Origin of the sequence: Shewanella pealeana ATCC 700345, from assembly GCF_000018285.1 — a bacterium.
GTDB classification, from domain to species: domain Bacteria; phylum Pseudomonadota; class Gammaproteobacteria; order Enterobacterales; family Shewanellaceae; genus Shewanella; species Shewanella pealeana.
In genome coordinates, this window is the sequence record NC_009901.1 from 3,760,637 (window position 1) to 3,875,979 (window position 115,343).

Below are 115,343 nucleotides of genomic sequence, written 5' to 3' on the forward strand. Positions count from 1 at the left end.
AAGTTCAACCTCGTCATCGAGCTTACTGCCGTCATTAGCAAAGAACTTAATGCCATTATCATAGTAAGGATTATGGGAAGCACTGATCACAATACCCGCTTCAGCGCGGAATGTGCGCGTCAAATAAGCCACCGCTGGTGTAGGCATAGGCCCGATAAGCATCACATCAAGACCCGCAGCAGAAAGACCAGCTTCTAATGCGGACTCAAATAGATAACCAGAGATACGAGTATCTTTACCGATAATAACCTTTTGTGTACCAGAGCGAGACAATACACGTCCCGCAGCCCAACCAAGTTTAAGCGCTAGTTCAGGCGTCATCTTTCCCGCGCCCACCTTGCCTCGAATACCGTCTGTTCCGAAAAATTGTCTTTGCTTCACTTGAACTCCAAACTCAATAATCAGGTAGATCTAAATCCATCGATTCTACCGTAAAAAATACTAACCCTAACTGAACAACTGGCGTGTAAAGCCAAAATATTAAGCCAAAGTTTTAAAATTCTTTGCAGCTTCTATCACTGCTATCATGTCACTGGTCTCTTGTACATCATGCACACGCACTATCTTTGCGCCCGCTTGTATTGCCAGCATATTACCAGCAAGTGTGGCACTTAATCTTTGTGATACCTCACGTCCGAGTAACTGTCCAAACATACTCTTACGCGATAAACCTGCAAGCACGGGTAAATCGAAGCTCGAAAACTCAGCCATCCGATTGAGTAACTCGTAATTGTGGGCTAGCGATTTACCAAAACCAAAACCAGGATCGAGCACTATCTGCTCACGTTTAATTCCCGCGTCAATACAGACTTCGATCCGCTCACAGAAGAACTGACTAATATCACTAATGATATCGTCATACTGTGGCGCATCTTGCATGGTCCTCGGCTGACCTTGCATATGCATTAAACAAACCGGCACATCTAACTTAGCCGCGGTAGATAATGCACCGGGTTCCTGTAACGCTCTAACATCATTAATCAGCTGTGCACCGGCTTCAACTGCCGCCTGCATAACAACCGCTTTACTGGTATCAATTGAGACCCACACATCATGATTACGACTAACATACTCAATTAAAGGGAGCACACGCTTTAGCTCATCTTCAATAGATACGTCCTTAGCACCAGGTCGGGTTGACTCACCACCAATATCGATAATTTTGGCGCCTTGAGCCACCATTAAATCGGCTTGTCTGCAAGCCGCTTGAATCGATGAATATTCGCCACCATCAGAAAATGAATCTGGCGTGACATTGAGGATCCCCATCACAACGGGAGAGCTCAAATCGAGAGATGTGTGACGACTAGTTAAAATAGACAAAATAAAGTTCCGTAAACAAGAAAACCCCTAGAAGGGGTTTTCTTTATCAAACTAAAGATTACTTAGCCGGTGATTCGTCAGCATCGCTAACATCGGGCTTCTCTTCTTCAACTTCCTTGATATCTTCTTTCTTTTCAGAAGAAGTGTCGTTGTTGTCGTTGTCCTTAGACTGCAGATCTTTTTGCCATTCAGCAGGCATACGCACTTCACGACGCGCCATCAAGTCAGCAATTTGCTCTGAATCAATAGTTTCATACTTCATCAAAGCATCTTTCATCGCATGAAGAATATCCATATTTTCAGTTAAGAAAGTATGGGCACGTCCGTAGTTTGCGTCGATAAGCAGCTTAACTTCGGCATCGATAACGCGAGCAGTGTCATCAGACATATGCTGAGATTTACCCATGCTACGACCTAAGAACACTTCATTTTCATCTTCAGCATAAAGCACAGGACCAAGCTTCTCAGAGAAGCCCCATTGAGTCACCATGTTACGTGCGATAGATGTTGCGTACTTAATGTCTTGCGAAGCACCTGTAGAAACTTTCTCGCTACCGTAGATAATATCTTCTGCAATACGTCCACCGTAAGCAACCGAGATCTGACTCTCAAGTTTGCGACGGCTCTGACTAATTGCATCTGCTTCCGGTAGGAAGAAGGTTACACCCAGTGCACGGCCACGTGGAATAATAGTCACCTTATGCACAGGATCATGCTCAGGCACTAAACAACCAACGATAGCATGACCCGCTTCGTGATAGGCGGTCATCTCTTTCTCATCTTCCGACATCACCATGGTGCGACGCTCTGCGCCCATCATGATTTTATCTTTTGCGCTTTCGAACTCTTCCATACCGACTACGCGGCGGCTGTTACGAGCAGCAAACAGTGCAGCTTCGTTAACAAGGTTAGCAAGGTCGGCACCAGAGAAGCCAGGTGTACCACGAGCAATTACGCTTGCTTTAACGCCGTCAGCCAAAGGTACTTTACGCATATGAACTTTAAGGATTTGCTCACGACCACGCACATCTGGTAAGCCTACAACCACTTGACGGTCGAAACGACCTGGACGAAGTAGTGCAGCATCAAGTACGTCAGGACGGTTAGTCGCAGCGATAACAATAATACCTTCGTTACCTTCGAAACCATCCATCTCAACTAGCATCTGGTTAAGTGTTTGCTCACGCTCATCGTGACCACCACCTACACCCGCGCCACGCTGACGACCTACGGCATCGATCTCATCGATAAAGATGATACACGGTGCAGACTTCTTCGCTTGCTCGAACATGTCACGTACACGTGAGGCACCAACACCAACGAACATCTCAACGAAATCAGAACCTGAAATAGTAAAGAAAGGCACCTTAGCTTCACCTGCAATCGCCTTAGCAAGCAAGGTTTTACCTGTACCAGGAGGACCAACTAGCAGCACACCAGTAGGAATACGGCCACCCAATTTCTGGAATCTTGTAGGCTCTTTCAGGTAATCGACTAGCTCTTTTACGTCTTCCTTAGCTTCGTCACAGCCTGCAACGTCACCAAAAGTCGTCTTGATCTGGTCTTCGCTCATCAATTTGGCTTTACTCTTACCAAATGACATTGCGCCTTTACCGCCACCGCCTTGCATCTGGCGCATAAAGAAGATCCACACACCAATAAGCAGTAGCATAGGGAACCAAGAGATAAAGATCTGGGTTAAGAAACCTGACTCCTCCGCCTCTTGTCCTTTCATCATGATGCCCTTGCGGTCAAGATCATTGATTAAATCAAGATCTGGCATAGGCATGATGGTGACAAACTTTTCGCCTGTAGTGGTTGTTCCTTCAATGGTACGTTGATCGCTTTTCACTTCGACAGTATTAATCTGCCCTGAGCGAACATCGTCTAAAAAGGTTGAATAATCCATCTTCTGCTTGGTAGAAGAAGAGGGGGAATAGCCCTGAAAAACTGACATCAGCACAACTGCGATGACAACCCAGAGAATTAAATTTTTTGCCATGTCACTCAAATTACTCGACCTCTTTTAAAGTCTTCCGAAAACTAATGTTAGAGTACTTACGATAGATTACTATAACTTGTAGCCCGTCGCCACAAGATAGACTTCACGCGATCGCGGCCGTGAAGAATCGGGCTTACGTGTTTTAACGGTTTTGAACGCCTCTTTAACCGCTTTCATGTATTCATCAAAGCCCTCCCCCTGAAAGACTTTAACCGCAAAACTGCCATTAGGTGCCAAAACTTGATGACACATATCTAAGGCTAGTTCTACTAAATACATGGCTCGAGGCTGATCAACACCACCTGTTCCACTCATATTAGGTGCCATATCTGACAGCACCACATCGACCTTGGCATCACCCACTCGGGTTAACAATGCGTCCAGTACTTTCTCTTCGCGGAAATCGCCCTGTAGGAAATCAACACCAACAATCGGGTCCATAGGTAAAATATCACAAGCGATAACTTTACCCTTGTCTCCTGCCAACTTAACGGCAATTTGAGACCAGCCACCCGGCGCGGCACCTAAATCGACAACAGTCATTCCCGGACGAATGAGTTTATCTTTTTCTTGGATCTCTTCAATCTTAAAGGCCGCACGCGACCTTAAACCGCGCTTTTGCGACAGTTTGACATAGTGATCGTCGAAATGTTCCTGCATCCAGCGAGAAGAACTGGCCGTTCGTTTTTTTCCTGACATTTAAAATCCGCAACAAAATTGAGAGTTACACAAAGCCTATATAAGGGTAGAATAGCGGGTTTTCAACAGTAACTCAGCATAAAGTTGGTATAAATGAACTTAACAACCAAACAAAAACAGCACTTAAAAGGCTTAGCGCACAGTCTCAAGCCTGTAGTGATGCTTGGTGGCAACGGCTTGACTGAGGGAGTGCTGGCTGAAATTGATAATGCACTTTCACATCATGAATTGATTAAAGTGAAAGTAGCCTCTGGTGACAGAGAGCTTAAAAACGCTATCGTAGATGCCATTGTACGTGAAACTAAAGCTGAAAAAGTACAGCTTATCGGTCACGTTTTAGTACTGTTCCGTCAGTCTGAAGAAATGAAAATTGCTGTGCCTAAGGCAAAGTAATTAACAAAGATCTCTTCATTCACATGAAAGATGCCTTTGTAAGATAAATAAAAAGAGCCGCTGTTTATACAGCGGCTCTTTTTTTGTCTGCTTTATGGAGCGTCGCTAATCGGTTCAACCTTGTAATGCTCCGCACTCACTTTTAAGTACTCGGGTAAACAGGTTCCTACCGACACTGACGAGATAGTACCGATTAATATTCCTAAGAACATGGCAATCGAAAATCCTTGCAGCGGTGCCCCCCCCATAATCCACAGTGCAGCTACTGTGAACAAGGTTGTACCACTGGTAACCATAGTTCGCGAAAAGGTGGCTTGTACTGCACTACTGCAAATTTCATCTATCGCCGCCTTAGGCTTAGCAATAAGCACTTCCCTAACCCTGTCGGCAATTACGATAGAATCATTTAAGGAGTAACCTAAGATGGCCAATACAGCGGCGAGAATCGTTAAGTTAAATTCCATTTGAGTCAGCGAGAAAAATGCCAGTACAAAGATGACATCATGAAACAAGGCCAGCAGTGCACCGCTAGCGAGTCGCCACTCAAAACGAAAACTTAGGTAGCCTAGGATACATAGCATAGCGGCTAATAGCGCCAAACCTCCTTGCTCAGCTAACTCTTGGCCTATCTGTGGCCCGACAATACTCGAGTTAAGAACTTCGACTTGATTTGTTAATGGTGCAAGTACTGTACGTATATCTGCTCCTGATACATCATCGACCTTTGCGTAACGCAGCACCCATCGGCCCGGCTCACCCGCAGAGATTACACTCACCTCTTGCTGTGAATCTTTACCTAATAACTCACTTATTTGAGCGGCTTTAATATTCGGATCGAGTTTAACTTCAGTTACCACACCGCCGGTAAAGTCCAGTCCTAAATTAAAACCATTAGTCAAGATGATGCCAATTGAAGCAAGCATGATCAGTAGCGAGAACACACTCGATAGGTAACGTGCTTTGGTTAACTTGCTTAAGTTACTCATATTAATAAATTCCATATTACACCTTCACGTTACGACTAAAATCACGACCATATGCCCAGTTAACAAGCGCACGAGACGCAAATATTCCGGTAAACATACTGGTTAAAAGACCTAAACCTAGGGTTAGGGCAAAGCCCTGAATAGGGCCATTACCTATGGCGTAAAGCACCACGGCAGTGATCATTGTGGTGAAGTTAGCGTCAACAATGGTTGAAAATGCACTATCAAAGCCTCTGTCTATCGCGTGGGCAAAGCTACGCCCTTCTTTTAACTTATCTTTAATTCGCTCAAAAATAAGTACATTGGTATCAACAGCCATGCCGACGGTTAACACTAGGCCAGCAATACCCGGCAATGTTAAAACCGCGCCAGGGATCAGTGCCATAAGACCAAAAATAAGGATCATGTTGGCGACTAGCGCTACGTTCGCTATCCAGCCTAAACGGCGATACCAAAGCCCCATAAACAGCAAGGTGACTCCCATGCCTAAAGCAAGTGCGGAGAAACCATTGGTAATGTTTTCTTCACCAAGACTTGGGCCGATGGTTCGCTCCTCAACAATGGTCACAGGGGCTGTCATTGAGCCTGCTCTGAGTAAAAGCGCTAGCTGCTGAGCCTCGGCGTAATCCCCAGCGCCAGTAATACTAAAGCGATCGCCCAATTGCGCTTGAATGGTCGCGACACTTATGACTTCAGTTGTTTGCCTAATTTGACCATTGTCATCACGGCTATATTCACTGTAAGAAGTCGCCATCGGCTTACCGATATTGTCCCGAGAAAAGTCAGACATCATACTTCCACCTTCCCTGTCTAAATGGATCACCACTTCAGGTAAGCCCATCTCGCCAAGGGATGCCCTAGCATCGACGATATGCTCGCCGCCTAAAACCGCTCGTCTTGCCACATAAACTGGCTTACCTTGCTCATCTTTAAGTGTCTTTGCGTTGACAGAACCCGGCTGCTTCACCTGATAAAAAGCAAGGCTTGCAGTGGCGCCAATCACAGACTTGGCCGCGGCGGGATCTTGTACTCCAGGCAGTTCGATACGGATGCGGTGTTCACCTTGACGCTGCACGACTGCTTCAGTGATCCCTAACTGCTCAATACGGCTGCGCATGATCTGCAAGTTTTGTTTAACGGTGAGATCGCGGATAGTAATCTTCTCGGCTTCAGTCATACCAACACTCAAAGACTGCTCACCTGAGTTTGAAACTTGCCAATTAGGGTATTGTTTATTGATAAACTGCCTGACAGCCCCTCTTTGCTCGAGTTCTTGAGCCGAAATTTGCACATTGCCATCGACTTGCTGCTGAACGGTCACACCATATAAAGCCTCTTGACGTACAAACTGCCTAACCGATTCAATAAAGGTGTTGTATTGCAGCTTATAGACAGGCTCAATCTCCACATCAAGCAAGAACTGCACTCCCCCGCGCAGATCGAGCCCTAGCTTAATTGGCGAGAAGCCCAGGGATAATAACCAGTTTGGCGCTGCCGGCGCTAAGGTCAAAGTTATCTCTGTCGGGTCTTTGACCTGGTTGCTAAGGAATGATTTAAGCTGACTCTGTTGCGAGTTATCATCTATTACAATCAGCGTCTGCCCAGAAGTTTGATCGATACGCTTAACTTTGACCCCTTGGGCAATCAGTAATTGGTGAAGCTCTAACGCATTGACCTTTAAACCGGCTTCTTTACTGATCTGAACCGCTGCATCCTCACCAAAAAAGGTCGGAAGCGCGCTGAACAACATGATGATGATAGTGACCACTAACAATACATATTTCCATGCTGAGTAGTGGTTCAAAATAGTGGTATTTTTCTGTTCTCTCATAATTTTTTTGCTCTTTAAATTGCCTAAAACGCGATGAAGACTTGCTGTTTCCCGCTTCAACCAGTAATGGTGGGCAGGAGCAGAGCAACCTCGCGGTAATCGCTATCGAGAACAGTAACAATTATAGAGCCATGTAGATTAGAGGCTTAAACTGTATAGCGGTCCATTACTTGCCCCACAATACATAAAGCTGAGTATTGAGGATATTTAAGAAGGTAAACACACGACCAAGCGTGCAGCTTAAGCTTCTATACAGGTAAAGGAGATTCTCGATAGGTAAGCCAAAACAGGCTTATGTAACTTAGGCTAATGAGCGAGCTTGAGAGAAACGATAGAGCAGATTGGACTCTTTCCATGCGGAGAGTCGATGGGAGGCGCTTTTGATATGCAGCAACCAATCAAGGGCTGGCGCAAAATCTATGCGATAGCCAACGGTTAGAGATGGAACCGCTGGTGAGACAAATTCAAATGCGAGTAGATAATCAGGACGTGTTTGTTGTAGGTCGTGCTGAGAGAAACTCACAAAACGTTGAGATACAAGAGGAGCATACTCAGAGTCATTACTTTGCTTCTTCTGGGCATGATTATCTTTTAGCGTGACCGGATTTCCACCAGAAGTACTTAGACTTGGCAATATGTCCGCCACAGCTAAACCAAGGCTTTGTTGCTGGTCATTAACGTGCTCAGCTTCCCATGCATCGACATGAGTTTGGTTTTGCTCAGACGCATTTGCACACATAGGCGTGAGAAATAACCCCCCTATGAATAACAAAATGAATCCAAATCGTACCAATAACTGCACTTAACTTCCTAATATATGTCTCGTTTATGAATTACATACTAAACACTGTATGACGCAGATACAAACCTTTTAATATTTTAACTCTAAAGCAAACGAATTCCACAAATAACAAAGCCGCAAAAAAGCGGCTTTATTCATTTATCTGACCTTAAGGTTAGATATATTCAACTTTGATAATTTCAAAATCATTGGTGCCGCCTGGCGTCACAATCGAGATCTCATCATCTAGACTCTTACCAATAAGCCCACGTGCAATTGGTGAGCTAACTGATAGAAGATTTTCTCTAATGTTAGCTTCATCTTCACCCACGATGCGGTAAGTCACTTCTTCATCTGTATCAACATTTACAATCGTTACAGTAGAACCGAAGATTACGCGGCCATTGTTAGCCATAGTCGTGACATCGATGATCTGTGCGTGAGAAAGCTTACCTTCAATATCTCTTACGCGCGCTTCGCATAAACCTTGCTCTTCACGGGCAGCGTGATATTCAGCATTTTCTTTCAAGTCGCCTAATTCGCGTGCTTCGCCAATTGCTTCTGCAATTTTTGGACGACGCTCAAATTTAAGGTGATCTAATTCTTTGCGCAGCTGTGCAGCACCGACAATGGTCATTGGAACCGTACTCATAAGCTTCTTTCGTCTCCTTTAAAACAAAAGCAGGCCTTACCAACATTGGTCGTTAGTAAGGAAAAATCTGGTGGAATTGCGTTATTGTAAACGCTGAGGGCAACCGATGCACCCAAATCTGTACTTGTACGCGATCTCAATAACAGTTGACCTAAATTTACAGCAGATAAATCTAATCAAACCATGCTGAGGGTTAAAAAACACTCGCTTCAATGTAAGACAGTAGAGCTTACTCAACCTTCAGCCTAGTTGCTAGAGATGCTGCAACTATTTTTATTGAATGCCAGCTCTATCGAGGCAATTAACGCCATACAATAAAAAAGGCCGCTTAAAGCGGCCTTTTATTTTAAGCTTCGCTTACTTAGTAATACGCTTATGCAGCTCTTGTACTGACGTCACGTTCGAGCGGTCATCCGCCGAGTGAGCCATACAAGTTGCAAAGGCAGCATTCAAAGTCGTTGTGTAGTTCACCTTGTAACGCAGTGCACCACGACGTAGCTGACGTGAATCTTCAATCGCCTTACGACCTTCTGTCGTGTTAACGATATAGGTGTACTCACCGTTCTTGATACGGTCAAGAATATGAGGACGACCTTCGTGTACCTTGTTCACTAGACGTGGGTTAATACCCGCTTCGCCTAAGATAACCGCAGTACCGTGTGTTGCGTCAATCTGATAACCCAATGCAATTAATTGCGCGGCTAAATCGGCAACACGAGCCTTATCGCTGTTACGAACAGACAAGAGTGCACGGCCAGACTTAGGCACTTCAGATGTCGCACCTAACTGCGCTTTAGCATAGGCTTCAGCAAACGTATCACCCACACCCATAACCTCACCCGTTGATCGCATCTCAGGGCCAAGCAATGGGTCAACACCTGGGAACTTGTTAAACGGCAATACCACTTCTTTTACAGAGTAGAATGGCGGAATAACTTCTTCGGTGAAGTTCTGTGATTTAAGGCTTTGACCCGCCATCACACGCGCGGCAATCTTAGCTAATGGAACGCCAGTCGCCTTCGATACAAATGGTACGGTACGCGCTGCACGTGGGTTAACTTCGATCATGTAGATCTCGTTATCCTTCACTGCAAACTGTACGTTCATCAGACCAATTACGCCTAGCTCCATTGCAAGCTTACCCACCTGCTCACGCATGCGGTCTTGAATGTCTTGGCTTAGGCTATATGGAGGCAATGAACAACCAGAGTCACCAGAGTGAACACCCGCTTGCTCGATATGTTCCATGATTGAGCCAATCACAACCGTTTCGCCATCACATACTGCGTCGATGTCGATTTCGATTGCGTTGTCTAGGAAACGGTCAAGTAGCACTGGAGACGCGTTAGAAACACTTACCGCTTCATTAAAGTAGCGACGTAAATCTTGCTCGTCATAAACGATTTCCATTGCACGGCCACCTAAAACATAAGATGGACGAACCACTAACGGATAACCAATACGCTCAGCTGAGATCACTGCGCCTTCTACGGTTGTTACCGTATCATTTTCTGGCTGCATCATGCCTAAACGCTGAATTGCTTGCTGGAAACGCTCACGGTCTTCAGCACGGTCAATTGCATCAGGGCTAGTACCAATAATTGGTACGCCAGCGGCTTCAAGGTCGCGTGCTAGTTTAAGCGGTGTTTGACCACCGTACTGCACGATAACGCCTTTTGGCTTTTCGATACGTACGATTTCAAGCACATCTTCAAAAGTTACTGACTCGAAGTACAGACGATCTGATGTGTCGTAGTCGGTAGAAACGGTTTCAGGGTTACAGTTAACCATGATGGTCTCGTACCCGTCTTCACGTAGCGCCAATGCTGCATGTACACAACAGTAATCAAACTCAATACCTTGGCCAATACGGTTTGGACCACCACCTAAAATCATGATCTTGTCACGATTTGATGGATTCGCTTCACACTCATCTTCATAAGTTGAGTACATGTAAGCCGTATCTGTTGAGAATTCAGCCGCGCAGGTATCAACACGCTTATACACTGGGTGAATTTCAAAACGAGTACGCAGCTTACGCACTTCAGTCTCGCTCACACCAGCTAGTGCAGCTAAACGAGAATCGGCAAAACCTTTGCGCTTAAGCTTGCGTAGAACGTCTTCACTTAATCCAGCAAGACCGATTTCAGCGACTTGCGCTTCAGACTTAAGCAAGTCTTCAAGCTGCACAAGGAACCAAGGGTCAATATTAGTTAAGCCAAAGATATCATCAACCGACAGACCCGCACGGAATGCATCAGCAATATACCAAATACGTTCTGCGCCCGGCTCTTTAAGCTCGTGACGAATACGTGATAATGCTTCTGGTTCTGCCAAGTCGATTTCTGGGCATAAACCATTTTTACCCACTTCAAGTCCACGAAGGGCTTTTTGTAGTGACTCTTGGAATGTACGGCCAATCGCCATCACTTCACCCACAGACTTCATCTGTGTAGTTAGACGGTCATTAGCACCAGCAAACTTTTCAAAGTTAAAACGCGGGATTTTAGTTACAACGTAATCGATTGCAGGCTCAAATGATGCTGGAGTTGCACCGCCGGTAATGTCGTTGCTAAGCTCATCGAGAGTGAAGCCAACCGCTAGCTTGGCTGCAATCTTTGCAATCGGGAAACCGGTTGCTTTCGATGCTAGTGCAGAAGAACGTGATACACGAGGGTTCATCTCGATGATAACCATACGGCCATCAACAGGATTAATACCAAACTGTACGTTTGAACCGCCAGTTTCAACACCAATCTCACGCAATACTGCAAGTGATGCATTACGCATCAATTGGTATTCTTTGTCAGTTAGGGTTTGTGCTGGTGCAACCGTAATTGAGTCACCAGTGTGAACGCCCATTGGGTCAAAGTTTTCGATTGCACAGACGATAATACAGTTATCGTTGCGGTCACGTACCACTTCCATCTCGTACTCTTTCCAACCAATCAAAGATTCGTCGATAAGCAGTTCGCTAGTGGGTGATAGCTCAAGACCTTGAGAACAGATATCCTCAAACTCTTCTTTGTTATAAGCGATACCACCGCCGCTGCCACCCATAGTGAATGACGGACGGATAATACACGGGTAGCCAACTTCTGCTTGAACAGCGCGGGCTTCATCCATGTTGTGCGCGATACCAGCACGAGGACACTCAAGGCCAATCGACTTCATTGCCTTATCGAAACGGCTACGGTCCTCAGCTTTGTCGATTGCATCGGCTGTTGCGCCAATCATTTCAACATTGAATTCTTTTAGTACACCACGGCTTTCAAGCTCAAGCGCACAGTTAAGTGCTGTTTGGCCGCCCATGGTTGGCAAAATCGCATCAGGACGCTCTTTGGCAATAATGTTACGTACTACTTCCCAGTGAATAGGTTCGATGTAAGTCGCATCGGCCATCTCTGGGTCAGTCATAATGGTTGCAGGGTTTGAGTTAACAAGAATAACTCGGTAGCCTTCTTCGCGTAGGGCTTTACAGGCTTGGGCGCCTGAGTAGTCAAACTCACAGGCTTGACCAATTACAATCGGTCCAGCACCTAGGATAAGAATACTCTTTATATCTGTACGTTTTGGCATTGCTTAAATCTTCTCCAGGATGAGGTTACTACTTGGCGTTTTTGCGGTACAAGTCAATCAAATCAATGAAATGATCAAACAGTGGCGCCGCATCATTTGGTCCTGGACTTGCTTCAGGGTGTCCTTGGAAACTAAATGCTGGCTTATCTGTAAGATGAATACCTTGCAAAGAGCCATCAAACAGAGACTTGTGAGTCACTTTAATGTTGGCTGGCAGCGTTGATTCATCAGCAGCAAAACCATGGTTTTGGCTGGTGATCATCACATTACCTTGCTCAATATTGCTTACAGGGTGGTTAGCACCGTGATGACCAAACTTCATTTTCAGTGTTTTAGCACCTGAAGCTAACGCTAATAACTGGTGACCCAAGCAGATACCGAAAACAGGAATGTCTGTTTTTAAGATTTCTTGGATTGCAGCAATAGCGTAATCACATGGCTCTGGGTCGCCAGGACCGTTCGACAGGAATACCCCATCAGGATTCATTGCAAGCACTTCGGCTGCAGGAGTTTGTGCAGGCACAACCGTCACATCACAACCGCGGTCAACCAACATACGTAAGATGTTGCGCTTAACACCATAGTCGTAGGCAACCACTTTATACTTAAGCTCAGCTTCTGGCGTGTCAGACGGCAAACCGCCAACTAAACGCCAGCTACCGCTGCGCCATGAGTACGTTTCGTTTGTAGTGACTTCTTTGGCTAAATCCATGCCTTTAAGACCAGGGAAGGCTTTAGCTGCAGCTAAAGCTTTAGCTTCATCTAAATCACCAACCATGATACAACCGGCTTGGGCGCCTTTCTCGCGTAGGATACGAGTTAATTTACGAGTATCGATATCAGCAATACCAACAACGTTGTTAGCGACCAAATAATCGCTTAAAGATTGCTGATTACGAAAATTACTTGCGATTAACGGCAAGTCTCGAATGATAAGGCCACATGCATGAACAGAATCAGATTCTGTGTCTTCATCATTGGTACCAGTATTACCAATATGTGGATAAGTGAGGGTTACAATTTGACGTGAATATGATGGATCAGTCAAAATTTCTTGGTAACCGGTCATTGAAGTGTTAAAAACGACTTCACCAACAGACATCCCTTCAGCACCAATTGCAGTGCCAGAAAAAATGGTTCCATCTTCAAGTACGAGTAAGGCAGACTTTGTCAACGCGACCTCCGAAAAAGAGCCAAATCATTGAAATTAATTGTTTTTTATATGTTTTTAAAATACCAACTTTCGCTAAAATGCAAAATTTTGACAAATTCCGCCGAGTTTATATGTAAAACATCAACTCGTCTATAGTTCATTCTAGTATTTTGTCAAAAAAATTTTCAAGCAAAAAAAACCGCTAATAGCGGTTTTAAATAGTTATACCTTTCAAGCCTAAGACTTGTTGCATATCGTAAAGCCCTGCATCTTGTTCAACCAACCAAGTTGCCGCACGCATTGCGCCATTGGCAAAGGTCATTCGGCTCGATGCCTTATGGGTGATCTCTAAACGCTCACCAATATCAGCAAATAGCGCTGTGTGTTCACCTACGATATCGCCAGCACGCACAGTCGCGAAACCTATGGTTCCTCTGTCACGTTCACCGGTAATTCCTTCACGGCCATAAACCGCACATTTCTCAAGATCACGTCCCAAGGTTTCGGCAATGACTTCGCCCATCTTTAGTGCCGTGCCTGACGGTGCATCTTTTTTATAGCGGTGATGACCTTCTATGATCTCGATATCGCAGTAATCACCCATCACCTCTGCAGCCACTTCGAGTAGTTTCCACATAAGATTGACGCCAACAGCCATATTAGGGGCCATTACAATAGGTATTTGATCGCCATAGGCTGAAATTTGCTCTTTCTGAGCATGATTGAACCCGGTAGTACCGATAACGATTGCTTTGCCATTTCTTGCACACCAATCGGTATGAACTACAGAAGCTTCTGGCGAGGTAAAGTCGATAAGCACATCAAAATCATCTACCGCTTTGTCGAGTGAGTCAGTGATAGCAACATTCATTGCACCAACACCTGCAAGTTCGCCCGCATCGACGCCCATAAGGGTCGATCCAGCACGCTCAATCGCTGCGCCTAACAAAATAAGCTCATTTTGCTTAGCCGCTTCAATAAGAGTACGTCCCATACGGCCACTGCCGCCGGTGATTGCCACTCTTACTTGTTCAGTCATCTCAGTCTCTCCCTGCAAATGTCAAAAAAAAGCCTAAGTATTAACTTAGGCTTATTGTCTAACTTAGATAATATCTAATAATTCAACTTCGAATACCAAAGTTGAATATGGTGGGATCGCAGCGCCTGCGCCGCGCTCACCGTATGCTAGGTGCTGTGGTACAAACAGTCTCCACTTAGAACCTGTAGGCATAAGCTGTAGTGCTTCAGTCCAGCCAGCGATAACGCCAGAAACTGGGAATTCAGCTGGCTCGCCACGAGCTACTGAGCTATCAAATACATCACCAGAGATGAAAGTACCGTGATAGTGAGTACGTACTGTAGAGTCGTAACCTGGCTTGTCACCATTACCTTCGGTAATGATTTCGTATTGTAGACCTGAGTCCAAAGTTACAACGCCTTCGCGAGCACCGTTATCAGCAAGGAATTTTTCACCTACTTCTGATGCAGCCGCTGCAGCAGCTTCTTGAACTTTCTGGATACGCTGGCTGATTTCAGTGAATGCAATTTGCATATCTTGCATAGATACAACACTTTCTTTACCTTCGAAAGCGTCAGATAGACCCAATTGAACAGCAGAAATATCGATACCTTCAAACGAGTTAGCGGCTAGTTGCTCACCTAGTTGACGACCAACACCGTAGCTTGCTTGACCTTCAATTGTACTGAACTTATCAGACATAATGATTGTACTCTCAATGATTCAATGAATTTTCGCGCCGAACTTTATCATAATTTCTGTGATATTGCCCTAAAAACTGCAGCTATTTTGGTCTTTGGCAAGTATTTTTCACGCTGGATTTATTGGCTTGATATAAAGGCTGCGCTTTTGCCTGCATTTGCTGCAATTGTGCAATGCGTTGGTCATGTGATGGGTGAGTCGATAGCAACTCTGGCCCCTGTTCACCACCGACCTTTGACATATTTTTCCAAAGCTCAACGCTCGCGGCTGGATCAAAGCCAGCTTTTGCCATCAGCTCAACGCCTATCACATCGGCCTCTGACTCTTGGCTGCGGCCATAAGGTAAGATGTAGCCCACCTGCACACCTAAACCGAGTGCAGCCATATAAAGTTCTTTATCGGCAATGCCACCTGCGCCTAAGGCTAGGTCAGCAAGCTGCATGCCTGCGCCAGTCATCTGTGCACGCGACACCTGCTCATTGCTGTGGTTGGCGAGTACATGCGCCACTTCATGACCGATAACGGTGGCTAGTTGGTCGGAATTAACGGCCACATTCAGCAATCCAGTGTATACACCTATGTGCCCTCCAGGCAGTGCAAAGGCGTTTACTTGCTCAGAGTCAAACACCACCACTTCCCAAGGTAAGCTTTGATCCGGCAAGGCTTGAGTAATCCTATTGGCAACACAGCTAACATATGCGTTAAGCGCCCTATCTTGGCTAGCTTTCTCTTGCTGCTTTATTTGTGCAAAAGAGGTATCACCGAGCTGTGTCATCTCTTGCTGCGAAAACAGCAAGGTTTGCCCGCGGCCAGTAGGCGATTGCGTGGTTGCGCAGCCCGTTAAAAACAACGCGGCGCTCAGCAGTAATAGTATTCCTTTCATATATTGCTAACCTCTATTTCCTTTTTACTAGTCTTTTTACTCTCTACTTGCTTGTCTAGTTTCAGATAATAAAAAGCCCCGCGATTGCGAGGCTTAAAAGTATATAACGATTTGAGCCGTTATTAGCTATTCAGATCTTGAAAAAACTTCTTCACGCCATCGAAGAAACCTTCAGCCTTAGGGCTGTGCTTCTTTGACTGACCGGTTAAGGTGTCTTCAAATTCACGAAGTAACTCTTTTTGACGTTCGTTAAGGTTGACAGGCGTTTCCATCACAACCTTACATAACAAGTCACCTACAGCATGGCTGCGAACAGACTTAACGCCTTTACCTCGCATACGGAACATACGGCCGGTTTGCGTTTCTGCAGGGATCTTAAGATTAACTTTGCCATCGAGTGTTGGCACTTCAATCTCGCCGCCTAGGGCAGCCTTGCTGAATGAGATAGGCACTTCACAGTAAAGGTTATTACCATCACGCTGGAAGATTGCATGCTCGCGTACGCTAACTTGTACGTATAAGTCACCTGGAGGTGCGCCGTACTCGCCCGCTTCACCTTCGCCAGAAAGACGAATGCGATCGCCAGTATCAACACCCGCAGGGATCTTAACTGAAAGCGTCTTACTCTTCTCTACGCGGCCTTCACCATGACACTTGTTACAAGGATCTTTAATGATCTTGCCACGGCCATGACAGGTAGGACACGCCTGCTGTACAGCAAAGAAACCTTGACGCATCTGTACTTGACCTTGGCCATGACAGGTACCACAAGTGGTTGGAGATGAACCTTTCTTCGCACCGCTACCGTCACAAGAGTCACAGGCTGCTAGCGTTGGAATACGTAGCTCTTTAGTTAAACCACGAACCGCTTCTTCAAGAGACAATTCAAGGTTGTAACGTAAGTCACTACCACGGGCTGCTTGGCGTTGACCACCGCGGCGTCCGCCACCAAAGATATCACCAAAAACATCACCGAAAACGTCGCCGAAATCAGCGCTGCCACCGTAGCCGCCACCGCCGCGATTAGGATCGACGCCAGCGTGACCAAACTGATCATAAGCCGCTTTCTTATCGCTATCGGTTAGGATTTCGTAAGCTTCTTTAACTTCTTTAAAGTTAGCTTCAGCTTCCTTGTCACCCGGATTACGGTCTGGGTGAAATTTCATTGCTAAACGCTTATAAGCTTTCTTAATTTCGCGTTCGCTAGTGTCTCGTCCGACACCTAATACTTCGTAATAATCGCGCTTTGACATAGTGTTTAATTTCTTTAGCTAAAGTTGCACAAACGGGCGTTAGAGTTTCCTCGTAACGCCCGCTACAATAATTTAGGAGTTACCCGTCATTATTTTTTGTCGTCTTTAACTTCTTCAAACTCAGCGTCAACTACGTCATCATCTTGCTTAGCAGCTTTTGCTTCGCCTTCAGGTTGACCTTGCTGTGCTTGCGCTTTAGCTTGAGCGATTTCCATTAACTTAGCAGACGCTTCCATCAACTCTTGAGTAGACTTTTCAATCGCTTCTTTGTCATTGCCTTTAACAGCAGTTTCAACGTTAGCCATTGCAGCTTCAATCTTCTCTTTCTCGTCTGCTGGTAGTGCTTCACCCGCTTCTTCGATCTGCTTCTTAGTTCCGTGAACCATGCCATCAGCTTGGTTACGAGCTTGAACTAGCTCTTCGAACTTAGCATCTTCGTCAGCGTGTGCTTCAGCGTCACGAACCATAGCTTCAACTTCTTCATCACTTAGACCTGAAGAGGCTTTAATAGTGATGTTTTGTGCTTTACCCGTCTTCTTGTCTGTAGCAGATACATGCAAGATACCGTCAGCATCGATGTCGAAAGCAACTTCAATTTGTGGCATGCCACGAGGAGCAGCTTCAATACCTTCTAGGTTAAATTGACCTAGAGACTTGTTACCGCTTGATTGCTTACGCTCACCTTGAAGTACGTGAATTGTCACAGCACTTTGGTTGTCGTCAGCTGTCGAGAAAGTTTGTGAAGCTTTAGTCGGGATAGTGGTGTTCTTCTCGATAAGCTTAGTCATTACGCTACCCATAGTCTCAATACCTAGAGATAGTGGAGTAACGTCTAGTAGCAATACGTCTTTAACGTCGCCAGATAGAACACCCGCTTGAACTGCAGCACCGATTGCAACCGCTTCATCAGGGTTAACGTCTTGGCGTAGTTCTTTGCCGAAGAAAGCTGAAACTTCTTCACGTACTTTAGGCATACGAGTCTGACCACCAACCAGGATAACCTCGTTGATATCTGAAACAGATAGGTCAGCATCGGCTAGAGCAACTTTTAGAGGCTCTAAAGAACGCTTGATTAAGTCTTCAACTAGTGACTCAAGTTTTGCACGAGTGATTTTAACCACTAAGTGCTTAGGACCTGTTGCATCAGCAGTGATGTATGGCAGGTTAACTTCAGTTTGTGTTGTGCTTGATAGTTCGATCTTAGCTTTTTCTGCTGCTTCTTTTAGACGCTGCATAGCTAATGGATCGTTACGTAGGTCAAGACCTTGCTCTTTCTTGAATTCGTCAGCAAGATACTTAATCATACGGTTATCAAAGTCTTCACCACCTAAGTGAGTGTCACCGTTAGTAGCAAGTACTTCGAACGTTTGCTCGCCATCAACGCTGTCGATTTCGATGATAGAGATATCGAATGTACCACCACCTAAGTCGTATACTGCAACGATGTTGTCGCCTTGCTTCTTATCGATACCGTAAGCTAGTGCAGCTGCTGTTGGCTCGTTGATAATACGCTTAACTTCAAGACCTGCGATGCGACCCGCATCTTTAGTCGCTTGACGCTGTGAATCGTTAAAGTAAGCAGGAACGGTAATAACCGCTTCAGTCACTTCTTCACCTAAGAAATCTTCAGCAGTCTTCTTCATCTTCTTCAAGATTTCAGCTGAGATTTGTGGTGGAGCCATTTTTCTGCCTTGAGCTTCAACCCAAGCATCGCCATTGTCAGCGCTGATGATTTTGAATGGCATGATATCAACGTCACGTTGAACTTCGTCATCTTTAAAACGACGACCAATAAGACGCTTAATAGCAAATACTGTGTTAGTTGGGTTTGTTACAGCCTGACGCTTTGCAGACTGACCAACTAAAGTTTCATCTGCAGTGTATGCGATGATTGAGGGTGTAGTACGATCGCCTTCAGCATTCTCCAATACGCGCGCTTTGTCGCCATCTAATACTGCAACACAAGAGTTAGTTGTGCCTAAATCGATACCAATAATTCTACCCATGGAGTCCTCCGAAAAACTTTAAATACTAAATTTGTTATCTGGTTATTGAAATGGGGACAGACCGAATAGTTTTCAAGTCTTTTTTTTCATCCCAAATCGTCTCTTAACCCCTATATTGGGACGTTTAGAATGAATACAAGGGAGAATTTAAAAATTATCTTAAGAATGCATTAATTTGATCTGTGACTCGTTAGTAAAAAGGGTGAAAACGTATAATGAATACAATCCAAGAGGTAGCGTATTAACTTGATCCATCTCGGGTCAATGTGCGCTTAGTTGTCATCTCATGTTGTAGAGTAGTAAACATTGAAATCATCCCATCAAGCATATCTGTTTGGTATCGGTGCCATTTTCCTATGGTCCACCGTTGCAACTGCATTTAAGTTAGCGTTGGCGCACTATACGCCGCTGCAATTAGTGTTTGTCGCTGTCATAACATCTATCTTTGCTCTAGGTGCGATATTAATCGCCCAAAGAAAGTTGCCGCTGATTAAACAGCAGTTTCTCGAAAGACCTTGGTTCTACCTGCAGACAGGATTGTTAAATCCGTTTCTATACTATTTAGTTTTATTTAAAGCGTACGATCTACTGCCGGCTCAACAAGCTCTGTCTCTTAATTACACTTGGGCGATTTTATTGCCGCTGCTGTCGGTGCCTCTGCTTGGTCAAGCACTGCGTAAGAGCGATATCACCGCTGCATTAGTTGCGTATTGCGGCGTATTCTTTATTGCTACCAAAGGTAATATTACCGGCGTGCAATTTGAAAGCATGACTGGTGTTGCGCTGGCCTTAACCAGCACTGTGCTCTGGTCTCTCTACTGGATCGTTAATACCAAAGATAAGGGCGATCCCGTTGTTAGCCTACTGCTTAGCTTTTTAGTGGGGTTGCCTTTTATTGTCGTCGCACTACTTATGACTCAGTCTCTACCGGCTTGGGATCTGAAGGCATTGTTCGCTGGTGTTTACGTCGGATTATTTGAAATGGGCGTGACCTTTGTGCTTTGGCTTGTTGCCTTAAAGAAGGCTGAGCGCACAGCCAGTATCAGCACGCTGGTATTTATTACCCCTGTGATGTCGATAGGCTTTATTGCTTGGATTTTACAAGAGAGCATCGAAAAATCGACCTATATAGGACTCGGGTTAATTATATTTGCACTAGTACTGCAGCAAATATTGCCTAAAGTTGGTCAATGGCGCACAAGAAAACGCATATCAGCTTAAATACCAAAAACTGCGAAGTGTCTAGTCCTAAAATAGGTTGACGGTTTTTATTAAGCCAGTTGGAACTCCCGACTGGCTTTTTTATGTACTTCATTAGGGGTTTTCATCCCTAAACTAAGATGCGGCCTTAAATGGTTATAAGTCTCTATCGACTCTTTGATTAACATATCGAGCTCCTTCATCGTACGGCAGCGATAAAGCAAAAACTCGTGCTTCAAAATCCCATTAACCCGCTCTGCAAGTGCATTTTGGTAGCAGTCATATCCATCTGTCATGGACGGAGTAATACCATTTGCCGCTAACGTCTCCTGGTACTCAGCTGAGCAGTACTGCATCCCTCTATCTGAGTGGTGAATGGCATCGCCTGTTGTCTGACGATTCTTTATCGTCATATTCAATGCTTTGACCACGTCACAAGCTTTCATTTCATGGCTTAACTCATATCCCATTATCTTTCTTGAGTACGCATCTGTTACCAGAGACAAATAGTGCGTCCCCTCATCTGATTTCACGTAGGTGATATCGCTAACGAGCACCTCTTCAACACGCTTGACCGCTCTGTCTTTTAGTAAGTTGGGATACTTTCTTAGCCAGTGATGGCTATTGGTCGTTTTAGTGTAATTTTTTCTGGGTTTTACCAGCATATTTTGTTGCTTCAAATACTGAAATAACCCATCTCTACCGAGCTTTATCCCTTGTTCTATCAGTTGTGGCTTGATGAGCTGGTAGAGCTTGCGCGTCCCCACTCTAGGCATAAACTGGCGCCAATACATGACCATCTTCATCACAGGTTTAAGCGTTTCAGCTTTTGCCGTTCTGCGTTGTTTCCATTGATAAATTGCTTGTCTAGATAAGTTGAACTGCCGACTCGCTGTGGCTAACTTTATGGTGCCTTTTACTTTGGCGAACCAGAGCGTTCGGCTAAGTACTTTTTTTCTAAATCGATGCCGTATTCGTTTTTAAGCAACTCGACCATATCGCCATAAATCATGTTTTTCATTTCTAGATTAGAGACTTGCTTCTCCAATCGCTTAATTTTCTGGGCTGGCGTTTCTTTAGATTTAGACATAGGAGAGTGCTCAATAGGCTGGGACCAGTCTAATCTACCATGCTTTCGTAACCATGTAAGGACGGTACTTCTTCCTTGGATACCATAGTGGTCTTGAGCTTGCTTATAGGTCAGCTCGCCTTTTTCTACTTGGCTGACGACGGCTAATTTAAAGCCTAATGTGTAATCACGCTGAGTACGTTTATTGCTGATAGAACCTGAAGGTTTCATAGATAAGTCTCCAATGTGTCAACTTATCTCAGGACGGGACAAAGTTAAGACTAAAAAAGCCGAACCCTGTGTTCGGCTTTTTTAGTCTTATGAAAAAATATTCGGCTAAACTTTAATTGTAAATCCAATGAAGCACAGGTATAAACTAACAATTGCGTAACAAAACGGATATTAGTTATGTATTACAAATATATGGATGCACTTAAATTTTTTAGACAACCCAAAGTAACAGGGTTTATCAGGCTAAGCTCAATGCTAATAGCCGTCGCTATGCTATTAAATGAATTGCAGCAGGGGCGATCTTATTCTTGGTACTTTGCTTTTCTTTACTGCTTCTTTTTAATCCCCTCACTCTACTTTACTCGAGAGAATCGATACCGGCACTTCTTTCATATGCGAGACGTGCTCAAACCCTTTAGGATCTATACCGTTCTGATGACCATCACCTACTTGGTGTTATACATTCACCAGATCATCACATACTGATTGGCTTAACTAGCCTAATGTTCACACTGAAAAAGCCTCCCTATTCGGCCAAAGTGAACAATCCCCCTTCTGAAGAAAGGGAGCTGAAAATAAAAAAACCGCACAAGGCGGTTTTTTTAAATCGGCCTTCAAACGCCACTAGCGCACTGTGTAATCACCCCAGGCTAACCACTTGTATGTGGTCAATGCTTCTAGACCCATAGGTCCTCGCGCATGCAATTTTTGCGTACTCACAGCCACTTCGGCGCCTAGGCCAAACTCACCACCATCGGTAAAGCGGGTACTTGCGTTGACGTACACGGCGGCCGAATCAACCGCATTCATAAACTCGCTGGCAGTATGAATATTGTCAGTTAGGATCGACTCTGAATGACCGCTTGAGAAGGTGCGAATATGCTCTACTGCGCTTTCAAGATCAGCAACGACCTTGAGCCCTAAGGTCAGGGATAACCATTCAGTCGAGTAACTTTCATCATCTGCCGCTGAAACCTCAATCTTCTCAGCGCCAAGAATGGCTTGTGTCTGCTCACAGCCGTAGAACTTCACACCTAAACCGCTAAGATGTTTAGCTAAAACAGGAATGAAAGCCTTGGCATGGCTTGCGTGAACCAACACAGTATCAAGGGCGTTACACACAGTTGGGCGTTGCACTTTGGCGTTTTCAATTACTGCAACCGCTTTCTCAAGATTAGCTGCAGCATCCACGTAAATATGACAAATACCAATACCACCTAGGATCACCGGTATGGTGGCTTGCTCGGCGCATAAGCGCTGCAAGTTCTGGCCACCGCGTGGCACGATCATATCGACATATTTATCGAGTTTTAGCAGACCTGAAACTAAGGCTCTATCTGGGTTATCAATCAACTGCACGCAATCTTCTGACAAGCCTTGCTCGACCATGGCACTGCGGATCACCTTACAAAGTGCCTTATTCGATGACAGCGTCTCTTTACCGCCGCGTAGAATAACCGCATTACCTGTTTTAAGGGCCAATACGGCAATATCCACGGTCACATTTGGACGCGCCTCATAAATAACACCTATAACCCCAAGTGGTACTCTTCTGCGTGATAAACGTAAACCGTTGTCTAACAAGCGGCTATCGATTTCACAGCCAACCGGATCGGTTAAGCCAATCACGTTATCGATGTCGCTAATCACGCCCATCAGTCTAGTTTCATCGAGTAACAGACGATCGATCATCGCATCCGATAGGCCATTAGCCTTAGCGTCGGCAACATCTTGCTGATTGGCCGCGACGATGTCATCTTTTGCAGCCGTCAGTTTATTAGCGATACAGCGAAGTAGCGCAGATTTTTGCTGACCCGATAACGTGGCCAAAGCATAACTCGCCTGCTTAGCATTCTGTCCTAAAGCCGTTAAATATTCGTCGTTATTCATAACACCACCATGTCGTTGCGGTGAACTACTGCATCACCATAATCATACCCGAGCACCTCTTCGATGCTATCTGAGTGCTTACCAGCAAGTTTAGTCACATCAGCAGAGCTATAACGGCTCATGCCTTTAGCGTATACCTTACCCTTGGTATCAATCAGTTCAAGGGTATCACCACGCTGAAATAGGCCTTTAACTTCAGTGATCCCTTTAGAAAGCAAGCTTCTGCCCTTCTCTGTCACCGCGCCAATTGCCCCCGCATCGATAACCAGCTGACCACGAGCCTTTGGCCCTGCTAAGATCCACTGCTTGCGGCTCTCAAGCGGATGTTCAAGCGCTGTAAAGTGAGTGCCGACAGGCTTTTTACACACTACATTTTGAATCACATCTTTATAGTGCCCAGAGGCAATAACCACCTCAACACCCGCGCGACGCGCAATATCAGCCGCCTCTAACTTAGTCGCCATGCCGCCCGTTCCTAAACCAGAAACGGCACCGCCCGCCAACATACGCAGGCTATCATCGATATTCTGTACTTCGGTGATTAACTTGGCATCAGGGTTCTTACGCGGATCGGCATCGAATAAGCCTTTCTGATCTGTCAATAAAATCAATAAATCTGCATCGCATAACAGCGCTGCGCGAGCAGACAAATTATCATTGTCGCCTACTTTAATTTCAGCCGTTGCTACCGCGTCATTCTCGTTAATGATTGGGATAATGCCATTATTAAGCAAGGCATTGAGTGAGTCCCGAGCATTTAAGTAACGCTCTCTATCATGTAAGTCGGCACGGGTTAGCAGCAGCTGACCCACATGCAAACCATAGATACTAAATAACTGAGACCAGGCAAGGATTAGCTGGCTTTGACCGACAGCTGCAAGTAATTGCTTACTCGCTATGGTATCGGGTAATTTGGGGTAGCCTAAATGCTCTTTACCTGCGGCTATCGCACCAGAAGTACACAATACGACTTCGACCCCCGCTTTCATCAAGCAGGCCATCTGTCTTGCTAATTCAACCATGTGCGCCTTATCCAGCTTTAAACTGCCAGATGTCAGAACACTTGTTCCCAATTTAACCACTACGCGGCGGTAGCCAATCTCACTTAAGTTCATTATTTGCTAACAAAATTACATTGAATAAATCCTTATACCCAATCTAGGTTTGAATTGGTAGTAAGCACCAACAAAGAATCTAAAAAAAAAGGCGGATTTAGTGAGTTCGTATAATATTTCAATGAAATTTAGCAGAACGTTGAAATTAAACGCGAGATTTTTTAACAGCCACGCTCAAACTATCATCGAACAAAATGCTTAAGCTGAAAATAAAAAAGCCACACTCGGTGTGGCTTTAAGTAAGCAGAGCAACTGCTAATGAGTACAGTTAACCATAGATAAATTTAGCAATAAACAATGCGGCTAAGATCAGCACACCTAGGCTTAAATCTTTGTAGCGGCCACTCATTAACTTGATCAGCGCATAAGAGATAAAGCCCATGGCGATCCCCGTTGCAATCGAGAAGGTCAGCGGCATCAATATGCATACAACCACAACAGGAGCGGCTTCGGTAATATCTTCCCATTCAACATGCACTAGGCCAGACATCATAAGAATAGCCACGTAAAAAAGTGTACCCGCCGTTGCGTACGCAGGTACCATGCCGGCTAATGGCGAGATAAATAACGCACCTAAAAACAGTACTCCCACAACTACGGCAGTTAAACCTGTGCGGCCACCGGCACTGACGCCAGCGGTACTTTCAACATAACTGGTCGTAGTTGACGTACCCAGCATAGCACCGGCGATAGTCGCGGTGCTGTCAGCCGTTAACGCACGATTTAAGCGGGGTAAACGGCCTTTATCATCTAAGAAGCCACCACGCTGAGCGACTGCAACTAAGGTACCCGAGGTATCAAACAAATCGACAAACAAAAATGCAAACACCACAGATAGCATGCTGACTTCAAGCACGCCAGACAGGTCCATTTTCATAAATGTCGGCATGATTGAAGGCGGCGCAGAAACAATACCTTGATACTGCACATCGCCAAACAGTAAGCCCAGTAAGGTAATGGCCAGAATGCTAATCACCACCGCAGACTTCATCCCGTGATGCACCATGGCGATAATCAGGAAGAAACCTAATGCCGCCATAACGGCTGGAAAGGAAGTGATATCACCCATGGTCACCAATGTCGCAGGGCTAGAAACCACAATACCGGCACTTTTAAGGCCTAATAAGGCCAAGAACAAACCGATACCAGCGGCAATGCCGATACGAAGCGACATGGGAATGCTATTAACAATCCACTCGCGAATTCGCACTAAAGACAGTACTAAGAAGCAGATCCCAGACAGGAATACGGCGCCTAAAGCCGTCTCCCACGAGTAACCCATCTCACCTACTACCGTGTAAGTAAAGAAGGCGTTGAGCCCCATACCGGGTGCCAGCGCAATCGGGTAGTTAGCCACTAAGCCCATGACTAAACAACCGATGGCGGCAGCTAAGCAAGTTGCGACAAAAACGGCGCCATGATCCATGCCCGCATCGGCCAGCATCATAGGGTTCACGAAAATAATGTAAGCCATGGTCAAGAAGGTCGTTAGTCCTGCGATAACTTCTTGCTTTAGCGTTGTTTGATTTTGTTTTAATTTGAATAATTTTTCTAACATGGAACAAGGTTCCTTGGTTTTTATTATATTGATTTGTAGGGGGTACTCATTGCTAACCTAAGTAAGACTTTTCTATTTCTGAAACAATCATTGTTTGATTCACAGTGAGCCAAGGTTAACAAAGTACGAATATAGATATGTACAATAACTGTCCAGCATGTACATTTCGAAGCGATTATACGGGGGGTTTAGGTCAGAGGCCAGTAATTTAAAACGCTTGTTTATTTGTGAGTTTGGTTACTCGGTAGGCGACTGAGGTCAGCTTTAGTCAGCTTCAGCGATCTGATTGTTTTGCTGTTAATAACAATTAGTATGTCAGCTATTAAAGTTAGACTTCGTCTAGAAATTGAATGAATCAAACTTCGTTTGATTGTTGAAGCACAAAGACTCGATATATTTTTATACTGGCGATAACTTCAGGCAACTGTGGTTCCAATGGCCTGCGGCCAGCGCATGTGCAGACACTTCTGAGGCACGCTACAAGTACGTCCCTGTAAGCTCTACGATGGCATCCATGCCATCAAAGGCCTCAGCCGCATCTACACCGAGTTGGAACAGCACAATCTTTGGCATATTAGAGTAATGATTAAAGGTCTAGCTCGTTTTTGGACAGAAATGCGTTTCGGAAAACTGAATATTAGCAAAGCATGAATAACTTGAGGTATGGCAAAGTGAAAAAAGCCCACAGTCAGACTGGACACGAGACGTTCCTTGTGGGATTAACCAGTCCTCCTTTTGGGTCATATCAAGGAGAAATAAGCCGAACCTATTGCGAGTATGTTCGGCTTACAGTTTTATAACTTAGTCACAGAAAGCAAACTCAATAATCTCTTTTAAAGTGGCTTTACTCTCAACAGATAAATCATTGTCACCATCTAAGAACTGTCTTATCCTTTTCCATGAATGGAATGGTTTGCTACTAGCTTTGATGTTGTCAGTCTCAACATTCCATAACACGTGTTCAAATGTATCTTGTACTAAGAAAACATTTTCGCGTAGAGCAATTTCCTCAATCTTCGCATTAGCTTTAAAAGGATGTAGGTTACCTGCCTCGGCAAGTTCAGCATCAGTGAGGCCTTTTCTGTCCGTGTCATGGATTACTTTGTAGTCTATCCCAAGCCCTTTTAGAACTTTAACTATAGCGGTAATTGTCCATTTACCTCCTGCTGAAACAACCGTTGTATCTTTGTGTTTCGAGCCTAATACGTTCAGTTCTTCGACTAACTCTCCAATCATAGAGAACACAGCAACTTCGGTGTCGCCTTCAACCACAACAACTCGTTTGGCGAATAGACTTTCACAGACTGATGGATGAAAATCTAGGACAGCCCTTAACATGACTTTTTCGTCATATTCTGCACTTTGCTCGAACAGCTCGCTTGGTAACTGTGAAACGATACGTCTATTGTTGTCAGCTCGTTTAATTAATTTAATCGACTCCGGCCTATTTGCTAAATCAATTAGAAATGGTGAGTGGGTCGAACAAATTACTTGCCATAGTGGACTACCAGATCTTGTTTGAAGTGTATCTCGTAATCGACGCATTAGGTGAGGATGGATATAAAGTTCCGGTTCTTCATACAAAACAATCGTTGTTCTTTGAGCACCATCGACTTGTGCTTCGGTCGCGGCATTGCTTTCTAACATTGCAAATGCGAGTGCTCGTTGTACACCACTGCCTTGATATTGAAGGCTAGTTTCTAACTCTTCATCAATCAAGAATGTCGCAGCTTTCATGAATAATGGTTCAATATCGATATCTCCAACAGCAAGTTTAACCTTGGTATCAAAGTCCAAAATATCATTCAAGGTAGTAGAAACAGCTTCCAAAGCAGTTGATAGACCATCAATTTCAGTACCATCTTCAGCCTGACCTTTAAGCTTTTCTTGTAGCTTCTGAGCCTTCTCAATATAAAGAGTGTAGGATTCATCAGATTTCACTTTAGGAAAAAGTTTGTTTTTAAATAAGTATGCAAACGGGGAAGTACCTGTCGTTTTTAGCTCGTCTTCAATCTTGAAGCTAGCAGGTACATACATGACGTGAGGTATTGCTTGTTGAAGAGAGTTTGCGAATGTCTTCTCATGCCAATCTAATTCACGAATAATAGTTTCTGGATGATTATCGACCATATATTGGTCTATTTCACTTTTTCGCTCTTTATATATAGCAGCCGATGTTACCTCAAGTTCAACTAGGATTGCATTCAGTTGCTCATCAGCACGCGCTTGGGAAATGTTCTTACCTGTAAAGGGAGTGGTCGTAGGTGCGTGATGCACTAAGTACTTGCAGCTTGGCGCATCTGTATCTTCTGCCCAAGTGGCTTCCATTTTTAAAACTAATTGGTCGCCATTTAAAAGTTGAGATATAGCAGGCTTATTACGCTCCCACTCTTCAAGTTCAGAGAATGTACAAGTAATAGACATAACGTCATCAGTTTGCTTCTGACTTGGCCAGTCATCGGCTTTTGGCTTTTTGTTGTCTAAGACTAGGTTTAGTGCCGCCAAGATTGTTGATTTACCAATATTGTTTGGGCCAACTAGAGTGGTAAAGTTGTTTAAGTCGATTACGGCTTCAGTAATACCACGGAAGTTCTCTATTTCTACCTTATTGATTTTCATATATTTTCCAACAGTGAGTTTGTGTCGATAATATATGATTACCCGTTATGTTTAATGACTCATATCAACAGGTTGAGTAGTGGGAGAGCTTTGTTTGAATAATTGCCGTAACGCCTGCACATTTTAAATCTAAAAGCTGACACATTGGACAAAGAGATGTAGGTCAAAACAAAAGAATGGAGCGACTCATACGCTTTAGATTGGTCGAATTTATCCCCGTGATACATCACGGGGATTTACGACGAACAGCATTAGAAGAATGGATAATTTCTAGTAGGGCAAAATCCCATGAACAGGGTGTGAATGAGTAAAAGGTCTATCCAATAAAGGTCGGATAAGCGGCACTTGTTACCAAGTGCCGCTCTCCTAAGAACCGTACGTGCAACTTTCACTGCATACGGCTCAAGCCTCCACTAAGGCGTACTATGTTACCCGGTAACCACAGGGGTTACCTTTGCAATACTCACTTGAAGCTTTGATACTTTCTGCTCTATGACTTTCCAATAAATGGATTATCGTGGAGCAAAGCAAGGAGAGGCACTAACTTCAGTTGAAGTCATCATTTGCGTTTCTCCATTAACAAAGTTCTTCTAATTTTCTTGCAACGGGAGACCAGCTGGAAGTGGGCTCACTTTCGTGCCAGACACAAGTCTGTATCTGCCTCATTACAATGCAGCTTTGGCTTTATCCAGCCTCCTTTACCTGCACCACTATCGGCTATCTTCACAGATAACTTTCCCAATGGGAGCGATACAGGCTTACCGTGTTCCGTATAAAGCGTAATGTCAGTTTAGATGCCCACTCTAGTGCGGAGAGTAATGTTGATCACGAAAGAAAAATGCCCAAGTTCTTTCCTACTCTCATTGCCATTTTGGCCACAGCGTATAAACCACTTCCGCTGCTTCTTGTATAACGCACCTTAGGTGGATTCACATATGTTCATCATACTGACTCCCTAGCACTTACCCGATTTGTGGTTATCAGGAGGATCGTCCTCTCACGATTTAGATCCCGATTGGTCTATAACCAATCTTCGTTACATTGTCAGAGTCGCTACTTTATTCAGGCTCCTAGGGTCATCTGGTGATACAGATGGTTCACTCTTATCGTGGTGAACAACGCTTCATACGACTTCACGTCGCACGGGCATTTCCAAGTTAGAACCAAAATAACGAAGCTAAAAAAGGGCACCAATTATCCTGTGCAGATACGGCTGCGGGCTTCGGTTTCATGGATGAAACCGCAGAGCGTATAGGGACATATTCACAGCGTCTCGCAGCAGTGTCTGCACATACGCCCGCTGCAGGCGATTGATAACCATGAAGCATCAAGGCAGAACACACTTACCCATAGCCACAGCTCAGAGAAAATGTAATAAGCTTTCATTCGAAGGCTAACCAATTTTGGGGCAAAAGTAAGCTACGACACTTACGGGAAACACCCATTCCCCATCGGAGTTGCCGACGTGCGTTGGAATAAATTGCGTGATGCCGACATGGATGTCGGCGTAGCTTTCGCGGGGCAGGATGCCCCATCGGAAGCGTTAGCAATTTATCCATAAGCAAGAGGAAGACAACTTCGTCGGGGCGGCTGGGGTGATGCAAGATGGGGAAGCTGTTGTCCCCCTTTTGCCCGAGTGTGAGCTGGAAGCTCACGACCTTTATCAAGCGTAGCTTGAGTGCTTCAAACGCAAGTTTGTTAGACGAAGTCTAACTTCAAAGCCCAGGTGCAACCTGATTTAAAACCTTAAATTCAAGGCAAAAAAAAACCAGCTCAAAGAGCTGGCAAGACATGTTTCAAGTGTTCCAAAATAAGGAAATCGGTTAGCGCGCTAGCGTTAATCAATGGCATATCGACAAGGTCAACATACCACTTGAGTCTAAACACACCCAAAGGGTGCTATAAGGTTGATGGATGATGAAATTACTCTAAAGGAGGGTTAGCCCTTAAAAGTCATGGCGTATAAACCGCCACGCAAAACATTTGAATCCAGCCAAGTGTTTTGCCAATAAATCGAAGTTTGTCCTGTGTAAGACATAGTCGGTACTCCCAAGCAAAGTTGTATCAATAATCTCAAATTAAATTAGTTAATGGGGTTGAGCCAAACTAACTTAACGAGGCAACTTGTCGCTCGGTTCCTTGGAGAATTATCCTTCCTGGATAGACTTAAGTATTGGAAGGCCTTTGCCTAACCAACGAAAGTAATTATAGCCACCTGTAATTTTATTACAAGAGTCAGTGTTAAAAAATACTCAAATAGTGCGCATAACGTAATTTAACAACAAACCAAAGTGATCTGAATCGCAAAATCAGCCAGATTAACTAGATAAATCACAAGTAGACACTACGCCTGTTCAAAAAAACTACAGATAAAGACCGATAACTAACGAAAATGACCTACCAAGTGAACAAGTGTCTCGCCATCAACTGGGCACCAGCATCCAAAAATTGGCTTGCCAAAGTGCCCTGACAAGATCGGCTGCTATGCTGATGAATATAATCTCTCTCATCGATAAAATTTAGATAAAAAAAAGCCCACTCAATGAGTGGGCAAGACATTTCAAGTGTTCCTAACGGAAATTGGTTAACGCGCCAGCGGTAATCAATGGCAAACAGCGGAAGTATACTAACTCGGGCTATCTACGACTTGGTCTACAAGTATCTAAAAAGATACAATAAAGGTTGATGGAAACTGGTTAACTAAAAAGGAGGGTTAGCCCTTGAAAGTCATGGCGTATAAACCGCCGCGCAAAATTTCTGTGTTTAACCAAAAGCTCTGCGAATAAATAGTGTGACTAAAATACATATTGATTACTCCAAACAAAGTTGAATTCCATATACTCTACTTTCATAAAAGCCGATCGCTGGCTTGTAGAGTCAACTTGTCGCTCGATTCCTTGGAGAATTATCCATCCTGGATAGACTAAGTGTCGCGAAGCACCATTGCTTACCCGACGAAAGCAATTATAGAGAATTGTAGTTTTATTACAAGCTTTTTTATTAAAAAAGCCAAAATAGACACTTTTTCGTTATTTTATTACAAGATTTATTAGCAAAAGCCTTTATACTCCACGGAGTTTCTAGTTGATTAGATTCGATGATACAAACAAAAACCAGCGCTAAGGCGCTGGTTTTATTGGGTATGCAGACAGCTCCGTCTAAATCACATTATTACATTACTCACTTAGGCGCTGTAATGTAATGAAACAAGCCGACTAAAGGTGTTGCCGTTGGCGTACCGTATTGAGGGTGTCCTTCGGTTGCACTACCGGCGATATCGATATGGGTATAAGCAATCGGCTTGTCGGCATTTAAGCCATGGGCGCTAAGACCCGATGCTTCAATCAAAAATGCTGCTGGGTACTGATGCCCCCGAGCGGTAACAGATGATGGCGCATTATTAGATGACAACATATCGGCTGCCGCAGATGGATCGACGATTTTGCTAAAATCATCTCGGCGTAATTGACTCACCTCTATCGGCTCGCCCCAAAGCGATGCTTGCTCTTGCATCACTGAGGCAACATTTTCCTGCTTAGCCACGCTGTTTTCAACTACTGCGGTATATCCTCCAAAGCAACGCACCACGTGCCCTGTTAGTGTCGCTACCGAGAACATCTGTGGCTTAACCGCGTTGATAGCCTTTATACGTAAATGAGAAAGCAGATCTGCCAATACTAAACGACCTTCTGCATCAGTATTACCAATACGCACCCGCTTACCCGCATGACTTGTGATGATCTCGTCGGTAACAAAGGCTTCGCTACCGATACTGTTCCTGACTAAACCTAGCTCGGCGACAATGCGAATGCCCTTAGGCTTTAACATACTGATGGTCTTCATTAGTCCTGCAACCGCCGCTGCGCCGCCTTTATCTCGGCTCATCCCCGCCATACCGCCTGCAATTTTAAGGTCAGCGCCACCTGTGTCATAGACCACACCTTTACCTGCAAACATATAGGTGCGCTCGATTTCACCCTCGCCTACATATTCAAGCTTGACCACCCTAGGTTGATGCCTCAATACTGCGAATGATGAGCGGCCGACCGCACTTAATAGTGGGTAATCTCGCTCGAGAATGTCTCGGTCTTCGACCACGCTGATTGTAAGATCTGAGTCTTGCAGCGCATCCAAGCAGTAGTCGGCAAAGGCTGGAGCAGACATACGCTCTGGCTCGGTGCCACAAAGATCACGGGCCAGTACTCTACCAGCTTCGATGGCAGTAAGTGCCAATGCGCTCTTTTTGTCGCTTAGCAGGCCAATGGCTTCTAACGGCTCATCACCACCGCCCGCCTCTCTAAGCTCCAATGCCTGCCAAAGCTCTTGGCCACACGCCAGTGCTGCTACTTGAGCTGCATTTTGATAACGTTGCTCAGCTAAGTTATTGACTATGAGTAAAGGACGCTTGGCGCCAGCCTCTTTAGCCAGCTTGATACCTTGTCTTGCTGCGTCAGCAAAGACGCGAACATCTTGATAGTCATCATCCGTCTTTTTTACCGGTGCTATAATCAGGCGTCCACCAGCCATTCCGGGAGCAAATAATAGCGTAGGAGATTGACCAACCCGCTTATCTATCTTTTGACCATGACTTGCTAACATTACAATCTCATCGAATTGCAGTGATTCAAGATCGGCTGTGACCACCACCAGCGCATCCCAGCCGTTTCCTTCAAAAATGGCACCTTGATCTATTTCATCAACAAACTTAACTGACCCCATAACCTTTCCTTCTTAATTTATAATTTTATCTGCGCATTATTCCCCCATTGTGGTGAGATTACCAATGACTTTACCGAGTATGAAAAGTATTGTGGAAACTTTGGCTGACAAGCTTAGATTAACACGTCGTCTAACGACTCCGCGGCGCAGTAAGACTATGCTAGACTGTCTGCAATTTCTGCCTCAGTGGCAGCCGCGCGCTATAGATATTACTCGAATAGGGGATTTTTAAGTGACCACTCTTAGTCAGTTACAACCACAAGCACTTTGGCAATGGTTCGAACAGATCTGTGCCATTCCGCATCCATCTAAACACGAGCAAGCTTTGAGTGCTCATATTCAGGCTTGGGCTAAAGATAAACAACTCTGTGTCGTTGAAGACAAGGTCGGGAACCTGATCATCAAAAAACCGGCAACTGCGGGTATGGAAGACCGTAAGATTGTCGTACTTCAAGCCCATATCGATATGGTGCCGCAGAAGAACGCTGATAAAGTCCATGATTTTGAAAAAGACCCAATTGAAGCTTATGTCGACGGTGACTGGGTTAAAGCCAAAGGCACCACATTAGGTGCTGATAACGGTATTGGTATGGCGTCTGCGCTTGCCATTTTAGGTGCCGATGATATTCCTCATGGGCCACTAGAAGTGCTACTTACCATTGATGAAGAAGCCGGTATGACTGGTGCATTTGGCCTAGAGGCCGGTATGCTTGATGCTGAAATCCTGATCAACACCGACTCAGAGCAGGAAGGTGAGATCTACATGGGTTGTGCTGGCGGCGTTGATGCGCAGTTAAGCGTACCTATGGTTTGGCAATCTCCTGAGCCAACAAACGCCAGTTATAAACTGTCGCTCTCTGGGCTTAAAGGTGGTCACTCAGGCGTTAACATTCACTTGGGTCGTGGTAACGCTAATAAACTATTAGCTCGCTTCCTGGTTGAGCATGGCGACGAACTAGCGATTGAGTTAACTCAATTTGTTGGTGGTTCACTGCGTAACGCCATCCCGCGTGAAGCCGAAATCAACTTTATGCTACCGCCAGAGAACTTAACACTGTTACAGACGCGTATTGCTGAGTTTCAGGCTCTAGTGCGTGAAGAGCTAGCGATTGCCGATCCAGATACGGTGTTAACATTGGCTGAAATTCCAGCTGAAAAGCAAGTGATGAGCGAAGATTCACAGCAGATCTTAATTGACCTGCTAAATGCTTGCCCTAACGGCGTCATTCGCATGAGTGATGAAGTCGAAGGCGTGACTGAGACTTCGCTTAACGTGGGTGTAATTAGCACCGATGATAACGGCGTGCAAATACTTTGCCTTATCCGTTCACTGATCGACTCTGGTCGCAGTGAAGTTGAAGGCGTATTGACCTCGCTTGCTAATCTTGCTGGTGCAAATGTTGAATTCAGCGGTGCTTATCCTGGCTGGAAGCCGGACAATAGCTCACCAGTAATGGCAAGTGTGCGTGAAACCTACGAGGCGATTTACGATAAAGAGCCTACTATCATGGTGATCCACGCTGGTCTTGAATGTGGTCTATTTAAGAAGCCATACCCAGAGATGGATATGGTGTCTATTGGTCCGACTATTCGTTACCCACACAGCCCTGATGAAAAAGTTAACATCACCACAGTCGGCCAATACTGGAAGCTGTTATTAGCGGTACTAGAGCGTACACCAGTTAAAGGCTAATACTCTCTTAACTTCAAAGTAAAACCTAAAAGGCCACTTAGCTATTAATTAGCAGTAAGTGGCCTTTGTTTTTTCTAACGAGCCATTTCTGGCTATACACCTAAAAGCCTAAATCCAACTGCGAACTATCCACATCGCTATCATCTGTTGTCGAACTATTAGAAGCAAGGCCAACAGATACCCCCAAGAGACGAATGCCGCGCTCATGCTGTCTCTCCATCGCTTGTTCGAGTAACTGATAAAACAAGTTTACCGAGATATCATCACTGCGATGTTCAATCGTTGTCTGTTTAAAATCCTCAAACTTAATTTTAACCACCTGCTTGTGGATAGTCCTGTCCTTGGCACTGCGACTCACTCGTGCACCTAGCTCTTGAATAAGCTGGGGCATTACCGCTCGGCATTGTTCCAGCGTGTGAATATCTTTGGCTAAGGTGGTTTCAACCCCAACTGACTTTCTCTCTCTATTAGGGGAAATACCCCGCTTATCGACTCCTTTGGAACGCTCTATCAGCACAGTTCCAAATTTGCCAAAACGTTCAATCAACTGCGCAGGGGGGTACGCCTGTACATCACTGCAAGTATGCAAGCCTAAATCGGCTAATTTTTTAGCGGTAACCTTACCAACACCTGGAATTTTTATCAGCGGTAGTGTTTTAACAAACTCATTAATCATGTCTGGGCGGATCACATATTGTCCATTGGGTTTATTTAAATCTGAGGCTATCTTGGCTAGAAATTTAACCGGTGCGATTCCTGCAGATGCGGTTAGACCCGTTTCGGCCAAGATGTCGGCGCGAATAGCCTCGGCAATTAAGGTTGCTGAGCCCTTACAATGGGGACTATCTGTTACATCGAGGTACGCCTCATCTAGCGATAACGGCTCTATTAAGTAGGTATAGCGCTCAAATACAGCTCGGATCTGGCTCGACACCTCTTTATAGACCTGCATCCTCCCTGGAACCAGAATCAAATCGGGACATAACTTAAGAGCGTATCCTGATGCCATGGCTGAGCGTACGCCAAACTGACGCGCCTCGTAGTTACAGGTGCTTATCACTCCACGGCGATCGCTGCGCCCACCCACAGCTATAGGTTTTCCTCTTAATTCGGGAAAGTCACGCATTTCTACTGCGGCGTAGAAGCAATCCATGTCGACATGAATAATTTTTTGCAAGCCAATATCCTCCGAAAAGAATATTACTGTATATAAAAACAGTATTCAATATAAACCATACTTACTCAATGCCATACCAGAAAACCGAGAGTAAAAAATAAGCTATAACCTGACTGTTAGGCTAAGCGGCTGGTATTAGTATCTCGCCGACTAATCAAGGAAGCATAGGATATGCTTTAGCGTATTCTCTCTATTTAAATAATACCAACCACTTAAAAGTGAAAAGCCTAAATAGGCCCTGAACTGGTCACATGTTTAGTACGACTGGTATAACTGAGCCAACATACTCAGCTCTTCTGTAGATAAAACCGCATTTGATCTGATACTAGGAGGAGGTACTAGGCTTGTATTAGCCGATGTTTGCTCGTCGGCAGTCGGTGTTTCAAGGCGCTCAATAACCCATAGCAAGTAATCAAGCTGAAGCTGATTATCAGCATCTAGTTGAGTCTTATTGGTATGAGATGAAATCAACATCGCCCGCCCCCATGCAGTCAAGATAATATGGCTATGCGACTGATGCTACACTCTGTCTGTGCTCTGGCTTTATCCGTAGGCTTTACTCGCGAAAGCGCAAGATCAAAACCAATAACCGCATAGTCTAACGCTAGAATAACTCCGTGGAGCTGAATCCAGGCTGTATCAGGCAGTTAAACAATAATCCTTGCTATCAGTTAAGGGGCAGAGAAAAAATCGTAAAAAAAAGAGCCGCTACAGAACGGCTCTTTTAAATCATGTTTTTATCGCTTACATCTTACTCTGAAGGTAGTTTGGTAGGCCTACCTTATCAATCAACCCGAGTTGCTTCTCGAGCCAATACATATGATCGGACTCTGTTTCTTCGAGCAACACTTCTAAGATCTCACGGCTTTCGTAGTCACTTTTGACCTCACACAATGCAATTGCACTACGTAAGTTATCGGCAACTTGATACTCGTAGGCTAAATCATTCTTAAGCATCTGCTCGGTATCTTTACCAATGTTTAGCGGCTCTCGACTCGCGACGTCAGGCGTGCCCTCTAAAAAAAGGATTCTTTGCACCAACTTTTTTGCATGTTCACGTTCATCATCACTCTCGTGGGAAATACGCTCATGAAGTTCATTCAATCCCCAGTCTTCATACATTAAGCCATGAACAAAATACTGATCCATTGCCGATAGCTCACCAGTGAGCAACTTATTGAGCGTGTCGATGACTTCTTGGTTACCTTTCATGATCTTCTCCAACTAGCTCATTTTTGACTGCAAATAGTTTTGAATACCCATTAATGAGATAAGCTCTAACTGCGCCTCAAGCCAATCTAAATGTTCTTCTTCATCTTCTAGCAAATCTTCTAAAATATCTCGACTAACATAATCAGCCTCTAACTCACACAGGGCGATAACCTCTCGCAGTAATACCAGCTCCTCTTCAAGCATGACTTTGTCGCACTCAAGTATCTCTTGGCTATGTTCACCGATTCGAATTTTGTCTAACTGTTGTAGATTTGGCAGCCCTTCAAGGAACAACACCCGCTCAATTAACTTATCGGCATGCTTCATATCTTGAATCGATTTCTTATAGGCCTTTTCATCGAGCTCACCTAAGCCCCAATTCTTATACATGCGCGCATGAAGAAAGTATTGATTGATAGCGGTAAGCTCGCTGGTCAGCACCTTGTTAAGCTGACTAATGACCTTAGGTTGTCCTTTCATCTGTTCATCCTTAGTTAAATTGATCTATATCAATATTTATAACTTAGAACAAAAAGCAACCACTTACAAATATACTTTATATTTCAAAATGTTAGTAAAGATAACCATTCTCATTAGCGCTTCAATTCTTACTTAAGCGTAATGCGGAAGCAGGCGTGCTTTTATCTAGTTAAACTAGGCTATTAGCATATAGACGAATTTGAACCGTTATTGTTCTTTAAAAAAATATAGGCGGTATATATGAGTGCAGGCTGTAACAACTAGCCGCTTTAGTGAAAAATGATATAAAAAAGGCTCCTAAAAAGGAGCCTTAATTGCCGTAAGCTATGCAGAATTAAATAATGCGATTCTGCTCTAATTTCTCACGACGTTCTTGTTCAGCCATTCTGGCTTTACGCTTATCGCAAGGGTCATCACAGTCACAGGCTTTCTCGATCCCGAGTGCACCGAGACCACCACAGCTTCCAGCAACGGCTTGTCGTTTGACTAAATAGCCTATCGACATTAAGAAAAAGAAACCTAATAACACGACAAAAGCCGCAATAAATGTGCTCATATTCGACTCCAACTACTGAGTAACGAAAGGTTTGAAAGCTTCACTATAGAAAACTTTAAAGCCATCATCTTGCTTTTCAATAAGCATTATCGCTAGATGCTCACGTTTAGCAAGTTCTAGTGACGCTTGGGTACCTAGCACCATCATAGCAGTCGCGTAGCCATCTGCAATCATAGATTCTTGATGCAGTACTGTTACCGACGCTAACCTATGGTGTATCGGGTAGCCTGTGCGTGGGTCGATCAGGTGTGAAAAACGTTTTCCGTCTTCCTCGTAATAGTTACGATAATCACCGGATGTTGCCATCGCCATATTCTTGGGTGAGATGACTTGTTGGATTGCCCCACCAGCATCGCCAGGTTGCTCAATCGCAATACGCCATAGAGTGCCATCGGCTTTAGTGCCACGTAGGCTGATCTCGCCACCTATCTCAACTAAATAGCCCGTCGGCTGATACTTATCTAATAAGGCGGCTATTTTATCAACACCGAAGCCTTTTGCAATAGAAGACAAGTCGACATAAATATCAGGGTTTTGTTTACTGATCCTATTACCATCGACCTCTATCGCTTCAATACCTGTGCGATCCATAGCGGCATCGATAGCTTGTTGAGATGGAATTTGAGTCGGTCGTTTATCCGGGCCAAAGCCCCATAAATTGACTAACGGCCCCAGAGTAATATCTAAGGCACCATCAGTGGTTTTATATAATGCTAATCCTTCAGCAATTACCTTGGCAGTGTCCGCCGACACTTCAACCTTATCGTGGCGAGTCATCTGGTTAAACTTAGATAACTCAGAGTTAGGACGATAAGTCGACATCTGATCGTTAACATTCTCTAAGGCTAAATCGATCTCTGCTTGCAGTAACTGAACATCTGGCATTCTGTCATTAGGAACGACCTTAATATGGTAAGTCGTGCCCATAGTGTTGCCAGACAGTGAAATCACTTCAGCTTGTTTAGTACAAGCTGAAATAAAAAAGGCTAACCCGATAAGGGCCAGCCAGTTTACTAAGGTCTTAAACATATTGACCTAGATCTCCAATAAGAGAAGGGTTAGCCACCGAAGTCATCCAACAGGATGTTTTCATCTTCGACACCAAGATCTTTAAGCATGCTAATAACAGCCGCGTTCATCATTGGTGGGCCACACATGTAGTACTCACAATCTTCTGGTGCTTCATGGTCACGTAAGTAGTTCTCATACAATACGTTATGAATAAAGCCAGTGTATCCATCCCAGTTGTCTTCAGGCTGTGGATCAGACAGTGCAACATGCCATTTGAAGTTGTCATTATCTGCCGCTAAGCCATCAAAATCTTCAACATAGAACATTTCACGGCTAGAACGCGCACCGTACCAGAAGCTCATCTTACGCTTCGAGTGAAGACGCTTAAGCTGGTCGAAGATATGCGATCGCATTGGCGCCATACCTGCACCACCACCGATGAATACCATTTCTGCATCGGTTTCTTTAGCGAAGAACTCACCAAATGGACCAGAAATGGTCACCTTATCACCCGCTTTTAGGCTAAAGATGTACGATGACATTTTACCACAAGGCAGAGATAGGTTACGTGGCGGCGGCGATGCAATACGTACGTTCAACATGATGATACCTTCCTCGAGAGGATAGTTCGCCATAGAGTATGCACGGATTGTTTCGTCTTCAACGGTTGATTCTAAGTTGAAGAAACCGAAGTGTTCCCAGTCGCCACGGTATTCTGCAGGAATATCATAATCTGCATACTTAACGTGGTGCGCAGGCGCTTCAATCTGAATGTAACCACCCGCACGGAAAGGTACAGAGTCACCATCAGGAATTTGCAGCTTAAGCTCTTTGATGAAGGTTGCTTTGCTATCGTTAGAGATAACAGTACATTCCCACTTCTTAACACCAAAGATCTCTTCTTCAAGCTCAATCTCCATGTCAGTTTTAACGTTTACCTGACAAGATAAACGACAACCGCCACGAGCTTCACCTTTGCTGATATGGTCCATTTCAGTTGGTAGAATATCGCCACCACCTGATTTAACGTGCACTTTACACTGACCACAAGTACCACCACCACCACATGCAGACGATACGAAAATACCGCTCTCTGCTAATGCACCTAGTAGCTTACCACCAGCTGCAGTTTTAATTGCTTTACTCGCGTCATCGTTGATGCCAATAGTGACATCGCCGCTTGCAACTAGCTTAGATTTAGCGAATAAAATCACCAAAACCAAAACCAATACAATCGCGGTAAACATACTCACACCGAGATATACATCGATTGGAGTAGATTCAAGAATACCCATTAACTTATCCTTAAAGGTTCAAATTAAGACGTCGTTATGGTGCCTCTTTACAGAGACACACCTGAGAACGACATGAAACCTAGAGCCATCAAACCAGCGGTAACGAAGGTAATACCTAAGCCGCGAAGCCCATCAGGAACATCAGCATATTTTAACTTTTCACGGATACCAGCAAGCAATACAAGTGCTAATGCCCAGCCGATACCAGAACCTATACCAAACACCAAGCTTTCACCTAGGTTGTAATCACGCTCAACCATGAAAGATACCGCACCAAAAATTGCGCAGTTTACGGTGATTAGCGGTAGGAAGATCCCCAACGCGTTATAAAGCGGTGGAAAATACTTATCCAATGCCATCTCAAGGATTTGAACCAAAGCTGCAATCACACCGATGAAGGTGATGAACTTCAAGAAGCTCAAGTCAGCATCTGGAACGCCTGCCCAAGCTAATGCGCCAGGAGCGAGGATACCTTGATAGATAATTTGGTTAACTGGTACTGAAATAGCCAGTACTACGATAACTGCAACACCTAACCCCATGGCTGTTTTTACTTTCTTAGATACCGCAAGAAAAGTACACATACCAAGGAAAAAGGATAGCGCCATGTTTTCAATGAAAACAGAACGAATTAATAGACTAATATAATGTTCCATTATGCTTATCCTTTCGCTTCAACTTGCTCTGGCTTCATCACACGAATAATCCAGATCAATGCACCAATCAGGAAGAACGCGCTCGGAGGCAGAAGCAATAGGCCGTTAGGCTGATACCAGCCACCGTCTGAAATCTTGCTTAAGATTTCAATGCCGAATAATGAACCATTACCAAACAATTCACGTACGAAGCCAACTGACAACAAGATTGCACCGTAGCCTAGACCATTACCAATACCGTCCATGAAACTCATCATTGGAGGTGTCTTCATCGCATAAGCCTCCGCACGGCCCATTACGATACAGTTAGTAATAATCAAACCAACAAATACCGATAATTGCTTAGCAACATCGTAAGCGTAAGCTTGCAGTACTTGGTCAACCACGATTACCAATGACGCAATAATCGTCATCTGTACGATAATACGTACGCTGCTTGGAATGTGATTACGAATCAATGAAATAAATAGATTCGATAGCGCACATACCGCAGTAAGTGCAATCGTCATTACCAATGCCGTTTCCATCTTACTGGTTACAGCCAAAGCACTACATACACCCAGAATTTGCAAAGCAATTGGGTTGTTGCTGACAATAGGTCCGATTAGAACCTGTTTAAGTTCTTTAGCATCAGCCATTAGCTAAGCCCTCCATTGCGAGCCTTTTCGATAAAGCGAGCAAAACCTTCTTCACCTAACCAGAAATCAAGTGAGTTTTGCACACCATTACCGGTAAGCGTTGCACCTGATAATGCATCAACACCGTATGGAGAAGCAGCTACAGCAGGGTTTTTAGTTACGCTAATCGCCAACTCACCCTTGTCGTTATATAGCTTCTTACCATTCCATTTAGCTATCCACTGTGGGTTTTGAACTTCACCACCTAGACCAGGTGTTTCACCAGAACCAGTAAAGCTGTAATAAACCAAACTACGGATCGTATTCAAGTCTGGTTCAACCGCTAAGAAAGCAAACATAGTTGACCACAAGCCGTAGCCTTTAACTGGAATAATCACTGTTTGTAGCTGCTTGTTATCATCACGAACAAGGTAAACAACAGCATCATTTGCGACACGCTTAACTGACGCGATATCATTTTGTGGAACAAACGAAGTCGCTGGAGTACGCGCAGCCTTTTCAGCATCAAAAGTATCTGCATCACCTTCAACAAAGTCACCCGTTTTCAGGTCAACTAGCTTAGCTTCAACATACTTATCATACAGTGCTAAAACTTCGGCTTTTTCTACTTTGCCTTCACGAGGGTTAATAAGGCCTGCAGCTTCAAGAATGTACTTTTGCTTATCGAGAAGCTTGTTTTCCTGCTGAATCGGTTTCAACAATACTGCTGCCGTCGAAACGAACATAGAGCAGATGAAACACAAGCCAACAACAACAAATAATGTTCTTCCGAACGAATCTTTATTACTAGCCACGAGCAATCCTCCGCTTGATATTCGACTGAACCACGAAATGGTCAAATAATGGAGCAAATAGGTTAGCGAACAAGATGGCCAACATCATGCCTTCTGGGAAAGCAGGGTTGATAACACGAATAAATATCGCCATTGCACCAATTAAGATACCGTAAGCCCATTTCGCATTATTGGTGAAAGACGCCGATACCGGGTCTGTCGCCATAAACATCATACCGAACGCAAAGCCACCTAGTACTAAGTGCCAATACCAAGGCATCGCAAACATTGGATTAGTGTCACTACCAATAAAGTTAAGTAGGTAAGAAACGGCAATCATACCGATCATCACACCACCAACGATTCGCCATGAAGCGATACGCGTGTAGATGATAACGGCGCCACCAATCAAGATAGCAAGTGTCGATACTTCACCAACAGAACCTGGAATGAAGCCGAAGAAGGCATCCCACCAGTCTGCCGTTAGACCGTACTCTAATGTGCCTTGCGCCGCTTGGCTCAGTGCTGTTGCACCTGAGAAGCCGTCAGCGACAACCCAAGAAGTGTCACCAGACATGTTCAGCGGGTAAGCGAAGAATAGGAATGCACGGCCAGCAAGCGCAGGGTTTAAGAAGTTACGCCCTGTACCACCGAAGATCTCTTTCGCTACAACCACACCGAAGGTAATACCTAAAGCAACCATCCAAAGTGGAATCGTTGCAGGTAGGGTTAATGCGAAAAGGATTGAGGTAACAAAGAAGCCTTCGTTAACTTCATGACCGCGTACCGATGCAAATAGCACTTCCCATATGCCGCCGACTGCGAACGTCACCGCATATATAGGTAAGAACCAACAAGCGCCGTACCACATCAATCCGGCTACGCCTGAATTTGCTGTGAGTTCAGTACCGAACATACCGAACAGGGCTACCTGCCACGTATCTGGTGCTGCGAAACCTGCAACTAACGCTTCTTGCGCCTGAAGACCTACGTTGTACATACCCACAAACATTGCAGGGAATGCACACGCCCAAACCATAATCATCATACGCTTGAGGTCTAGATTGTCACGGACGTGGGTACGCCCTTTGTTGACTAGACCTGGGGTATAGAAGACTGTGTATGCTGCTTCAAAAAGCGCATAAAACTTCTCATATTTACCGCCTTTTTCAAATTGCGGTTCAATATTTTCGAAAAACTGTTTTAAGCCCATTAGCCTTCCCTCAGGATCGTATCTAAGCAGTCACGTAGATATGATGCATAGTCATATTTACCAGGACATACGAAAGTACACAGTGCCAAATCTTCTTCATCTAATTCCAATGCACCTAATGTCGCAGCGCCGTCATAGTCGCCAGATACTAGGTCACGAAGTAGCATTGTAGGAAGAATATCGAGTGGCATAACACGCTCATAGTTACCGATAGGTACCATTGCACGGTCTGAGCCACCAGTGCTCGTTGTCATGTTAAACAGGCGAGAAGATGAAAGGTGTCCGAGGAATGCACGGGTAATAGAGAACTTATCAGCACCAGGCATAGCCCAGCCAATAAACTCTTTCTCTGTGCCTTCTTCCAGCAAACTCACTTGGTTATGGTAGCGACCAAGATATGCGTGAGGACCTGTAGCCTTGCGACCGCTTAAAACAGAGCCAGAGATAATACGAACATCACCTTCTGCGACTTCGTTTTCAGTCAACTGTGCCATAGCTGCACCAGCAATAGTTCGAACTAAGCGAGGTTTAACGGCCTTAGGACCACCAATCGCAACAACACGCTGAGTGTTAAGTTCACCAGTTGTAAATAACTGGCCTATAGCAATAACGTCTTGGTAGCTTATATGCCATACGGTTCTAGTTGCAGATGCAGGCAATAGGTTATGAATGTGAGTGCCTGGTAATCCTGCTGGATGCAAACCGGCAAACTCTTCAACCTGAGCATTAGCGCTTGGAATATCAGCGCCAGGTGCTTTACAAAGGTAAACCTTACCTTCTGTTAACTTTGAAAGAACCTTTAGGCCGTTTTCAAAGTCAGCTTTATGCTCTGCAATCACGACCCTTGGGTCTGCTGCTAACGGTTGCGTATCAATAGCTGTGACGAAAATACCTGCAGCGGTTGAATCAACGCTGGGTACTTTACTGAAAGGGCGCGTACGCAAAGCCGTCCACAAGCCCGATTGGATCAGGTTGTCGCGCACTTGCTGAGTCTCTAACGTATCGATAGCAGTGGCGTCATATTTAGCAAAAGAGATGCTTTCATCTCCTTCCACTTCAATAACAACAGACTGCAGAACACGTTGAGCGCCCCGGTTAACTTCAGAAATTGTGCCACTGGCTAAAGCAGTATATATCACGCCAGGGTTCTTTTTATCTTCAAAAAGAACCTGACCTTTTTTAACTTTATCCCCTACCTTAATTTTCATGGTAGGACGTAAGCCAATATACTCTTCACCCAAAATAGCCACATGTTTGATGGCTTTACCATCATGGATAACTTGCTCTGGCCCACCTGTTATAGGCAGGTCCAATCCTTTCTTTATTGTAATCATATCCACAAGCACTACGTTATGAAGGAAAGACAATGCGCCGCGTTCCTGCTAAACACACAAGTTTTTTAACAAACCTCTAATTCGTGTTGAGCTAGCGCAGATTTATCGCCCAAATGCGATCAGAATCACGCTGGTCGCGCGCATTTTACCCCAAATATCACAAGCTCGCCATGAAAAATGTGACTGATTTAAAAGGTTACAAACGTTTTACGAACAAACAAGCTAAATGTCTGCGCTGATTAAGAATCCATTAATATAGCCACAGACCACATTCCTCATACATTTAAATAAGTTAATTAACTTTTGAGACAGATGAGAATGGATTTGATAGTGAATAAAAATAAAATTTACAGTTTTTCCGAGTGCTGCTTAATTAAACTGGAGTGCTTAGCATCACAATGGTTATTAATGGCAGAAAATGCGGACACATCGACATTTTTTCGCCTCAAATGGCTAAATTTAAAACAAAATATATTCAAGCAACTATTTAACAAATGCTACCCGCATCATAAATAGCTTTTAGCTTAACATTGTGGAAATGGCTTTTTAGGGGCAAAAATCTACTTAAATAAGCAAAACAGGAATTAAATACTAATAAAAAAGCCGCTAAAGCGGCCTTAAAACGAGATTAACAGCTGACGGACTAAAGCCCTTTCAAAATCTCGTCACTTAAACTTAAATCATCATTACGGTTAACATTGATCCCTGCAGCAATAATATTACGGGCAATCTCTTGCGCCTGCTCCAGAGAATGCATCTCATAAGTGCCACATTGATATTCATTGAGTTCAGGAATATCAGCTTGGGCGACAACGTTAAGTACATCTTGCATAGCGGCAAGCCAAGCGTCTGCGACTACCGACTCTGAGGGCGTACCGATTAAACTCATATAAAAACCAGTACGACAGCCCATTGGGGAAATATCGATGATCTCCACGCTGTCGCTATTTAAGTGATCACGCATAAAGCCAGCAAATAGATGCTCTAAGGTATGAATGCCGCGTTCGCTTAAGATCTCTTTATTAGGCACGCAAAATCGCAGATCAAATACCGTTATGGTGTCGCCTTTAGGCGTTGCCATGGATTTAGCAACACGAACCGCTGGCGCATTCATTCGTGTGTGGTCAACGGTGAAACTATCTAATAACGGCATATCAACTTCTCCAAACTCGCGTTAAGTGGCTAATCAACGTAGGTTTAATTACTGCCTAAATCGACTATAAGCATCCTCTGAGGTTAGGTGATACTTACCCAGCGCCGCTGAGTAGTCAACAGAAGCAACACAATCTTTTTTCATAATTGCATCTTTCATCTACCGCCCTACGACCACTTAAATTATTTAATCGCACTTTTAGCCAATGACGGAAACAAAAAAGCCACAGCAATATTACCGTGGCTTTAATTAACACTATTGTTCCGTCCTGAGATTAGCTGAGCAGTCCCGTCCAGGAATGTGTTTACACATTTAACCCTTACATTTTGGCGAAACCGGTACGTCAGTCTCTGTCACCCATTCTTCTGGAGTGTAAGTATGCATAGAAAGCGCATGTAAGCCATTAGCAAACTCTTCAGCCAATGCCTCATTGACTGCGCGGTGACGACCAATAAGACGCTGACCTTCAAACTCGCTACTGGTGATAATCACTTTAAAATGAGTTTCAGAGTTTGGCGGCACGTGGTGATTATGGCTTTCGTTTATCACTTCAAGGTGAGAAGGCGACAGTGCTGCGGTGAGTTTTTCGGTAATGATCTGTTCAACTGACATAACGATGTTCTCAATAATGCATAAATGCGACTGCGGCAGATTACTGCGATAAGTTTGAAAGATCAACTCGTGACAGACATCGACTAAAGAGTGTTATACAAGGCATTGCTTATCCTCCGCCTTATTTAGCCACCTCAGGCAGGTGAAACCCAACAATTAAGCGCCTATAGGTGTAATTGATCCGAACATCTTTCTCCTTAAGACGTTTCGGCAAAGAATGCTCCCAATCCTTTTGCATCGGCCAATGCATAATAAGCAAATCACCACTTTGTAGCTGTAAACAAATTTTTTGCTGAGATTGCTTATGACGGATAAAAAAGTCTCGCGTCGCTCCAAGCGTCAGCGACGCGATATCGCTAGCAGGCTCAATCTCTGGTTCATCATCACTGTGCCAGCCCATGGACTCATGTCCGTCGGCATACCGATTGACCAAGACACCATTACTATTTAGCCCGAAATCTCTGGCGAGCTTTTGCCTCAGTTTAGACGCGTACTTGGGCCAAGCTAATGCCTGAACAAGTAAACCGGAATAGCGGTAGTCACAGCCTTGATCGGCAAACCACACTTGGTTACGGGGAATGGGATGACTTTTGCCGTATAACAACACCTCTGGTCGAGTGAATGGGTAATTCGCCGACTCATTGAATAATGCTTGTTGCTGCTGCAGATTAAGATAGGCTTTAATTAAGGTAAAGGGCGGTTTGTCTTGCTCCATAGGGATATTAGATGGGGGCTTAAGCTCAAACCTAGAGTCAGCTTTAGCATTGCCCTCCCCTACAGATTGACCCGTTTTTACTGGAGCCAGCTCATCAAAATCCTCTTGCTTCATATCTTAGCCTCTTGATTCATCTCCTAGCCTCATACTGTTCCGCTAAACCTAATGCCTAATCATTAATAACTCATACCTAAACTAGGCTCCAAAAAACAATACCTAAGACGGCTCAAACATATCATCACTCTCATCATATACCTGCTATAAGAAATCTGCGATAATATGCGCCCTAATTTATTTGGTACTTATTGGCATATGACGACACAGTTTTCAGTATCGGGTATTGAACTCGAACTCTTCCGTTACCCTAGCAGACAAGAGTCTAACCTGCAGGCGTGGGACGCCGCCGATGAGCACCTTATAAAGCACTTAATCGATACAGAACAAACCAGCATTAGTACGGCGGTTGTGAACGATGGTTTCGGTGCATTAACTGCAGGCTTATTATCAATTAACCCTAGCTGGCCACTGACATTAGAAACGGATGCCAAGACCAGCCAGTTGGGCACAAGCCAAAACCTAACCCGTAACCAGCTATCGCAAGAGTCGATAACTTGGGTGAATAGCCGTGATGAGCTGCCTCAGGTAATTGAGTTGGTTTTGATGAAGCTGCCTAAAAACCTAAACTACTTTAGCCACCAGCTAAATAGGCTTTCTCATGTGCTACCAGCAGGTACACAAGTTTTAATTGGCGCGAAAGCAAAATCAATTAATAAGTCGCTACTGGAAACTATCGAAAAGAATTTAGGCCCTGCTAGTGCCAGCCTGACATGGAAGAAAACTCGAGTCATCACCTGTATCGCAGATGGTAAGGCTCGTGCGTTACCTAAAGCAACCACTTGGTCTGTACCTGAGTTTAAATTGCAGATCAGTAATCTCAGTAACGTATTTGCCGCCAACAAGCTCGATATTGGTGCACGCATAATGCTCGATAACATGCCAAAAGGTGACTACAAGTCGATTGTCGACTTGGGCTGCGGTAACGGCATCTTAGGCTTGCACGCGAAGCAAGTCTTTCCAGAAGCTTATATTCACTTTATCGATGACTCTGAGATGGCTGTCGCATCGGCTAGAGAAAACTGGGCACTCAACAAACTGGATAACCCTGCATTGGTTGGTGAACAAGCAACGTTTGGCTGGGATGACTGTTTAACCAATATGAGTGAAGGCTTCCGCCCAGATCTTGTACTGTGTAATCCTCCGTTCCACCAAGGTGAGGCTATTACCGATCATATTGCTTGGCAGATGTTTTTAGATGCCTTTAGACGCTTAAAAAATGGCGGAATATTGCATGTTGTGGGTAATCGTCACTTGGCCTATCACGTCAAACTGCAGCGGATCTTTAAGAACTGCACCACGGTTGCATCGAACGGTAAGTTTGTTATTTTACAGGCACAAAAAATCAGTAAAAAGGCACAAGAGGCTGAGGTGGAGCAAGCTTTTGACACTGAGACGCCACATCCGCAAAGTGCATTATACGGTAAGCCAAAAGCCTAACCGCTCGCTAAATAGACATAAGCGGTTAAATATAAGCGGTTAAGCAAAAACGGTGAGCCTAGGCTCACCGTTTTGTTTTTGATTCATTAAATAGTCGCTACTTAATCTCAGCTACCTGCTTTTCATGCTTTTCATGCTTTTCATGCTTTTCTTCAACATCTTGCACAGTAGAGTTTTGCTCTCCCACCTGCGCTGTCGCGCTTGCCGGTGGATCAAATAACACTCGAAACCTTTGCTTAGGGCTTAAGTTGGCAGAAATCGCTTCTTTAAACATATCTCGCCACTCGGAAAAGGTTACCACCAGCGGGTTAAAGCTATTGATTGGTTTAGTGATCCCATACTCTACGGTCTCAACTTCTTTCTCGTACGTGCCGAACATTCGATCCCAAATAATCAAAATACCAGCATAATTCTTATCGATATATTGTGGATTGCGGCCATGATGAACTCGATGATGAGACGGGGTATTAATAACCCACTCCAATATACCTAAAGATTTAACCGCCTGTGTATGGACAAAAAACTGTAGCCCTAAGTTCAGCAGTACCACAAACACCACCCAATTAGGGTCAAAACCGACTATGACTAACGGCAACCAGAATATCCACATCCCAGCCATTGGGTACATTAAGCTTTGCCTAAAAGCAGTACTAAAGTTCATATTCTCAGAACTATGATGAGCCACATGAGCAGCCCACATCCAGCGAATACGGTGACTCGCTCGGTGGAACCAGTAGTAACAGAAATCTTGCGCAACCATTAGCACAATAAATGTCGCAGCATTCATCTCTATATCGAAAAGACGCCAACCGAAGAACATCAGGTATAACTTAGCAATAAGCAGTCCAGTAACAATATCGGTCAATTGATGCATTGCCGCTAAACCGAAGTTACACAACACCTCAGGCAAGCGATAACGAGCATTGAGGGGTAAACGGTTTTGCCTATCGCCCATATACCACTCGAGTAAGATGCAGACGAAAAAAATCGGCGCGAGTACCAGTAGTAGCACTTCGGGGTGTGCTATCAGTGAATTAAAATCCATCTTATATATCCTTTTTATCCTTGGGGGCCTCGACTTATATGTCTCGCCACTTTTCACCGCTTTAATCGTTTTTTATTTTGGTTTATGACTCTAGCCATCAAACGAGACTACCAACGAGCAAAGTGATCTTCCGTCAGCCCAAAAACATTATCGAGTTGATGTTTATTACCAAAATTATCAATGATACAACCATCAAAACGCCCTAAATACTGCCTGAAATTACTCTTTAATAGCCAAAGGTTTAGTTTCTCTTGGCGACAACTTTTAGGTGTAAAAGTGAGTTCCACTTGGCCATTAGCACTGTAGACTCGCCAGCTTGCTGCCGATTTCGTTTTATCTCTGTGACGAGTAAACTCGAAATGCACCGGGCCAAGAAGATGTCTTTCGCCGTTATGCCAAAACACATTCTCATGACAGCCCGTCTCATTTACACCAGCAGCTAGATTAAGCCCTAAGCTGCCATGCTCCGTTAGACTATTAATACTCGCCCAGCGCCAACTGGTTTCTCTGCGCATATAGCCTGCACTAAAATCGTAGCCAGCTGTGACTCTTTGTAATGGTTGTGGTTCATGATTGATGACTAAGCTCCCCGTCACTTTTAGGGCATTATGTTTTTGGGTATATGTCCAGCCGCTATACCCCGTTGGGTTACACATCGCCATAGGTAGGCTGAGCACTTCTGGTTGTAAACTTAATTCAGCCTCAATGCCTAAGGTATTGAGCCTGACACGCCACAGTCCTTGTTCGATATCGAACTCAACTTGGCCCTGGCCACCTTTTATCTTAGCCTTTCCCTGCATGGGTGAATCTGACATCTGATAGCCCAAGCCTAATGGCTTAAGCCAGCTCGTTTCTATTAGCTGGTTAGCTTTAATATCATAGAGATAACAGAAAGCACTGCCCACGTAACGAATATCCGCAAGTGCTACACCAATAATGTAATGGGGAGTGACGATGCTAACAAACTGGAACTGCTTATAGTCAAAATGCTTAGCCCAGCTTGAGGCCGGCTTGTCCATCTCATTAAAGTATTTGAACTGCTCTACAGCCAAGTTAGATACGGGGCCATCGAAATGTCCGTAAACAGCACAACCATACTCATCTATTAAGCTTTGGGGAGCGGCTGAACTGGTGAGCATATTGGGGAGCCATGGCAGATTATTCTCGGTCATAAACCTTGAGTTCCTGATACTGATTCGACCTTTTACTCTAACTTGAACTGACTCAGGTTAAAAGCTGCCCAGAGAACTTTTGTTATCAAACTGTAAATACCACAAGACATCTTCAAACTAATTCTATGCTAGGTTCGACCAACACGATAAAGATATGAACCCTATGCAAGTAGGCTTTAATCGAGAAAAGTCCGACAAAAACTAACTATCAACTCTGGAATACAGTTAGGGTTCTGGTATGCTGAGGCATCTCAATTTTTTGCTAATTAATATAATAATGAAATCTTTACTTTTAGTCGTTGCAGCCGCGGTATCAATGGTAGGCTGCGCTAGCCAAGGTCCATCTCATATTGCATTAAACCCTGAAGTGCCATCAATTATTCAGCAAACAGAAGTAGAACTTCCTGTTGCCCTAGAAACGATTGATACCCGCTCAGCAAACTTTATCGTACGCTTTAATGACGGCGATAAAGCAGCACGCCTTGTCAGCCCAACTGAAGCGCCTCGCGTTCAAATGGACCAAGTATTTAGGGATGGCTTTACTCAGGCGGGATATCGCATCGATCCAAGCTCGGTAAATCACATGCAGTTCCAGCTAGAGCAGCTATTAACCGATGTCGACGAAGGCACATTTGGCTTCGAAGCCAATAGTCAGATTATCATCAATGTTATTGCTAAAAACGCCAAGCAAGAGCTCACAAAACGCTATCGCGCCAAGGGACTATTAAAGGGTCCGTTTAGCGCCGATTTTGCTACACTAGAGCTTGAAATGAACAAGCTACTCGGTGAGCTAACCCGCGACATCATTAACGACCCAGAGCTGAATCAATTCATTCAGCAGTAAAGATTAAGGTTAGGTTTTCAGCATTCAAAATGCTATTAAAAGGAACATTATGAAAACTTGGAAAACTTGGATAACTTATTTAACAAAAAGTTTAACGAAAAATTTAGCAAAAAAAACAACTAAGATAGCCAAGACGCTCGCGTCACTGGTCCTGTTAACAACGAGCCAGCTCAGCTATGCCGTAGATATTCAGCCCAACACGCTTTACCCTCTCGTTGAGCTAGACACCAGCATGGGCAAGATAGTGGTGGAGTTAGATAGAACTCGCTCGCCGATCACAGTTGATAACTTTCTAACCTATGTTGTAAAAGGTCACTATGACAACACACTATTTCACCGTGTGATTAGCGATTTCGTGGTGCAAGGTGGCGGTTTAGACTTAAACAAAGAAGAGCGACCGACCGATAAACCTATCGTCAATGAATCGGGAAACGGCCTCTCTAACCTAACTGGCACCATTGCCATGGCTCGAGAAGCCGAGCCACATACCGCCACCAGCCAGTTCTACTTTAATGTAGTCGATAATGAGAAGTTAGATCCCTCTTCGCGCCGCTGGGGCTATACGGTTTTTGGTGAGGTAACCTCAGGCATGGAAGTATTGCAAGCCATATCGTTAGTGCCTACTGATTTCAATAGCCAAGTAGAGTGGCCTGACTTTCCAGTGCAAGATATTGTTCTTAAAAAGGCGACCTTGCTACCTCGAAATTAAGCCTTATCTATTTAGCCAATCTAAATCTTGAATTATTTTGAAATAATTTGAATTATTTTGAGCAATAGCCCTAATTTCCTGCCTATACTTATTTCGTAAACTAAAAGGAGGCGGCTCAATGACACCAAATCAGTTCATTGACGATAAAGCGCCCCAGCTGGCTTTCTATGGAAAAGCATTTTTGAGTGATCAACTCGAATTCAATGAGATCCAGTTATATCTATGGGACACCCTAGAAGAATGGCAGATGTACAATCATCAGGGTGATGCGCAAACTGATATGGAACGTGTGTTTTGGCACCTACTACACGCCTTTGACAGGTGGCCCTGTTGGGCAATTCGAGGCAATCAATTTCTGCGAAAGCAGGTAGATGATTGTTGTGACTACCTCAGTATTGGTGGTCAAATCCCTCAAGGATGTATAGGGATCAGACCCTAGTTTCATTAAGTGACACAATAATATCCACCAAAAGAGCAATCAAGCTCTAGCTAAGCCCAGACCAAAACTTCGGTCTGGGCTTTTTACTGGCAAGCATAAAGTTATACCAACCAGTATAAAGATTTGGTCGCTCAGCGAGAGTTTAGCGGTTCTGAGACAAGGCAGCGAGTGAAGAGCATAGTGAAACTAGGTTCAAGCTCCCTCTTGTTCCATAAGAGTCACAGTATCAGAACCGCTAAAACTCGCCATTCTGGAGCGTTTTTGGCTGCCTACTTCTGCGTTGAACAACTTCACAAGGGAGCAACCATTCTTTCAGTTATTCGCCTTGAATTAGTTTGCCAAAAAACGTTCTGAGTAGATCAACTTCTTATACTGATTGGTATTAATCAAGCCCCTTTGGGATTAATACCTTGAACCTAACCCCGCTCAGCCGTAAGATTTAAATAACTAACTCCAGCAAAGCTTGTTTATGTCTTCAGCACCCCTAGCCTCTTTTTTTCAGCGCTTTAAAGACGCCGCCTCAATCTATTGCCACAAAAGGGTATTAATTTTATTACTGCTTGGTTTTTCAGCAGGCTTACCCCTGATGCTGGTGTTTTCCACCCTGTCATTCTGGTTAAGAGAAGCTGGCGTAGACCGTACAGCTATTGGTTACTTTAGCTGGATAGCGTTAGCCTATGGATTCAAATGGGCTTGGTCGCCGCTAGTTGACAGGATGTCATTGCCTATATTTACCAAGCTGTTAGGCCGTAGGCGCGGTTGGATGATGTTCGCGCAGCTATTGCTAGTCGCGGCGATTATCGGAATGAGCCAAAGTGACCCTCTTGCCGATCTTGAAAGGCTCGCGCTATTCGCCTTAATGGTCGCCTTTGCCTCTGCTACTCAAGACATAGTTATCGATGCGTTCCGTATTGAGTCCGCGCCAGTAAAAATGCAAGCGGCACTAGCAGCAGCTTATCAAGTGGGCTACCGCAGTGCGATGATTGTAGCCACAGCAGGCGCACTCACTATTGCCGCATGGATCGAGCCTGATAACGACAGCTATAACTTGATGTCGTGGCAGACCGCTTATTTAGTCATGGCAGGTCTTATGTCGATTGGTATTTTAACCACACTATTTAGTAAAGAGCCTGTTGTTGAAACTAAGGAGGCGGACGAGAAGGAAGCCGAAATAAAGATTAAGTTTGCAGCACGTTACCCTAAGTTTGTTGCCGCCAGTTTTTCTTGGTTATATACCGCAAGTGTACTGCCCTTTATCGACTTCTTTAAGCGGTATGGGCGCAGTGCAATTCTTATCTTATTGCTAATCTCTTGTTACCGTATTTCCGATATTGTGATGGGAATTATGGCTAACGTGTTTTACGTCGATATGGGTTTTTCGAAAACCGAAATCGCCACATTAAGTAAAATATATGGCTTAATTATGACCTTAGTGGGCGCAGGCGCAGGCGGTTTACTGATCGCCCGTTACGGCACCATGAAGATATTGTTCTTAGGGGCATTTCTAGTGGCGGTAACTAATCTACTTTTTGCCTACCAAGCCATAATTGGCTATAACGTCAACTTCTTAACCTTTGCTATTTCGGTCGATAACTTCAGTGCAGGAATTGCCACAGCAGCCTTTATTGCTTACTTGTCGAGCTTAACTAGCAGTGGCTACAGTGCGACTCAATATGCACTGCTATCCTCAATTATGTTGCTGTTCCCTAAGTTTATTGCAGGCTTCTCCGGCGCTTATATCGATGCCTATGATTATGTAAGCTTCTTTATTGCAGCCAGCTTAATTGGTTTCCCCGTGCTCGGACTGATTATGTTAGTGCAAAAATATGCACCGAATCCAAGTCTTACAGAGCAAGCTGAGGTTGAGTCTAATGATGCAAGCAAAGAAACGAGCTTATAAATAACCTTGTACAGCCTGATAACTTGATAACGGCTCCCGAATGGTGAGGCAACATCGATATTTATCAGCCGTGATGATAGCGAGGCGGTACTTGCTGATATGGTAAATAGCCGCCCATCATCGTGAGCGGCTAATTGAACCTATTGGCTGTAATTGCCAATTTAAAGCTTGAAAACAAAAGATGCTTAATACGTTATTTCTTTAGGCATCTTTTATCTTAATTTTTCAAAGAAAAATTAATCGCGGAAGTTATTAAACTGGAATGGCTGGCCAAGTTCAGACTCACGAGCCAGTGCCATCACCTGTTGCAGGTCATCTCGCTTCTTGCCTGTAACACGTACAGAATCGCCTTGAATAGATACCTGAACCTTAAGCTTGCTGTCTTTAATTAGCTTAACCAGCTTCTTAGCGACTAAGGTTTCGATGCCTTCTTTAAACTTCACTTTTAAAGAGAAGGTTTTACCGCTGTGAACCGCTTTATCATCGACATCCATCGACTTAGGATCGACATCACGCTTACTCATTTGCATACGTAGAATATCCACAAGCTGACGGCACTGAAAGTCATCTTCAGCCGTTAAGGTTACTACGTGATCTTTGTACTCAATGCTGGCTTCTTTGCCGCGAAAGTCAAAACGACCTTTCAATTCACGCACTGAATTATCAACCGCGTTACGCAGTTCAACTTCATTCACTTCTGAAACAATATCCATTGAAGGCATAAGTTTGGTCCTTAAAAAATTACTGTAGCGGTATTTTACGCACAGAGCCTTCGAACTTGAAGTAAATAAACCATAAAAGCAAAGGAAATTGTGGGTTGTTGATGACTTTATCTACGGGTTTTCTTATGATTGAGTCAAATAACATAGATGCATACGACGTGATAAACAGACAAACTATTTTTAAGTGGGCACTGGCTTTAATGCTCATTCTGGTAAGTTACTTGGTTTTCTCAAAACCCAGTTACCCAATAGGGATCCCTAATTTCGATAAAATTGGTCACGTAGGCAGTTTTTTTGTCTTGTCATACCTAACCTACTTAGCCTTCAGGCCTAAGTGGTACACGTTGGCGGTTATTTTAGCGGGCTACGCAGTATTTATCGAAGTCGTGCAATCTCAACTTTCCTATCGTAGCGCCTCCCTAGCCGATTTCATTGCCGATATGGTGGGGATCTCCCTATTTTATTTTACTCATTGGCTTTATTGTCGCTACTTTAAAACCGCTAAGCTCACCGATCCTGATCTGCAGTAACTTCACATGTCCTCTAATTCGTCGCTCCAACTCAGTACTGAACAGCTAGATCCTAACCAGCCAAGTAATAAGCAACTAGGTAGTAAGCAACTAAATGGTAAACAGTTAAGCGCTAGCCAAATTGCTATTTTAGGCGCAGGTGCTATTGGCCAGCTCATCTACCACCAGCTAGCTAACGCCAAGCAACAACCCCATGTTGGCTTAAGCTTTATCGGTAGAAAAATACAATCTAAAGTTGTCCCCTTTAGATTTACCAGACTCGATGGTCAAGTCGTTACAAGTAACGCCAAAGTGATCGGTCTAGAGGATTATGCCAAGGAGCTCGCCAATACCGCGCTTTTGATCGTCAGTGTTAAGGCGCATCAAGTCAAACCAGCGCTTGCTGCTGTTCTGCCTCATCTTCCCGGTAACACGCATATCTTGTTACTACATAATGGGATGGGACCTCATTTAGAGGTGCAGCCATATCTTGCTGGTCGTGGGCTGAGTCTTGGTACCACTTCACAAGGGGCACTGAGGTTAGACAAATATCATGTGAAACAGACGGGATCGGGCCTGACGCAACTTGGACCATTTATCGCGCCACAGCTTGATGACAATATCCGAGAGCGATTACTCAGCAGTATTGACCAAAGCACTTGGTACGCCGATATCTTGCCGCTTCTTTGGCAAAAACTGGCCATCAATGTGGCAATAAACCCGTTAACCGCCATCCATGATTGCCCTAATGGTGAGCTTGCTAAGCCTCAATACCGTAATGCCATAAACAATGCCGTTAGCGAACTGATTAAAGTTGCCGCCGCCGATGGCCTCACTCTGGACAAAGCGCTTTTAATTGAACGTGTTTATCAGGTCATAGAGCTAACGGCGCAGAACTTCTCTTCCATGCATCAGGATGTTTATCATCAAAGGCAAACGGAGATAGACGCCATTAATGGTTTTGTGCTCAAGCGAGCCATGGTTCACCATATCCCTGCCCCCGTAAATCAATCGCTCGCCCAGCAGATAACGCAACTAGAAGCCAAATACACGCGCTAGCCTTGGGGGGAAGAGTCTTGTTTCCCCATCGACTAACGCTTGTGTTTATTATTAATAAGTTAAGCATTTCGTAAAGTACAAACTTGAAGCAAGTTCTTTAATTGTGACTAGAATTAGTTCTGTTGGCCCAATTTACAATCTTGTAGTTGGAGAGAGTACAGGCGCGTTCAATGCAAAGAGAGCAATGGAATTCTAGGACAGGCTTTATTCTAGCGGCAGTTGGCTCGGCAATCGGCCTCGGCAATATTTGGCGCTTTCCCTATATGGCATATGAGAATGGAGGTGGTGCGTTTTTCATTCCTTATCTATTTGCCATGCTCACAGCAGGCATTCCATTTATGATCATGGAATTCAGTCTGGGCCATAAGTACCGCGGCGCAGCGCCAAAGATCTTCGCACAGCTCGGTAAATCACTTGGTTTTCGGCTGGAGTGGCTAGGCTGGTTTCAAGTGTTTATCGCCGCGGTCATTGCTATCTATTATGTCGCGATCATCGGCTGGGCCATCTCCTACTTTGTTTTCTCTATATCCCAGAGCTGGGGCACTGATACCAATGCCTTCTTCTTCAATGAATACCTACAACTAGGCGACAACTCGCCCACTAAGCTAGGCTCCATGCAATTCCATATTGCTATCCCCATGGCAATAGCTTGGAGTGTTACAACCCTTGCGGTATACAGTGGCGTAAAAGGCGGTATCGAGCGCGCCGGTAAAATCATGATGCCACTACTTTTCATCATGGTGCTGCTATTTATTGCCAGAATTGTGTTTCTCCCTGGCGCCTTAGAAGGACTCAACTACCTATTCAGGCCAGATTTCAGCATGATTTTAAATGCTAAAGTTTGGTCGGCGGCATACGGCCAGATTTTTTTCACCTTAAGTGTCGGCTTTGCCATCATGCTCGCTTACTCTAGCTACCTACCAGAGAAATCCGATATCAATAACAATGCCATTATGACGGTATTAATTAACTGTGGCTTCTCTATCTTAGGCGGTATTATGATCTTTTCCGTACTAGGCTACATGGCCCAGGAGCAAGCCAAGCCCATTACCGACGTGGTCACGTCGGGTGTAGGTCTGGCTTTTGTCACTATACCCGCGGCGATTAATTTGCTGCCAGCCCCCTATATCTTCGGGCCGCTATTCTTCTTGGCTTTAGTGGTTGCCGGGATCAGCTCACATATCTCCATTATTGAAGCAGTGGTCTCAGCGGTAATCGATAAACTGTCAATCTCACGAAAAAAGGCGGCGCTGCTGGTTTGTGGTACGGGCTTTGTTATCTCTATGGCGTTTTCGAGTAACGGCGGGCTATTACTACTCGATCTCGTCGATTACTTTATCAATAACATCGCCCTACTCTCTAGTTGCCTAATCGAGCTGATTATCCTCGCCTGGTTATTTAAGATTGCCGATATCCGTGACTATGCCAACCGCTGCAGTGAATTTAGTATCGGCAAGTGGATGGAGATCTGCCTACGCTTTATCGGCCCTATCATGCTCGCGATTATTCTAGTTAAAAATCTCATCAACACGTTGACCGACGGCTATGGCGACTACCCGATTGCAGATCAGCTATTTCTCGGCTGGGGACTGGTGGCGAGTATGCTGTTTGCCGCCATCTTTATCAGTGTCATCTCAGGTAATAATATTTCGAAGGAACCAAAGCTATGAGCACTGGTGCAATTATCATGATGGTATTAGCTTTGCTAATCACTTGGGGAGGGGCAGCCGTTTGCATCTCAATAGCGATGAAGGCTTCAAAAAAAGAGTGACTATAACAAGAGATAGGCTATACCTCTTGCCGTTACCACCATGGTCCCCTACACTGGTCAGCCCTATCTTCCCAACTCGCATAGACTAATATTGTTCGATGAGCCCTAACATACGCCCTGAATCCGAATATAGAGAAACCCCAGCTAAAACCCGACCTATACAGCAGTCTCTAAGAAGCTGTTTATTGCTCTACCTTGCTAGCTGCTGCTTTATTGTTTTCAGCGTACTCTTTCTAGATAGGCCTATTTCGACTTGGATGCATTTAAATAGTCATGCGAGTGATATCTTCAAACCTCTGAGCCAAATGCCGCTTCTGTTTGAATCTTTAACGGCGATCTTCATCCTTGGCTGCTTTAGCCCGAAATTCCGCCAAAATTATGCCCCCTTCGCACTGGCACTGACTTTCACTGTCATTAGTGCAACAATTGTAAGATTAGGAGCAAAGTTTATATTTGGCCGCACTTGGCCAGAAACCTGGCTCCACACAGAAGCGGGCAGCAATCCGTCATGGATCCATAATGGGGTCGAAGGGTTTCATCCCTTTACGATGGGCGCCGCCTATAATTCATTCCCTTCGGGGCATGCACTGTTCACTTTTGCATTAGTGAGTGTGTTCTGGTGGCGTTTTCCAAAGCTTTATTGGCTATGGATGCTGGCTATGCTTGGGGCTATAGCAGGCCAATTAGGCCAGAATTATCACTTCCTTGGCGACTTACTTGCTGGCGCGACCCTTGGGGTTTTATGTGCGCAGTTATCTATTGCTCTCTGCGAAAAACGCCTCAAACACAGAACGAAAAGTAAGTAATAACTAACCCCACATTACCAGTATCGCTGCAATTGCGATAAGAATTAGCCCTAACATATCTTTAATTTCCACCTTATTTTTAAGCCAGAACGTGGCAATAAGCAAGGTAAAGAACACCTCTACCTGGCCAAGTGTCTTAACATAGGGCACCGCCTGCAACGACATGGCACTAAACCAACCGATTGAACCCAGACAGCTTGTGACACTGGTGAGTAGAGTCAGCTTTGGCCTTTGCAGTAGACTATCGATGGTGTTTTTATCCACGACATAGGAGTATATCAATAGCACTGACGTCTGAATCGCAATGACAAACAGCAGCACCCAGGCAGCTCTGTGAGGAAATGGCAGATCGAGATTAAGGCTCGCCTCCCTAACCCAAAGAGACGTCAAGGCAAAAGCAGTACCACAAGCAAGCCCAAGCAATATCGTGGATAACGAAAGCTGCCTAAATCCCTGTTTGCTGCTCATCATAAATATGGCTATTACACCAATGAGCACGCCTAGCCAACCAAGTAATGATAAATGCGTTCCGAAAAACAACACCCCGAGAATCGCTGCGACTAAGGCCTCACTCTTAGCCAAGCCCGCCCCTACGGCAAAGTTCTTCATTTTAAAAAGCTTCACCATCAAAGCCGTGGCCAAGATCTGCATCGCCGCTGCACCAAGTACATAAGCTGTGAATTTAAGGGTGATAAACGGAAGTCCAACAGGCTGCCAAACATAGAGGCCTAACAGGTAGATAATCGCAATTGGGGTTGCCCACAGAAACCGAGCCAAGGTCACTCCGGCGATATTAACATCCTTACTTAGCTGACTTTGAAAGGCATTGCGCCATGCTTGCATTAATGCGGCTAAAAAGGTGAATAATATCCATGCCATATTGAGTGAGCGCCAAAAATCAAAACACTATTATGCCTGCCATAACGAGTTTAAGGGGGAATTAGTCTTAGATACTGACAATAACTCTTAGTGATACTGTGAAATAACGGCCAAAAAACCGCCGCAAAAAAAAGCCAAGTCATAGACTTGGCCTTCTCAGTGCTTTTCAACGGATGTTAAACGCTTACAAACCATAGGTATAACTTGCACCTAAGCCCAATGGGAAACCAAGAGCCCAGTAAGCCAACAACCAAACACTCCATATAGACATTAACGCTAAGCTAAACGGCAGCATCATAGAGATTAAGGTACCAATACCGATATTCTTCACATAGCGTTGACAGTAAACTACCACTAACGGAAAGTATGGCATCAGCGGCGTAATAATATTAGAGCTCGAATCACCTACGCGGTATGCCGCCTGAGATAGATCTGGACTGATATTAAGCTGCATCAACATAGGCACTAGAACTGGACCAATCAAAGCCCACTTAGCCGATGATGAGCCCACAAACAAGTTCACAAAGCCAACTAGGATAATCATACCCACTACGGTAATTTCAGCCGGTAAGTTTAAGGCTTTTAATCCACCAGCACCTTCAACTGCGATTAAAGCACCGAGGTTAGATGCCGAAAATGCTGCTACAAACTGAGCACAGAAAAATGCCATGACGATGTAATGAGACATGCCACTCATCGACTTAGACATCGCCTGTACAACATCCCCTGATGTTTTAAAGGCACCAGTCATGTAGCCATATACGAGGCCAGGTAACATAAAGAAGATAAAGATCAGCGGCACAATTGACTGCATCAAAGGTGCCTTAAAGCTCGTCAATGAACCGTTCGCATCACGCAGTGTTGAAGTCTCTGGCACAGTTAATGAGAAGAAAGCTGCAATTGCAACAACCATCACTAAGCTAGCAACGCGGAATGCTTTAATCTCAGACGGCTTCTCCTCTTCCATCGCCGGAAGATCCACCTCTTCGCGGTTAACCTTGTGAGTGCGGTTTAAGCGAGGCTCCAATACTTTATCTGTTAGATACCAGATAACTAACGTAATAGGGATACATGACGATGCCGCGAAGAACCAGTTGTTCAGTGGGTTGACTTCAATTGTCGGGTCAACAATTTGTGCCGCAGCTTGGGTAAAGCTTTGCAGTAATGGGTCAATTCCTGACGGGATAAAGTTGGCGCAAAAACCACCTGACACACCAGCAAACGCTGCGGCTATACCCGCTAGAGGATGGCGACCAACGGTAAAGAAGATCACGCCAGCAAGAGGAATAACCACCACATAACCCGCATCGGTTGCGGTGTGAGAGATAATACCGACCAAAACCACTGCCGGAGTTAAAAATTTAGCCGGGGTGATTTTTAACATGCGTTTTAGCGCAGTGTTAATAAAGCCTGAATGCTCAGCTACGCCCACACCTAGCATGGCCACCAACACCACACCTAAAGGAGCGAATGCCGTGAACGTCGTTACCATCGAGGTTAAGAACTTAGTTAGCGCTTCTGCGGTTAGTAGGTTATGAACCACAATTGGAGAGTTAGTCGTCGGGTCGATGGCCTCAAAGCTCACCCCCGATAGCAACGCTGATAGTGCCCATACGGCAAACATCAAAATTAAAAATAGCATTGCAGGATCCGGTAACTTATTGCCGACCCTTTCAATGCTGTCTAATGCTTTACCTAACATCCCTTGTGGCCCTTGTTCTCCAAGCGCCTGTTTATCTGCTTTCATCATTCAACCTATTTATGTTTTCCCACATTAAACTGACTATTATTACCAAACTGAGCGAATAGCACTGCTTAACGTCGAGTATTTTTTATAACCTACTAGAATAAATGCCCAATCTGTATTTAAACTTAAATTATATCGATGAAAAAAATAAAACCCTGCGCTAAGACAGGGTTTTATCTTTTATTACAACTAGCTAGAAGAATAAAATACTTCGAACTTACTTACTAGTATCAATAGGCTCAAACGACTTAACTAAATCGTCAATCGCCTTCATCTGGGTTAAGTAGTTCTCTAACTGGTGTAGTGGCAATGCACACGGGCCGTCACACTTAGCGTTATCAGGATCTGGGTGAGCCTCAATAAACAAGCCCGCTAAGCCAAGTGCCATACCACTACGGGCAAGCTCTGTCGCTTGAGCGCGGCGTCCACCAGCGCTGTCGCTACGTCCACCAGGACGTTGCAGAGCATGAGTCGCATCGAAGATCACCGGGTAACCCGTTTGCTTCATCTCATCCATACCTAGCATATCGACAACGAGGTTGTTGTAACCAAAGCTCGAACCACGTTCACACAGCATGATCTCATCGTTACCCGCTTCATTAAACTTAGTAATGATATGACGCATCTCATGTGGAGCTAAGAACTGCGGCTTTTTCACGTTAATAATGGCGCCTGTCTTTGCCATCGCCACAACAAGATCTGTTTGACGAGCAAGGAATGCAGGCAACTGAATCACATCAACGACTTCTGCAACTGGCGCACACTGGTGCACTTCGTGTACGTCAGTGATCAAAGGCAAGTTAAAAGTCGATTTAATCTCTTCAAAGATCTTCAAGCCTTCTTCCATGCCTGGGCCACGGTAAGAGTTAACTGATGAGCGGTTAGCCTTATCGAAAGAGGCCTTAAACACGTAAGGGATCCCTAACTTTTGGGTAACTTCAGCATAGGTTTCTGCAATTTGCATTGCCAAGTCACGTGACTCAAGTACGTTCATACCGCCAAATAATACAAAAGGCTTATCATTTGCGATCTCAATCGAACCTAAACTAATGATTTTATTGCTCATCAATCTCTTCTCTCTTCGTGAGCCAAGGCCGTTGCCTTGGCATTAATCAACTAAGTTTTTGCTGCGGCCTTAACTGGCGACAGCTTGTAAAATTTGGCCACAAATCCAAGCCATGTAAGTGCCTAAAGCATAGCCTAATACCGCCAGTAGCACACCAACTGGCGCAAGTGCTGGGTGGAATGCTGCGGCAACAACTGGCGCTGATGCTGCGCCGCCCACGTTAGCCTGGCTACCCACAGCCATATAGAACAATGGCGCTTTAATCAGTTTAGCCACTATCAGCATAAAGCTTGCGTGCACTATCATCCAAATAATACCGATAGCAAAGTACCAAAGGTTATCTGGATCTGCGAGCTTTGACACATCCATATGCAGACCAATAGTAGCGACTAGAATGTATAAGAATGCTGTAGCCACTTTTGATGCACCCGCCGCTTCAATATGACGTACTGGACTGAACGACATGGCTAAACCAATCGTTGTCACTGTTACAATTAACCAGAAAAACTTAGAGGTTAAACTGTAATCTCGAGTCCACGGGTAATTAGCTTCAAAAAACGGGCCTAAAAAGTCAGCTACGACATGCGCTAGGCCAGTAACACCAAAACCAATCGCTACAATCATCATCAAGTCACTCAAGCTTGGAATGCGCGCGTTTTCTGCGTGGTACTTTTCAACCTTATCTTTAAGCGCTTCAAGCGCTGTAGTATCTGCGCCCGTTCTTGCGTCTATCTGCTTGGCTTTTGATGCCATAAATAGCAGTACAGCCATCCAAATATTGGCTACGATGACGTCAACAGTCACCATGATTGAGAAAATATCACCGCCGACTTCATAAATTTCTTTCATTGCCGCTTGGTTAGCACCACCGCCAATCCAGCTACCGGCAAGAGTAGTCATGCCACGCCATACGGCATCAGGCCCAGCCCCTCCCAATACTTCGGGATTAATCGCTGAAACAATCAGCAACGCAATGGGGCCGCCAATAACGATACCCACGGTTCCGGTGAGGAACATGATAATCGCCTTAGGCCCCAAGGAAAGTATCGCTTTTAAATCAACACTCAGAATAAGTAACACTAAACACGCTGGCAGCAGGTAACGTGAGGCCACAAAATAAAGTTGCGATGTTTTACCGTCAATAATATCGAATGTGTTCAATAGTGATGGCAAGAAGTAACACATTAACAATGCTGGTACGAAGGTATAAAACTTCTTCCAAAATGCATTGCTACTATTACTGGTATAAAACACAAAGCCGAGCACGACCGCTAAAATACCTAACGCCGTAGCGTCATTAGTCACCAGCGCTGTGGTCACTGAATCCGTACTACTCATGAAGTCCATCCCCTTAATGTTGGCAATGCTTGCCTAATTATTATTCTTACAATTCAATTTATTGGTATTATTTTTACAGCTATTTTTATTTTATATCGACACTTTATTGCCATCGCTATGTGGCTGTGTCTTTTACTTAAATCTATTTTGAAACTGCACTATTAACACAAGCACTATCAACACAAAAGGGCCTTAAAGGCCCTATTGTGATACTTAATGGAAAGTTTCCACTTCCTCTTTAAGTTCTTTCAATTGCATCTTCACCAGCTCAATAACTGGATCATGTGGACTGTTTTCCACAAAATGAGTTAAATCGGCGGTAGCAACGCTAATACAACCTAACTGCTGGGCAATAAAGGCGCGCTCACGATTGAGATTTAGATCATCCTGATGCCATTGTAGTAACAAGTTACAGCACTCCATCGCAGGCTCGAAGTTATGCGCAACAATGCTGCCCGCTTTCATCTCATGCAGCATTCGAGAAATGATACGCTTGATGCTAGCTGGCTTTAAGTAGCTTGGCTTGAACTTAGCACTATTGCCTAGTTCACCACGCACGAAGACATGCAGTTGGTGCTTAGTCAGCTGCGCCCCTGTTAATGGGTCTATATAACGCACTTCATCGTCGATTCGGCTACAAAGTACTGTTTGTCCAGGTAATAGCAGCAAATCAAGTGTTAAGTCGAGTTGCTTAGCCAATAACATCAACACCGTTGCCAATGTTGTACTATTGCCTTGCTTCGATGTTAGGCATTTGCCTAAATCAGCCGCCTCAGCGCTGTAGTATGCTTCACGAGCACAAAAGCCTAAATCGTTATAGAACCACTTAAGCAGTCCGTTTAAACGTTCATGCCTATCAACGACATAAAAGCTCAACACAGAGCCTGCTAATTCTAGCCAGGCCCAGTTTGCATTCTTTTGCTTAGAAAAGCCCAAGTGCTCGGCAATTTCAAAAGCCGTGTCAGGAAGTTGTATTGATTCGTTTTGCGTTAAATCAGTCATTAACCGAGCAACACCCCTTGCTTAAGGATCGCAAGTTTAGCGGCATAAACAACCCAACCGATTGCACCAAAGGCTGCAAAGACTTTAAATAATGTATTACGATTTGCTTTTAGCACGATGGTAGCCAACACGATGTAAGCAACAACGGCACCCAACTTTTCAGTCATCCATGGATCAACAAAAGGATACTGTTTGATTGAGAAACATAAGATCAAACCAGATAACAGTAGGAAGGTATCGATAACGTGCGGCGCAATTTTAATTGCTTTCTTTTCTAATACGGGTGACTTGCGCATATGCAGTACGAAACGGACTAAGAAAAACAATACGCTAGTCGCAATAAGCGTCATGTGCATGTGCTTAAACGCTGGGTACAAACTGTAAAAAGTTTCCATGAATAAAGATCTGTTTGCCGATAAAGGCGGCTAGTGTACCCCATACCTGAATCCATAACCAATATCCGGCCATGGCAACTAGAAGAAGCGCACAAAGTTTAACCAAGACTAGTATTATCTCGACCCTAGGCCATTTTACCAAGCTCTAGGTTATGTGGGTAAATAGACACAATTCGCCTACCCTGCAACTGGCTGTAAATATTTTATGGTGAAACAGCTGACGTAATCGGGGCATAAAAAAAGGCATTCACGAGAATGCCTTTTTCTTCATCAATCGATAAACCTCTAACGAGGCCAACGACCTAATGTGCAGCGATCATTACTGCCAAAGTCTCGAACCGTGGCAACGTTTTCATAACCCAGCTCAATTAACTTCTCTCTTAACTCGATAGCTTGCTGATAACCGTGCTCGAGTAGCAAATAGCCACCTGGTGCTAAGTAATCACGAGCCGACTCTGCAATGTAAAACAGATCTGCAAAGCCCCTCTGTGGTGCAGTTAAGGCACTCGCTGGCTCAAATCTAACATCGCCTTGAGAAAGGTGTTCATCCTCTTCATCGATATAAGGCGGATTGGACACAATCAAATTAAAGTCATAGCACTCAACAGCATCAAACCAGTCGCTTTGAAACACATCAACCTGTTCGAGTTTCAAATTAGTACGATTTTCCTTGGCTAATGCCACAGCATCATCCACTTTATCGATCGCACAAACCTGCCATTCGCTACGCTCATGGGCCAATGACAAGGCGATAGCACCCGTGCCAGTGCCTAAATCGAGTACCTTAGCACTTTCAGCTAAAGGTAAATTCAGCGCTGTTTCAACCAAGATTTCTGTATCGGGGCGTGGGATCAGCGTTGTTGGATTCACTCTAAAAGGCAGTGACCAAAACTCTCTTTCACCAACGATATGCGCGATTGGATTACCACGCAAACGCTTGGCCAACATCTGTTTAAACTCAAAAACTTGCTCGGGTTCTAAGCTTCTATCAGGCCAAGTATATAAGTAGCTACGCTGTTTATTAATTACATGAAGCAACATGACCTCAGCATCCAGTGATGCTGAGTCTGAAATACTTTCAAGCTGAGAAGAGGCCCACTTAAGCGCCCCTGAGATAGTTAATTGCAAGGAATATCCTTATTCATCTGTAGCACAATGATAGTGTGAGAGAAGGCTTAGCCTTCACCCAGTGCTGCAAGCATATCCGCTTGGTTTTCTTGGATCAGTGGTTCTACAACACAATCGATGTCACCTTCCATAAATTCGCCTAAGCGGTACAGAGTTAAGTTAATTCTGTGCTCACTTACACGACCTTGTGGGAAGTTATAAGTACGAATACGTTCTGAACGATCACCTGATGACACCAAGTTACGGCGTGTACTTTCTTCAGCACTACGACGCTTCTCGTCTTCAACAGCTTGGATACGCGCGGCAAGCACGCTCATCGCTTGGGCACGGTTTTTATGCTGTGAACGCTGATCCTGACACTCTACAACGATACCTGTTGGAATATGGGTAATACGAATAGCTGAGTCAGTTTTGTTAACGTGCTGTCCACCAGCACCTGATGCGCGGAAAGTATCCACTTTCAAGTCGGCCTTGTTAATTTCAATCGCTTCTGCTTCTGGTACTTCAGGCAGTACAATCACAGTACAAGCTGAAGTATGTACGCGGCCTTGAGACTCGGTCTCAGGTACACGTTGTACACGGTGTCCGCCAGATTCAAATTTCAGCTTACCGTAAACACCTTCGCCACTGATTTTAGCGATCACTTCTTTAAAGCCGCCATGCTCACCTTCGTTGGTGTTCATAACTTCTATCTGCCAGCGCTTACTTTCGGCGTATCTGCTATACATGCGGAACAAATCACCCGCAAAAATAGCCGCTTCATCACCACCCGCGCCAGCGCGGATTTCGATAAAACAGTTATTGTCGTCATTCGGATCTTTTGGAAGCAATAAGATCTGCAACTCATCTTCAAGCGCTGCTATCGCCGACTTAGCGACTTTATATTCTTCCTGAGCCATCTCTTTAAGCTCTGGGTCATCCTCTTCCATCATCTCTTTAGCTGACTCGAGATCTTCCTCGGCTTGCTGAAAAGACTTAAAGGTACTGACTACATCCTCTAGTTGAGAATATTCTTTAGACAAGGCGCGGAAACGTTCCTGATCGGCAATAACGCCTGCATCACTCAGTAACGCCAACACTTCTTCATTACGTTCAAGTAAGCCTTCAAGCTTACGAATCACACTGTCCTTCATTAAAACGCTAACCTTAGTCTTTATCTAGTCCAAGCAAAGCTCTTAATTGTCCAAGGGAATTCAAGTCCCCTTGTCGACTCGCAGCGGTAAGCGCTTGTGTCGGCGCATGGATCAGTTTATTGGTAAGCTTATTAGCTAGTTCTAGTAAGACCTGCTCACTATTACCACCTTGGGCCAATTTGTTGACCGCTCGCTCTACCAGCTCATCTTTAATCGCCATACTTTTTGTGCGATATTCACGGATACTGTCTACCGACTCTAGCGAGCGGATCCATTCCATAAATTGATAAGCTTGATCTTCTGCAATTAATTCTGCTTGCTCGGCGGCTTCTCTTCGAGATGCCATATTCTGTTCAATAATGCTTTGCAGGTCATCTACGGTATAGAGGAATGCATCATCTAAATCCGCGACTTCAGCCTCGATATCTCGAGGAACTGCTATATCAACCAATAACATAGGTTGATGACGACGCTGCTTAAGCGCTTTTTCTACCATGCCTTTACCAAGAATTGGTAATGGGCTAGCCGTAGAGGATATCACGATATCGGCCTTAGGGAGAAAATCTGGGATCTGTTCGAGTGTAATTGCTGTCGCGCCGAACTCTTCACACATGGCTTCTGCACGTGAAATCGTTCGGTTGGCAACAACCATGGTTGTAACGCCATTGTCTTTTAAGTGACGCGCGACCAGCTCAATTGTCTCACCGGCACCGACCAATAATACCTGAGTCGTACTGATTGATGAGAAAATATGTTTTGCCATACTCACTGCTGCAAAGGCTACCGATACGGCCGCTGCACCAATTTCAGTCTCGGTTCGAATTTTTTTGGCGACTGAAAAGGTATTCTGAAACATACGATCCATTGTCGCAGCAACGGTACCCGCTTCTTTTGCTTTCACAAAAGATTGCTTCACTTGACCTAAAATTTGCGGTTCACCCAAAATCAGTGAATCGAGACCAGCAGATACACGCATTAAATGTTTAACCGCTTCTTGACCTTTATATTGGTACAAGCAGGGTTCAACATCTTCATGAGATAGTTGATGATAATCTTCCAGCCAAGCAACTACGTCAGCAGCTTCACAGTTATTACAGTAAAGTTCTGTACGGTTACAGGTGGAAATGATGACGGCTTCGCCCGACTGAGTGCTAGCAGCTAGACTCTTCATGGCATCATGAATTTTATCAGGACCGAATGCGACTTTTTCTCGCAGGTCGACCGTCGCCGTTTTATGGTTAATTCCGATTGCTACAAGGCTCATTTGACTCGTTCTGGACTCTTGGGCATCTCATTTATTGGTGCCATTCTACTGAATTGGTTTTGTTAAAAACAGAATACGCTTAACAAAACCGAATAATAATCTATGTTCTTACCCATTTTTTCAATTAGCATCACTTTTTTAACTATTCATATATAGTTATGTCACGCATTCACGACATTGAGCATTGTATAAATGGTTATTTTTGCATATGGGCATTGGTAAATCATCCAACCCCTCGTATCATAAGGGCTCTTTCATATCAGTAATAGATGAATAATTTGAGACGCATCACAAAAAACACTTATCTCTGGGTGATACTGGGCACTCTTTTAGTTAGCGGTTGCTCAACTACCATACCAGACAACCTAGTTCCCGTCTCTGTTAACAAAGTACAACAGGCTGACGCATGGGAAATGCAAGGTAAGCTTGCGGTGAGAACGCCCCAAGATAAATTCAGTACTAATCTGTATTGGTTACATAGCCCTGATCATGATGAATTGAAGCTAACCACTATGCTTGGAACAACAGTGCTATCACTGTCGAGTCGAGCTGGAGAAGCCACACTAGAAGTCGATGGCAAAACCTACAAGGATAGCGACCCCCAGCGATTACTCACCCGAGTATCAGGTTGGTCCATACCTATTAAGTCACTGCCACTTTGGATCACAGGCCAACTAACAGTTGGCGACAAACTGCTAGCCAAAGATGCTCAGGGTCGTCCGGCTAAACTGGTTAATGCCGAACAACAGCCTCCCTGGGAAGTCGAATTTAACAGCTGGCAAACTCAAAGCGGTGCAGAAGTGCCAAGATTACTTAACCTGCAGCGTGGTGAGATTCGCCTAAAATTACAGCTGAGTCAGTGGCAAGCTTTAGCACCACAAAGCCAAACGCTTTTCCAACAGACGTCACCAACTGAGAACTCTTTATGACAGCGTCACTTTCATTAGGCTGGCCGGCTCCGGCTAAACTAAACCTATTTCTACATATCAACGCTCAGCGTCATGACGGCTATCACGAACTGCAAACTCTGTTTCAGTTTATCGAACATTGTGACTATCTAGACTTCAAAGTGTTAGATACGCCAAAGCTGAAATTACATTCGAATATGTCATCAGCTGTTGCCGACAGCGATAACTTAATTCTCAAAGCCGCAAAATCGCTGCAACAACGAACAGATTGTCAGCTAGGGGCTGAAATTTGGCTAGATAAACGCCTTCCTATGGGCGGCGGTCTCGGCGGCGGTTCCTCCGACGCAGCCACCACGCTAGTCGCACTTAATCAACTATGGGAAACAGGATTGTCGCTACGAGAGCTCGGTGAAATAGGCTTAAAGCTTGGCGCAGATGTTCCTGTTTTTATTAATGGTTTTTCAGCATTTGCCGAAGGTGTAGGCGAAAAATTGCAAAACGTTGAGCCCGCCGAGCCTTGGTATCTGGTGTTGACTCCCCAAGTACATGTTTCTACGGCTGAAGTCTTTCAAGACCCAGACCTACCTCGAAACACGCCAAAGTTAAGTCTCGAGTCATTGATGAACAGCCCATGGCAAAATGACTGCCAAACATTAGTCGCAAAACGCTACCCTCAAGTTGCCAAAACCTTAGCGTGGCTGCTAGAATATGCGCCGTCCAGAATGACCGGAACAGGAGCATGTGTTTTTGGTCAATTCGAACAGGAGCAAGAAGCTAAAGATGTATTGGCGAAGTTGCCTGCATCGATACAAGGCTTTGTTGCGAAAGGGGCAAATATATCACCGTTGATGCTGAGATTAGCTCAGTGTTAACCACATTCTGGGATATTTTTAAATCCCAGCCACAATCATGAAGCATACGCCTGAGGTTCCTACAGTGCCTGACATTAAACTTTTTGCCGGTAACGCTACACCTAGTCTCGCTAAGAAGATAGCCGATCGTCTATTTTGTAAACTTGGAGACGCAGAAGTAGGCGTTTTCAGTGACGGCGAAATCAGTGTCCAAATTAATGAAAATGTACGTGGTGCGGATGTATTCATCATTCAATCTACTTGCGCTCCTACTAACGATAACCTAATGGAACTTATCGTTATGGTTGACGCGCTTCGCCGTGCATCAGCTGGTCGTATTACAGCGGTTATTCCTTACTTTGGTTACGCGCGTCAGGACCGTCGAGTTCGTAGTGCTCGTGTACCGATTACAGCTAAAGTTGTTGCCGATTTCCTATCAAGCGTTGGTGTTGACCGCGTATTGACATGTGATCTACACGCAGAGCAAATCCAAGGTTTCTTTGACGTTCCAGTTGATAACGTATTTGGTAGCCCTGTTCTACTTGAAGACATGTTAGCTAAGAACCTAGAAAACCCTGTTGTTGTTTCTCCTGATATCGGTGGCGTTGTGCGCGCTCGCGCAGTCGCTAAGCTACTTGATGACTCTGATTTAGCAATTATCGATAAGCGTCGCCCACAAGCGAACGTTGCTCAGGTTATGCATATCATTGGTGACGTTCAAGGCCGTGACTGTATCATCGTTGATGATATGATCGACACTGGCGGTACGCTATGTAAAGCTGCTGAAGCACTTAAAGAGCACGGTGCAAACCGCGTATTCGCTTACGCAACTCACCCTGTTTTCTCTGGCAACGCTGCTAAGAACATCGCTGAGTCTGTAATCGATGAAGTAATCGTAACCGATACGATTCCATTGAGCCCAGAAATTGCTGCTCTAGACAAAGTTTCACAGTTAACTATGTCTACAGTTATGGCTGAAGCTATTCGCCGTGTAAGCAACGAAGAATCAATCTCTGCAATGTTCAAGCACTAATTCATAGCAGACGCTAAAAGTTAGGCTCGTAAAAGAGAGAAAAAACGCACTCCTTGAGTGCGTTTTTTTATGCCTAAACAACTCTATTCAATATCTTCGACAAACCTACGCTTTAGCGCATCGTCTCTTACTGCTTTAGTGACGTCATAAGCGATACTGCGGCGCAGCTTCACAAGCCAACCATCAACTCTATCCATATCGACTTTACAGCTCTTTTTACCGCAATCAGGACGCGCAGCACTGATAAGTTTAACCGCAACGCTATTATCCTTTACCATCAGCTCCGTGTTTATCTTGTACGTCTTATAGTCTAAATTTGCGTATCTAATACCTGACTCATCTTTGCTAAATACCCAATGATTACGTTTAACCGCATCTGCCAGCAAGCTATCTAAATCCTTAATATAGGTGCCATAGGGGATCGGATCTTGGTAAAGCTGTAACTCACTCGCCACAACTGGCATGACGCCAACGCAGCTAACAAGTAAGCTAATTATAATTTTTCTCATCTCTTTATCCTTTTAACCTACGCTCTGTAGGCGAGCTTAAAGTCGTGCTAGCTGTTTGCTGATGCTATTTCTAAGGTTTTTAATATAGTTGTAATAGCCTCGGCTGTTCTTATAACAGATATCCTCTACCAGCTTCTTACATACATAGTCGCCAAGCGCATCATGATATTTCAGCTGCACCAATGATGCACCGTACTCAATACGCATTACGTTAGTGTCACCACGGTAGTCAAACCGGGCCAATATGTAGCCATCTCCCTCGCCTTGATACACCCACGCAAAGCCTTTAGTTACCAACATACCTTCCAAAATAGCGTAACGGACTTTATTAAGATCATCAGTCCCTGTTTCAATCTCTTGATGTACCGCTCGAATGTAACGGTTAGACGATTTAGGTTTAATATTGTCATTGATTTCAAGTGTCGTTGGTACAGCTTGAACGGCACAGCTCATTGACAATAAACACCCAAGAGATAAGGCTGTTAAAGACCTCATAGTATTCACTCCTTGAAATGATAAAGCAGAATCCTAGCATACATTTTAAGCAGAGAAGCTTCGCTGAATAAAAAATGCTAAGACAAATTGGAAAGGAGTCGAGGAGGATATATAAAACGCAGAAAACAAAAAAGCCCATCCGAAGATGGGCTTTCTTTTATATGGCTGGGGTACCAGGATTTGAACCTGGGAATGCCGAGATCAAAACCCGGTGCCTTACCGCTTGGCGATACCCCAATCAAACTTTTGCTACTAATGAAGAGTAAAGCTCATCATTATTTAAATAAATGGTACGGGAAGAGAGACTTGAACTCTCACACCTTGCGGCACCAGAACCTAAATCTGGCGTGTCTACCAATTCCACCACTCCCGCACAACATCACTTTTACATCTTGATTAAGATGACTCTATATTTTATATCCTGAGTAGGATTTTTTCCACATTCAACAGTAAAGCATTTAGCTTATACTGCAAACCATCATAGTTTAGTCATGGTTTAGAATATGGCTGGGGTACCAGGATTTGAACCTGGGAATGCCGAGATCAAAACCCGGTGCCTTACCGCTTGGCGATACCCCAATAAATCTTGTTAAATTCGATGGTACGGGAAGAGAGACTTGAACTCTCACACCTTGCGGCACCAGAACCTAAATCTGGCGTGTCTACCAATTCCACCACTCCCGCATCGAACTTTACTGCAAGTTACCTTGCTTCATCCTCATAGTTTAAGACATTAGCCTATGAACTATCAAGACAAGGTCAATTACTCAACCTTTAAAATGGCTGGGGTACCAGGATTTGAACCTGGGAATGCCGAGATCAAAACCCGGTGCCTTACCGCTTGGCGATACCCCAATCAATCTTTCTTACTCATAACCAGCCTAAGCAAGTCATGCTAAATAAATGGTACGGGAAGAGAGACTTGAACTCTCACACCTTGCGGCACCAGAACCTAAATCTGGCGTGTCTACCAATTCCACCACTCCCGCACTGCATCAGTTTTTACATCTTGATTAAGATGGTGTCTAAATATAGCGTGTCTAACTTCAACACCCACCACTTCAACACACTATCAGTTTTACATCTTGATTAAGATGGTGGTTAAGCATGGCGTGTCTAACATCAACTACCACAACTCTCACACAAAATCAGTTTTTACATCTTGATCAAGATGACTCTATTTTACATCCAGAATAAAGATGGTAGCAATGGCGGGACTTGAACCTGCGACCCCAGCATTATGAGTGCTGTGCTCTAACCAGCTGAGCTACATTGCCAAAGATGGCTGGGGTACCAGGATTTGAACCTGGGAATGCCGAGATCAAAACCCGGTGCCTTACCGCTTGGCGATACCCCAAAAATCTTGTTTTCAGTCACAAGCTTAAGCTTATCACTTGAATTAAATGGTACGGGAAGAGAGACTTGAACTCTCACACCTTGCGGCACCAGAACCTAAATCTGGCGTGTCTACCAATTCCACCACTCCCGCACTGACTCTGTTTAACATCCAGAACACGATGCTCATATTTTACATCTTGAGAAGATGGTAGCAATGGCGGGACTTGAACCTGCGACCCCAGCATTATGAGTGCTGTGCTCTAACCAGCTGAGCTACATTGCCAAAGATGGCTGGGGTACCAGGATTTGAACCTGGGAATGCCGAGATCAAAACCCGGTGCCTTACCGCTTGGCGATACCCCAAAAATCTTGCTTTCAGTTACAAGCCTAAGCTCATCACTTGAATTAAATGGTACGGGAAGAGAGACTTGAACTCTCACACCTTGCGGCACCAGAACCTAAATCTGGCGTGTCTACCAATTCCACCACTCCCGCACTGACTCTGTTTTTCATCCAGAACACGATGCTCACATTTTACATCTTGAGAAGATGGTAGCAATGGCGGGACTTGAACCTGCGACCCCAGCATTATGAGTGCTGTGCTCTAACCAGCTGAGCTACATTGCCATCTTTCTTTTCCATCCCCCTGTCTGGGGAACGGGGCGTATTATGCTTATTAGGGGGGATCAGGTCAACTGCTTTTTTTCGCAAATTTACCGAAACAGCATTGTTCGGCGATAAGTTCACCAAACTGAGCAACTGACACCCAGAAAAGCACCATTTATAAGAGAAATTTAACCTTTTTCACTCACAAACTTGTCAGTAACAATGAATTTTACACTCCAAGGTGGCTCTATTCATTTTATCAAAATCATTTTTTGTCGCTCAACACCATGGTTTAGTCGTACGAGCCGCCATTTACGATGACTAAATGACTTATGTCCATCTTCGTTCTACTGCACTTCTATTAAAAGCCGAGCGCAACCTAAGTATCCTCAATCCCTACTGATAAGCTAATACCAATCATTATAAGGTAATCTAAAAGCCCTCAGCTTGCTCGAATCGCAGCTACAAAAACGGCGACTATAATAAGTCGCCGTTTGCTTTAACGTACCGTCAGGCTTATACGTTAAATAGGAAATGCATTACATCGCCATCTTTTACGGTATAGGTCTTACCTTCTACGCGTAACTTACCCGCCTCTTTCGCGCCGGCTTCACCCTTATAAGTAATGAAGTCGTCGTAAGCCATAACTTGAGCACGGATAAAGCCACGTTCAAAGTCAGTATGGATAACACCGGCTGCCTGTGGTGCACTCGCGCCAATTCTTACAGTCCAAGCACGTACTTCTTTTACACCAGCAGTGAAATAGGTTTGTAGACTTAGTAGATCGTAACCTGCACGGATCACGCGATCAAGACCAGGCTCTTCTAGACCAAGATCTGCCATGAACTCTTCACGGTCTTCCGCGTCCATTTCAGCAAGCTCAGATTCAATGGCTGCACAAACTGCAACAACGACTGCGTTTTCTTCTGCAGCAAGTGCTTTAACAGTATCTAAGTGTGGGTTATTCTCAAAACCATCTTCAGCCACGTTAGCAATATACATGGTAGGCTTAAGCGTTAAAAAGTTTAGGTAGCCAATGGCTGCTAACTCTTCTTTAGTAAGCTCCATAGAACGTAGCATTTTGCCTTCGTCTAATACTGGACGCATTTTCTCAAGTACGGCCACTTCAAACTTAGCTTCAGTGTCGCCGCCTTTAGCACGTTTAGCTTGACGTGTAATAGCACGCTCACATGAGTCAAGGTCAGCTAACGCTAGCTCAGTGTTAATCACTTCGATATCACTTGCTGGATCTACTTTATTAGCAACGTGAACAATGTTGTCATCTTCAAAACAACGAACCACATGACCAATAGCATCGGTTTCACGGATGTTAGCTAGGAACTTGTTACCTAGACCTTCACCTTTAGATGCACCGGCAACTAGACCCGCGATGTCAACGAACTCCATAGTTGTCGCCAATACACGCTCAGGCTTAACAATTGCAGCCAATGCGTCTAGACGAGTGTCAGGTACAGGAACAACACCTGTATTAGGCTCAATTGTACAGAACGGGAAGTTTGACGCTTCGATACCAGCTTTAGTTAGTGCGTTGAAAAGTGTTGATTTACCAACGTTTGGCAGGCCTACGATGCCACATTTGAAACCCATATTGTTACCTTTAATATCAATGAATGACTTGAAGCTTTGCTCCAAGCACTTGTTTATGCTTTAAAAGAATGCAGTCTATGCATCGCCTTTGCCATATCTTGGTTGAACAAGACTTCTGTCGAACGTACCGCTTCATCAATCGCAGCGTCCATCAGTTCTTGATCTGTTGGGGAGGCCTTACTCAGCACATAATTGCTCACCTGACTCTTATCACCAGGATGGCCTATGCCGATGCGTAATCGGTAGAAGCCTTTATCATTCGCTAATTTTGCAATGATATCTTTAAGACCGTTATGACCACCGTGACCACCGCCCAACTTAAACTTTGCAACACCCGGTGGCATATCTAGCTCATCGTGCGCTACTAAAATCTCTTCTGGGGCGATGCGAAAAAAGTTCGCTAACGCCCCTACCGACTTTCCGCTTAAATTCATAAAGGTCGTCGGTATAAGTAGACGTACATCTTTACCATGCAGCGTCACTCTCGCTGTCATGCCAAAGTATTTACTGTCTAGTGTTAATGTGGCACCACAGACTCTAGCGAGTTCTTCAACGTACCACGCGCCAGCATTATGACGAGTCCGTTCATACTGCGCGCCGGGGTTTGCAAGCCCAACTATCAGTTTAATATTGCTCATAGTACCTAGTCTGTTATTGCCTAACTTAAGTTTTGCCGCCAAGCAAAATAACCCAGCAGCAAAATTAAAAACGCGACATTTTAGCACTCAAATAGCCTGCCAACAAATTATACGCAAATTTCCATTATTTTAATTTGTAACCAAGCGAACAGGCATGGTTAACTCCAGTAGAGTTATCCGATAAAAATTAGTGGTTTTGCTTAGCCGTAACGAAAAAAACCGAGTGTTTTTCACTCGGTTTTTAATCTTTAAATAGGCACTATCTTAAAAGCCCATTGCGTACCTAAGTACCTGCTTTTTAATTGGACTATCAATATTAGCAAGTTTTAGTGCGCCATTACGCAGAAGCTTAAGTGGCAGAATGTCATTACTGAAACTTGCGTAGAACAAATCCATGGTCGACATCATCAATTGATTATCACGGTACCGGCTTCGCTGATACTTAGCTAATACTTGAGAATTCCACCAGCCGTTTGTCTCTTCTAGATGTCCAGCTATGGTATTAATCAAGGCGTCGACATCTTTAAAACCTAAATTGACGCCCTGCCCTGCGAGTGGATTAATTGTATGGGCTGCGTCGCCTAAGATCACCAAGTTATCTCGGTAGTAAGTTTGCGCATGTCGGCGAGTCAGCTTAAAACTTGCCTTGTCAACAACGCTGAAGTTTCTGTCTAACCGCTCTGGAAAATATTTGTCAATCTGCGTCTTTAATGCAGAATTGTTGAGTTGGCTCAGCTGAGCAATTCTGTTGGCGTCGTCATACCAAACTAATGAAGCATTGTTATCTGGCAATGGTAATAACGATCGCGGCCCGCTTGGTGTGAACTGTTGCCAGGTAACATCTTGCTCTGCACAGGCGGTTTCAATATTAATCAGCATCGCCGATTGAGCATAGTCCCAAGCCGTAATGCCTATATTAGCCCACTGTCGCACCATAGAGTTCGCGCCATCGGCGCCAATTAACAAACGAGCCTGCAATGCATCCCCATTATCGAGCTGCACTTCAATTAAATCTTGAAGTGGGTCACGTGACATATCGGAAATTTTAACCGGGCAGAACAGAGAAATATTCTCTAGCTGCTGCATACGCTGCCAAAGAGAAAGTTGGATCAGACGATTCTCCACGATATGACCTAAATGAGAGGTGCCAATCTGGTCGCTATGAAAACGGGTGATACAGCCATCCATCTCCCACGTTTCCAGGCCTTTATAGGCAACCTTACGCATCGAGTCGAGTCCACCCAAGGCCCCAAGGCGCTCAAGCAGAGCTTCCGATGCCGCGCTGATAGCGGATACACGCAAATCCAGTGGCTGTTCGCTGTCATAAGCCTTTGGAGCAAACGCTTCGACTACTGCCACCTTTAATCCTAGCTGCCCAAGACCTATCGCTGCAGCGGCGCCGACCATGCCGCCACCGACAACCACCGCATCATATAGACTCGATTTACTACTTGTCTGTTCCACTGCTACCTGTCTCCTGACAACTGCAATCACTATTGCTTGAGAGTTTACACCTAAAGAGCGTCGTGATTGGAGGCTTTATATAAGAAAGTTTGCACTATTTGAAGCTAAGCAAAATCTCCACTCGTTAAGTTTGTAAACCAAACTCAGCTAAATATGTCGTTTGATGTCATATCTCACTCTAACGTGTACAAATGTGTCTGTACTCAGTTTTCCTCACACCTGCTTACAAACCGCAAAGCTGAGGTATAAACCTTGCCATACACTCAAGCTATCTAATGGAACATCCACTGAGGAATGAGTGAGGATATTATGAAAACAATTGCCTACGCCGTACTATCGGCAGCGTTATTAATGCCATCGATTAGCTTCGCCAATAGCAGCGACGAGCAGATGGAACGCATCACAGTCACTTACCGAACCCCGATTGAGTACGCTGTGTATCAATATACCACCGAAACTCTGCAGGCTTTTAATCAGCAAATTCGAATGGAAATTCAGCTGCAAGCTAGGATGACCAATATGCAAATGGCTAAGTCCCATGGCATTATCAGCGACACGGTCACCACAGCACTGAAGCCAGCTAAAGAGGTATTGACAAGCAAGAGAGTAAAGTCAGCCGAATAATTTCACTTTAATAACGGCTAAATGCTAGCCACAGGCTAACTTAGGCGTTAAAATGTCGCGCTATTTTTTCGGTGCTTCTAGAGTGATACAGACTGATGAGTAAAAAACTCCATATTAAAACTTGGGGCTGTCAAATGAATGAGTATGACTCATCTAAGATGGCTGATCTTCTTGACGAATACGAAGGTTACACATTAACAGACAATGCTGAAGAAGCTGACGTGCTGCTTTTAAATACCTGCTCTATTCGTGAGAAAGCACAGGAGAAAGTGTTTCATCAGCTAGGGCGCTGGAAAACATTAAAAGATAAAAAACCTGGGCTGATTATCGGCGTTGGTGGTTGTGTTGCCTCACAAGAAGGTAAGGCTATTAAGGAACGTGCTCAGTGCGTAGACCTTATTTTTGGCCCGCAAACCTTACATCGTTTACCTGAAATGATCGATCAGATCAAAGACGGTAAAAAAGCGGTTATCGACGTGAGCTTCCCAGAAGTTGAGAAGTTTGACCGTCTTCCGGAACCGCGGGCCGAAGGTCCAAGTGCTTTCGTATCAATTATGGAAGGCTGTAGCAAATACTGCTCTTTCTGTGTGGTGCCTTACACTCGTGGTGAAGAAGTTAGCCGTCCATTGGACGATGTGATTCTTGAAATCGCCCAACTCGCAGAGCAAGGCGTGCGTGAAGTTAATCTACTTGGCCAAAACGTAAACGCTTATCGTGGTGCAACCCACGATGATGAGATCTGTACTTTTGCAGAACTTTTACGTTACGTAGCTGCAATTGATGGTATTGACCGTTTACGCTTTACCACCAGCCACCCAATTGAGTTTACGCAAGATATTATTGATGTGTATGAAGACACACCAGAGCTTGTAAGCTTCTTACACTTACCAGTGCAATCAGGTTCAGACTTGATCCTAACGCAAATGAAACGTGGACACATGGCAATCGAATATAAGTCGATTATCCGCCGTTTACGTAAAGCTCGTCCAGATATCCTAATCAGCTCTGATTTCATCATCGGCTTCCCAGGTGAATCTAAGCAAGACTTCGCTGATACCATGAAGTTGATTGAAGACATACAGTTTGACCATAGCTTTAGCTTTATCTACAGCGCACGCCCAGGAACCCCAGCTGCGGATCTTCCAGATAATGTTAGTCTTGATGAGAAAAAAGAGCGTCTTGCTATCTTGCAAGACCGTATCACTCAACAAGCTATGCGTTATAGCCGTCAAATGGTCGGAACTGTACAACGCATCTTAGTTGAAGGCCCATCGGTTAAGAACCCAATGGAGCTTCGCGGCCGTACTGAAAACAGTCGTGTGGTAAACTTTGAAGGCCTGCATGAACATATCGGTAAGTTTGTCGACGTAGAGATTGTTGACGTATATACCAACTCTCTTCGCGGCGTGTTTATCCGCGGTGAAGATGAAATGGACTTGCGTCGTGATTTACGTCCATCTGACATCACTGCAAAATATAAGCAAGCTGATGACTTAGGTGTGACCTTGTTTACCCCGGCTTAATCCCCGATATTGCTAGGTTATAACACGCGAAAGGCGGCATCCTGAGATGCCGCTTTTTTCTTCTTAGTTGTAACTGGAAAATAGCATTCGCATTTATCCAGTATGGCTCGTAAACTAGCACTATTAACGTATAACAAGACCTAGATTAATGGAGTGATTTTTTGTCAAATAAGTTAACCACACTCAACCTCTACTTGGAGCCTGCAGAAACTCGCAGACTCGCGTCGCTTTGTGGCCCGTTTGATGACAACATTAAGCAGCTAGAACGTCGTATTGGCGTTGAGATTAGCTACCGAAATAATCACTTTCAAATTGTCGGTACACCGCGAAGCTGTTTGACCGCCAACAATCTATTAAAAGATCTCTATATTGAAACGCAGCCGCTTAAAGGCAGCACTCCCGATCTTGAGCCCGATGCTGTTCATATCGCCATACAAGAGGCGATAGCCTTAGATATGCAAGCGCCTCGTGATGAGAGCGAGTTATATATTAAGACTAAGCGTGGCGTGATTAAGCCACGCAATCCAAATCAGAGTGATTATGTACGTAATATCGTAACTCACGATATTACCTTCGGCATTGGTCCTGCGGGTACGGGTAAAACCTACCTAGCGGTTGCAGCTGCAGTCGATGCGTTAGAACGCCAAGAAGTGCGCCGTATCTTACTGACGCGCCCAGCGGTTGAAGCCGGAGAGAAGCTAGGCTTCCTGCCTGGTGACTTAAGCCAGAAAGTCGATCCTTATCTGCGCCCGCTATATGATGCGTTATTTGAGATGATGGGCTTTGAGAAAGTAGAACGTTTAATCGAGCGCAACGTGATTGAAGTTGCGCCACTGGCTTATATGCGCGGCCGAACGCTAAATGATGCCTTTATCATTCTCGATGAAAGCCAAAATACCACAGTTGAACAGATGAAGATGTTCCTAACCCGTATTGGATTCAACTCACGGGCGGTGATCACTGGCGATATTACCCAGATAGACTTACCTAAGCATCAAAAGTCTGGCCTGCGCCACTCAATTGAAGTGCTTGGCGAAGTCGATGAAATTAGTTTTAACTTCTTCCAAGCAAAAGATGTGGTACGTCACCCAGTTGTGGCACGCATTGTCGAGGCCTATGAAGCGTTCGAGTTAAAAGCACAATCGAGTAAAGGCAATAAAGATAGCCAATACCAATTACAGGAAATAGCCCCCCATGAGTGATAGTCAGATGGTTATCGATCTTGATGTACAAGTTGCCGTAGAAGGATTTGAGCTGCCGTCACAAGCAGAACTTGAACTTTGGGTAAAAACCGCACTCAGAGATACTATGAGTGAGGCAGAATTAACGATTCGCATCGTCGACGTTGAAGAAAGCCAAGAATTAAACATGACTTACCGTGGCAAAGACAAACCTACCAATGTTTTGTCTTTCCCGTTTGAAGCACCACCAGGCATTGAGCTACCGCTATTAGGCGATTTAGTGATTTGTGCTGCGGTAGTAGAGCAAGAAGCAATTGATCAAAACAAACCCCTACTCGCACATTGGGCACACATGGTTGTACATGGTTGCCTCCATCTGCTAGGGTATGATCATATTGAAGATGTTGAGGCTGAAGAGATGGAGTCATTAGAGACCCAACTGATTGAAAGCCTTGGTTATATTAATCCTTACAAGGAGCAATAATTGGCTCAATAGAGCCAGGAAAACACTATGAGTGACGATATCCCACCGAGTACTAACGCCTCTAAGAAGGGCTGGTTAGACAAAGTAAGTCAGTTGTTCCAGGGCGAACCGAAAAATCGCGAAGATTTAGTAGACGTAATTCACGATGCAGAAATGCGAGAAGTGATAAGCGTAGACACACGCGAAATGATTAAAGGTGTTTTAGAAGTCTCCGATCTACGTGTACGGGATATTATGATCCCACGCGCACAGATTGTGGCTATCCAAATTGACGACTCTGTAGAAGAAGTTTTATCTACCGTGATCGGTTCAGCACACTCCCGTTTTCCAGTAGTCAATGAAGACAAAGATCATGTCGAAGGCATTTTGCTTGCGAAAGACTTGCTTCAGTATGGCTTTAAAAACAACGAAGAACCATTCGAATTACGTCAAGTAATCCGACCTGCTGTCGTTGTTCCTGAGAGTAAACGTGTTGATGTGTTACTAAAGGAATTCCGCTCTCAGCGTTACCATATGGCGATTGTTGTCGATGAGTACGGCGGAGTGTCGGGCCTAGTGACGATTGAGGATATTCTCGAAGAGATCGTAGGTGATATCGAAGACGAGTTTGACCATGACTCTGCAGAAGAGACTGAAATCAAACAAGTCAGCAAGCAAGTATTCATGGTGAAAGCACTCACTCCAATCGATGACTTCAATGAAGCATTCGGTACTGAGTTTAGTGACGAAGAATTCGATACCGTTGGTGGTATGGTGTCCCATGCATTTGGCCATCTACCAGAGCGTGACGAAAAGGTCATGATCCAAGATATCGAGTTTAAAGTGGTTAACGCCGATACTCGTCGCTTGATCCAACTTAGAGTTAAACTCCCTGGTAACGGTCATAGCAATGATGAGACTGTTGCTTAGCAACTAACTTACGTTATCACGACCCAATGATGAGGCTGTATGCTGAATAAATTTCGGGCATTAGCCCATCATCCGCGTTCGAAACTGGTGCTGGCCTACGCGGCCGGCGCCATTACGGCGCTCTCCTTCGCCCCCTATTCTATTTGGCCGCTTTATCTTATTGCACTGGCTTTTGCCCTTCATCAAAGCGCGAGCCTAGCACCTAAACAAGCTTTTAAATATTGGCTCAGCTTTGGCTTTGGCTGTTTCTCTGTGGGGATCAGCTGGGTGCACGTCAGCATGGATGTCTATGGCGGCATGCCGCTTATCGCCTCAATCGCCTTAATGGCACTGCTTGCCTTGTATCTCGCGCTTTATCCTGCACTTGCAGGCTGTTTAATGCAAAGGCTTGCACCGAAGACATCGCTACTACGTAACTTACTGGTATTCCCAGCACTTTGGACCCTTACTGAATGGGCTAGAGGCTGGGTGTTAACAGGCTTTCCTTGGCTATGGGCTGGTTATAGTCAGACAGAGGGGCCACTTAAGCCTATCGCCTCTATGTTTGGCACCTTAGGTCTAAGCTTTATTGTTGCCATGCTAGCGGGAGCTATCGCGCTATTAGCCTTTAAACGCTGGCAGAGCTTAGCCATTGCGGTGCCTGTACTTGCCGCACTGACCTTTATCGCACCGTTGACCTCACAAGTCACGCCTAATGGTGAAACCATCAAGGTTGCATTAGTTCAGGGGAATATCCCACAGAGTATGAAATGGGATCCCGATGCGTTGTGGCCAACCATGCTCAAATACATGGACTTATCGCGTCCAGAGTTTTCAGCCGATCTGATCATATGGCCAGAAGCGGCAATCCCCGCTCCCGAGTATATGGTGAAGGACTTCCTCTATAACGCCAACAAAGTCGCTAATTTGAACGACACAGCCATAGTCACAGGCATTATCAGCAACCATGGCGATGCTTTTTACAATTCGCTGATTGTGCTAGGTAACTACAGTCATAAGCAGCAGTCAGAGGCCGATTATTTAGGTGATGGTAGTAACGAATTTAAGAAGCACCATCTATTACCTATCGGTGAGTTTGTCCCTTTTGAGTCGCTTTTGCGGCCATTAGCGCCATTCTTTAATCTGCCTATGTCCTCCTTTAACCGCGGCGACTTTACTCAGCCAAACCTCAATGCGGTGGGCCATCAGATATCACCTGCCATTTGCTACGAAATTGCTTTTCCAGAGCAGTTACGTGCCAATATGAATGACAATACCGACCTGCTTCTAACAGTCTCCAACGATGCTTGGTTTGGCACCTCTAATGGTCCATTGCAACATATGGAGATTGCTCAGATGCGTTCGGTAGAGTTAGGCCGACCACTAGTGCGTGCAACCAATAACGGCGTGACAGCCGTGGTCGATGAGGAAGGTAATATTACTCAGCAGTTGCCGCAGTTTGAAGCTGGTGTTCTGGTTGCTGATATAGCGTTAATGAAAGGACACACACTGTTCACCACTATTGGGCAGTGGCCAGTATTGATTTTGAGCTTTTTAATCGCCCTAGCTGCTGCAATTAGGAAGAAGGTGCTGTGATTTGGAAGAAAATCCAGTAATGAGCAGCGACTAATACCAATCAATAAAAAAATATCGACAAGCTACAGCCACCCGCCCGTGAGCAAAAACTAAGAAGAGGTGGCTGTTAGCTGATTTTTCGCGGCTTGTGTTAAGCCCCCTATAGCTAACTAATACTAAGTGCTAGTATCACTAAGGCGCTAACGCTTCTCGAGTAAACTCATTATTATCGCACTCGGTACAGTCTGAAAGCACACCTGGGAATTCGATCTTTGATTCATGCCCACAGGCGGTACATACCATAGTCCCCTGGCCGACAATCTCGCCACTTTCATAATAACCGTGGTGTTTAAAGTCCTGTGCCACCTCATGCCATTCAAGTTGACTGCGATCGGTTATTTCACTTAACCAGTGCCATAAGGTGTTCTCAACCGTAATCATAGTCGGGCTATGGCTCAGATCGGTGGCATTTTGTTCCTGTAAGAAACTTGCTATGTCACGTTTCAAAAATTGTTCGACTAAAGCTAACTCTTCTTGCTTTGCGTGCTGCTTTAATGCCAAGTATTGTTTACTCACCTGCACCTGCTTGTACAAACTCTTTACAGTCAATGAGTTATCATCTTTATACTGAGATTTTATATGCTCAATAAGTGCCTCATAAAGCGAAAGTAGCGCAGTACTTTGTTCACTCATGGTAAATACTCCTTCAACGAACCTTTTTAATGACTCACTTCTAGTTTATTCTATGCCGATATAACTCGCGCTGAAATAGCGCTAGATCAAACAATGGGCGGCATAGCCGGAAATAGATTGATGCAAGAGCAATATACTCCTTCAGAAATTGAAGCTAAAGTGCAGCAGCACTGGCAAGACACAAAAACATTTGAAGTCACCGAAGACGAAAACAAAGAAAAGTTTTACTGCCTTTCTATGTTCCCGTACCCATCGGGCCGACTGCACATGGGTCACGTACGTAACTACACCATAGGCGATGTTGTGTCTCGTTACCAACGTCTGCAAGGTAAAAACGTGCTTCAACCTATTGGTTGGGACTCTTTCGGTCTTCCAGCTGAAAACGCGGCTATCAAAAACAACACCGCGCCTGCACCTTGGACTTACGAAAATATCGATTACATGAAAAACCAGCTAAAAATGCTAGGTTTTGGTTATGACTGGTCACGTGAAATCGCTACTTGTACCCCTGAATACTACCGCTGGGAACAGTGGTTCTTCACTAAGCTTTATGAAAAAGGCCTAGTGTACAAGAAGACCTCATCAGTTAACTGGTGTCCAAACGATGAAACCGTACTTGCAAACGAGCAGGTTATCGACGGTTGCTGCTGGCGCTGTGATACCACTGTGGAGCAAAAAGAGATCCCACAGTGGTTTATCAAGATCACTGAGTACGCGGAAGAGCTACTTAACGACATCGATACGCTAGAAGAGTGGCCTGAGCAAGTTAAGACCATGCAGCGTAACTGGATTGGTCGTAGTGAAGGTATTGAGATGACGTTCCAGGTTGCAGGCAGCGACCAGAGCTTTGATATCTACACCACTCGTCCTGATACAGTAATGGGCGTGACTTATGTTGCTATTGCAGCTGGTCACCCATTAGCTGAGCAAGCAGCTATCAATAACCCAGCTTTAGTTGAGTTTATTGAAGAGTGTAAAAACGCTGATACCACTGAAGCTGCTATGGCTGCAATGGAAAAGAAAGGTGTTGCTACAGGTCTTAATGCTATCCACCCAATCACTGGCAAAGAAGTGCCAATCTGGGTAGGTAACTTCGTACTGATGAACTACGGTACTGGCGCCGTAATGTCTGTTCCTGCTCACGATCAACGTGACTACGAGTTCGCCAAGAAGTACGGCCTAAACATCGAAGCCGTTATTAAGCCTGTTGACGGAGAAGTCGACATTAGCGAAGAAGCATACACTGAGAAAGGTGTACTGTTTAACTCTGCTGAGTTTGATGGGCTAGATTTCCAAGCGGCGTTTGATGCAATTGATGCCAAGTTAACTGCTGAAGGTAAAGGTAAGCGACAAGTTAACTTCCGTCTACGTGACTGGGGTGTTTCACGTCAGCGTTACTGGGGTGCACCAATTCCAATGGTGACTTTGGCCGATGGCACAGTAATGCCAACACCAGAAGATCAACTACCCGTAATATTGCCTGAAGATGTGGTTATGGATGGCATCCAAAGCCCAATCAAATCAGATAAAGAGTGGGCTAAGACCACTATTAACGGCCAAGAAGCATTCCGTGAAACCGATACCTTCGATACCTTTATGGAATCATCTTGGTACTACGCGCGTTACTGTAGCCCGCATGCTGATGAAATGCTTGATCCAGCAAAAGCTAACTACTGGTTGCCAGTGGATCAATACATTGGTGGTATCGAGCATGCTTGTATGCACCTATTGTACTTCCGCTTCTTCCACAAGTTGCTGCGTGACACAGGCCTAGTGAACTCTAACGAGCCAGCTAAGCGTCTACTGACTCAAGGTATGGTACTGGCTGATGCTTATTACTATAACAATGAGAAAGGTGCACGCGTTTGGGTTGCACCATCTGATGTAACAGTACAAGAGACAGACGACAAAGGCCGTACCGTTAAAGCGGTAGACAGCGAAGGTCATGAACTGGTTTACACCGGTATGAGCAAGATGTCTAAGTCTAAGAACAACGGTATCGACCCACAAGAGATGGTTGATAAGTACGGCGCTGATACTGTGCGTCTATTTATGATGTTCGCAGCGCCACCAGAGCTAACTCTTGAATGGCAAGAGTCTAGTGTTGAAGGTGCACACCGCTTTATTAAGCGTTTGTGGAAAACAGCACACGACCATATTGCTAACGGCACAACTGCTGAGCTTGATGTTAAGTCACTAAATGCTGCTCAAAAAGAGCTACGTCGTGAACTTCATAAGACGATTGCAAAAGTCGGTGATGATATCGAACGTCGTCAGATGTTCAACACCGCTATCGCATCGATTATGGAATTGATGAACCGTCTACAGAAGGCACCATCAGAAACGGATCAAGACAAGGCACTAATGCAAGAAGCCTTGAATGCAGTTATCCGCTTGCTTTATCCAATTATTCCACACACTTGTTTTGTGCTATGGAATGAGCTTGGTAACCAAGGGGCAATTGAAGAGGTACTTTGGCCAGAAGTTGACGAGTCAGCACTAGTTGAAGATAGCAAGCTAATCATCGTTCAAGTTAACGGTAAATTGCGCGCTAAGATCACAGTTGCTGCAGATGCTAGCAAAGAAGAAGTTGAAGCTGCGGGTATGGCCGAAGAAGGCGTGGTTAAGCACACCGAAGACAAAACCGTTCGCAAGGTTATCTACGTACCGGGCAAGCTGCTCAATATCGTAGCTAACTAATCTTCGTAAACAAGGAAGACTAAACAAAGCTTATGCTAATTAAACGCATACTTTTGGCAACCTTGGCACTGAGCGTATTGCTCAGTGCCGGTTGCGGCTTTAGACTTCAGGGTAGCTACTCGATTCCTGAGCAGCTACAAACCTTGAGTCTTAGCAGCCAAGACGAATACAGCGAGCTGACACGCTTAGTACGTGAGCGCTTACGTTTGAACCGCATTGCAGTCGTTGCTCCAGCAGAAGATCTTCCAGCTCTGCGGATTATTAGTGACTCGCTGGACCGTTCGACTCTATCTATCTATCCAACGGGTAACGTAGCCGAATATGAGCTTATCTATCAGGTCACCTTCTCGGTACAACTGCCAGGCGATGAGTCTCAACGTTTCGATGTAGCGATTCACCGTGACTACCTCGATGATCCCCGCACTGCATTAGCAAAAAGCCGAGAGATGGAGCTATTGCTAAAAGAGATGCGCATTCAAGCAGCCGACCGCATTATTCAAACTTTGGCCGCGACTGAGGTTAATTGATGCGGATCTACCCAGATCAGTTAGCGCGTCAGCTTTCTCCACTGCCTCAATGTTGCCTTATTTTTGGTGATGATCCTTGGTTGTGTGAGCAGAGCCGCGCAGCCCTTCACTCTGAAGCCAAGCGCCAAGGTTTCGAAGAAAAAATCCAACTGAGCCAAGAGACGGGTTTTAGCTGGAATGAATTGTTCGAACAGTGGCAAGCGATGAGCTTGTTTTCGAGCCGTCGTATCATTGAGTTAACTCTTCCCCAAGCAAAACCTGGCACCGACGGCAGCGCCATGCTGCAAACGTTAATGCAGATGGATAATCCAGATGTGTTACTGATCTTAACCGGCCCAAAACTTGCGGCAGAGCAAACCAAGAGTAAATGGTTTAAGAGTCTAGATGCTAAAGGCATATATGTGCCTTGCGCGACCCCAGAAGGCGCACAATTTCAGCGTTGGTTAGACGGCCGTATCAATTACTATGGCTTATCGCTAGCAAGGGATCCTCGTGAGATGCTGTTTGCACTTTACGAAGGTAACCTGCTCGCCGCCGATCAAGCACTGCAGTTACTGCAACTATTGAGCCCTACAGCGCCCATTGATTGCGAGCAATTAAGCCAATACTTTGAAGATCAATCGCGCTTTAGTGTGTTTCAACTCACCGATGCGATGCTCAACAACCAACAAGATAAAGCTCAGCACATTCTATCGCAGTTAAAAAGCGAAGGGGTTGCCATGCCAATTATCCTCTGGTCGTTATTTAAAGAGCTTGCGGTGCTGCTACAACTGAAAACAGCACAAGACAAGCGTGAGTCTTTACAAGGGCTTTGGTGCAAGTTACGTATTTGGGATAAACGTAAACCTATCTACCAGAATGCCTTGAACCGTCTAGAGCTCACTCATATTGAAACCTTACTTGCCGGAGCCTCTGCTATCGAGCTAAAGCTAAAGCAGCAAGGAATAGAAGATTGGACAGGGCTAAGCCATATCAGCTTATTGTTCGATGCCAAGGCCCATAACAAGCTGGCACATATCGCGTTAGACTAATGAAAATAGGCATTTTAGGTGGCACATTCGACCCGATCCACTTTGGCCATATCCGTCCGGCCCAAGAGGTGAAGCAGCAGCTTAAGTTAGATGAGGTTTGGTTAATGCCAAACCACATCCCGCCCCATAAGCAAGGTACCCACGTTTCTAGTCAAGCTCGGCTCGCCATGGCAGAACTTATCGCCGATGAGTTCCCCTGCTTCAAAGTGTGCGATATTGAGGCTAAGCGAGACACTCCCTCCTATAGCGCAATGACGTTAACCCAGCTCACTAAGATTTATCCTCAGCATGAATTCTATTTCATCATGGGAATGGACTCATTTTTAAGCTTTACTCGTTGGCATGAGTGGCAACAGCTGTTTGGCCTGTGCCATCTAGTCGTCTGTAAGCGTCCTGGATGGCTGCTTGATGATAAAGATCCAATGCAAAAGATCTTAACCCCACGACTCCATGATGTCGCTAGGCCTTTACCAGCCAAGTCTGGCAAGATCTTTATGGTCGATATCACACAGCAAGATATCTCTTCAACTCAGGTGCGACAGCAACTGATGCAAGGCATAATGCCTAGTGCCGTACTCCCTACTTCTATTCAAGAGTACATCCGACACAATCGTCTTTATCGAGGCGACTCATCAACGAAAACCGATTAAAGCCTAATCAAACCCAGATATTTATGCCAATAGCTATTAATCTGGATTTGAAATACTGCTATACTATCGCGCTGTCTTAAAATTAATGGGGTACCAGCGTGGAAAGCGCAGAGTTAAAGCAATTTGTAATCGATAAGGTTGAAGACCTTAAAGCAAAAGATATCGTTGTAATGGACGTATCAGAGAAATCTAACATCGCCGACTTTATGGTTGTATGTACGGGTAACTCAAAAACACACGTTAAAGCAATCGCTGAAAATCTAGTGGTTGAATCTAAGCGTGCAGGTCTGACAATTCTAGGTGTCGAAGGCCGCGAAAGCAGTGAATGGGTTCTTGTGGACCTAGGCGATGTCATCATGCATGTTATGCAAGATCAAACTCGCGATTTCTACCAGCTTGAAAAACTTTGGTCAGAAAAGCCTGAGTAATGAAGATTCAGTTAGTCGCAGTTGGAACCCGCATGCCAGATTGGGTTGAAACAGGTTTCAAAGAATATCAGCGCCGCTTTCCTCGAGATATGGCGCTTGAATTAGTTGAGATCCCTGCTGGCAAACGCGGTAAAAATGCCGATATAGCTCGCATTCTCCAAAAAGAGGGCGAGTTAATGTTGGCGGCGATCCCGAAAGGGAATCATATCGTCAGCTTAGACTTACCGGGCAAAAACCTCACAACACCGCAATTAGCAGAGCAGATGAACAAATGGCTACTCGATGGCCGCGATGTTAGCTTGTTAATTGGAGGCCCAGAAGGTTTATCTCCTGAGTGCAAAAAAGCCGCAGCGCAAAGCTGGTGCTTATCAGCCTTAACCCTACCTCATCCTTTGGTACGCGTGATTGTTGCCGAAAGCCTTTATCGTGGCTGGAGCATTAACAATAATCATCCCTATCATAGAGAATAATATCGAATCACTATTTGGTTAGACTGACCTTAACAGGACTGGCATATGTGCTTGGCACCCTTTTTTAAGCAGGAGAGAATGTAAGTGTCCCCTAGAAAGCGCATAACCATGAATGACCATGCGGCCGAGGCGTCGCTGTTTAAGAGTCGGGCCCTGTTTACTTTTTTAAGTGTTATTATCCTGCTGAGTCTGTTGCTGGTTAATCTTTATAATCTGCAAATCACCTCTTTTAAAGACTATGAAACCCGCTCAAACGATAATCGTATTCGTGTGGTTCCAGTAGCCCCCAGCCGTGGCCTGATCTACGATCGACACGGGCAACTACTTGCCGAAAACCAGCCTTTTTTCTCGCTAGAAATGGTCCCTGAAAAGGTCAAAAATGTCAGCGACACCTTAGATGAACTCAGTCAAGTGATCGACTTGTCCGCCGATGAAAAAGCCAATGTGCTCGACGCACTCAAGTATCATCGCCGATTTAAACCTCTGACAATAAAGAACAAGCTCACCGAAGAGCAAGTGGCTGAATTCAGCGTCAACCAACACCGCTTTCCAGGCTTATCTGTCGAAGCAGGCCTAAAGCGCCATTATCCTTATAATGGCTTGATGACCCATGCCCTCGGTTATGTCGGCAAGATTAACAGCCGAGATCAAGAATCCCTTATTCGCAATGACCTATGGGGAAACTATGCGGCGACAAAAGATATCGGTAAACAAGGCATAGAAAAGTTTTACGAAAGTTTACTGTTAGGTAAGCCTGGGCACCTCGAAGAGGAGGTCAATAACCGTGGTCGTACTATTCGCACCCTGAAAGCTGTACCACCTGAACCGGGGCAGGATATCTACCTAACGTTAGATCTAAAGTTGCAGCAAAAAGCATTAGAATTACTTAACGGTCGACGCGGCTCTATTGTTGCAATCGACCCTCGTGACGGCGGTATTTTGGCTCTTGTATCTAGCCCTACCTACGATCCAAACCTATTCGTTCACGGCATCAGCAGCAAAGCCTATAGTGAGCTTTTAAACTCTAAGTCTAAACCACTTATTAATCGCGCCACTCAAGGGCAATATGCACCAGCATCAACGGTAAAACCACATTTAGCGCTACTAGGTTTAGAAAATAAAACCGTCACCCCAAAAACTCGTATTTGGGATCCAGGTTTTTGGCAGATCCCCGGTGTTGAACGTAAGTACCGTGACTGGAAACGCTGGGGTCACGGCTGGGTCGATGTAAATAGCGCTATTGTAAGCTCCTGTGACACCTATTTTTATGACTTAGCCTATAAGACTGGTGTCGACTCGATAGCCAACTTTATGGAGCCCTTTGGTTTTGGTGAACGTACTGGCGTCGATATCTTCGAAGAGTCAGCTGGTATTATGCCGTCGAAAGACTGGAAACGCCTACGTTACAACCAACCTTGGTATATCGGTGACACCATCTCAGTAGGGATTGGACAGGGCTACTGGACAACCACACCATTGCAACTTGCCAATGCCACCGCAATTCTAGCGAACAACGGGCGCCGTTTTGTGCCACATTTTTTAAAGTCTATTCAAGATCAGACTGCTAAAATCGACACGCCACCCGATGAGTTGCCACCCATCGAATTAAATGATCCTAATAACTGGAAAATCATCAACGAAGCGATGCGCGATACCGCACATAAGTCACGCTTCACTGACGCTCGTTATACTGCCGCGATGAAGACAGGTACAGCGCAGGTATTTAGTGTTGCCCAAGACGCTGAGTATGATGCAGATAACATTGATGAACGCTTACGTGATAACGCATTAATTATCGCTTATGCCCCTTATGAGAACCCAAAGATTGTACTCGCTGTCGTACTTGAGAATGCTGGTTGGGGCGGTGTAAACGCAGGCCCCGTAGCTCGCGCCTTGTTAGACGAGTATTTATTAAGAGATTCATGGGATAAGACTAAATGAGTGCACACAATCACCGCCCAAATATCTGGCAGCGTCTACACATAGACCTACCTCTGCTGTTAGGCCTTTTAGCACTAATGGCCTTTGGTCTAGTCGTTATCTACTCGGCCGGTGGTGAAGACTTAGCCCTGATGGACAGACAACTGTTTCGCATGGGCTTGTCGCTATTAGTGATGTTTACCGTGGCACAGATAAACCCGGAAGTACTCAGACGCTGGGCCTTCCCCATCTATCTAGCCGGAATCGTTTTGCTGATAGGTGTGCATTTTTTTGGTGAGATCAATAAGGGCGCTCAGCGCTGGCTAAACCTTGGATTTATGGAGTTTCAGCCATCTGAGCTGATTAAGCTCGCCTTCCCAATCACCATGGCTTGGTACATTAGTAAGTTCCCTTTGCCGCCAAAGAAACGCTACCTCGCGGGCGCTGGCGTCATCTTACTGGTACCTACCCTACTTATCGCTAAACAACCAGATCTAGGGACCTCGATTCTCGTTGCAGCATCTGGGATCTTCGTGCTGTTTTTATCCGGTATGAGCTGGCGCATTGTGGGTGGTTTTATCGGTAGTGCGTTAGCAATGTTGCCCGTACTCTGGTTCTTCTTGATGCACGATTATCAGCGTACTAGAGTGCTCACTCTACTTGACCCAGAGAAAGATCCTCTCGGTGCTGGCTACCATATTATTCAGTCCAAGATTGCCATCGGTTCCGGCGGTTTATGGGGTAAAGGCTGGCTGCAAGGCACGCAGTCACAACTCGAATTCTTGCCCGAACGCCATACCGACTTTATCTTCGCCGTTATTGGTGAAGAGTTTGGCCTCATTGGTGCTTTATTACTACTGTCACTCTATATCTACGTCATTGGCCGCGGATTAGTTATTGCCTCCCGCGCACAAACCAGCTTTGCCCGCTTGCTTGCCGGCAGTATTACCCTAACCTTCTTCGTGTATATTTTTGTTAATATCGGTATGGTTTCAGGGCTTTTACCCGTAGTGGGTGTACCTCTGCCACTAATCAGTTATGGTGGTACCTCGATGCTGACATTGATGACAGGTTTTGGCATCTTAATGAGTATTCATACCCATAGACGCTTTATTGATAGATAGCGACTAGTTCAAGCCATTTGATAATTAATCCTCGGAAGCATTATGGTGCATTCAAATCGCCTAACCATGATGCCTATAGACCACTAAGGACTGCACAATAGATGACACTATTAAAACGCATGCTTGCCCCTTTGGCATTAACCTTGTTTTCATGCTCAGCTGCAGCAGCACCTTCAGACTCTGAAGTCGAAGCACTAAAAGCCGAATTTATCAAAACCCAGAGTGGCAAGGGGTTTGATGCCGAAGACACCACTATTTTCATCAAAAATGCAAAGTATAACCAAGCCGTTATCGATGCCATGACCAAGCCTTGGGAAGCCAAACCTTGGCATCAGTATTATCCAATATTCTTAACTGAAAAGCGTCTAGATGCGGGTCTTGCCTTCTGGAAAGAGCACGCAAAAACTATCGAACGAGCATCAAAAGAGTTTAATGTCGATCCACAGATTATTGTGGCCATTATCGGCATCGAAACTTTTTATGGTGGTTACATGGGTAATTACCCTGTTAAAGACGCACTCTATACCTTAGGTTTCCATTATCCACCACGCGCCACCTTTTTTAGAAGTGAATTCGCAAATCTGCAGTCGCTAGTAAAAGAAGAGCGCTTAGATATCAATAGCCTCAAAGGCTCCTACGCAGGCGCAATGGGCTTTGGTCAGTTTATACCGTCAAGCTACCGCCATTACGCGGTCGATTTTGATAATGACGGCAGCCGCGATCTACTTATCAGCACCACAGATGCCATTGGTAGTGTGGCTAACTATTTTCATCAGCATGGTTGGCAAAAAAACCAGCCAGTAACTCTTCAATTAACCTTGAATAAAGACTTACCTGATACAGTCAAAACCTGGTCTGGGGAGAAACTGCATTATCAGGTTGCCGATATCCTATCGCCAAATGTCGCACTTGCTGAATCAATAGATCTCGACGTATCGCAACCGGCTCTAGTGGTTAAACTCGAGCAAGCCGAACATGATGAGTATTGGCTAGGCCTTAAAAACTTTTATGTTATCACCCGTTACAACCGCAGCCCTCTGTATGCCATGGCCGTGTACCAGTTTAGCCAGGAATTAAAGAAAGCCTATGCCACGCAATAATACTCTCGCCATCTTGCTTTTAACTGCCACCCTAGCCGCATGTTCTAGTGGTGGTCGCTACGAACTTGATGACGATAAAGCGCCGACTTCAGCCCCTGATGTAACAAAAGTTGAAGATGCTCATCCCAAATATGAGCCCTACAGTCGTGGCGGCAACAAAAAAAATTACACCGTATTAGGCAAAAGCTATCAAGTTATGGATACAGGTGAAGGTTATGCCGACAAGGGCATCGCCTCATGGTATGGGGCTAAGTTTCATGGCCACCTGACCTCTAACGGTGAAACCTATGACATGTACTCCATGTCTGCAGCCCATAAGACACTGCCGCTACCTAGCTATGTAAAGGTGACTAACCTAAAGAACAACAAGACGGTTATCGTTCGCGTAAATGACAGAGGCCCGTTCCATGCCGATAGAATTATTGACCTCTCTTACGCTGCGGCTCACCGTCTAGACATGCTAAAAACGGGTACAGCAAATGTCAGTTTAGAAGTCATCTATATTGCCGATCCTGAGTCTAGCGCGCTTGCCGAATTAAAAGGCACAGAGCTGCACTATATTCAGGTGGTTGCCTCATCTAGCAAAGAACGCTTAGACAGCCTAGCGAGTGCTTTAGAGCAAAAATATCAGGTTAAAAGCCGGGTGCAGAGTGCCAATAACCTCTACAGACTTCAGCTCGGTCCAATAGGCCAGCAGCAGCTTGCAACTAAGCTAACCGAGAAGCTGAAACAAGAGGGGTACCCGCAAAGTTACCTGCTTACAGAATGAACCAAGATTAATGAACCAACGCTGAATTCCCTTGTCGACTAATGTTATACTCGTGGGAATTACACTTTCTTCATACATCAACTTATTAAGACGTGCATTATTAATATGAATTTATTGAACAAACCTTTAAAAACACTTTTGTTCGCGACTTCAGTCGCCGCCTTATCGGCACATGCGGCCCCCGTCGTTACCCCAAATGCACCAACAGTTGCGGCCAAAGCCTATGTGCTGATGGATTACAACACCGGACAGATCATCGCTGAAGAAAACGCTTACGAAAGCTTAAACCCAGCCAGCTTAACTAAGATGATGACCAGCTATGTTATCGGTCACGAAATTAAAGTCGGCAATGTTTCACCAAGTGACGAAGTTACAATTAGCAAAAAAGCCTGGTCTAAAAATTTCCCTGATTCGTCTAAGATGTTTATCGAAGTGGGTAAAAAAGTCACTGTAGAAGATCTAAACAAGGGCATTATCATTCAATCGGGTAACGATGCCTGTGTTGCTATGGCTGAACACATTGCAGGCACAGAAGATGGCTTCGTTGACCTAATGAACTCTTGGGCTAAGCAGCTAGGTATGCAAGATAGCTACTTTGAAAACAGCCACGGTCTAGACTCTGACAATCACAAGAGTACTGCCTATGATATGGCAATTCTAGGCGCTGCGATTATTCGTGATGTACCAGAAGAGTACGCTGTTTACAAAGAGAAATCATTTACCTACAACGGGATCAAGCAGTACAACCGTAATGGCTTATTATGGGATAAGAGCCTGAGCGTTGACGGCATCAAAACCGGTCACACTTCAGGTGCAGGCTTTAACTTAGTAACCTCTGCGACCAAAGACGGTATGCGTCTAATCTCTGTTGTGATGGGTACCAAGAGTGAAGCGGCGCGTAAGGCTGAAAGCAAGAAACTACTTAACTACGGCTTCCGTTTCTTTGAAACTGTTACACCATACAAAGCTGGCGACACATTTGTCACTCAAAAAATCTGGTACGGCGATCGTGAGACGATTGACTTAGGTGTGGTAACTGACACCCCGATTACCATCAGTCGCGGTCAAGCTAAGAACCTACAGGCTAACTTTGAGCTAACTAAAGAGCTTAATGCACCAATTGCTAAAGGTGAAACTGTTGGTCGTGTTTACTTCCAACTAAACGGAAAAGATATCGCTCAGTTCCCACTTGTAACCCTACAAGAAGTAAACGAAGGCAGCTGGTTCAGCCAGTTGATGGATTACTTTAAGCAGATGTTTGCAGGTTGGTTTAGCTAAGCCATACTCGGTATATCAAGAAGCCACCCTAGGGTGGCTTCTTGCGTTTTATACTTCAAACAAGCCTATACCACTTGAATAAGGTATAATTGCCACCATATAAGTGAATATTGAAATCTTTGAGAGTGAAACATGTTAGATACTAAATTTGATGAACTGATGGAATTTCCTGCTTCTTTTCCATTTAAAATTGTAGGCGATGCGAGTGACACATTAGCTGACCGTGTTGTAGCTGTGGCACAAAGCCTAGCACCTGGCGATTATGCGCCGACAACAAAAGCTTCAAGCAAAGGCACTTACAACTCAGTAACCATACGTATAACCGTCACGAGTAAAGAGCATATCGAGAAACTTTATACTCAACTTGCGGCGATTGAAGGCGTTAAACGCGTACTATAAATATTAATCATTAATGATAAATGTGATCCGTATTACATTTATCATTTTGAAGCGTATAATAGCCCGCACAAATATTTGAGGGGAGAGGTTGCCCTTGTACGATAACGCTTTGCATATTCGTCATCTAGGTAAACAAGATTACGAATCAGTGTGGCACGCGATGCAGCACTACACAGATAATCGCGATGAGAACAGCCAAGATGAGATCTGGATTGTTGAACATACGCCAGTTTTCACTCAAGGCCAAGCAGGTAAGAGTGAGCACATTTTAAACCCTGGTGATATTCCTGTTATACAGGTAGACCGTGGTGGTCAGGTGACTTACCACGGCCCTGGACAACTCGTAGTTTACCCTCTTCTCGATATTAAACGCCTTAAAGTGGGTGTACGTCAGCTCGTCACTCACATTGAACAGAGCATCATTAACATGCTCAAACGTTATCAGATTGAAGCTTATGCCAAAGCTGATGCGCCAGGTGTTTATGTTGAAGAACGAAAAATAGCATCACTCGGTCTTAGGATCCGTAAAGGGTGCTCTTTCCACGGATTGGCCCTCAATGTCGATATGGATATGTCACCATTTCAGCGCATAAACCCTTGTGGTTACGCTGGCATGGAAATGATCCAATGCAAACAGCTCGGTGGACCACAAACTGTCGAAGAGGCAGGTGCCCAACTGATCGAAACCCTTAGCCAAGAACTCGGTTTAGATAAGCTAGTTCACCACCAAGGATTACCAGAGTCATATGAATAGGCCTGAAAGATTACAACCTGGCGTTAAACTAAGAGACGCAGACAAGGTTTCCCGCATTCCAGTGAAAGTGGTGCCATCTGAACGTGACACCATGTTGAGAAAGCCTGACTGGCTTCGAGTTAAGCTACCAGCATCAAATCAGCGCATTACTGATATTAAGCAAGCCCTGCGCAAAAATGGCTTGCACTCTGTATGTGAAGAGGCATCTTGTCCAAATCTATCTGAGTGTTTCAACCACGGTACTGCTACCTTCATGATTTTAGGTGCCATCTGTACCCGCCGTTGCCCATTTTGCGATGTAGCTCATGGCCGCCCGCTAAAACCTGATGCCGAAGAACCGAAGAAACTAGCGCAAACCATCAAAGACATGAAGCTTAAATACGTGGTCATCACCTCTGTAGACCGTGATGACTTGCGTGACGGTGGCGCGCAGCATTTTGCAGACTGTATTCGCGAAATTCGCTTACTCAACCCAGAAATTAAGATTGAAACCTTAGTACCTGACTTCCGCGGCCGTATCGATGCAGCGCTTGAGATCTTAGCAACCGAGCCACCTGATGTGTTTAACCACAACTTGGAAACGGCGCCGATGCATTACCGTAAGGCTCGCCCAGGTGCTAATTATCAATGGTCATTAGATCTATTGAAGAAGTTTAAAGAGCGTCACCCTAACATTCCGACTAAATCAGGTCTGATGATGGGTCTTGGTGAGACTAACGAAGAGATTGCTCAAGTATTGCATGATCTACGAGCTCACAACGTTGAGATGCTAACCTTAGGTCAGTACTTACAGCCTTCTAAATTCCATCTACCAGTAGAGCGCTATGTATCACCAGCAGAATTTGATGAGCTAAAAGAACTGGCCGAAAGCATCGGCTTTACCCATGCAGCATGTGGTCCACTGGTACGCTCAAGCTACCATGCAGATCTTCAAGCACAAGGTAAAGAAGTTAAATAGCTAGCTTCCTAAGCGTTTAACACTGAATATAAAAATAGCGCCTTTTGGCGCTATTTTTATTTGGATTCGACATCAATAACAGCAAGTAATATCAATTAGAAATTCAACTGCATCAGTATCGCATCTTCGCTACCAGTTTCAGTCTTGTAGTAGCCTTTACGAACACCCGTTTCCATAAAACCTAGAACCTCATAAAGGGCCCTTGCGGCCGCACCAGATTGACGAACCTCTAACAATAATACCTCAGCACCTTTTGCCTTTGCCTCGGCTATCACAGCGTTTAACAACGCCTTACCGTGACCTTTGCCCTGATAGTTTGGAGCAACACAAATATCCATCAAAGTCGCATCTTCAAATATTTGATGCAAAATAGCGAAACCGCAAAGCACTTCGCCATCAAAGATCCCCAAGCTAGTATACAAATGACCAAAGCAGCTTTTAATCGTAGCCTCACTCATAGGATGACTATGTGCGCTCGAAGCAACAGCAGCCATTTGAGCGGATATATTTTCACTTAGCAATTGCGGCTCCACTAAGCCTCCTTACTAAGCATATAAGCTTGCATATTAGCCCATAGCGCTCTCTTTGCTTCAACACTGCTTTCTAGCTCGTTAATCGGCGCTGAAACCACTCTATCAACACCAGATACTGCTTGCTTACCACGCATGTCCCAAATAACTCGACTACCAACTTCGGCTCGCACAGCAAAGCGACAATGATTAACGTCAGCGCCAATCAAACTGAGCACAATGCCAATGATTGGACTATCGACATCTTTGATCCGCAGAGGGTTTACCAGCACGGTCATTATATCCGCTTGTGGGATAGCCTTTTTCCAGCGGGTAATGCCCATGGCATCAAGATAAGCATTCTTTTCCATGACGACTCAGTTTAAAGGGGATTAAATACAATATAGCGCTAGCATAACAGTTAGCTTGCACGGATATAAAATGGTTTGAGTGATTAAGCCTAAACAGCTCATACCAATCATCAACTAGGGATATAATCATAAATAGCAGATACGAAAAAGCCGAGCTAATGCTCGGCTTTCTCTAAATTTTGGCAGGGGTGGGGAGATTCGAACTCACAACATCCGGTTTTGGAGACCGGCGCTCTACCAATTGGAGCTACACCCCTGTCGACGAAAAGGATTATGCTTAATCGTCCCCAAAAGGTAAAGCTTTTTTTATAAAATGCTTATCAACTGCAGGAATTTCGGTCAATTGAGACTGTAACACTAAAAAATGAGAATTGATAAGCTACAGATGCAAAAAAGCCGAGCTAATGCTCGGCTTTTTCTAATTTGGCAGGGGTGGGGAGATTCGAACTCACAACATCCGGTTTTGGAGACCGGCGCTCTACCAATTGGAGCTACACCCCTGTTGAGGACACTGATTTTGCTTAATATCAGCCAAAAGGTAAAGTACTTTTTAACGAAAGCTTACTGCCTGCGGCTTTTTCAAACATTTAGTCTGTACTTTAACCATTTTACCCACAAATCCCCCTCAAAACACTTCCTATATGAGCTAAACAAACGAGAGTTATAATCCACAGGGAGAAGGCAAAGCAGGTCTTCTTTCTGCTACACCATCAATATGTTTAATGTCTTGCGCTTGTAGACTAGCGACCTGATTTAACACCTGCTGTGGAGTGATAATGTCATTCGCAATATGAAAAACCCAATCTATATCCTGCTGGTACTCTCTTAACTCATCAGAATCTACTGGACCAATAGAACCATCGGCACCTTTAGGCATGAACCATAAATTGAAGTTAATCGACATCAGCTTCTCTGGAGCCACGTTCTCGGAATGAGTAGAGATAAGCTTGCCGTCAACATAATAATTGACCTCATCTTTTTCTACGGTCATTACCAATATTCTCCAGCCGGCATAACTTCCTTCTTTTCTTGTGTACTCGTTAACTTTAGTCCAAGGCTCAAGTTGAAATGTTTCCCAAGTGGTCGTCCACATGGCTGGTGAGCTGTCACTGCCCCAGCCACCATTGGGCAGGTACTCAAAATCGACTTCGCTGTAACTGGGATCTAATGGGAACTCTAGCGGACTAATGGTATAGAAAGTTTGAATAACTTCATCTCCATCTGGCCCATAAGTTGGTGTGTCACGGAAGAACACTCTCGATGCATAGGTTCCTTCTAGGTACTTACGTTTGTGACAAAACTGAGTGTGACGTGTATTCGTCCCTCCTCCGGCGGTAACAGAGCTCATTCTAATCGCCCCGCGATTAGCATCCTTAAGCTCAGGATGAAAACTCAAACCTTCAGCAGACCATGTTGCCCCAGCAATACCAGGATGACCGGTTTCAGTTCTGGCTTTCCAACCGTTACTATTAAAGCTCTTGACGTCGGTATAACTAAATTCATCGAAGAAAACCTGTTCATTGCCTTCTTGTGACTGATTAGCTTGAGACTGATTTGCTTGAGAAAAGTTAGAAAAACCCAAAGATACTGCAAACGTTAATATTGATAAGCTCTGTAATGTATTCATCATATTTCTATATCCTTTAGATTTAATGACAACGCTGTCAAACCTATCATTATACTTTTACACTTGTTATCACCCATTAGTCGTATTCCCTTCATACAAACAACAATAAAGAGTCTACTACCGTTAACAAGTAAGCATATTCAAACTGCTGTTGGCGTATCGCTCTTGGACGTGTGCCTCTTCTGGCCCATAAGCGTGTTGTTGTGTTCTGTAGTCCAAAGCGAGCCTCATTCTGGAACCATGATTTTGGTAAACCTGACGACTCGCTCTAATGCGACGCTGCCAGAAATGTTAAGGATCGTTTCCAGTTGGAACTTTTTTAAAAGCAGCTTGGACTTCAGTAGATTGTTTGGGGTGTTTCGAGCGACTCGTTACCCAGCTAAAACCTAATTGTTCCAGCAACTTGTAAATCGCATTAGGATGGAAATCAACATTAAACTGTTGTTGGATATATTTAAGGATGGCGTCCCCGGTAAGTCTGCCACCAGAGCTACTTTTGCACTGTTCTTCTATATCGGCACTAAGTTGCTGTTTTTGAATTGAGCTCAAGTAGCTATCACGACCTTTATTCTTCTTGGCACCCAATCCTTTGAGGCCGCTCGAAAGGTACTTGGCTACCCAAGCGTTAACAGTGGACCGGGCCACTTTGAGTCTCAGCGCTATAAGTTTTCAAATGAAAATACTGATTAAGAAAGGTGCTTATATTAGATCACAACTCATTACTGATTGGTATTAGCAGCTGGAAATGACCGTATCGGTTCGCGCAGCGAAAACATGGGGTAAAAGTAAAGTACTTGGAATACGTAGTATTTAGCCTTGCTTGAACGCGGAGAAGTTCATCTTCGTAGCGGGAGAGCAAGGCACACGGAAGTGCCGAATGCCGGAAACGCATGGATGCAGTTTCTGGGCAAGCCCAGCGGCGGGACGACGTAGGGAGTAGTTCTTTTCACGCAGTGTATATACGAAAAAAGCCCGTTGCATTTTCTGTTAGGGCTTTTTCGGCTGTCTTTCGTGAAGAAGTTGGCGCCTGGAAATGGCCAGCTACGCTAAAGCTTCGCGCTGAACCACATGGATGTGGTGAATGCAGAAAATGTCTGGAACTATTTTAGGCCATTAGCACATCGCTAGCGCGGTATTCGCCCTACGACCGCCATGGATAATGGAATGGACCCATCCACTTTTAATCGGCCTCGCAATGGGCCACGATGTAGTTGCTTAAACTCATCAGAAAGAGGACGGGTCCACTATGAACATTACTACAATTGGTCTTGATATCGCAAAGTCCGTTTTTCATTTTGTTGGCGTTAATAAAGCCGGAAAGCTTGTCAAAAAGAAGATAATTAAGCGCAAAGAGTTAGTGCTTTTTCTTGCTCAAATAGAACCTTGCCTTGTTGTGATGGAAGCCTGTGGCGGTGCAAACTATTGGGCTAGGGAGTTCGAGAAAGTTGGCCATCAAGTTAAGTTAATAGCACCCCAGTATGTCGTTCCCTACAGACAAGGAAATAAGAATGACTATAACGATGCACTTGCGATAGCTGAAGCAGCACAACGCCCCAACATGCGCTTTGTAGAGCCTAAGCCAGTAGAGCAGCAAGATATTCAGATGCTGCATCGAATGAGAGAAAGACTAAACAAACAATCTACTGCACTGATAAATCAAGTGAGAGGTATGCTCGCTGAGTACGGCATTGTCATCACAAAAGGAAAAGCGTCTTTTAGGACAAAGCTACCAGATATTCTAGAAAATGCCGATAACGAATTAACAGTCAAAGGCCGAAGTGTTTTTTATCAACTATATGAAGAGTTTAATGACATTGAGAAGCGACTTAAAAACTGTGATGCCCAAGTTCAACAAGAGGTGAAAAGTAACCAAGTATGCCAGCGCTTAGAAAGCGTACCAGGCATTGGCCCTGTGACTGCCACAGCATTTTATGCAGCTGTTGGGCAAGGTAAAGATTTTACCAATGGGAGACATTTTTCAGCATGGTGCGGTCTAGTACCCAAACAGCATAGTAGTGGCGGGAAAAATAATTTGCTTGGTATTAGTAAGCGAGGAAACGCTTATTTGAGAACGCTATTTATCCACGGGGCAAGAACTGTCTTACAGCATAGTTCTAATAAAACTGACAGATTTAGTTGCTGGGCTAGCGCACTTGCAGAAAGGCGTGGCTTTAACAGAGCTTGTGTTGCCGTAGCTAATAAGCTTGCACGAATAGCGTGGGTTATAGCAGCAAGAGAAGATGAATACCGTATCACAGTATAAATTAATCATTAACGCGTCAACTTAACGAGATAATCATAAGTTTTGCTAACCACCAAGTTGCCAAGATAATTGATTTGATGATGAGACAGTCAGACTGTTCTGCTTAAAACCTTGCTTCGCCACAGGCTCTAAAGAAGCCGTAAGGATGATAAGGAAAGTAGAAGCAAATATCCATCAGGGCCAGAGGAGTACCTCAATAACAGGCCGAATATATGGGTGCAATGAACTCTTCTCAAAGTCGATATTAAATATCTTGCAAACCGGATGGGTCCATATATGGGGAAGTGTCGATATTGAAGGAGCATTTATCGACCTCCACATGGGTATTGAGCCTCACTACGTTCGGACTCTTTATTTTCCCATGCTCGAGTATTATTTCAAAAGCCGTTAAACGAAAAAATCCCCAACACATAGTGCTGGGGATTTATCGCTTCTCTTTCGAGCATAATTTAGCGCCTGGAAATGACCTACTCTCACATGGGGAGACCCCACACTACCATCGGCGATATTGCGTTTCACTTCTGAGTTCGGAATGGATTCAGGTGGTGCCACAACTCTATGGTTTCCAGACAAATTTGGTAAATTTAGAAAGCTGGACTCGCTATGCAAGTCTTAATAAATTGGGTTCACACTACATTAAGTGTTTTCTAATTCTGGTTTCTATAAGAAACATAGTTAACTCATAAAACCCATCAGGGTTGTATGGTTAAGCCTCACGAGTCATTAGTACAAGTTAGCTCAACGCCTCACAACGCTTACACACCTTGCCTATCAACGTCCTAGTCTCGAACGGCTCTTTAGAGGAATTAAATTCCTAGGGATGACTCATCTTAGGACTCGCTTCCCGCTTAGATGCTTTCAGCGGTTATCGATTCCGAACGTAGCTACCGGGCAATGCTATTGGCATAACAACCCGAACACCAGCGGTTCGTCCACTCCGGTCCTCTCGTACTAGGAGCAGCTTCCTTCAATCATCCAACGCCCACGGCAGATAGGGACCGAACTGTCTCACGACGTTCTGAACCCAGCTCGCGTACCACTTTAAATGGCGAACAGCCATACCCTTGGGACCGACTTCAGCCCCAGGATGTGATGAGCCGACATCGAGGTGCCAAACACCGCCGTCGATATGAACTCTTGGGCGGTATCAGCCTGTTATCCCCGGAGTACCTTTTATCCGTTGAGCGATGGCCCTTCCATACAGAACCACCGGATCACTATGACCTACTTTCGTACCTGCTCGACGTGTATGTCTCGCAGTTAAGCTGGCTTATGCCATTGCACTAACCGTACGATGTCCGACCGTACTTAGCCAACCTTCGTGCTCCTCCGTTACTCTTTGGGAGGAGACCGCCCCAGTCAAACTACCCACCAGGCACTGTCCCGAACCCCGATTCAGGGGCCGCGGTTAGAACATCAAAACTACAAGGGTGGTATTTCAAGATTGACTCCACTCCATCTAGCGACGAAGCTTCAAAGTCTCCCACCTATCCTACACATGTAGGTTCAATGTTCAGTGCCAAGCTATAGTAAAGGTTCACGGGGTCTTTCCGTCTAGCCGCGGGTATACGGCATCTTCACCGCAATTTCAACTTCACTGAGTCTCGGCTGGAGACAGCGTGGCCATCATTACGCCATTCGTGCAGGTCGGAACTTACCCGACAAGGAATTTCGCTACCTTAGGACCGTTATAGTTACGGCCGCCGTTTACCGGGGCTTCGATCATGAGCTTCTCCGAAGATAACCCAATCAATTAACCTTCCGGCACCGGGCAGGCGTCATACCGTATACTTCCTCTTGCGAGTTTGCACAGTACTGTGTTTTTGATAAACAGTTGCAGCCACCTGGTATCTGCGACTCCCGGCAGCTTAGAGAGCAAGTCTCATCACCGCTAGGAGCGTACCTTCTCCCGAAGTTACGGTACCATTTTGCCTAGTTCCTTCAGCCGAGTTCTCTCAAGCGCCTTAGTATTCTCTACCCGACCACCTGTGTCGGTTTGGGGTACGATTCCTGCTAACCTGAAGCTTAGAAGATTTTCCTGGAAGCATGGCATCAACTACTTCAGTCCCTTAGGACCTCGTCATCAGCTCTCAGCCTTAAGTACACCCGGATTTGCCTAAGTGTACAGCCTACAACCTTAAACGCGGACAACCAACGCCGCGCTAGCCTAGCCTTCTCCGTCTCTCCATCGCAGTTAGCAGAAGTACGGGAATATTAACCCGTTTCCCATCGACTACGCCTTTCGGCCTCGCCTTAGGGGTCGACTCACCCTGCCCCGATTAACGTTGGACAGGAACCCTTGGTCTTTCGGCGAGGGGGTTTTTCACCCCCTTTATCGTTACTCATGTCAGCATTCGCACTTCTGATACCTCCAGTGTGGGTTACCCCTTCACCTTCAACGGCTTACAGAACGCTCCTCTACCGCACCAGTGTAAACACTAGTACCCATAGCTTCGGTGTATTGCTTAGCCCCGTTAAATCTTCCGCGCAGGCCGACTCGACTAGTGAGCTATTACGCTTTCTTTAAATGATGGCTGCTTCTAAGCCAACATCCTAGCTGTCTAAGCCTTCCCACATCGTTTCCCACTTAGCAATAACTTTGGGACCTTAGCTGATGGTCTGGGTTGTTTCCCTTTTCACGACGGACGTTAGCACCCGCCGTGTGTCTCCCGTATAGTACTCATTGGTATTCGGAGTTTGCAAAGGGTTGGTAAGTCGGGATGACCCCCTAGCCTTAACAGTGCTCTACCCCCAATGGTATTCGTACGAGGCGCTACCTAAATAGCTTTCGAGGAGAACCAGATATCTCCGAGTTTGATTGGCCTTTCACCCCCAGCCACAAGTCATCACCGCATTTTTCAACATACGTGTGTTCGGTCCTCCAATTGATGTTACTCAATCTTCAACCTGCCCATGGCTAGATCACTCGGTTTCGGGTCTACACCTTGCAACTAAACGCGCAGTTAACACTCGGTTTCCCTACGGCTCCGCTATTCGCTTAACCTTGCTACAAAATGTAAGTCGCTGACCCATTATACAAAAGGTACGCAGTCACGGTCTCAAGAACCGCTCCCACTGCTTGTACGTATACGGTTTCAGGTTCTATTTCACTCCCCTCACAGGGGTTCTTTTCGCCTTTCCCTCACGGTACTGGTTCACTATCGGTCAGTCAGGAGTATTTAGCCTTGGAGGATGGTCCCCCCATGTTCAAACAGGATGTCACGTGTCCCGTCCTACTCGTTTTCACGTAAAGTTAGTTTTCATGTACGGGGCTATCACCCTGTGCCGCTGTGCTTTCCAACACATTCCACTAACACCCTCTACGCTTAAGGGCTAATCCCCGTTCGCTCGCCGCTACTAGGGGAATCTCGGTTGATTTCTTTTCCTCCGGGTACTTAGATGTTTCAGTTCCCCGGGTTCGCCTCACTACACTATGTATTCATGTAGTGATACATGCTTATGCATGTGGGTTTCCCCATTCGGACATCGTTAGCTCAAATGCTTGTTACTAGCTCGCCAACGCTTTTCGCAAGTTACTACGTCCTTCATCGCCTCTGACTGCCAAGGCATCCACCATATACGCTTAGTCACTTAACCATACAACCCAAATAAGTCTCTATGAGATTATCCGTTGTTCTGAGCGGGTAAGCTCACAACAGCCGTATCGTAACTAATGGTTTCTACTTTCGCCAAAATTAGAATTTTTACCTCATCATCCAACAAGTTAATGTTAAACAACGAGCTAAGACACTTAATGTTAAGTGTTTATAGAACTCAATTTTTTAATTTCGCAATAATCTTTCGATTATTACTATCAGCTTTCCAAATTTTTAAAGAACGATATCAACTACGTGAAGTAGGATATTTCGTCGCTCATCCCTACAAAGTAGAGACAAACAAGCAATCTGTGTGAACACTCAACAACTATTAAGTTAGTCGTATAGGTAAGGAGGTGATCCAGCCCCAGGTTCCCCTAGGGCTACCTTGTTACGACTTCACCCCAGTCATGAACCACACCGTGGTAAACGCCCTCCCGAAGGTTAAGCTATCTACTTCTGGTGCAGCCCACTCCCATGGTGTGACGGGCGGTGTGTACAAGGCCCGGGAACGTATTCACCGTAGCATTCTGATCTACGATTACTAGCGATTCCGACTTCACGGAGTCGAGTTGCAGACTCCGATCCGGACTACGACCGGCTTTGTGAGATTAGCTCCACCTCGCGGCTTCGCAACCCTCTGTACCGACCATTGTAGCACGTGTGTAGCCCTACTCGTAAGGGCCATGATGACTTGACGTCGTCCCCACCTTCCTCCGGTTTATCACCGGCAGTCTCCCTAAAGTTCCCACCATTACGTGCTGGCAAATAAGGATAAGGGTTGCGCTCGTTGCGGGACTTAACCCAACATTTCACAACACGAGCTGACGACAGCCATGCAGCACCTGTCTCAGAGTTCCCGAAGGCACTAAGCTATCTCTAGCGAATTCTCTGGATGTCAAGAGTAGGTAAGGTTCTTCGCGTTGCATCGAATTAAACCACATGCTCCACCGCTTGTGCGGGCCCCCGTCAATTCATTTGAGTTTTAACCTTGCGGCCGTACTCCCCAGGCGGTCTACTTAATGCGTTAGCTTGAGAGCCCAGTGTTCAAGACACCAAACTCCGAGTAGACATCGTTTACGGCGTGGACTACCAGGGTATCTAATCCTGTTTGCTCCCCACGCTTTCGTACCTGAGCGTCAGTCTTTGTCCAGGGGGCCGCCTTCGCCACCGGTATTCCTTCAGATCTCTACGCATTTCACCGCTACACCTGAAATTCTACCCCCCTCTACAAGACTCTAGTTTGCCAGTTCAAAATGCAGTTCCCAGGTTGAGCCCGGGGCTTTCACATCTTGCTTAACAAACCGCCTGCGTACGCTTTACGCCCAGTAATTCCGATTAACGCTTGCACCCCTCGTATTACCGCGGCTGCTGGCACGAAGTTAGCCGGTGCTTCTTCTGCGAGTAACGTCACACCCAAACGCTATTAACGCTTGAGCTTTCCTCCTCGCTGAAAGTGCTTTACAACCCGAAGGCCTTCTTCACACACGCGGCATGGCTGCATCAGGCTTTCGCCCATTGTGCAATATTCCCCACTGCTGCCTCCCGTAGGAGTCTGGACCGTGTCTCAGTTCCAGTGTGGCTGATCATCCTCTCAGACCAGCTAGGGATCGTCGCCTTGGTGAGCCATTACCTCACCAACTAGCTAATCCCACCTAGGTTCATCCAATCGCGGAAGGCCCGAAGGTCCCCTCCTTTCCCCCGTAGGGCGTATGCGGTATTAGCAGTCGTTTCCAACTGTTATCCCCCTCGACTGGGCAGATACCTAGGCATTACTCACCCGTCCGCCGCTCGTCACCTCAGGAGCAAGCTCCCTTGTGTTACCGCTCGACTTGCATGTGTTAGGCCTGCCGCCAGCGTTCAATCTGAGCCATGATCAAACTCTTCAATTAAAGTTTTTTTTGCTTCTTCCACCTTACAAGTAAGGCTAAATCAGCGGCTCAACGAATTCTGTATTACATATTGCTATGAACACTCATTCATTAAGTCAATTTTTGATTGCCTCATTCTTTACTAGAAAGAAGTAGACAATTTCGAATAACTTAATCTCTGTGAGTGTCCACACAGATTTGCTTGTCATATTGTTAAAGAGCGGTGCTAATTCTATTAAGACTAAGTCTTTCAAACTAGCGCCTTAGACGCTTAGGTCGTTTGGCTGAGGAGGCGTATTCTACACTCTCCAGTGTCGGCGTCAAGCGCTTATTTTAAGAAGTTTTTCAAGCGATGATTCTTTGTTCACTCTCGTGTCAACAACCATCAAATGAAGCTCTTAAACCGCTTCTCACCAGATTCAAATCTCTTTCGATTTTCGAATCGCTAACACCGCTGCAAGTCCCGTGCTCTCTAGCGTTTACGCTGGGTAGTTGGCCTGCTGTGCCGTGTCAGTGGATGCGCATTATAGGGAGTTCCCGGAAGAGCGCAAGGGGCTTTCTCAATAAAACCTAAACAACTTAACTAAACGAACATTAATGAGCCACTATGCGGTTTAATCCAGCTAAAACACCTAACTTGATAGAGTCTCAGGCCTCTAGCCTCTTCTTCGCGACCAATAAAAGCTCGGTTTTTCCCTAAAAACTTTCATCCGCTTCTATATAGCGCTACTTATTGTATAGTCTATCGTCATATTGGCATTCTAAAGTATTCAGGCTAGCATGATACTGATGGGTTCTAGGCGTCATCGGCGTCAATTCATTTTAACCATGGATAGAAAAATGATTAAAACAATAAAAATAGGCTGCGTTAAACTTCAGCTTCCCACCTACAGCGCTGCGTTGGTTAGCACGTTTCTGCTATTGGGCTTATCTGCTTCATCATCCCAAGCCAACATTATCTACACTTGGGTCGATGCCAATGGCGTCACTCACTATAGTCAGCAGCCTCCGGAAGATGATCAAACGCCTACTCATACAGATAAGCTATATAGTGACGATCTTAAACCTAAGCAAATAGGTACTGTCGCTCCTTCACCTCCCATTGTTAAAAATCAAGCTCAAACCGATTTAGAGAAAACGGCAGCAGCGATAAATCAGGCGGATTCTGCTCAAGCAAAGCAGATCTGTGAAAATGCTCGTCACAGCCTTAACGTACTGACTACTCATGCAAAGCTAAATAAGAAAAATAAACAGACTGGTGAAGTCGTCGCGATGACCGAAGAACAAAGGCAGGCTTCGATCTCGGAACAGAAAGAGAGAATTAAGCTATTTTGCACGGATTAGTCTTTAGCAAAAAATGATACTAAAGCTATATCCCTTTAAATATTAAAAAACAGACTCTACGGAGTCTGTTTCATCAGCAAGAGACGCAGTTACTTGGTAGCTTGTAGATTGTACATTGAACGTGGAACACCATCTTCACAGGCTTTTTGCCCCGCCGCCCAGCCATCATCAAAGCGTTGTAGACCATCCAATGCTGTATCTTTCTTTATTGAGTCATATAACTCTGTCTGCTTTTTCGCTGTAACATAAGCATTTTTACAGCCGCGGTAATAACCGTAGTGGTAGAGGCTCTCATACTCTTTATTGCCTTCACCAATATAAGGCGCTGACACCTGCTTTTCTTCATAATCAGAACTTGAAGAACAGCCAATCACACTCAGTGAAACTAATGCGATAAAGGCTAATTTTTTTTTCATTATGCTCTGCTCCTTGTCCATATCAATTTTGAATGCTTAATTTAACTACTTAATTTCAATACATACCTTGAGTATCATCCATTACTCAAATATTACCAATTTGGCTAATGCCAATGATAAAGGCCTAGTATTGATAGCAAATATGTTTAGCTCAATTATATGCTTAGCTCAATTATATGCTTAGCTCAATTATATGCTTAGCTCAATTATATGCTTAGCTCAATTATATGCTTAGCTCAATTTTCAGCCATAAAGCTCAATATACATTAACAAAGGTAAGTTAACAGGGTTTGCCGCAATTTTTATACAAAAAAGGCTTCAACAAATGTTGAAACCTTTTATTGAGCTTTATATTAAACACTCGGCCTGTTCGGCTTGCTGTTTTAACTCACATTATTGGCTAAACACTAAGGTGTCGTTTTCAACTGAAACCTTAATATCCTTGCCAGGCAAGAGCTGACCACTGAGGATCTGCTGTGCCAATGGATTTTCAACCTCTTGCTGCAATGCTCTCTTAAGTGGTCTTGCACCATATACAGGATCAAAACCCGCTCGAGCAATCAATGCTAGAGCGTCATCACTCATCTCAAGTCCATAATCCTTGTCTGCAAGGCGTTTTTTAAGGCCTTCAATTTGGATCTTGGCAATATGGGCAATATTCTTCTCATCAAGTGGATGGAACACTACCGCCTCATCGACACGGTTCAAAAACTCAGGTCTGAAGTTCTGCATCACCACCTGCATCACATCAGACTTCATCTCATCATAGCTTTGAGTACCAAAGCCCAATTGGATGAGATCTGAACCTAGATTAGAGGTCATGATCACCACTGTATTTCTAAAGTCTACCGTGCGCCCTTGTCCATCGGTTAGGCGTCCATCATCTAATACTTGCAGTAAGATATTAAAGACATCTGGATGCGCCTTCTCAACTTCATCAAGTAGGATCACCGAATATGGTTTACGTCTCACAGCTTCCGTTAAGTAGCCGCCCTCTTCATAACCCACATATCCTGGAGGGGCACCAACTAATCGTGAAACCGAATGTTTTTCCATAAACTCAGACATGTCGACTCGAACGAGTGCAGATTCGGTATCGAACAAGAATTTAGCAAGCGACTTACATAGCTCAGTTTTACCAACGCCTGTTGGACCTAAGAATAAAAAAGAGCCAATTGGACGATTCGGATCTGCAAGACCAGCTCGGCTACGACGAATTGCATTAGACACAGAATCTACTGCTTCGTTTTGGCCGATAACTCGTTCGTGCAGCGCATCTTCCATCTTAAGCAGCTTGTCACGTTCCCCTTCGAGCATCTTAGATACCGGAATACCTGTAGCCTTTGATAAAACTTCGGCAATCTCAACATCGGTAACCTTATTCCGCAATAAGGTCATATCTTGCATTTCAGCTTGCGCCGCTAAATCTAGCTGCTTTTCAAGCTCTGGAATACGTCCATACTGCAGCTCTGACATACGAGTTAAGTCACCCGCACGTCTAGCCACTTCAAGATCCATACGTGCTTGCTCTAAATCAGCTTTTATATGCTGAGTACCAGCTAACGCTGCTTTCTCGGTATGCCAAATCTCATTTAGCTCAGCCCCTTTCGCTTCAACATCTTTAAGCTCAGCACGCAATGTGTCTAAACGGCGTAAGCTGGCTTCATCAGCTTCTTTACTTAACGCTTGCTCTTCAAGCTTTAGCTGAATAGCACGTCGTTCCAATCTATCTAAAGATTCCGGCTTAGAGTCAATCTGAATACGGATGCTCGATGCAGCCTCGTCAATCAGATCGATAGCTTTATCTGGCAACTTACGATCTGAGATATAGCGATGTGACATACTTGCCGCAGCAACAATCGCCGGATCGGTAATTTCAACGTGATGATGCAGCTCATAGCGCTCTTTCAGACCACGTAAGATAGCGATAGTGTCTTCAACACTCGGCTCATCTACCAGCACTTTCTGGAAACGACGCTCAAGCGCTGCATCTTTTTCAATGTACTGACGATATTCATCCAATGTTGTTGCGCCCACGCAGTGTAGATCACCGCGTGCCAGCGCAGGCTTTAACATATTGCCCGCATCCATCGCGCCATCAGACTTACCCGCACCTACCATAGTGTGTAGTTCATCAATAAAGAGGATCACTTGGCCC

At 44.8% G+C, this 115,343-nt stretch carries 98 protein-coding genes, 15 tRNA genes and 3 rRNA genes (2 of these 116 running past the window's edge); 38 read left to right on the forward strand and 78 right to left on the reverse strand.

The annotated features are described in order from the left end of the window. The 4 genes from glmM to rlmE form a co-directional block, all read right to left on the reverse strand. Positions 1–381: the 5' end (the start) of a phosphoglucosamine mutase gene (glmM, locus tag SPEA_RS16155; RefSeq protein ID WP_012156286.1), read on the reverse strand. 957 nt of this gene lie to the left of the window's left edge; only the first 381 of its 1,338 coding nucleotides appear in the window; the start codon lies at positions 379–381; its stop codon lies off the left edge, out of view. 99 nt (positions 382–480) lie between these two features. Beyond that, positions 481–1,269 (reverse strand): dihydropteroate synthase, encoded by a 789-nt coding sequence (folP, locus tag SPEA_RS16160; protein ID WP_049767979.1) that lies wholly within the window; start codon positions 1,267–1,269, stop codon positions 481–483. 112 nt (positions 1,270–1,381) lie between these two features. Beyond that, complete coding sequence (gene ftsH / locus SPEA_RS16165; protein WP_012156288.1) at positions 1,382–3,334, reverse strand: ATP-dependent zinc metalloprotease FtsH; 1,953 nt, start codon at positions 3,332–3,334, stop codon at positions 1,382–1,384. Between the two features lie 60 nt (positions 3,335–3,394). After that, positions 3,395–4,024 carry a 23S rRNA (uridine(2552)-2'-O)-methyltransferase RlmE gene (gene rlmE, locus SPEA_RS16170; RefSeq protein WP_012156289.1) on the reverse strand — a complete coding sequence of 210 codons (630 nt, stop codon included), beginning with the start codon at positions 4,022–4,024 and terminating at the stop codon, positions 3,395–3,397. Positions 4,025–4,117: 93 nt separating this feature from the next. Between rlmE and yhbY the strand changes: the two genes are divergently transcribed. Then, a complete protein-coding gene (yhbY, locus tag SPEA_RS16175) occupies positions 4,118–4,417 on the forward strand; it encodes a ribosome assembly RNA-binding protein YhbY (RefSeq protein ID WP_012156290.1) in 300 nt (99 codons plus the stop codon). A 92-nt stretch (positions 4,418–4,509) separates the two neighbouring features. Here the strand turns inward: yhbY and secF are convergent, their stop codons facing one another. From secF to dnaK, 11 genes are all read right to left on the reverse strand, one after another. Then, complete coding sequence (gene secF, locus SPEA_RS16180) at positions 4,510–5,403, reverse strand: protein translocase subunit SecF (RefSeq protein ID WP_041411582.1); 894 nt, start codon at positions 5,401–5,403, stop codon at positions 4,510–4,512. Positions 5,404–5,419: 16 nt separating this feature from the next. After that, entirely contained in the window at positions 5,420–7,234 is a 1,815-nt protein-coding gene (secD, locus tag SPEA_RS16185; RefSeq protein ID WP_012156292.1) for a protein translocase subunit SecD, read from the reverse strand. Positions 7,235–7,535: 301 nt separating this feature from the next. Then, on the reverse strand, positions 7,536–8,036 hold the full coding sequence (locus tag SPEA_RS16190) for a hypothetical protein (RefSeq protein ID WP_012156293.1): 501 nt from the start codon (positions 8,034–8,036) through the stop codon (positions 7,536–7,538). A 154-nt stretch (positions 8,037–8,190) separates the two neighbouring features. Then, positions 8,191–8,667, reverse strand: a complete 477-nt coding sequence (gene greA, locus SPEA_RS16195; RefSeq protein WP_012156294.1) for a transcription elongation factor GreA — start codon at positions 8,665–8,667, stop codon at positions 8,191–8,193. Positions 8,668–9,024: 357 nt separating this feature from the next. Further along, positions 9,025–12,246 (reverse strand): carbamoyl-phosphate synthase large subunit, encoded by a 3,222-nt coding sequence (carB, locus tag SPEA_RS16200; RefSeq protein WP_012156295.1) that lies wholly within the window; start codon positions 12,244–12,246, stop codon positions 9,025–9,027. 28 nt (positions 12,247–12,274) lie between these two features. Beyond that, complete coding sequence (gene carA / locus SPEA_RS16205; RefSeq protein WP_012156296.1) at positions 12,275–13,420, reverse strand: glutamine-hydrolyzing carbamoyl-phosphate synthase small subunit; 1,146 nt, start codon at positions 13,418–13,420, stop codon at positions 12,275–12,277. 193 nt (positions 13,421–13,613) lie between these two features. Next, entirely contained in the window at positions 13,614–14,438 is an 825-nt protein-coding gene (gene dapB, locus SPEA_RS16210) for a 4-hydroxy-tetrahydrodipicolinate reductase (RefSeq protein ID WP_012156297.1), read from the reverse strand. A 63-nt stretch (positions 14,439–14,501) separates the two neighbouring features. After that, entirely contained in the window at positions 14,502–15,119 is a 618-nt protein-coding gene (bamJ, locus tag SPEA_RS16215) for a BamJ family beta-barrel-assembly machinery protein (protein WP_012156298.1), read from the reverse strand. Between the two features lie 82 nt (positions 15,120–15,201). Continuing rightward, positions 15,202–16,002: a M48 family metallopeptidase gene (locus tag SPEA_RS16220; protein WP_012156299.1), complete on the reverse strand. Its 801-nt coding sequence runs from the start codon at positions 16,000–16,002 to the stop codon at positions 15,202–15,204. 122 nt (positions 16,003–16,124) lie between these two features. Continuing rightward, complete coding sequence (dnaJ, locus tag SPEA_RS16225) at positions 16,125–17,255, reverse strand: molecular chaperone DnaJ (protein ID WP_012156300.1); 1,131 nt, start codon at positions 17,253–17,255, stop codon at positions 16,125–16,127. 89 nt (positions 17,256–17,344) lie between these two features. Further along, positions 17,345–19,261 carry a molecular chaperone DnaK gene (gene dnaK, locus SPEA_RS16230; protein ID WP_012156301.1) on the reverse strand — a complete coding sequence of 639 codons (1,917 nt, stop codon included), beginning with the start codon at positions 19,259–19,261 and terminating at the stop codon, positions 17,345–17,347. Between the two features lie 306 nt (positions 19,262–19,567). On the opposite strand from dnaK, the gene SPEA_RS16235 reads away from it, so the two are divergent. Then, positions 19,568–20,482 carry a DMT family transporter gene (locus SPEA_RS16235; protein ID WP_012156302.1) on the forward strand — a complete coding sequence of 305 codons (915 nt, stop codon included), beginning with the start codon at positions 19,568–19,570 and terminating at the stop codon, positions 20,480–20,482. 50 nt (positions 20,483–20,532) lie between these two features. On the opposite strand, the gene SPEA_RS16240 is transcribed toward SPEA_RS16235, so the two are convergent. The 6 genes from SPEA_RS16240 to SPEA_RS16270 form a co-directional block, all read right to left on the reverse strand. Continuing rightward, a protein-coding gene (locus tag SPEA_RS16240) for an IS3-like element ISSpe3 family transposase (protein WP_086024290.1) occupies positions 20,533–21,761 on the reverse strand; the annotation gives its coding sequence in 2 pieces (ribosomal slippage) (positions 20,533–21,410 and positions 21,410–21,761; 1,230 coding nt in all). A gap of 624 nt (positions 21,762–22,385) precedes the next feature. Further along, positions 22,386–23,651, reverse strand: coding sequence for a glutamate-5-semialdehyde dehydrogenase (locus tag SPEA_RS16250; protein WP_012156303.1), 1,266 nt, complete (start codon positions 23,649–23,651; stop codon positions 22,386–22,388). Then, the gene (gene proB, locus SPEA_RS16255; RefSeq protein WP_012156304.1) at positions 23,648–24,766 is read right to left on the reverse strand and encodes a glutamate 5-kinase; all 1,119 of its coding nucleotides are present in this window, start codon (positions 24,764–24,766) and stop codon (positions 23,648–23,650) included. The genes SPEA_RS16250 and proB overlap by 4 nt, the downstream gene beginning before the upstream one ends. A 268-nt stretch (positions 24,767–25,034) precedes the next feature. Continuing rightward, positions 25,035–26,324, reverse strand: a complete 1,290-nt coding sequence (locus tag SPEA_RS16260; RefSeq protein ID WP_012156305.1) for an NCS2 family permease — start codon at positions 26,322–26,324, stop codon at positions 25,035–25,037. Positions 26,325–27,125: 801 nt separating this feature from the next. Continuing rightward, entirely contained in the window at positions 27,126–28,943 is a 1,818-nt protein-coding gene (locus SPEA_RS16265) for an ATP-dependent nuclease (RefSeq protein WP_012156306.1), read from the reverse strand. A gap of 3,180 nt (positions 28,944–32,123) precedes the next feature. Continuing rightward, entirely contained in the window at positions 32,124–33,662 is a 1,539-nt protein-coding gene (locus tag SPEA_RS16270) for a M17 family metallopeptidase (protein WP_012156308.1), read from the reverse strand. A gap of 232 nt (positions 33,663–33,894) precedes the next feature. Between SPEA_RS16270 and SPEA_RS16275 the strand changes: the two genes are divergently transcribed. Continuing rightward, positions 33,895–35,355 (forward strand): aminoacyl-histidine dipeptidase, encoded by a 1,461-nt coding sequence (locus SPEA_RS16275; protein ID WP_012156309.1) that lies wholly within the window; start codon positions 33,895–33,897, stop codon positions 35,353–35,355. 100 nt (positions 35,356–35,455) lie between these two features. On the opposite strand, the gene dinB is transcribed toward SPEA_RS16275, so the two are convergent. From dinB to SPEA_RS16350, 15 genes are all read right to left on the reverse strand, one after another. Next, positions 35,456–36,532 carry a DNA polymerase IV gene (gene dinB, locus SPEA_RS16280; protein WP_012156310.1) on the reverse strand — a complete coding sequence of 359 codons (1,077 nt, stop codon included), beginning with the start codon at positions 36,530–36,532 and terminating at the stop codon, positions 35,456–35,458. 255 nt (positions 36,533–36,787) lie between these two features. Then, entirely contained in the window at positions 36,788–37,006 is a 219-nt protein-coding gene (locus SPEA_RS16285; RefSeq protein WP_041411043.1) for a hypothetical protein, read from the reverse strand. Between the two features lie 270 nt (positions 37,007–37,276). Beyond that, positions 37,277–37,744, reverse strand: a complete 468-nt coding sequence (gene bfr / locus SPEA_RS16290) for a bacterioferritin (protein ID WP_012156312.1) — start codon at positions 37,742–37,744, stop codon at positions 37,277–37,279. A 12-nt stretch (positions 37,745–37,756) separates the two neighbouring features. Then, on the reverse strand, positions 37,757–38,224 hold the full coding sequence (bfr, locus tag SPEA_RS16295) for a bacterioferritin (RefSeq protein WP_012156313.1): 468 nt from the start codon (positions 38,222–38,224) through the stop codon (positions 37,757–37,759). Between the two features lie 334 nt (positions 38,225–38,558). After that, a complete protein-coding gene (nqrM, locus tag SPEA_RS16300; protein ID WP_012156314.1) occupies positions 38,559–38,780 on the reverse strand; it encodes a (Na+)-NQR maturation NqrM in 222 nt (73 codons plus the stop codon). 12 nt (positions 38,781–38,792) lie between these two features. Continuing rightward, positions 38,793–39,809 (reverse strand): FAD:protein FMN transferase, encoded by a 1,017-nt coding sequence (locus tag SPEA_RS16305; RefSeq protein ID WP_012156315.1) that lies wholly within the window; start codon positions 39,807–39,809, stop codon positions 38,793–38,795. Between the two features lie 29 nt (positions 39,810–39,838). Further along, positions 39,839–41,086, reverse strand: coding sequence for an NADH:ubiquinone reductase (Na(+)-transporting) subunit F (gene nqrF, locus SPEA_RS16310; RefSeq protein ID WP_012156316.1), 1,248 nt, complete (start codon positions 41,084–41,086; stop codon positions 39,839–39,841). 47 nt (positions 41,087–41,133) lie between these two features. Then, positions 41,134–41,742: an NADH:ubiquinone reductase (Na(+)-transporting) subunit E gene (gene nqrE, locus SPEA_RS16315; protein ID WP_012156317.1), complete on the reverse strand. Its 609-nt coding sequence runs from the start codon at positions 41,740–41,742 to the stop codon at positions 41,134–41,136. 5 nt (positions 41,743–41,747) lie between these two features. After that, on the reverse strand, positions 41,748–42,380 hold the full coding sequence (locus SPEA_RS16320; RefSeq protein WP_012156318.1) for an NADH:ubiquinone reductase (Na(+)-transporting) subunit D: 633 nt from the start codon (positions 42,378–42,380) through the stop codon (positions 41,748–41,750). After that, a complete protein-coding gene (locus SPEA_RS16325; RefSeq protein ID WP_012156319.1) occupies positions 42,380–43,174 on the reverse strand; it encodes a Na(+)-translocating NADH-quinone reductase subunit C in 795 nt (264 codons plus the stop codon). The genes SPEA_RS16320 and SPEA_RS16325 overlap by 1 nt, the downstream gene beginning before the upstream one ends. Further along, the gene (locus SPEA_RS16330; RefSeq protein WP_012156320.1) at positions 43,167–44,366 is read right to left on the reverse strand and encodes an NADH:ubiquinone reductase (Na(+)-transporting) subunit B; all 1,200 of its coding nucleotides are present in this window, start codon (positions 44,364–44,366) and stop codon (positions 43,167–43,169) included. The genes SPEA_RS16325 and SPEA_RS16330 overlap by 8 nt, the downstream gene beginning before the upstream one ends. Continuing rightward, a complete protein-coding gene (locus SPEA_RS16335; protein ID WP_012156321.1) occupies positions 44,366–45,700 on the reverse strand; it encodes a Na(+)-translocating NADH-quinone reductase subunit A in 1,335 nt (444 codons plus the stop codon). The genes SPEA_RS16330 and SPEA_RS16335 overlap by 1 nt, the downstream gene beginning before the upstream one ends. 643 nt (positions 45,701–46,343) lie before the next feature. Beyond that, on the reverse strand, positions 46,344–46,853 hold the full coding sequence (luxS, locus tag SPEA_RS16340) for an S-ribosylhomocysteine lyase (protein WP_012156322.1): 510 nt from the start codon (positions 46,851–46,853) through the stop codon (positions 46,344–46,346). 312 nt (positions 46,854–47,165) lie between these two features. After that, positions 47,166–47,465, reverse strand: a complete 300-nt coding sequence (locus SPEA_RS16345; RefSeq protein WP_012156323.1) for a BolA family protein — start codon at positions 47,463–47,465, stop codon at positions 47,166–47,168. A 121-nt stretch (positions 47,466–47,586) separates the two neighbouring features. Next, positions 47,587–48,294 carry an alpha-ketoglutarate-dependent dioxygenase AlkB family protein gene (locus SPEA_RS16350; protein WP_012156324.1) on the reverse strand — a complete coding sequence of 236 codons (708 nt, stop codon included), beginning with the start codon at positions 48,292–48,294 and terminating at the stop codon, positions 47,587–47,589. A 198-nt stretch (positions 48,295–48,492) separates the two neighbouring features. Between SPEA_RS16350 and SPEA_RS16355 the strand changes: the two genes are divergently transcribed. Next, complete coding sequence (locus tag SPEA_RS16355; RefSeq protein ID WP_041411585.1) at positions 48,493–49,734, forward strand: methyltransferase; 1,242 nt, start codon at positions 48,493–48,495, stop codon at positions 49,732–49,734. Between the two features lie 97 nt (positions 49,735–49,831). On the opposite strand, the gene SPEA_RS16360 is transcribed toward SPEA_RS16355, so the two are convergent. Then, positions 49,832–50,779 carry a sterol desaturase family protein gene (locus SPEA_RS16360; RefSeq protein WP_012156326.1) on the reverse strand — a complete coding sequence of 316 codons (948 nt, stop codon included), beginning with the start codon at positions 50,777–50,779 and terminating at the stop codon, positions 49,832–49,834. A gap of 107 nt (positions 50,780–50,886) precedes the next feature. After that, positions 50,887–51,951 (reverse strand): DUF2804 domain-containing protein, encoded by a 1,065-nt coding sequence (locus tag SPEA_RS16365; protein WP_012156327.1) that lies wholly within the window; start codon positions 51,949–51,951, stop codon positions 50,887–50,889. A 277-nt stretch (positions 51,952–52,228) separates the two neighbouring features. On the opposite strand from SPEA_RS16365, the gene SPEA_RS16370 reads away from it, so the two are divergent. The 4 genes from SPEA_RS16370 to SPEA_RS16385 all read left to right on the forward strand — a co-directional run bounded on the left by SPEA_RS16370 (position 52,229) and on the right by SPEA_RS16385 (position 55,843). After that, on the forward strand, positions 52,229–52,795 hold the full coding sequence (locus SPEA_RS16370; protein ID WP_041411045.1) for a YajG family lipoprotein: 567 nt from the start codon (positions 52,229–52,231) through the stop codon (positions 52,793–52,795). A 124-nt stretch (positions 52,796–52,919) separates the two neighbouring features. Beyond that, on the forward strand, positions 52,920–53,504 hold the full coding sequence (locus tag SPEA_RS16375; protein ID WP_041411588.1) for a peptidylprolyl isomerase: 585 nt from the start codon (positions 52,920–52,922) through the stop codon (positions 53,502–53,504). A gap of 118 nt (positions 53,505–53,622) precedes the next feature. Continuing rightward, positions 53,623–53,943, forward strand: a complete 321-nt coding sequence (locus SPEA_RS16380; protein WP_012156330.1) for a hypothetical protein — start codon at positions 53,623–53,625, stop codon at positions 53,941–53,943. A 469-nt stretch (positions 53,944–54,412) separates the two neighbouring features. Continuing rightward, on the forward strand, positions 54,413–55,843 hold the full coding sequence (locus SPEA_RS16385; protein WP_012156331.1) for an AmpG family muropeptide MFS transporter: 1,431 nt from the start codon (positions 54,413–54,415) through the stop codon (positions 55,841–55,843). A 236-nt stretch (positions 55,844–56,079) separates the two neighbouring features. On the opposite strand, the gene SPEA_RS16390 is transcribed toward SPEA_RS16385, so the two are convergent. After that, positions 56,080–56,565 carry a YajQ family cyclic di-GMP-binding protein gene (locus tag SPEA_RS16390; protein ID WP_012156332.1) on the reverse strand — a complete coding sequence of 162 codons (486 nt, stop codon included), beginning with the start codon at positions 56,563–56,565 and terminating at the stop codon, positions 56,080–56,082. A 125-nt stretch (positions 56,566–56,690) separates the two neighbouring features. On the opposite strand from SPEA_RS16390, the gene SPEA_RS16395 reads away from it, so the two are divergent. The 5 genes from SPEA_RS16395 (at position 56,691) to SPEA_RS16410 (ending at position 60,710) form a co-directional block, all read left to right on the forward strand. Further along, a complete protein-coding gene (locus SPEA_RS16395; RefSeq protein ID WP_398352800.1) occupies positions 56,691–57,095 on the forward strand; it encodes a VanZ family protein in 405 nt (134 codons plus the stop codon). Between the two features lie 6 nt (positions 57,096–57,101). Then, positions 57,102–58,133 carry a ketopantoate reductase family protein gene (locus SPEA_RS16400; RefSeq protein WP_012156334.1) on the forward strand — a complete coding sequence of 344 codons (1,032 nt, stop codon included), beginning with the start codon at positions 57,102–57,104 and terminating at the stop codon, positions 58,131–58,133. A gap of 170 nt (positions 58,134–58,303) precedes the next feature. Then, positions 58,304–59,803: a sodium-dependent transporter gene (locus tag SPEA_RS16405; protein WP_012156335.1), complete on the forward strand. Its 1,500-nt coding sequence runs from the start codon at positions 58,304–58,306 to the stop codon at positions 59,801–59,803. 20 nt (positions 59,804–59,823) lie between these two features. Beyond that, positions 59,824–59,904: a MetS family NSS transporter small subunit gene (locus tag SPEA_RS22825; RefSeq protein ID WP_263053350.1), complete on the forward strand. Its 81-nt coding sequence runs from the start codon at positions 59,824–59,826 to the stop codon at positions 59,902–59,904. Between the two features lie 257 nt (positions 59,905–60,161). Beyond that, positions 60,162–60,710 carry a phosphatase PAP2 family protein gene (locus SPEA_RS16410; protein ID WP_223296515.1) on the forward strand — a complete coding sequence of 183 codons (549 nt, stop codon included), beginning with the start codon at positions 60,162–60,164 and terminating at the stop codon, positions 60,708–60,710. Positions 60,711–60,713: 3 nt separating this feature from the next. On the opposite strand, the gene SPEA_RS16415 is transcribed toward SPEA_RS16410, so the two are convergent. The 9 genes from SPEA_RS16415 to hemA form a co-directional block, all read right to left on the reverse strand. After that, positions 60,714–61,589, reverse strand: coding sequence for an EamA family transporter (locus tag SPEA_RS16415; RefSeq protein ID WP_012156337.1), 876 nt, complete (start codon positions 61,587–61,589; stop codon positions 60,714–60,716). Positions 61,590–61,773: 184 nt separating this feature from the next. Continuing rightward, complete coding sequence (locus tag SPEA_RS16420; RefSeq protein WP_012156338.1) at positions 61,774–63,336, reverse strand: AbgT family transporter; 1,563 nt, start codon at positions 63,334–63,336, stop codon at positions 61,774–61,776. Positions 63,337–63,553: 217 nt separating this feature from the next. Next, on the reverse strand, positions 63,554–64,402 hold the full coding sequence (gene kdsA, locus SPEA_RS16425) for a 3-deoxy-8-phosphooctulonate synthase (protein WP_012156339.1): 849 nt from the start codon (positions 64,400–64,402) through the stop codon (positions 63,554–63,556). Between the two features lie 69 nt (positions 64,403–64,471). Further along, on the reverse strand, positions 64,472–65,740 hold the full coding sequence (locus SPEA_RS16430; protein ID WP_012156340.1) for a DUF819 family protein: 1,269 nt from the start codon (positions 65,738–65,740) through the stop codon (positions 64,472–64,474). A 213-nt stretch (positions 65,741–65,953) separates the two neighbouring features. Then, positions 65,954–66,742 (reverse strand): transglutaminase family protein, encoded by a 789-nt coding sequence (locus tag SPEA_RS16435; protein WP_012156341.1) that lies wholly within the window; start codon positions 66,740–66,742, stop codon positions 65,954–65,956. Next, positions 66,742–67,137 (reverse strand): SirB2 family protein, encoded by a 396-nt coding sequence (locus SPEA_RS16440; protein ID WP_012156342.1) that lies wholly within the window; start codon positions 67,135–67,137, stop codon positions 66,742–66,744. The genes SPEA_RS16435 and SPEA_RS16440 overlap by 1 nt, the downstream gene beginning before the upstream one ends. 285 nt (positions 67,138–67,422) lie before the next feature. Beyond that, entirely contained in the window at positions 67,423–68,265 is an 843-nt protein-coding gene (prmC, locus tag SPEA_RS16445; RefSeq protein WP_012156343.1) for a peptide chain release factor N(5)-glutamine methyltransferase, read from the reverse strand. Positions 68,266–68,312: 47 nt separating this feature from the next. Further along, positions 68,313–69,398 carry a peptide chain release factor 1 gene (gene prfA, locus SPEA_RS16450; RefSeq protein WP_012156344.1) on the reverse strand — a complete coding sequence of 362 codons (1,086 nt, stop codon included), beginning with the start codon at positions 69,396–69,398 and terminating at the stop codon, positions 68,313–68,315. A gap of 13 nt (positions 69,399–69,411) precedes the next feature. Continuing rightward, complete coding sequence (hemA, locus tag SPEA_RS16455) at positions 69,412–70,662, reverse strand: glutamyl-tRNA reductase (protein ID WP_012156345.1); 1,251 nt, start codon at positions 70,660–70,662, stop codon at positions 69,412–69,414. Positions 70,663–70,931: 269 nt separating this feature from the next. On the opposite strand from hemA, the gene lolB reads away from it, so the two are divergent. The 3 genes from lolB (at position 70,932) to SPEA_RS16470 (ending at position 73,454) form a co-directional block, all read left to right on the forward strand. Further along, positions 70,932–71,591, forward strand: coding sequence for a lipoprotein insertase outer membrane protein LolB (lolB, locus tag SPEA_RS16460; protein WP_012156346.1), 660 nt, complete (start codon positions 70,932–70,934; stop codon positions 71,589–71,591). Further along, positions 71,588–72,442, forward strand: a complete 855-nt coding sequence (gene ispE, locus SPEA_RS16465) for a 4-(cytidine 5'-diphospho)-2-C-methyl-D-erythritol kinase (protein WP_012156347.1) — start codon at positions 71,588–71,590, stop codon at positions 72,440–72,442. The genes lolB and ispE overlap by 4 nt, the downstream gene beginning before the upstream one ends. A 64-nt stretch (positions 72,443–72,506) precedes the next feature. After that, on the forward strand, positions 72,507–73,454 hold the full coding sequence (locus SPEA_RS16470) for a ribose-phosphate pyrophosphokinase (protein ID WP_028769213.1): 948 nt from the start codon (positions 72,507–72,509) through the stop codon (positions 73,452–73,454). 83 nt (positions 73,455–73,537) lie between these two features. Here SPEA_RS16470 and SPEA_RS16475 read toward each other — a convergent pair whose 3' ends face one another. The 18 genes from SPEA_RS16475 to SPEA_RS16560 all read right to left on the reverse strand — a co-directional run bounded on the left by SPEA_RS16475 (position 73,538) and on the right by SPEA_RS16560 (position 80,055). Continuing rightward, positions 73,538–73,963 (reverse strand): hypothetical protein, encoded by a 426-nt coding sequence (locus SPEA_RS16475; protein WP_012156349.1) that lies wholly within the window; start codon positions 73,961–73,963, stop codon positions 73,538–73,540. A gap of 36 nt (positions 73,964–73,999) precedes the next feature. After that, the gene (locus SPEA_RS16480; RefSeq protein WP_041411047.1) at positions 74,000–74,458 is read right to left on the reverse strand and encodes a hypothetical protein; all 459 of its coding nucleotides are present in this window, start codon (positions 74,456–74,458) and stop codon (positions 74,000–74,002) included. A gap of 162 nt (positions 74,459–74,620) precedes the next feature. Continuing rightward, a tRNA-Gln gene (locus SPEA_RS16485) sits at positions 74,621–74,695 on the reverse strand. Between the two features lie 51 nt (positions 74,696–74,746). After that, positions 74,747–74,831 (reverse strand) — tRNA-Leu (locus SPEA_RS16490). Positions 74,832–74,962: 131 nt separating this feature from the next. Then, positions 74,963–75,037 (reverse strand) — tRNA-Gln (locus SPEA_RS16495). Positions 75,038–75,057: 20 nt separating this feature from the next. Further along, a tRNA-Leu gene (locus tag SPEA_RS16500) sits at positions 75,058–75,142 on the reverse strand. Positions 75,143–75,238: 96 nt separating this feature from the next. Beyond that, a tRNA-Gln gene (locus tag SPEA_RS16505) sits at positions 75,239–75,313 on the reverse strand. Between the two features lie 49 nt (positions 75,314–75,362). Next, a tRNA-Leu gene (locus SPEA_RS16510) sits at positions 75,363–75,447 on the reverse strand. Positions 75,448–75,658: 211 nt separating this feature from the next. Continuing rightward, positions 75,659–75,735, reverse strand: a tRNA-Met gene (locus tag SPEA_RS16515). A 5-nt stretch (positions 75,736–75,740) separates the two neighbouring features. Further along, positions 75,741–75,815 (reverse strand) — tRNA-Gln (locus SPEA_RS16520). Between the two features lie 47 nt (positions 75,816–75,862). Then, positions 75,863–75,947 (reverse strand) — tRNA-Leu (locus SPEA_RS16525). Positions 75,948–76,002: 55 nt separating this feature from the next. After that, positions 76,003–76,079 (reverse strand) — tRNA-Met (locus SPEA_RS16530). Between the two features lie 5 nt (positions 76,080–76,084). After that, positions 76,085–76,159 (reverse strand) — tRNA-Gln (locus SPEA_RS16535). A gap of 47 nt (positions 76,160–76,206) precedes the next feature. After that, positions 76,207–76,291, reverse strand: a tRNA-Leu gene (locus tag SPEA_RS16540). A gap of 55 nt (positions 76,292–76,346) precedes the next feature. Beyond that, a tRNA-Met gene (locus SPEA_RS16545) sits at positions 76,347–76,423 on the reverse strand. A gap of 495 nt (positions 76,424–76,918) precedes the next feature. Beyond that, positions 76,919–78,010, reverse strand: coding sequence for a redox-regulated ATPase YchF (gene ychF / locus SPEA_RS16550; RefSeq protein ID WP_012156351.1), 1,092 nt, complete (start codon positions 78,008–78,010; stop codon positions 76,919–76,921). Positions 78,011–78,063: 53 nt separating this feature from the next. Further along, positions 78,064–78,648, reverse strand: coding sequence for an aminoacyl-tRNA hydrolase (pth, locus tag SPEA_RS16555; protein ID WP_041411592.1), 585 nt, complete (start codon positions 78,646–78,648; stop codon positions 78,064–78,066). A 264-nt stretch (positions 78,649–78,912) separates the two neighbouring features. After that, positions 78,913–80,055, reverse strand: coding sequence for an FAD-dependent monooxygenase (locus tag SPEA_RS16560; protein ID WP_398353686.1), 1,143 nt, complete (start codon positions 80,053–80,055; stop codon positions 78,913–78,915). Between the two features lie 366 nt (positions 80,056–80,421). Between SPEA_RS16560 and SPEA_RS16565 the strand changes: the two genes are divergently transcribed. From SPEA_RS16565 to lnt, 6 genes are all read left to right on the forward strand, one after another. After that, positions 80,422–80,736 (forward strand): hypothetical protein, encoded by a 315-nt coding sequence (locus SPEA_RS16565; protein ID WP_012156354.1) that lies wholly within the window; start codon positions 80,422–80,424, stop codon positions 80,734–80,736. Between the two features lie 95 nt (positions 80,737–80,831). Next, on the forward strand, positions 80,832–82,259 hold the full coding sequence (gene miaB / locus SPEA_RS16570; protein WP_012156355.1) for a tRNA (N6-isopentenyl adenosine(37)-C2)-methylthiotransferase MiaB: 1,428 nt from the start codon (positions 80,832–80,834) through the stop codon (positions 82,257–82,259). Positions 82,260–82,420: 161 nt separating this feature from the next. Next, complete coding sequence (locus SPEA_RS16575; protein ID WP_012156356.1) at positions 82,421–83,461, forward strand: PhoH family protein; 1,041 nt, start codon at positions 82,421–82,423, stop codon at positions 83,459–83,461. Then, entirely contained in the window at positions 83,454–83,924 is a 471-nt protein-coding gene (gene ybeY / locus SPEA_RS16580) for an rRNA maturation RNase YbeY (protein WP_012156357.1), read from the forward strand. Before SPEA_RS16575 ends, ybeY begins: the two co-directional genes overlap by 8 nt. Positions 83,925–83,951: 27 nt before the next feature. Then, positions 83,952–84,833, forward strand: a complete 882-nt coding sequence (gene corC / locus SPEA_RS16585) for a CNNM family magnesium/cobalt transport protein CorC (RefSeq protein WP_012156358.1) — start codon at positions 83,952–83,954, stop codon at positions 84,831–84,833. 39 nt (positions 84,834–84,872) lie between these two features. Continuing rightward, entirely contained in the window at positions 84,873–86,408 is a 1,536-nt protein-coding gene (lnt, locus tag SPEA_RS16590; protein WP_012156359.1) for an apolipoprotein N-acyltransferase, read from the forward strand. Between the two features lie 171 nt (positions 86,409–86,579). Here lnt and SPEA_RS16595 read toward each other — a convergent pair whose 3' ends face one another. Next, positions 86,580–87,080: a zinc ribbon-containing protein gene (locus SPEA_RS16595; RefSeq protein ID WP_012156360.1), complete on the reverse strand. Its 501-nt coding sequence runs from the start codon at positions 87,078–87,080 to the stop codon at positions 86,580–86,582. Positions 87,081–87,200: 120 nt separating this feature from the next. Here SPEA_RS16595 and leuS point away from each other — a divergent pair, with 120 nt between their 5' ends. The 14 genes from leuS (at position 87,201) to lipA (ending at position 101,188) form a co-directional block, all read left to right on the forward strand. After that, positions 87,201–89,780, forward strand: a complete 2,580-nt coding sequence (leuS, locus tag SPEA_RS16600) for a leucine--tRNA ligase (RefSeq protein WP_041411594.1) — start codon at positions 87,201–87,203, stop codon at positions 89,778–89,780. Positions 89,781–89,812: 32 nt separating this feature from the next. Then, positions 89,813–90,307 (forward strand): LPS-assembly lipoprotein LptE, encoded by a 495-nt coding sequence (locus tag SPEA_RS16605; RefSeq protein WP_012156362.1) that lies wholly within the window; start codon positions 89,813–89,815, stop codon positions 90,305–90,307. Then, a complete protein-coding gene (gene holA, locus SPEA_RS16610) occupies positions 90,307–91,338 on the forward strand; it encodes a DNA polymerase III subunit delta (RefSeq protein ID WP_012156363.1) in 1,032 nt (343 codons plus the stop codon). The genes SPEA_RS16605 and holA overlap by 1 nt, the downstream gene beginning before the upstream one ends. Continuing rightward, entirely contained in the window at positions 91,338–91,988 is a 651-nt protein-coding gene (gene nadD / locus SPEA_RS16615) for a nicotinate-nucleotide adenylyltransferase (RefSeq protein WP_012156364.1), read from the forward strand. The genes holA and nadD overlap by 1 nt, the downstream gene beginning before the upstream one ends. Before the next feature lie 98 nt (positions 91,989–92,086). Further along, entirely contained in the window at positions 92,087–92,416 is a 330-nt protein-coding gene (gene rsfS / locus SPEA_RS16620) for a ribosome silencing factor (protein WP_012156365.1), read from the forward strand. Then, the gene (gene rlmH, locus SPEA_RS16625; RefSeq protein ID WP_012156366.1) at positions 92,416–92,886 is read left to right on the forward strand and encodes a 23S rRNA (pseudouridine(1915)-N(3))-methyltransferase RlmH; all 471 of its coding nucleotides are present in this window, start codon (positions 92,416–92,418) and stop codon (positions 92,884–92,886) included. Before rsfS ends, rlmH begins: the two co-directional genes overlap by 1 nt. 84 nt (positions 92,887–92,970) lie before the next feature. Then, positions 92,971–94,827, forward strand: coding sequence for a penicillin-binding protein 2 (mrdA, locus tag SPEA_RS16630; protein ID WP_012156367.1), 1,857 nt, complete (start codon positions 92,971–92,973; stop codon positions 94,825–94,827). Next, positions 94,824–95,930, forward strand: a complete 1,107-nt coding sequence (rodA, locus tag SPEA_RS16635; protein ID WP_012156368.1) for a rod shape-determining protein RodA — start codon at positions 94,824–94,826, stop codon at positions 95,928–95,930. Before mrdA ends, rodA begins: the two co-directional genes overlap by 4 nt. A 101-nt stretch (positions 95,931–96,031) precedes the next feature. Next, a complete protein-coding gene (gene mltB, locus SPEA_RS16640) occupies positions 96,032–97,030 on the forward strand; it encodes a lytic murein transglycosylase B (protein ID WP_012156369.1) in 999 nt (332 codons plus the stop codon). Next, on the forward strand, positions 97,017–97,799 hold the full coding sequence (locus tag SPEA_RS16645) for a septal ring lytic transglycosylase RlpA family protein (RefSeq protein ID WP_012156370.1): 783 nt from the start codon (positions 97,017–97,019) through the stop codon (positions 97,797–97,799). Before mltB ends, SPEA_RS16645 begins: the two co-directional genes overlap by 14 nt. A 105-nt stretch (positions 97,800–97,904) precedes the next feature. Then, positions 97,905–99,077, forward strand: coding sequence for a serine hydrolase (locus SPEA_RS16650; RefSeq protein WP_012156371.1), 1,173 nt, complete (start codon positions 97,905–97,907; stop codon positions 99,075–99,077). A gap of 132 nt (positions 99,078–99,209) precedes the next feature. Next, positions 99,210–99,476, forward strand: a complete 267-nt coding sequence (gene ybeD / locus SPEA_RS16655; protein ID WP_012156372.1) for a DUF493 family protein YbeD — start codon at positions 99,210–99,212, stop codon at positions 99,474–99,476. Positions 99,477–99,570: 94 nt separating this feature from the next. After that, on the forward strand, positions 99,571–100,230 hold the full coding sequence (gene lipB / locus SPEA_RS16660; protein WP_012156373.1) for a lipoyl(octanoyl) transferase LipB: 660 nt from the start codon (positions 99,571–99,573) through the stop codon (positions 100,228–100,230). Further along, complete coding sequence (lipA, locus tag SPEA_RS16665; RefSeq protein WP_012156374.1) at positions 100,223–101,188, forward strand: lipoyl synthase; 966 nt, start codon at positions 100,223–100,225, stop codon at positions 101,186–101,188. Before lipB ends, lipA begins: the two co-directional genes overlap by 8 nt. Before the next feature lie 95 nt (positions 101,189–101,283). On the opposite strand, the gene rimI is transcribed toward lipA, so the two are convergent. From rimI to SPEA_RS16695, 6 genes are all read right to left on the reverse strand, one after another. Further along, positions 101,284–101,682 carry a ribosomal protein S18-alanine N-acetyltransferase gene (gene rimI / locus SPEA_RS16670; protein WP_083766714.1) on the reverse strand — a complete coding sequence of 133 codons (399 nt, stop codon included), beginning with the start codon at positions 101,680–101,682 and terminating at the stop codon, positions 101,284–101,286. A gap of 38 nt (positions 101,683–101,720) precedes the next feature. After that, entirely contained in the window at positions 101,721–102,068 is a 348-nt protein-coding gene (locus SPEA_RS16675) for a hypothetical protein (protein ID WP_012156376.1), read from the reverse strand. A 180-nt stretch (positions 102,069–102,248) separates the two neighbouring features. Further along, positions 102,249–102,325 (reverse strand) — tRNA-Trp (locus SPEA_RS16680). Between the two features lie 167 nt (positions 102,326–102,492). Then, positions 102,493–102,569 (reverse strand) — tRNA-Trp (locus tag SPEA_RS16685). 160 nt (positions 102,570–102,729) lie between these two features. Beyond that, positions 102,730–103,698 (reverse strand): glycoside hydrolase family 16 protein, encoded by a 969-nt coding sequence (locus tag SPEA_RS16690; protein ID WP_012156377.1) that lies wholly within the window; start codon positions 103,696–103,698, stop codon positions 102,730–102,732. Positions 103,699–103,986: 288 nt separating this feature from the next. Then, the gene (locus SPEA_RS16695; protein ID WP_190272077.1) at positions 103,987–104,280 is read right to left on the reverse strand and encodes a helix-turn-helix domain-containing protein; all 294 of its coding nucleotides are present in this window, start codon (positions 104,278–104,280) and stop codon (positions 103,987–103,989) included. 661 nt (positions 104,281–104,941) lie between these two features. Here SPEA_RS16695 and SPEA_RS16700 point away from each other — a divergent pair. Next, complete coding sequence (locus SPEA_RS16700; protein ID WP_012153491.1) at positions 104,942–105,958, forward strand: IS110-like element ISSpe2 family transposase; 1,017 nt, start codon at positions 104,942–104,944, stop codon at positions 105,956–105,958. Between the two features lie 454 nt (positions 105,959–106,412). On the opposite strand, the gene rrf is transcribed toward SPEA_RS16700, so the two are convergent. The 3 genes from rrf to SPEA_RS16720 form a co-directional block, all read right to left on the reverse strand. After that, a 5S ribosomal RNA gene (gene rrf / locus SPEA_RS16710) occupies positions 106,413–106,528 on the reverse strand. Positions 106,529–106,660: 132 nt separating this feature from the next. Continuing rightward, a 23S ribosomal RNA gene (locus tag SPEA_RS16715) occupies positions 106,661–109,555 on the reverse strand. Positions 109,556–109,903: 348 nt separating this feature from the next. Continuing rightward, positions 109,904–111,446: ribosomal RNA gene (locus SPEA_RS16720) — 16S ribosomal RNA — on the reverse strand. Together the 16S, 23S and 5S rRNA genes form the textbook arrangement of a ribosomal RNA operon. 819 nt (positions 111,447–112,265) lie before the next feature. On the opposite strand from SPEA_RS16720, the gene SPEA_RS16725 reads away from it, so the two are divergent. Further along, complete coding sequence (locus tag SPEA_RS16725) at positions 112,266–112,769, forward strand: DUF4124 domain-containing protein (protein WP_223296516.1); 504 nt, start codon at positions 112,266–112,268, stop codon at positions 112,767–112,769. An 89-nt stretch (positions 112,770–112,858) separates the two neighbouring features. Here the strand turns inward: SPEA_RS16725 and SPEA_RS16730 are convergent, their stop codons facing one another. After that, a complete protein-coding gene (locus SPEA_RS16730; RefSeq protein ID WP_012156380.1) occupies positions 112,859–113,185 on the reverse strand; it encodes a hypothetical protein in 327 nt (108 codons plus the stop codon). A gap of 393 nt (positions 113,186–113,578) precedes the next feature. After that, positions 113,579–115,343 carry the 3' portion of an ATP-dependent chaperone ClpB gene (clpB, locus tag SPEA_RS16735; protein ID WP_012156381.1) on the reverse strand. The gene runs 809 nt beyond the window's last position, so only the last 1,765 of its 2,574 coding nucleotides appear in the window; the start codon falls outside the window, past its right edge; the stop codon is at positions 113,579–113,581.

Bases quoted from the DNA above. Each gene is read 5' to 3' on its own strand.
- SPEA_RS22825 (WP_263053350.1), top strand. From the start codon at position 59,824: ATGGTATTAGCTTTGCTAATCACTTGGGGAGGGGCAGCCGTTTGCATC.
- nqrE (WP_012156317.1), bottom strand. From the start codon at position 41,742: ATGGAACATTATATTAGTCTATTAATTCGTTCTGTTTTCATTGAAAAC.
- SPEA_RS16260 (WP_012156305.1), bottom strand. From the start codon at position 26,324: ATGTTAGAAAAATTATTCAAATTAAAACAAAATCAAACAACGCTAAAG.
- SPEA_RS16725 (WP_223296516.1), top strand. From the start codon at position 112,266: ATGATTAAAACAATAAAAATAGGCTGCGTTAAACTTCAGCTTCCCACC.
- bfr (WP_012156312.1), bottom strand. From the start codon at position 37,744: ATGAAAGGTAACCAAGAAGTCATCGACACGCTCAATAAGTTGCTCACT.
- pth (WP_041411592.1), bottom strand. From the start codon at position 78,648: ATGAGCAATATTAAACTGATAGTTGGGCTTGCAAACCCCGGCGCGCAG.
- SPEA_RS16675 (WP_012156376.1), bottom strand. From the start codon at position 102,068: ATGGAAAAGAATGCTTATCTTGATGCCATGGGCATTACCCGCTGGAAA.
- SPEA_RS16270 (WP_012156308.1), bottom strand. From the start codon at position 33,662: ATGGGGTCAGTTAAGTTTGTTGATGAAATAGATCAAGGTGCCATTTTT.
- lipA (WP_012156374.1), top strand. From the start codon at position 100,223: ATGAATAGGCCTGAAAGATTACAACCTGGCGTTAAACTAAGAGACGCA.
- SPEA_RS16480 (WP_041411047.1), bottom strand. From the start codon at position 74,458: ATGAGGTCTTTAACAGCCTTATCTCTTGGGTGTTTATTGTCAATGAGC.
- SPEA_RS16220 (WP_012156299.1), bottom strand. From the start codon at position 16,002: ATGAAAGGAATACTATTACTGCTGAGCGCCGCGTTGTTTTTAACGGGC.
- SPEA_RS16690 (WP_012156377.1), bottom strand. From the start codon at position 103,698: ATGATGAATACATTACAGAGCTTATCAATATTAACGTTTGCAGTATCT.
- yhbY (WP_012156290.1), top strand. From the start codon at position 4,118: ATGAACTTAACAACCAAACAAAAACAGCACTTAAAAGGCTTAGCGCAC.
- dnaJ (WP_012156300.1), bottom strand. From the start codon at position 17,255: ATGTCAAAGCGCGATTATTACGAAGTATTAGGTGTCGGACGAGACACT.
- SPEA_RS16385 (WP_012156331.1), top strand. From the start codon at position 54,413: ATGTCTTCAGCACCCCTAGCCTCTTTTTTTCAGCGCTTTAAAGACGCC.
- luxS (WP_012156322.1), bottom strand. From the start codon at position 46,853: ATGCCGTTATTAGATAGTTTCACCGTTGACCACACACGAATGAATGCG.
- SPEA_RS16355 (WP_041411585.1), top strand. From the start codon at position 48,493: ATGACGACACAGTTTTCAGTATCGGGTATTGAACTCGAACTCTTCCGT.
- SPEA_RS16430 (WP_012156340.1), bottom strand. From the start codon at position 65,740: ATGAGTAGTACGGATTCAGTGACCACAGCGCTGGTGACTAATGACGCT.
- SPEA_RS16320 (WP_012156318.1), bottom strand. From the start codon at position 42,380: ATGGCTGATGCTAAAGAACTTAAACAGGTTCTAATCGGACCTATTGTC.
- dnaK (WP_012156301.1), bottom strand. From the start codon at position 19,261: ATGGGTAGAATTATTGGTATCGATTTAGGCACAACTAACTCTTGTGTT.
- hemA (WP_012156345.1), bottom strand. From the start codon at position 70,662: ATGAGCCTTGTAGCAATCGGAATTAACCATAAAACGGCGACGGTCGAC.
- leuS (WP_041411594.1), top strand. From the start codon at position 87,201: ATGCAAGAGCAATATACTCCTTCAGAAATTGAAGCTAAAGTGCAGCAG.
- SPEA_RS16645 (WP_012156370.1), top strand. From the start codon at position 97,017: ATGCCACGCAATAATACTCTCGCCATCTTGCTTTTAACTGCCACCCTA.
- SPEA_RS16365 (WP_012156327.1), bottom strand. From the start codon at position 51,951: ATGACCGAGAATAATCTGCCATGGCTCCCCAATATGCTCACCAGTTCA.
- SPEA_RS16370 (WP_041411045.1), top strand. From the start codon at position 52,229: ATGAAATCTTTACTTTTAGTCGTTGCAGCCGCGGTATCAATGGTAGGC.
- SPEA_RS16420 (WP_012156338.1), bottom strand. From the start codon at position 63,336: ATGAAAGCAGATAAACAGGCGCTTGGAGAACAAGGGCCACAAGGGATG.
- ybeY (WP_012156357.1), top strand. From the start codon at position 83,454: ATGAGTGATAGTCAGATGGTTATCGATCTTGATGTACAAGTTGCCGTA.
- SPEA_RS16360 (WP_012156326.1), bottom strand. From the start codon at position 50,779: ATGGATTTTAATTCACTGATAGCACACCCCGAAGTGCTACTACTGGTA.
- SPEA_RS16565 (WP_012156354.1), top strand. From the start codon at position 80,422: ATGAAAACAATTGCCTACGCCGTACTATCGGCAGCGTTATTAATGCCA.
- proB (WP_012156304.1), bottom strand. From the start codon at position 24,766: ATGAACTTAAGTGAGATTGGCTACCGCCGCGTAGTGGTTAAATTGGGA.
- SPEA_RS16415 (WP_012156337.1), bottom strand. From the start codon at position 61,589: ATGGCATGGATATTATTCACCTTTTTAGCCGCATTAATGCAAGCATGG.
- SPEA_RS16730 (WP_012156380.1), bottom strand. From the start codon at position 113,185: ATGAAAAAAAAATTAGCCTTTATCGCATTAGTTTCACTGAGTGTGATT.
- corC (WP_012156358.1), top strand. From the start codon at position 83,952: ATGAGTGACGATATCCCACCGAGTACTAACGCCTCTAAGAAGGGCTGG.
- SPEA_RS16405 (WP_012156335.1), top strand. From the start codon at position 58,304: ATGCAAAGAGAGCAATGGAATTCTAGGACAGGCTTTATTCTAGCGGCA.
- SPEA_RS16410 (WP_223296515.1), top strand. From the start codon at position 60,162: ATGCATTTAAATAGTCATGCGAGTGATATCTTCAAACCTCTGAGCCAA.
- lolB (WP_012156346.1), top strand. From the start codon at position 70,932: ATGAATAATTTGAGACGCATCACAAAAAACACTTATCTCTGGGTGATA.
- SPEA_RS16605 (WP_012156362.1), top strand. From the start codon at position 89,813: ATGCTAATTAAACGCATACTTTTGGCAACCTTGGCACTGAGCGTATTG.
- SPEA_RS16435 (WP_012156341.1), bottom strand. From the start codon at position 66,742: ATGACTGATTTAACGCAAAACGAATCAATACAACTTCCTGACACGGCT.
- SPEA_RS16350 (WP_012156324.1), bottom strand. From the start codon at position 48,294: ATGAAGCAAGAGGATTTTGATGAGCTGGCTCCAGTAAAAACGGGTCAA.
- SPEA_RS16595 (WP_012156360.1), bottom strand. From the start codon at position 87,080: ATGAGTGAACAAAGTACTGCGCTACTTTCGCTTTATGAGGCACTTATT.
- nqrF (WP_012156316.1), bottom strand. From the start codon at position 41,086: ATGGGTATTCTTGAATCTACTCCAATCGATGTATATCTCGGTGTGAGT.
- secD (WP_012156292.1), bottom strand. From the start codon at position 7,234: ATGAGAGAACAGAAAAATACCACTATTTTGAACCACTACTCAGCATGG.
- folP (WP_049767979.1), bottom strand. From the start codon at position 1,269: ATGGGGATCCTCAATGTCACGCCAGATTCATTTTCTGATGGTGGCGAA.
- SPEA_RS16390 (WP_012156332.1), bottom strand. From the start codon at position 56,565: ATGCCTTCAATGGATATTGTTTCAGAAGTGAATGAAGTTGAACTGCGT.
- prfA (WP_012156344.1), bottom strand. From the start codon at position 69,398: ATGAAGGACAGTGTGATTCGTAAGCTTGAAGGCTTACTTGAACGTAAT.
- SPEA_RS16250 (WP_012156303.1), bottom strand. From the start codon at position 23,651: ATGAATAACGACGAATATTTAACGGCTTTAGGACAGAATGCTAAGCAG.
- ybeD (WP_012156372.1), top strand. From the start codon at position 99,210: ATGTTAGATACTAAATTTGATGAACTGATGGAATTTCCTGCTTCTTTT.
- SPEA_RS16265 (WP_012156306.1), bottom strand. From the start codon at position 28,943: ATGAAAATCAATAAGGTAGAAATAGAGAACTTCCGTGGTATTACTGAA.
- holA (WP_012156363.1), top strand. From the start codon at position 90,307: ATGCGGATCTACCCAGATCAGTTAGCGCGTCAGCTTTCTCCACTGCCT.
- dapB (WP_012156297.1), bottom strand. From the start codon at position 14,438: ATGACTGAACAAGTAAGAGTGGCAATCACCGGCGGCAGTGGCCGTATG.
- greA (WP_012156294.1), bottom strand. From the start codon at position 8,667: ATGAGTACGGTTCCAATGACCATTGTCGGTGCTGCACAGCTGCGCAAA.
- nadD (WP_012156364.1), top strand. From the start codon at position 91,338: ATGAAAATAGGCATTTTAGGTGGCACATTCGACCCGATCCACTTTGGC.
- rimI (WP_083766714.1), bottom strand. From the start codon at position 101,682: ATGGCTGCTGTTGCTTCGAGCGCACATAGTCATCCTATGAGTGAGGCT.
- SPEA_RS16380 (WP_012156330.1), top strand. From the start codon at position 53,623: ATGACACCAAATCAGTTCATTGACGATAAAGCGCCCCAGCTGGCTTTC.
- miaB (WP_012156355.1), top strand. From the start codon at position 80,832: ATGAGTAAAAAACTCCATATTAAAACTTGGGGCTGTCAAATGAATGAG.
- ychF (WP_012156351.1), bottom strand. From the start codon at position 78,010: ATGGGTTTCAAATGTGGCATCGTAGGCCTGCCAAACGTTGGTAAATCA.
- bfr (WP_012156313.1), bottom strand. From the start codon at position 38,224: ATGAAAGGACAACCTAAGGTCATTAGTCAGCTTAACAAGGTGCTGACC.
- rlmH (WP_012156366.1), top strand. From the start codon at position 92,416: ATGAAGATTCAGTTAGTCGCAGTTGGAACCCGCATGCCAGATTGGGTT.
- SPEA_RS16345 (WP_012156323.1), bottom strand. From the start codon at position 47,465: ATGTCAGTTGAACAGATCATTACCGAAAAACTCACCGCAGCACTGTCG.
- SPEA_RS16305 (WP_012156315.1), bottom strand. From the start codon at position 39,809: ATGTTTAAGACCTTAGTAAACTGGCTGGCCCTTATCGGGTTAGCCTTT.
- SPEA_RS16700 (WP_012153491.1), top strand. From the start codon at position 104,942: ATGAACATTACTACAATTGGTCTTGATATCGCAAAGTCCGTTTTTCAT.
- SPEA_RS16330 (WP_012156320.1), bottom strand. From the start codon at position 44,366: ATGGGCTTAAAACAGTTTTTCGAAAATATTGAACCGCAATTTGAAAAA.
- SPEA_RS16650 (WP_012156371.1), top strand. From the start codon at position 97,905: ATGAATTTATTGAACAAACCTTTAAAAACACTTTTGTTCGCGACTTCA.
- bamJ (WP_012156298.1), bottom strand. From the start codon at position 15,119: ATGTCTGATAAGTTCAGTACAATTGAAGGTCAAGCAAGCTACGGTGTT.
- secF (WP_041411582.1), bottom strand. From the start codon at position 5,403: ATGAGTAACTTAAGCAAGTTAACCAAAGCACGTTACCTATCGAGTGTG.
- SPEA_RS16335 (WP_012156321.1), bottom strand. From the start codon at position 45,700: ATGATTACAATAAAGAAAGGATTGGACCTGCCTATAACAGGTGGGCCA.
- ispE (WP_012156347.1), top strand. From the start codon at position 71,588: ATGACAGCGTCACTTTCATTAGGCTGGCCGGCTCCGGCTAAACTAAAC.
- SPEA_RS16440 (WP_012156342.1), bottom strand. From the start codon at position 67,137: ATGGAAACTTTTTACAGTTTGTACCCAGCGTTTAAGCACATGCACATG.
- SPEA_RS16400 (WP_012156334.1), top strand. From the start codon at position 57,102: ATGTCCTCTAATTCGTCGCTCCAACTCAGTACTGAACAGCTAGATCCT.
- nqrM (WP_012156314.1), bottom strand. From the start codon at position 38,780: ATGAGCACATTTATTGCGGCTTTTGTCGTGTTATTAGGTTTCTTTTTC.
- carB (WP_012156295.1), bottom strand. From the start codon at position 12,246: ATGCCAAAACGTACAGATATAAAGAGTATTCTTATCCTAGGTGCTGGA.
- SPEA_RS16395 (WP_398352800.1), top strand. From the start codon at position 56,691: ATGATTGAGTCAAATAACATAGATGCATACGACGTGATAAACAGACAA.
- mltB (WP_012156369.1), top strand. From the start codon at position 96,032: ATGACACTATTAAAACGCATGCTTGCCCCTTTGGCATTAACCTTGTTT.
- SPEA_RS16475 (WP_012156349.1), bottom strand. From the start codon at position 73,963: ATGAGAAAAATTATAATTAGCTTACTTGTTAGCTGCGTTGGCGTCATG.
- rodA (WP_012156368.1), top strand. From the start codon at position 94,824: ATGAGTGCACACAATCACCGCCCAAATATCTGGCAGCGTCTACACATA.
- rlmE (WP_012156289.1), bottom strand. From the start codon at position 4,024: ATGTCAGGAAAAAAACGAACGGCCAGTTCTTCTCGCTGGATGCAGGAA.
- SPEA_RS16285 (WP_041411043.1), bottom strand. From the start codon at position 37,006: ATGTTGATTTCATCTCATACCAATAAGACTCAACTAGATGCTGATAAT.
- SPEA_RS16560 (WP_398353686.1), bottom strand. From the start codon at position 80,055: ATGGTCGGCGCCGCTGCAGCGATAGGTCTTGGGCAGCTAGGATTAAAG.
- lnt (WP_012156359.1), top strand. From the start codon at position 84,873: ATGCTGAATAAATTTCGGGCATTAGCCCATCATCCGCGTTCGAAACTG.
- kdsA (WP_012156339.1), bottom strand. From the start codon at position 64,402: ATGAGCAATAAAATCATTAGTTTAGGTTCGATTGAGATCGCAAATGAT.